Here is a 97,408-nt window from a genome sequence, read left to right as displayed (position 1 = left end):
AAAACGCGTATCCTGTTGCGCAGTGCCGCCAGAACAGCGGCGTGAACACCCATCACGGCAGAACATTCACCATGAACCGTGAAGAGCCGGTAATCGGGCAGGTTGAAGATGGCGGTGGCAGCATCGGGGCGCGGGGAAGTAGGCTCGATCAAGGCTCGTAGCTCCTGACTCTTGATGAATGCGTAGAGAACATCCATCACAGCAGGGCTACGAGCCCTTCAGCTTTCAAGACACGGAACCCGTTTCACCACCAACCGTGAAGAGCCTTCAAAGGCCATATCTCATGCCTTGGGGATTTATTGGCGGAAGTGGCGTCCCGAGGGCAAGCGTGGCATTCTCTTTTTGGTGACAATTGCCAATATGAGCAGAATCAGGATCATGGTCTGGAGTGCACAGAAGGCTAGCGACGCGCCGAATGCGCCAAGCTGCAATGAGAGGAATGCCACCAAGGCAAGCTGAACAGCTACCCCTGAAGTTACTATCGTAGAGACTATCCTGTCGCGTCCGAGTGACTGAAGAAAAGACGCTAGCGGCTGATTGAGGACAGCGCCGATAGTTCCCAATGCAAGAAATTGCAAAACCTTTCCCGCGTCCGCATACTCGGGGCCAACTAGAATTATGACCAAAGGGTCCGCCAGATAAGCGACAGCCACACACATAAATACAGCGCCCAGAACGAGCCAGGCGCTTCTCTTGACTTTTGGCCAAGCATCTTTCCAGGTGGCGGCTTGTGCCACGATTGGGGTAGATGCAGTTGTAAAGGCGCCAGCTAGTAAACTCATGGGCTGAGTCCACCTGTTAACCGCTCCGTACAGTCCTGCTGCCGCTGGTCCGGCGATAAAGTCCATGATTGAAATGTCGAGCGTCTGTGCGCTTACTGCTGCTGAAGATAGCCCAAAATGGCGGGAACCCTTCCAGGGATTCAGCTGTGGAGAAAATTTCAGTGTTGGCTTCTGGGATCCCGAGAGAACCCAGCGGCTCACGGCTGACGCGGTAACTGGACCAACGGTCATCGATAACCACAGGGCCAATGTCGGCTCGATTTGGACGGCAAGCAAGACACTGAATGCTGATATTGCAACCAGCCGGTCGACCAGCATTCCTATTGCTACAAGATCGGACCGACCGGCCGCTCGTAGTGGTACGGCAAATGACTGGCTGAGTATAACCGACACTGCAATCGGCCCTGCTATCCAAAGCTGTGTCGCCGGCGCGACCATCGCAAAGATTGCAGACCAGCCCACGGCAACTAGAGCGCCGACGGCCAGTTTACTGGCGAGTCGATGCCCAACAGATGCCAGACTCATTCGCTGGGTGGCAAGCTCACGTACCCAAAGTGAATTGGACCCAAAATCTACGAAACCTGCCAGCGTGCTTCCTGCCGATATAGCGGCAACTACAGGTCCGAACATCTCAGGGCCCTCTGAACGTGCCGTCCAGATGAACATCAGCGCAACAATCAGCTGCCCGATTGCTGTGCTAAAAGCAAGCATGAATGTCTGAATAAGCAAACCGCGCGCCTTTTTTTCTGGCTTGATTCTGGGGCGCACCGCGATAGGCGGGAGGCTAGCCACGTGGGACTAGGGCTTCCAGGAACGATGATGTCGAACTCGATACAGGTTCACGGGCCACATGTGATTCCCTAGCCTTGCGTAACGCTAACGACAGAGGCTCATGTTGGAGAGGGCTCCATTGCGCTGAACCGCCAAGTGCAACCATATCGTTTCGCAGTGAGATCGCACCCGCAGAAACAACCGTGGTCGCCGCAGAAGCAGCTTTTCCTAATAATCCACTGGGCCCTTCATTGGAGTGAGCCAATACAAGGCAATCTACGGCTAATACAGCGGCGTCCAATTCGATGTCAGTTAGGAGTCTATCAACGATTTTTATGGACGCCCCTTTTGCCGACAATTGAGCTACGGATTGGTCTATTTCGACCCGTAAGTCGGTGTCGATCTTACCAGCAATTAACAAACCGATACCGCCGCTCGAAATAGCAGCAAGACATTCAGCAATCAGCCTTACATTTTTTCGGGGCGTTATGGCTCCCAATACAGCAAACCAATATTCTGACTCTCCAAGATTCCATTCGTGGCGGAGTCGAACGACGTCGGCCTCAGTGCAGCTAAGCTGGATAGGATCGGTAGCGGTTCTGAGATGACACCTTCCCGTCCACAGGGACGACTTCAGAAGGGCCAGATCGACATCTTTAATTGACGAAACCCATGAGTAAATCAGCTGCTTAGCATGATTTTTCATCCACATTTTTATTCGACTATTATCTGGCTGGGCATGTTCGCGCATAATGAGAACGGATACTCGCCCTGATCCATTCCATTTATGTGCTCGGGCTAGTTGAAGCGCGAGTGCGTCGCCGTCGGTAATCACTGTACGTTCGGCATTGACAAGCCGACTATGCGCTTCAACCCCTTTCAGGTTGAATTTAGGAAGGACACTAAGTTCGATGTCCCCGAAAAGATGACCGAGGTGCGTCGCAAACTCCGCCGATTCTCTACCGCCCTCTGGCAGGGCGATATGCACCTGATGGTCCCGCTTGAGCGACTCCTCCGCAAGTAGACGCACGTAGGCTAATCGGTGACCTGAGATGCTTGGTTCTGTAAGTAATACGGTGTCGGCGTCATTTGGCTTCATCACGTAAAGGCCTTCCAAGGTTCTTACATTACGGCAACATAATAATACTATTATGGTCGCCAGCGAGTCACGTTTCCATCCCTTGTATAATGGGAGTTGTTGGCTCGGCGAAAGATCTTGGCAAGATTATCCACGGTCCTTAAATAAGGTTCGGTCAAAATCATCAAGGTACTTCGCTGGAGGTTCGACATTCTCGTCTCGAAGCGCAGTAGTGGAGCGGATTTTCTTATTTGACTTCGCGCTACTAAGGGTATTTTTGTCGTGGCTGTAGTAGCCATAGCCGTATGCGTCCGGTCCCTTGGCAGGCAGTCTGTTAAGGACGATGCCGAGCATATTCGCGCTCACGAGTTCTAGCCCGCTCAAGGACTTCTCGAGTTCTTGGAACCTGGTCTTTTGAGTGCTAACCACCAGCACTACTCCTCCAACGAACTGCGCCAAAATTGCCGCATCCGCTACCGGCAAAAGCGGTGGTGCATCGATAATGACCGAATCAAATTCCTGCTCCAAGCGGGCTACCAGATGCTTCATCTCTTCAGATCCCAGCAGTTCGCTTGGATTCGGAGGAATTTCTCCAGAAGTCAGGACGAAAAGTTCCTCGGCTCCCCATGGCTGTAGCAGATCATTTATATCCGCCTGCCCAACCAATGCTGTTGTAAGGCCCGCATTTCTATCGAGTCCCAGGTAGTCGTGAACCATGGGCCTGCGAAGATCAGCGTCCACTAAACAAACTTTCTGTCCTGACTGGGCCAAGGCGATGGCAAGATTCGTTGCCGTAGTGCTTTTGCCTTCGCCCGGGAGCGAAGACGTGAGCAGCACCGTCCGGGCCTGACCTGAAATATTTGCAAATTTTAGATTGGTACGGAGCTGACGGAAGGACTCAGCCCGAGGGCTTTGAGCAGGCGATTGTGTCAGTAGAGGCTTTTTCACCGCGTCCTGATCGAAGGCAATGCCGCCGAGTAGTGGCGCTTCGGTCACGCGTCGCAATTCGGCTTCGCCCCGAATCCGGTTATCTAATGCGGACCGTAGTAGCGCGGCGACTATGCCCACCGCCATGCCAAAGAGCAAACCCAAGATTAGGTTCAACCGGGCGTTGGGGGATGAAGGAGAGGTCGGTGCCGCCGCAGGGGTGACCACGGAAAGATTGACGGGAGATTCGCCAGCAGTTTTGGGCTTTTCCAATGTGTCAACAGCATGAACCAAGCTTTCGGCGACAGCCCGGGCGATAGCTGCTGCTTGGACGGGCGAATAGTCCTGTACCGAGATGTTGATGAGTACAGTATTGGCATCGGTGCTTGCTTTAACTCTGGTGGAAAGCTCGTCGGCCGTTACGTTTAGTCCCAATGTGTCAATGACGGGCTGGAGGACGATGGGCGTTGCCACCGTCTTCACATACGATTGAACACGCGCCTGGCTGAACGTGTTTCCCTGCTGGAGCTCCTGGGCCGATCCGGAGTTTTGAATCGCGACGAAGAGTTGGGTTTCGGAAGTATAAGTTGGCTTGACAACATATGTCAGCACCCCACCGGCCAAGACTCCCATGAGCGCGGCCGAAACGATCCACATCCAGCTTCGGCGCATGATTCGCAGGTACTCGCGTAAATCCAAGTCGGGCCCCCTGTTTCAAAGCCGGTGCGCGATGCAGCCCGGCACCATATTGGCAATGCCCATTATGGTCAACGCTATTGTATCGTCAGGTTGATAGAACCCCAGGGTTCGCGTGGAGCAGTGAACTTATTGAGCGTGCGCGAATCGCATTCGGAGCCGAAATGCCTGATTTCGCCAAGGGTGTGGTGCGGCAATGATCTGCCCGTGTTCTGCATCCCCCTGATGTGATATTTGCAAGTCCTTGGGTTGTTCTTGCTGTGGGAACAGGACCCCTTCGCCCGTTTACCTTGCGATCCGTGTGTAGGGAAGACTGAACCGACTGACTCGAAAGTATTCCTTCTCCCGGACCTTGGCGAGGGCTCAACGGAAGTGGAACTGGTCAACTGGCTGGTTTCTTCCATGGGCGATGTGATCCGTGTGGACCAGCCCATCGCCGAGGTGGAGCTGCCAAGTCCGCGGTCGACGTGCCGTCGCCGTGCCCGGGGACGGTAACGATGCTTCATGGCGAATCGGGCCAGATGCTCGACGTTGGCCAGCCTCTCATCTCGGTGACTCCGCCGGGTGTGCGTGCCGTTGAGCCGGTAGAGGCAGCAGCAGACACGTACCGAGAAGAGGAGAAAGCAGGGTCTGGGAACGTGCTGACCGGCTACGGAACTCCCGGTGGCAGCGGCACTGTGCGAAGGACCACGGCCCAAGCATCAGAGGTTGGGAGCTGGAGGCCTCGGGGTCTCTGAAATTTCAGCGCAGAGGAATCTTGTGGTGCCTTCAATTCGTGCGGCAGAAAAGCTGAGCGCGCGCGAACTCGACGCCGAGATGCGACGGTTAACTGATTTGGTTCGCAAAGGCAAGACCACTCCAAGCGAACTCGGAAGCGGAACATTCACGATAAACAATTACGGAGTATTCGGGTAGACGGTTCGGCCGCCATAATCAACTATCCCGAAGTTGCACTCATGGGCGTGGGGCGAATATCGAAAAACTTGGATTGCGGAAGATGAGCTGGCCGTGGGCAAGGTCAACGAGTAACACTCACATTCGACCACCGGGTTTGTGATGGCCGGGACTGCTGGCGGGTTTCTGCGCTTCTTTGCCGATGCGGTCGAGAACCCTATGGCATTTGATGCTTGACATTTGAACTGGTGGTTGTCCGCTCGCACAACAAGCGGTCGTTCGTCGCAAGGCAGGCTGATCGAATACTATTCAGCGTATGCGGGGAGATAACGTGAAGTTTGGCATGTTTACGATGGCACTCACGGTTGTCTCAGTGTCAGCTGCGGTACTAAGCCCAGAGTTTCTGCTTGTCGTCCCGGTTGTAGGGGTGGCCTATGGATTGACCAAATCGTGGTTCCGGCTGCTGTTTTTTGTTGTCGGCGCGTTTCTTGTGTTTCAGACAGGCGACGGTCTCAGCGTGGCAAAGCTTGGGTATCTCGCTGGAGTGATGCTGGCAGGAGCCGCATCTGCTTACGCGCTGGTTAAGCATGCAGACCGTGACTACCTGGCTCGGGTTCGTTCCGCCCTGTATGGCGCAGCATTGCTAGCTTTTTGGATACTTGGCCCAATGCTGGTTCAGGGTGTGATTATCAACGGAACGCCCTTGGAGATGTGGGCACGTGATGCCCTTACTTACTTGCTAATTAGTACTGGTGTCATCATCGGCGTGGACGCATCCAATACTGTGACTCTGTTTTGGGCACGCGGAATCACAATCAGTGTGGGTCTGCTTGCCGCCATCGGCTTCGCCACAGCCTGGATCCAGCGCCGTGGGCTTGGCGAGAGTATAAGCGACCCAACGGAACAGAGCACGCTGCTCGGATCTATGGTTGCACTGACGCTACCACTAGCTCTGTGCCTTACCATCGGACTCGGGAGCAAACGCATCAGCGTGCCTTGGCTCCTCTTGGCGCCCGTTTTCCTGATCGCTGTTCTTGTGACAGGAACACGCACCGGTTTTGTGCTCACTGTCATCCTCGTGGGCGTAGTAGGCCTTGCCTCGCAAAGACGAGTAACACCAGGCAGGGCCATCTTGGGAGCGGCCATAGGGGCTGCGTCGCTTTCAGCCGTGCTTCCGGCTGCAGGCGCAATGTTCTCGTCAGAGGAATTTGTGCAGCAACGAATTGACATGATGATCAGTACCGTTCGGGATGGTTTTGGATCGGATGCTTCCGGACTGATCCGGGAACGAGCTACCAACTTCTGCGTTGACATCTTTGCTGACAGCCCACTCCTCGGACAAGGCCTAGGGAAGTACTTTCCCAACCCAAATCCAGGACGTTACGCCGTCAACTTCACTCTTGACTCGTGGGCTGTCTACCCGGCCAAGTTCGGCATTATTGGCACAGTCGTTCTCGCCGTATCTTTGGTACTGATTTGGCGCGGATTAGCCCTCAGAGGCAATGGCAAGTGGCTTCACGAAAACACCGCCGTTCGCGGTGCGGCACTGGCATGCATCGCGCTGCTGCTTTTTGGGGCTCCTACCGAGGACAAAGGATTCGCAGTGGCCGTTGCCCTTGCCGCTGTTCTTGTTTGTGCCGGGGATCGGTCGTCTTTCCAGCAGCCAGAGCTTGATAGCTCGACTTTGGGTACTGTGTGGTTGGGGCCCCCGCACAAGCGACGACCTTCGATCCAAGCTGCGGGGCCAACCTAGAGAAGAGAAGGTGCAGGCCATCTGGTAGGAAACGCGCAGTAGGAATCGCTGCGCAGCCGGAGTGCCTCGGTCCGTCTCGTTCGGCCGTTGGTGGACCCGCTCTTACTGAACCAATTCGTGCCACTTTACCCGCTGACGACGGTCTTCCATGAGTACGTGCCAGCGGCAGACAGCACGCACTGCACGAGCTGGTCCCCCGTCGTCGTGCCATTACCTAGTTGGATGTAGCGCCGGCCCCTGTAGGCAACTGCTGCGGCGGGGAGTGTATCTGAGGACTGAAGAACGGGTGGCTGTCCGTCGACCTCTATGATGCTTGTGATGGCAAGAGATCCGTTGGTCCAGAGGCTTACCGCGGTTCCGATGTTTACGCCTCTACTATAGAGTTTGGCTGCGTTTGCTGTCGCAGGGGTTGCGAACAGATAATTTGCTCCGCCAGGCGGAGTTGATAACACGCCCCCGTTGACAGTTACTGTCGAGTTCACATCGGCATAGATGGCGTATTTGGAGAAGCCGTCGGAGGAATCGTAGGAAACTAAGAGTCCCTCAATTTGAACAGCGACGTTGGCCACGTAGACAAGCCGGTTACTGCCTGAAGAGTCATCCACATAGTGATGTTCCACATGCAGGCCGTTGATGTGCAGGAAGTTGCCTGACGGCATGTTGATCACTTGGTTATGCCACTGCTCCACGTCAATCGCAGTCATCACCGCTTCGCCACGCAGCAAGAAGCACGCCTCTCCACCATCATTCTTATAGGTCTGGTTCTGAAACACCTTTATCTGGTCGAATCTGTTACACGGTGCACCGACCGTTCCGAGGTTCAGACTGACGCACGAGCGGTTGATATTCGAGAAAAAAACCTTGCTCCACTCACAGCCCCACCAGGGGTTAGTGGATGTCGTGTCCCCAGGGAAGGAGCGTAGAACCTTGAAGCCATAGGTCGCCCCTATTATTTTCAGCTCGCGGAACGTGTGGTGGTAATGGCCAGACAGGCTGCTGAGGCCGTCCGTGTTGTCGCGCGCGAAGGCTACAGAATTGGGGCCGATAGCGTATGTCTGAACGTTGGCGTAAGTAAGCCGCAGGCGCTCAAAGGTCTGCGAGTGGATGTTATCAAGCTGCCACCGGAACACTGGCGTATTATCTGTGTACTGACGAAGCTCAGTGGTTTCCCAGTTGTCCCCTTGGACTACAAGGCCATGCCAGGCGTTCAATGTCAGTGCGGCTGTGAGAGCGTAGTGGGATGAGGGTTTCGGAACGAAGACCCGCAATCCTTTTGGTCCCGCATAGTTCAGTGCGTTCTGAAATGCGGTGGTATCGTCTGATCCCCAACTGACTGCGGCAGCCCTGACTGTCGTAGCCGCACTGGTCGTCAAGGTGACGATCGTTGAGCTCGTGAAACCGCTGACGGTTGTTGTGAGGTTTGCGCCGGCACTGCCGGCACCCTTTACTGAGATGGCCTTCCCCACGTCGGCTGCGGTGAATCCCGCGCTCGAAACGGTGAGCGTGGCGGTTCCGGATGTCATGGACCCTCCATTGGCGGACGTCTTGCCATCGCCCTTTGCCCCGTAGTCAGTGACAATGTTGACTGCAGATACAAGGCTGGGTAGGGCGTCAGCACCGCCGGGTGCGTGCCTGGAAGCATGAACCTTTGGAAGCTGGGCTAGGACACCGTCTGAGTCAAGAGTGGCAACGCCTGAGTTGGCGCCCTTCTCGGACAGGCCGACATAAGTGGTAGAAAGGTCGGGAACTTGGCCACGAGGAATCCGGGATTCAAGGTCCAGTGTTGCGACTCCGGAGGCGGCGCCCTTTTCGGCAATGGGCACGTAACCCGACGGTGGATTTTTGTCTCCCGGACCAGCATGGGCAGCGTTGGCACCGAGCCCGGACATCGCGGAGAACGCGGTGAGCAAGGTTCCGAATCGAAGGAGCTTGCGGCGCTTTATGCCCGCAGCCGTTTCGCGGGCCGGTTGATCGTTCTCGCGAGTCTCGCTAAACATAACTGCACCTGGTACGAACAGACACAGACGCCCTGTCGCCGTGGCGCTGACAGTAGCCATGACTCCGTCCTATTCTGGCGCCGAAACTGCTCATCTTTGTACTGGATCGCACCATAAATGGGACTGCCGTTCTAGATGCTAACATTTGAGCCTCCCACTCATAAATCGCCGTATCTAGAAGGTATTTCCCTAGAATTACATAAACCAGAGTAGAGGCTACTCGCGTTGTCGTTATGGGATACTTGGATAGAATCCCTGCGTACTCACTTCTTTGTCAATGGCACTATGTGATGCAGAGAAGAGTTCGAATTGATCGAATACTGAGCTAATGCTGATGGAATAGTTGGCGAGATTTTTGAATGGAAAATACTCGGTAAATGAGCATGGTTCTGCATATGACGGATGCCTCCACTCTCAGAAGACAGTAAAGGCATTCCATCTCTGGTGGCAGTGTCCGTGCTGTTGGGGAGCGGCGCCCTTCAGCTCCAGACGGGCTCTTCCGGGCGCTCAATGCACCGGACCATCGCAACCAGTTGGCCGCCGTCAAACACGGTGTGCTCTCTGAACCGATCGCTGAGGGGAACATTCTGATCACGGCCGACGAGGACGAGCTGGCGGCTGCCACGCCGCGGTAGAGGTAGCCCCATCCGCTGCTCCCTATCAGACACACAGGCTAGCGCGTATCAACATCCTCAAACACCAGGAACGTTTGTGTGTCGAGCACACCAGGCATGGACTGCAACTGATCGAATATGACTCTCCGCAGGTCGATGTTATCGATGGCGCGCACCAACAGGATGACGTCAAAGTCGCCCCCCACGAGTGCAATGTGGTGGACCTCCGGGATGGAGCGCAGCTGTTCGCGGAGTTCCCGCCAGGAGTGCTGGCTGACCTTGAGGGTCACATAGGCGGAGGACTTGAGGCCCGCCTTGATGGGGTCAACTAACGCCGTGAACTTGGTCAGGACGCCCTCGCCGGTTAGCCGAGCAATGCGTGTGTATGCATGAGCGCGTGAGATGTGGACGTTCTCGGCAACCTGCGTCACGGACATCCTGCCGTCACGGGTGAGTTCAGCGATGATCTTGCGGTCCACATCATCCAGCAGCGCGGGTTCAGCGTCTGGTCCCGGTCTTGCCAATTTGTCCACAGCTCCTAGCCGTAATGCAGGTCACGTTTACGGTTTGTCTCCAAGAATAAGCGTCAGTGTCGTACTTCTCCACGATTTGGCCAGCCACTGGATACGAAACTTCCATTGGGTCGATACTGGGAGTGAATAGTGGCTACAGAAGGACGGGACCAATGACGATCTCCGCAAACCACACTGCACACGATCCGGGGCCGCAGACCGTCAACGCGGACCCCGTGGCTGAAGCCGTACGCAAGTTCGGGATTACGGTCGAGGATTACATGCTTCCTGCCCGGCACCAGATCCAAATGGTGGACCCTGGCGGCCGGCTCAAGCCCGACTCCGAGCAGGGTACCGAACCGGGTCACGAGTATCCGCTGCCTGGTGCTGAGGAACTGTTGGCTGCCTATGAGCAGCTCGTTATTGGGCGCCGCGTCAATGACCAGAACTCCGCTCTTGTCCGTCAGGGCCGGATGGCCGTCTACCCCTCCAGCCATGGCCAGGAAGCCTGCCAGGTGGCAGCCGCTCTGTGCCTCTCGGAGGGGGACTGGATGTTCCCGACTTACCGCGACTCGGTGGCGGTGATGGCACGCGGCGTTGATCCTGTGCAGACCATGACCCTTTTCCGCGGTGACTGGCACAGCGGCTACGACCCCATGAAGCACAGGGTGGGCATCCAGTGCACTCCACTCACCACTCAGCTGCTGCACGCAGTCGGGGTTGCCCATGCCGCCAAGCTCCGCGGTGAAAACACCGTGGTCCTGGCGATGTGCGGCGACGGTGCCACCAGCGAGGGCGACTTCCATGAGGCCCTGAACTTCGCGGCCGTGTTCCACCTTCCCGTGGTCTTTTTCGTCCAGAACAACAAGTACGCCATCTCCGTTCCGCTGGCACATCAGTCCGTGGCGCCGTCGCTCGCCCACAAGGCCGTCGGGTACGGCATGGCGGGTGAACGGGTGGACGGAAACGACGTCGTCGCCCTCCTCGCCGTGCTGGACCGGGCAGTGAAGCTTGCCCGGGATGGCTCCGGTCCGCTGCTGGTTGAGGCCAATACCTACCGGATGCAGGCGCACACGAACGCCGACGACGCCACCCGCTACCGCCAGGACAGTGAAGTGGCAGAGTGGCTGGCCAAAGATCCTGTCAGCCGCATGAAGACCTACCTCACGGGCAGGGGGCTGCTCGACGACGAAACCGACTTCCGAATTGCTGAAAAGGCTGAAGCCATTGCCACCCGGCTTCGGGATGGGCTCGGCGAGGATGTGCCTGTTGACCCCCAGGACCTGTTCCGCCACGTCTTTGCCAGCCCAACGCCGCAGTTGCTGGAACAGTCGGCGATGCTCGCTGACGAACTTGCCCGCGAAGAATCATCTGGGGAGGGAGCAAAATGAGCCCCACTGTCACTACGTCCTCGGAGGCGAACGGAAACGTCAGCGCCGCGACCGCCCGCGCAGCGGCGTCGGCAGCCGCCACCGCCGAGGCGGAGGGCCCGCAGCCGGTGACCATGGCCAAGGCACTCAACACTGCGATGGCAGACGCCATGCAAGCCGACCCCTCCGTTCTGGTCTTCGGCGAAGACGTCGGCATGCTGGGCGGCGTCTTCCGCATCACCGACGGCCTGACCAAGACCTTCGGCGAACAGCGCTGCTTCGACACCCCGCTAGCGGAGTCGGGAATCGTGGGGATGGCCGTGGGCATGGCCATGAACGGCATGCGCCCGGTCATCGAAATGCAGTTCGACGCGTTTGCCTACCCGGCGTTTGAGCAGATCGTCAGCCACGTGGCCAAGATGCACAACCGGACGAAGGGCGCTTTGAAGCTGCCCCTAGTGATCCGTGTCCCCTACGCAGGGGGCATCGGGGGAGTGGAGCATCACTGCGACTCCTCCGAGTCCTATTACGCTCATACCGCCGGCCTGAAGGTCTTCACCCCGGCCACGGTGGCCGACGGCTACCGCATGCTCCGCGAGGCCATCGACTCCGATGACCCCGTGATGTTCATGGAGCCAAAGAAGCTCTACTGGTCAAAGGACATGGTGGACCTGGAGGAGCTGCGGGAGCAGCACTCCGCAAATGTGGCGGCGGGGACGTCCTCCGAAGGCCGTGCCGCCGTCGCCCGTCCCGGGACCGACGCAACTCTCATCGCCTATGGGCCGTCCGTGCCGACAGCGCTGGCTGCCGCCGCGGCGGCAGCGGAAGAAGGCCGTTCCTTGGAAGTCATCGACGTCCGCACCATCGTTCCCTTTGACGACGAAACTGTGTCCGCGTCCGTCCGCAAAACTGGCCGGGCTGTGGTGATCGCGGAAGCGCACGGCTTCGCATCCGTATCCTCCGAAATCGTGGCCCGGATCCAGGAACGCTGCTTCCACTATCTGGCCGCGCCCATCCGCCGTGTCACCGGCTTCGACGTGCCGTACCCGGCACCCAAACTTGAGCACTATTACCTGCCCAGCGTGGACCGCATCCTCGACGCTGTCGACGACCTCCAGTGGGAAGACTGATCATGAGCGAAACGAGGGTATTCCTTCTCCCCGACCTCGGTGAAGGCCTGACAGAAGCAGAACTGGTGAACTGGCTCGTCTCCGTGGGCGATCAGATCCGCGTCGACCAGCCCATCGCAGAAGTGGAAACAGCCAAGTCGATGGTGGAAGTTCCGTCGCCCTACGCGGGGACCGTGACAGAACTGCATGGCGAGCCAGGCCAGACGCTGGATGTTGGGAAGCCCCTGATCTCGGTGGCTCCCGCTGGGGCTCCGGCGGTTGAGCCCGCTGAAGCCGTGGGCAATACATACCGCGAAGAGGAGAAAGCCGGATCAGGGAACGTGCTGATCGGCTACGGGACTCCTGGCGGCAGCGGTTCTGCGCGAAGGACCAGGGCGCGGAAGCAAACAAGCGGGTCGCTGGGTACCGGCGACCCCTTGGCGGCATCGACGGTAAGTTCCGTTTCCGAAGCTGAAAAGGCGGCTGACGATCTTCTGCTTATGCGCACCAGGGTCCCTGGCAAACTGGGCGCCGTCATCTCACCGCTGGTGCGCCGCATGGCTCGCGAGCATGGCGTTGACCTCGGCGGGATCCACGGATCGGGCGAGAGTGGACTGATCAGGCGCAGCGACGTCGAAGCTGCCATTTCTGCCCCGGATGTGCAGGAAGCGGAAAGTTCGGCCGCGACTCCAGCTCCGCGGAAGCCCATGGACTCCCGTACTGGTCTGGGCATCGCTTCCCGCACACCGGTTACGGGCGTTCGCAAAGCCGTCGCTGCAAACTTGGCCCGCAGCCGCTCGGAGATCCCGGAAGCCACAGTCTGGGTGGATGTGGATGCAACCGCTCTCGTGGAACTCCGCAGCGGCCTGAAGCAAAACGGAGCGGAGGCCCCGGGTTTGCTCGGCTTCATCGCGCGCTTCGTGACTGCGGGCCTGAAGAAGTATCCGGAGCTGAACTCGCGGATCGAAACTACGGCTGATGATTCCTTGGAGATCGTTGCGTTTGAGGGTATCAATCTGGGTTTTGCGGCCCAGACGGACCGGGGGCTGATGGTCCCGTCGATCAACCGGGCCGAAACGCTGAGCGCCCGCGAACTGGACGCTGAGATCCGCCGGCTGACAAACGTGGTTCGCGAGGGCAAAGCAACACCGGCCGAACTTGGCAGCGGCACCTTCACGCTCAACAACTACGGCATTTTCGGGGTGGACGGTTCGGCGGCAATTATTAATCATCCCGAGGTGGCGATCCTTGGCTTGGGACGCATCATGGACAAGCCGTGGGTGGTGAACGGCGAGTTGGCTGTCCGCAAAGTGACCGAGCTGACTCTCACCTTTGATCACCGCGTTTGTGACGGTGGCACGGCAGCCGGCTTCCTGCGCTTTGTTGCTGACGCGATCGAGAATCCAGGGTCGGTCTTGGCTGATGTCTAGTGGGAATCTCTAGGCGAGGCCAACTGGGTCGACGCTAAGAGGCGCAAACGTTGCGGCCCGAGTCTTTGTGCTCGGAACATGTGACGAACGCAACCAGTTGGCCGCCGTCGTCGGCCTCTTGATACACAGTCACGTGGTTGGTTGTCCTGCCGCAAGCAGCGCAGAAGGCCTTGTGTTGCTTTGTCCCCATAGCCCGATGGTACGCAGGTCCGCGTTTCGAGGCTTAAAGGTGGCAGTTGCTTGTTTGGGCCTGACCGTGGCCGTAAGATCAGTCATCCGCGACAGGCAATCCGTACCAGGAGAGCGTGGGAACAGCATGAGAACTCTTATTTGGGTCCTAGTCATTTTGGCAGTCCTTGCCCTCATCGTCGGCGCGATAGTGAAGGTTTTGGCCTTTCTCCTGTGGATCGCCCCGATCCTGGTGGCAGTAGCGATTGCGCTGTTTGTGATGAACCGGTCCGGAAACCGCCAGATCCCCTGAGGTCACTTCGATTCGAGAAATGTGGAAGTCCACATTCAGCCGTCGGCGGCGGGGCCTTCTAAGGATCCAAGGCGCCCGCCGTCCCACTCGGGCTGCGAGGTTGATCCGCTACCCAAGCACCGTGCTGTCGGCCTTGGTCCCCGCGAGCTGGGGTGACCATCCGTCAGCGCCGGCCAGGTAAGCCGCGAGTGTGAACCCGCTTTCCTGCCCGGCCGGAAGCTGAGGCCGATCCGCAGTGACCTGGGCACCCGGGCCCCGGTTGTTGAACTCGAAGAACCGGGCATCCTTCCAGGAGAATCCGCTCATGTCGGTCCACGGCGTCGGCCCGATGTGGCCACCTAGCCACGAATCCCGGATGAGGACCTGTGCCACCGCTGCGGGATCCCCGCCTGGATGCCACGGCCGGCCCAGATGCACAGTGCCGGCTGCAGCGTTCGAGACGAACCGGCAGCCGTCAAAGAGATACCCGTGTTTGATCTGGTCGTTAATGCTGCCCGCCGTCACGTAGCCGTTGTTGGACGACCCGCGGTCCAGGGACATGACCTCGCAGTTCCTGAAGACCGCAGTTCCCCGTCCGAAAATGAAGTCGACGTCTCCCTCGATGTACGAGTCGGCGAAGTAGAACCGCGCCTGCACTCCCCGGGTGGGGGAGTCGACCAGCAGTGTGTCCTGGTTGCCCAGGCAGCGGACGTTCCTCAGCACGGAACGGTCGGCGGTGATGTGGAGGGCGACGGCCTGCCGGTTGGGCATCGACATGTTCGCGGCCTCGTCGAAGTCGTTGCTGAAGGTCAGGTTCTCCGCGCTGAATTCGGCGCCGTCGATCCTGACCGAAGCGCTTCCTCCCGTGCCGAAGGGCCCGCTGCCGTCCGGCTTGGGCGTCCCCGACGCGTTGTTGTACACCAGCACCACATCCTCCGGCCCGGCGCCAAGCCCGACGAACGAGACCTTCGGCTTGTCCACGGGCACCCGGATCGTCCCCCGATAGGTGCCTGGTTGGATCCGGATGGTCGTCCGCTGAGTGCTGCCACGGGGAACAGCATCAACAGCCGCCTGCACCGTCGCATAGGCCTTGCCAGGGCCGACATCGAGCACAACGGAAGCGTCCACGGGACGGTCAGCGGGCCAGTACAGCGCCGTGAGGGGCTCTGAACCAGCCGCCGGGTTCCGGAAGTACCCCGGCGGGACGGCACGGATCGCCTTTAAACCGTCGACGACGACTCCGGCAACAGCCAGTGCTCCCCGTGCCTGGAAATGAGTGTTGTCCGCTGCTCCCGCCGGGTACTGCGCGTACTCACCGGGATTCGCATAGAGGAAGTGGGTCTTGGTTCCCTCCGGCCCGAGTTTTTGCCAGAGTTCCTTCGAGGCAGTTGTCAGGTCCACTAACGGCGTGCCAGAGGCAGCCGCAAGCTCTCGCACGGCCTGCGGGTAAAGCCCGTGGGTGTCCTTCGCCGCGCCGAAGGAGTCGAATCGACGCCGTTCCACTGGCGTCACCAGGACTGGCTTCGCGCCACGCGCTGCGGCACCGTCGATGTATCGGCGCAGGTAGTCCTTGAACGTTGTGGCAGGATCTGTTCCCCGGGCGGGATCCTCAATCTTCTCATCGTTGTGGCCGAAGGAAATCAGCAGGTAATCGCCGTCCTGGATCATGCCGAGAACCCGGTCCAGCAGTCCGGCGTCGGCATAACTCTTCGACGAAGCCCCTGAAAGGGCGAAGTCGAAGACATCGGCCTGCGGGCCGACGAGCAGAGGTAGGGCCTGTCCCCAGCCCGCCCGCGGACGCTCGGAGTGCGCGTAGACGGACGACGTGGAGTCTCCGACGACGAAGATCGTCGTGGCGGTGCGCCGTTGTCCGGCCACCGGCTCCGTCGTCTGGACCGGCGATCTGGTGAGCGCTTCGGCGTGCGCTGCAGGCGCCCCGAGGGCCAGGGAGCCTGCGGCGACCGCAAAGGACGCGAGCACGGAACGCCTGCTGGGTGCCGCGGCCATCAGCGCACCTCATCCGAGGTGAAGACCGGGCCGACCCGGTCCTTCAGCAGTGCAGGCACCGCCTGGGCGGCATCCACACGGGTACGGAACTGCGGAGTCCACGAGGTGTCCGCGGTCAGCTGCTGAGCCGGAGGCACGGAGGCATTGTATTCGGCCAGAATGTCAACGCGCTTGCCGTTGACAGCGTTGTCCACGGTGGTGATTGTTGTGCCTTTGAACTGACGGATGATGCTCGCACCGGGAACGTCCGGCGCCAGCTGGAAGGCGTTCGCTTCAGCGTAGAGGTGTGACTCCATGCCTGCTCCCAAGCTGTATTCGTAGGAGGAGCTGTTGGCCGCGGAAACGGTGAACTGGTTGTTGTACACGTCGACGTGACCGTACCGGACACGTGGTGCACGCTGGCCGACGTTGTCAAAAATGTTGTGGTGGATGGTCACGCGAAGCTTGCCGGTGTCGCCTCGGGTGGGGGAGTCGGTGGAGCCGATGAGCAGAAGCTTGTCGTGATCCGAAAACCGGTTGTAGGACATGGTGACAAGGTCCGAGCCGTTGGTAACGTCGACCGCCCCGTCATGCACCTGGTAGTGGCGGCCGAAATACAGCGGCTGGCTGCTGTCCAGGTTCGGGGCGTCCGTAAAGCTGGAGTGATCGATCCAGACGTGGCTCGAGCCGTTGATGACCTGCAGCAAGTCGTACTCGCTGTTCCAGTTCCCTTCCTCGCCATCGGTCGGATCCCAGGCAGGAAAGCAGTCCGCGGAGTCGCGGAAGGTCAGATTGCGGACGACCACGTTGCTGGCGCCGTTGATCCGCAAAGCCGCACCTTCGATGGTGCTCCCGGCATCCGCTCCCACGAGGGTGGTGTTGGCCGGGATATCCCAGCGGATGGTGGCTGCCTGCTTCGCCGCCGCCTGGCGACGGGCGCTTTCCTGGGGCCCCGCCGGTTTCTGGGCGCGGCCGTAGACGGCAGGATCGTAGTCCTGAAGGTACTGGCCGAGGGAGTATCCGGTGCCGGCGGCATAGTCATCACAGGTCAGCGCCGTGCCTTCGGGGGCCGTGTTGGCCTGGATGATCCCGTGGACCCGGATGATCTTGGGCTGGGTTCCTCCAGCTGCGAACGCTGCGAGCAGCTCGGCGCGGTTGGAGACGTCATAGGTGTTTTGATCAGTGGCGGTGGAGCCGCCGGTGGTGCCCTCGGCGGCGGACGCCCAGCCATCAGCCTCGGGAAGAACCTGGCGTTCGAGTGGGACCAGGGCTGTCAGGGCTGCCGGATCAGCCAGTGGTGAGGGTGCTGCGACGGACGGTCCTGCCATCATGAGCGCGACAGCAGCCGCGACGGCACCGGCAGGTAATGAGGCAGAACGAAGGTTCGAGAGGCGCAAGGGCATGGTTCTTCTTCCGTCGTTGGAATGAATCCGCAACCGCGTTCCTGGGCCCGTCTTTGTGACCCGGAAAATAGGCGAAGCGGCAGGAGCCACTTTATCGGAAAACGGTTTCTCACTGTCAAGGGATAATCGGAAATAATCTTGGAAGGAAGAGAAAAGGGAAGATATTGCGGCCATGTGAGGGCGGTCGCGGCCGTACCTTGGCCCTGACGGCCGTCGCGGTAGGTCCCGGGAACTCCAAGGCTCCGTGGGTAGAATCGAGGCCAGGAACAACGCAACTGTTTGCCCGGAGGTATGGAGAAACAATGTCAGAATGGCTCGAAGTCGGCGCGGACAACCATGTGCTGGTCACCGAAGGTTCGCTGCTGAATACCGGCCTGATTGTTGGATCCGAGCGGGCCATGGTGATCGATACCGGCTGCGGGCCCCGGCAGGGACGCGAGATCCTGGACGCCGTGCGGGAAAAGACTCAGCTGCCGCTCGTCGTCGTCAATACCCACGCCCACTACGACCACTTCTTCGGCAACGCGGTCTTCGCGGAGGAGGGCGTCACCGAATTCTGGGCACACCAGAACTGCGCCACCGAGATCGACGAGCGTGGCGACCTGCAGCGCCGCTTTGTGGGCACCCTCGAGCCGGAGATGTCCACCGGCGAAGGCGACAATGTTGAACTGGTGGTGCCCAACGCCATTGTGAAGGACCAGCCGGTGCTCGTGGACCTCGGCGGGCTGACGGCCACGTTGTTCTACCTGGGCCGCGGCCACACAGACGGCGACCTCCTGGTCGGTACCCCGACGACCCTCTACGTGGGCGACCTCGTGGAACATGGGGCGCACCCGTCCTTCGAGGACTCCTTCCCCGAGGAATGGGCCGATTCACTGCGGCATATCTCCGCCCTGCGCCACCGCTACGAATTCCTGGTCCCGGGGCACGGCAGGCCCTGCAGTGACCAGTTCGTGAAAACCATGGCCAACACCATGACCACCGCCGTCCGGCAGGCCTGGCAGTCCATCCGCGACACACCCAGCGATGCAACCAAGGCCATCCCCGTGCTGCCCTACGGCCCGGAGCAGTCCCGCTGGTTCATCAAGCGCCTGCAGGAGACCCGCCCGCAGCATTAGGGGAGTGTCTCGTAAATCGGGGGCCTACTGGCTGGAATGCTTGAGTGATTAACGAGGACCGCACCCTAAGGCGCTGCGGTTGCTAATCGTCACACGCGGTTGTTTAAACCATTTACTGTAGAAATTTGTTCGTTTAAGTCTTACGCTCAAAGAGGCGGCCCAAGGCCGCACCACTTCGGCGACCCGTCTCAGCCCGCCGAACTAGATCTTCGCCGCAGGTCTCGCGGCTCCCTCTCTGGTCCGGTGGAAAGTTTACGAAAACCGCAGTCTTTCGCGCCTATTACCGGACTCCAACTTTTTGAGCTTCGGGGGCAGTTGTCCCATGGGGAAGGCAACACCGTGAAATCTTCTAATCCGCTAAACAGGCGTGACCAGCGCAGGACCAAAACCCGGCGCACAGCAGCCGCCATGATAGGTGCCGGGGCCACAGCTGTGGCGCTGTTTGCCTGGATTGTAGGTCTCGCCCCTGCCTACGCGGCCGAAGCCCCCGTGGGACTGGGAACTGCGGGTAGCTACGCGGTCCTTGGTGGGCAAACTGTCACTAATACGGGACCCAGCGTCCTCAACGGCAACCTTGGAGTCAGCCCGGGCAGTTCGATCACGGGATTCCCTCCAGGTCTTGTTTTTAACGGTGTGATACACGCCGCCGATCCCAGCGCCGCGCAAGCACAGTCGGACCTCACCATCGCGTACAACGATGCGGCTGGGCGGCCTTCCGGGGCTTCAGTAGGCGTTCTCGTCAGTGAAACGCTACTCCCCGGTGTCTACACGGCCAGTTCACAGCTGGCCGTCAACGGGGCGCTAACGCTGGACGGGCAAGGCAATGCCAACTCCGTCTTCATCTTTCAGGCCGGTTCAACTCTGATCACCGCGTCGGGGAGCAGCATAGTTCTGACGAACAGTGCGCAAGCATGCAATGTCTTCTGGCAGGTGGGCAGCTCGGCAACACTGGGGACAAGTACCAGCTTCAAGGGCAACATCCTGGCATTGACGTCCATCTCGGTCACTACCGGTGTCACCGTTGAAGGCCGGGCACTGGCCCGCAACGGCTCGGTCACCCTGGATAACAACGTATTTCTTGCTCCCGGTTGCGCTACCACGCCAACCGGTACTGCCACAGCGACGGTGACGCCGACCGAGACGACAACCGTCACGCCCACGGAAACAACCACGGTGACGCCGACTGAGACGGCCTCGGTCACGCCCGTTGCCACACCAAGCCTGAGCCCGATCACCGTTCCGTCCACTACGACTCCTGCGGTTGCTGTGCCGCTCACGCCCTCAGCGACTGTCCCGGCGAACGGCGCTCCGCTCGCAGATACAGGTGGAGGAGCGGCAAACAACAGGGGAGCGAACATAGACACCGCCACGCACACGGCACCGGAAAGCCCGGCGCGCCTTGTCAGCCTTCTAGCAGCCATCATTGCGCTTTCTGCGACGCTCTATCTCGGTTGGACTCTGCTGATCCCGGCCAGACGCCGGGCCAGCTAGATCAGTCAGCAACGGCAGGGGCGGTGCCATGAACACGCAACCCGGGAGCGGGCCATGGCGCGGGTAACCGCCCGCCACAGGCGGAGCTCCGGCCGGCGCCGAATGAGCTCCGCGTCGTGGGCCAGCCCCGGCCCTGGTTCACGGCGGGGGAGGCTACTCACCGCGTCGGGGCTGCTCGGAGCATCGGTGCTGACCCTGCTCACAGTTGGACTGGAGCCGTTGCAACCGACGGCTTCATCTTCGGAAACTACCCTGGGTCCCTTGGGCGCCGGGGGGCTGACCGCGGCGACTGCCCCTGCCTCGCCGGGCACGGTTGTTCCTGCGGCCAAGCAGGAAATCCCGGACTCACCTGAAACCAGACCGTCCGGGGCAAACGAGTGGGAAAACCAGCCAACGCACATCCACTACCCGGCCGTTGGGATGGACCAGGCCGTGTTTCCGCTTCCAACTTCAGCGCAGGATAGCGGAACGGGCTCCATCACGCCGCCTCAGACGCTGCAGGCTTACTGGCTGTCTGCATACGGCAGCCCGGGGCAGGGCTCCAGCAACACCACCTACGTCGTGGGCCACAGCTCAGACGGGGTGGGATCAGCCTTTAACAACCTCAGCTCCCAAGCCAGGACGGGCGATCAGCTGACCATCACCACTGCCGACGGGCCGCAGCTCTATCAGGTCTATGCGATCAGCACCGAAAACAAGAACACGCTCGAGAATAGCCATATCTGGGCCAAAGTACCGGGCAAGCTTGTCCTGGTCAGCTGCTACACGGCCGATCTGTGGGGAACGAACATCCTCATCGAAGCCAACCCGATGAAGCCGACGGCTAAGACATCTAGTACCAGGCCACAAGCCCCCACACTGGGAGGAAAACGATTGCCGGTCCCGCTTGACTAATTTGTCAATTCCATGACAAAGCGTATAGCGTGTTCCTCATCCGATTTGGGGGACCCCCTCCTGCCGATGGAGGTCCGCTGTGGCTCTCGCCGATTACGTCCTCGCGCTCGCTGCGCTGCTGGGCACGCTGCTGATTCCCTTCCTTGTCCTGTACTGCCTCCTGCGGCTCAAGCGCCGGGCCGTTCGGCTGGCCGCCCCCAGGCGGGACAACCCTTAGCCACGCCGTACGTCCACATCAACCCGCACAAACGCCGCCCCAGATGGCAGGCCTACAAGGTCCTGGCTATCCTCCTGGTCCTCACCGTTGCTGTGGTGACCTACGCCCTGACGCGGGTCTGACCCCGGATTCTGCCCAAGCACTTAGACTTACTGTTTGAACCAGACCGTAAAGTGCCGCAGAAGCTTTTGCCCGAAGTCCTGGGGGGACAGATATGCCCGATCCGGCGGATAAGAACCCACGTGCCTTTGCACAGGATGCAGACGAAGGGCAGCCGCAGCTGCGCCGGCGCCGTGACCTTCGTCGCGTCGATGGCGCCCTGACGGATGTCCGGACAGGAACCATGCCAGCCGTAACACCCGATTCCGCCAGCCCGTCCGACGCCGGCCAGCCGATTATCCGCAGGAGCTCCTGGGCGGAAGCGGCCGCCGCGGCCGACGCAGCAAAGTCCCCAACCCGCGTCCCGGCCCCCACCCGGCGGCCCTCAGTGGCCCCCGTTTCTTTCGAGCCCGGGACCGGCCAGCCGGAAGCTGCCCTTCCCGTATTCGACGCGCCGGAAGCCGCGCAGTCGCCGGCGGCGCAGTCAACTGCCTCGGATGTGAGCACCTCAGCAGCGCCGAGGACCGCCGTCGACACCGCACCGCCGTCGTCGGATGCTCCTGCCGAACCCCCGGCGTTCCGCCGCAGCCGGCAGACCACGGCGGAGGCCATCGCCGGCAGCCCCATGCCGGACTTCATTAGCACCCCGGGCCAGTTCGTCCGCGAGCAGAAGCCCCGGCCCGTGGGCGGCCTCCGCGGTGCCATCTACTCGCTCACCGGTGGGGCCTGGAACCTGGGTCCCGGGTCCAAGCAGCGCCAGGAAGACGAACTGGGCCGCCGGATCTCGCGCCAGCTGCAGGGCAGCTACAACACGGCGGTTCTGAGTCTCAAGGGAGGCATAGGGAAGACCTCCACCACCGTGGGCGTGGGACTGACCCTCGCCGAATACCGCGGTGACGCGCCGTGCGCCATCGACGCCAACCCCGACTCCGGGGATCTCGTGGAGCGCGCGCTGGGCGAAGGCATCTACCAGCAGGCCAGCCCGCGCACCATCACGGACCTGCTCAAGAACATCGACTCCATCGGTTCCCTCACCGCCCTGGCCCGGTACATGCACCACGCCGGCCGGCTGCACCTGATCGCGGGGGAACAGGACCCCGAAGTCTCGGACTCGCTAACGGCTGAAGAATACCTGCGGATCCGCAGGCTCATCTCCAGCTACTACTCTGTGGCGCTGACGGACTGCGGCACCGGCGTGACCCACAACGCCATGAGCGGGATCCTGCAGTCGGCGGACAACCTGGTGATCGCCTCAGGCTACGCGGTCAGCGGTGCCAAACGCGCCCGCAGCACCCTGCAGTGGCTTGCCCACCACGGCTACGAAGACCTGGCCCGGGACGCGATTGTGGTCATCACCGACAAGGACGAAGTCTCCTCCCGGGTGGACAAGGACGCCATCGAGGAGCATCTTTCCGGCATCTGCCGCGAGCTCATCTCCGTTCCCCATGACCGCGGAGTGGCCGACGGCGACCTGGTCACCTTGGACGTCCTGAAACCTGAGACCCGCCGCGCCTACAAGGAGATCGCCGCCGCAATCGTGGACGGGTACCGGTAGGAGGCTTGCCTCAAGCCTGGCAAGTGCTGCCCCTGGCCGGGAAGTAGTCGTCCATGCCTGTGGATCCGTGAAGGTTATCGCTAACAAATCTTGCGAAAACCCCTAGACGGGTCGGCGATCTCCTACTAAAGTCGGTTCTTGTCATAGTCCGGAAGGGACGCCTTGGGCGCCCGGGAAGGGGGAGTACATCACCGCTGATCAACACCGTGTATTCAATGACCAACCCGCTGAAGGCCCCTCCTAGGAGGGGCTTTCCCATGTCTTGCGGCTGCTATCCGGGCAAGGTCCTTAGGCGGCGAGACCGTGGGCTACGGTAGTGGCCAGCTGGAGCGGCGGCAGGATGCTGAAGGTGCAGTCTTCCTGCAACGGATCAATAATCACCGGCAGGTGATGGGTTTTGGAACAGGCGCGCAGCTGCTCCAGTGCATCCGGATCCACATAGGCGGCCCTCATGTCCAGTTCCAGGTTCAGGCCCTTCCGCAAGGCGTTGGCGCGCTTCACAACTACGTAGAGGGCGTGGATGCTGTGTACGGTGACGTGACCCTTTGTTGATACCTGCGCCCGGGCGTCGTCGAGGTCGACGCGAACGAGGATACTGAGCTTATCGGTCAAGATGATTCTGCTTTCCTTCGGCGGCTGCGACGCTGCAACCTCGTCCAGCGTAGACATCAAATGTGACCTATGCAACACCAGTGGCCGAATTCTTCATTTTGATGGAGCCGTTGGTCCCGGTCAGCGCGGCAGCTCTGACGCTTCCGCCTGCATCCACTCGTCAAAAGTCTGGAGCCCGACGCCGGCGCCCGGCTCCGGGATCAGGGCACCGCTGCGCATTGCTTTCCAGAGTGGGCCGGGGGCGGTGAGACCCACTACTAACTTCTTCTTCTGCCGGAACGTGCTGGCGTACGCCCGGACCATGTCCACGAGCTGCTCCACCTGCGGACCGCCCAGGTCTGCCACGCGTCCGTGTGGTCCCGACTCCGCCGCGTCCACCAGTGCCTTGGCAACCTCACGGGCGGCTACAGGCTGGGTGGTCATTCGCGGCACGAGCGCCAGCGGACCCAGCGAGCTACGCTCCAGCACCTGGCCAGCGAACTCGTGGAACTGGGTGGCGCGCAGGATGGTCCAGGGAATGTCCCCGCTGCTGACCAGCTCTTCCTGGGCCAGCTTTCCGGCGTAGTAGCCTGTAGCTGCCCGGTCTGCGCCCACGATGGAGAGCGCCACATGGTGCTTCACTCCCGACTCTTTCCCGGCCCGCAGGAGGTTGGTGGTGGCGGCCGTGAAGAAGTCGACGGCCGCCTTCCGGGCCAGAGTCGGGATGCTGGCGACGTCGACCACCGTGTCAATGCCGTTGAGTGCTTCTGGCAGGCCACGGCCGCTCACCAGGTCCACGCCTTCTGACCTGGACAGGCTCACAACCCGGTGGCCGCGCTCCCTGGCGATGCTGACCACGTGGCGGCCAACGGTTCCGGTTCCCCCTGCGACTGCGATGTTCATCCGTGTGCTTCCTTACTTCGGTGGGCCTGCCCAACTGAGTAGCGCCAACTACCGTTTGGGACGCCCAGCACGACAGTTGCTGCTACTACTTTATGAACCGGCGTGAGCAACGACGCATGTCCCACGCCGTCATGGGACCCTTGGGCAACCAGAACCGGGTCATAGGATAAATCTGATGACTTCGCCAGACAGCCCGCAGCCCTTCAACTTCCGAAGCATTGCCATTCCTGCATTCGGGCCGGCGCTGCTGTTCTGCATCGGCGAAGGTGCAGTGCTGCCAGTGGTGGTGCTCTCCGCCCGCGGGCTTGGGGCTTCCGTGGCTGTGTCCGCCTTGATCGTCACGCTGATCGGGCTCGGGTCGTGGTTCTTCAACTTGCCCGCGTCCCTCATCACGCTCAAGTTCGGCGAACGCTGGTCCATCGTCGGCGCAGCGGCCGCCGGCGCCCTGGCCCTCGCTGCAGCGGCGTTGTCCTCCCTGATCCCCAACGGACTGTGGCTGCTCGCCGTGGCGATGGCCGTCGTCGGAATGTCCGCGAGCGTCTTCAGCCTGGCGCGGCAGAAGTACCTCACCGAGGCAGTGCCCGTGCAGTTCCGGGCGCGGGCACTGTCCACGCTGGGCGGCGTGAGCAGGATCGGCGTCTTTATCGGGCCGTTTGTGGGTGCCGCGGCCATGCAGTTCGCGGGGATCGCCGGGGCCTACTGGGTGGGCGTCGTGGGGATGGCCGCGGCGGCGGTCCTTGCCGTCACTATTCCGGACCTGGTGGTTCCGCCGGCGCCCGACGGCGGACACAAAGGCCCCGAACCCACCCTGCGGAACGTGGCCGTCGCCCATGGGGGAGTGTTCCTGACGCTGGGCGTGGGAATTTTGCTGCTCAGTGCCCTGCGCGCCTCGCGGCAAGTGGTCATCCCGCTCTGGGCCGACCACCTGGGCATGGACGCCACCCAGGCCTCACTGATCTACGGCCTGTCCGGGGCGATCGACATGCTGGTTTTCTACCCGGCCGGCAAACTCATGGACCGCCGGGGCCGTCAATGGGTGGCTATACCCTCCACCGTCATCATGGGCATCGCGCTGCTGCTGATCCCTTTGACGGCCAGCTTCACCGGGCTGCTGCTGGCCGCGCTGCTGATCGGCTTCGGCAACGGCATCAGCTCCGGCCTGATCATGACACTCGGCGCCGACTTCTCGCCGGACCGCGGACGCGGCCAGTTCCTGGGCCTGTGGCGGTTCATCGCGGACGCGGGCTCAACCGGCGGACCCGTGCTGCTCTCCGGCGTGACAGCCGTGGCGACCCTCGGCTCGGGCGTCTCGGCCACAGCGGCCCTGGGCTTCGCTGCGGCGGCCGTGTTCGCCGTCGTACTTCCCCGGCTCAGGCACCGCCGGAACTACTGACAGCCGCTGCAGCCGACCACCCGCGCGGCTGACCCAAGAGGCTATCCTCGACAGATGGGTGAGCGGACAGCTCCGCCGATCCGAGGGAGGAGACATGGCAGAGACGCCGGGCGAGGGTAGCCGCGCCGTTCCCGCAGAACCCGACCATTCCAGGGCGGACAGCCGGCAGGAACGCAGGCAAAGCAGGTGGGCGACTGTCCTCGCCGTGCTGCAGCGGCTGTTGTACGGGGCCATTACGGTAGCGGTGGGCTGGGCGGTCTACTATTTCCTGCTCTTGCGGCTGTCCCGGGGATTTGAGCAGGCATGGGTTTTCCTGCCTGTCTGGCTGATCCTGGCATATGCATTGCTGCCGCGAGTTCACAAGATCCTCAGCAGCCTGTACATTCCCGACTACTTCATTGGCCGCGCACGCACCGGCGACGGAGTCCTCGGTGATCCGGTCAACCTCGCGGTGGTCGGTCCGGAAGATGAACTGCGTCAGGCCATGACTACCGCGGGCTGGGTAGAGGCGGACTCCCTCACTCCTGCCACCGCCTGGAAAACCCTCGTCTCAACGCTCATGGGCCGCAGTTATCCGACCGCTCCGGTAAGTTCCCTTTACGTCTTCGGAAAGAAGCAGGACCTGGCGTTTCAGCGGGAGATCGATGGCAACCCTCGCAAGCGGCATCACGTCCGGTTCTGGAAATGCGCCCCGGGCTGGATGCTGCCAGGCGGGATTTCCGTGAATTGGGTGGGCGCCGGAACGTATGACAGAAGTGTGGGCCTGTCCCTGTTCACCTTCCAGGTGACGCACAAGATCGCCGACCGCACAGACGAAGAGCGTGATTTCATCATCGATACTCTTCGTACAGCCAACGCGGTGGAATCGGTGTACATTATTCGCAACTTCTCCAGCGGCTACCATCACCGCAACGGGGGAGGTGACTCCATCCGCACAGATGGCCACCTTCCGATTATTGATCTCAATCCTCCGGAAAGGCATGGAAGGCGCACATAATGCTCCTGATCTTTGGCCTCAAGACCGTACTCCGGGCGTTGCCGGGCCGCCTGGCCACGTGCCAGTACTGCCGGCAGTACGTCCAGCATTACCTCAAAGAGCGGGCGAGGAAACTGACGCTGTTCTTCATACCCATCTTTACTACGTCGAGGGCCTACCAGATCACCTGCTCCAACTGTGGCCGGGTGTCCACCATCAGCTCGCGGCAGAAGAAGGCACTGATCAGGTAAGCGTTAGCAGGCCACAGTCCGTGTTAGCGGCGGGCCGGTCCACACATTGGTTGATCCAGGAACTTTATAGAGTCCCCTGATTTCCACCCGCCAGGTACCGGACACCAAGTAAGTTGCCGTGTAGGTTTTGCCTGACTGCTGACTCAGGTCGCCGGTGAAGACGGGAGAGGTACCGGAACCGCTGTAGATCTTCACCTCGTGGAAGTTCGCCTGGGATACGCGGCCAAAATTCTTCACGGTGATGGTGGCGCGGAGCAACAGAACGTCACAGGTGACGGTGACGTTCGTTTGCTGCTCGGCAGGTGCTAGCAGCGTGGCTGTGGTGTAGCTGGTGTCTGCACGATCGGTGCCGATGAAAGAAGCGTTCGCGGCGGGAACCAGGGCCAGGCCCAGCATGAGGCACAGCGCCACACAGGCGGCCCGGGCCGTCCCCGCGATAATCGGCCTACTCACTGGCAGCTGGTTCCGGGTCCTTGCGCCAGATAGACGCCAGCAACCCGATCACCAGGACCGCGGGTGCCCCGTACATGAGCGTGTTCCGTACCACCGGCTCGCGCAAGGCTCGGATGGCCTGCCCGACATAGGGGACGGTGAGGACGTGCCGGTCAACTGTGCTGCCTTGGACGGTGGCGGTCCAGGGGTCCGCGCCGTTGTTGGCGTCACCCTTGGTGCGGACCGCCGTCGTACCGTCCTCAGTGGTGAGGATCTCGGTCACGCGGTGGGTCTCCACCCGCTGGTCCTCAACGGGGATGTGGTACGTGATGATGTCCCCCACACGGATATCGGCGACCGGGGTAGGTACCGTCACCACAACGTCGCCCGGGTTGATCTGCGGCGCCATCGAACCGGTCAGCATGGTGGATGTCTGGTAACCAAGGACCCTGGGGCCGACGGCCAGAAGTAGGAACGCTGCCACTGCTACGACGAACAGGGCCGTGGTGAAGGCGCTGACGGTTCGCCGCGCGGCGGCTTTGAAGCTGCTGGTCAGGATTGGGCTGCTGGTCCGGACAGCGTTCCTGACCGGGACGCTGGAAGGTGCGGGGTTGGAAGTCCCGGCGCCGCCGGGGGGCAAGCGGCGCCGGGACGGCTCAAATTCCGCGGCGACAGCAGGCGCCGGGGCGAAATCAGTTACTGTGCTCATCGCTGTTCAGCCTCAAGTGGGTCCGGAGTTACCTGACGTAGCGCTTACTTGACGGAGCCTGTGCGCTGGGTTGCGTCGAACTTGAAGGTGATGGTGCTTGTGAGGCCCTGGAAGGTGTTGTCTGCCGAAGTGGGCAGGGAAGTGGTGACCTTCAGGTTGTCCGCGCCCGCGGCTGTGAGGGAGGCCAGGCCGGCCAGGGCCCTGTTGGCGCCGATGATGGAGGTCTTGGCGAGCACTGTAGTGGTGGTGCCGGAGCAGGTGTCAGCGCCTGCGGCCACTACGGTCCACGCAGCGGTGCAGGACTCGATAGTGAGCTGCAGGCCGTTGGTGCCGTCCGTGGTCAGTACGTTGGCCGTAGCCGGCGTGGGGCTGGTCGTGGTCAGTGTGACTGCATTCAGGTCCGAGCTGCCGGCCGGGTTGGACAGCGTGACGAACTTCTCCACCGAGTCACCGGGGAGAAGGCCGGTAACGGCGACGGCCAGGGTGTTGGTACCGGTCAGGCTAATGACGGTCGTGGCGGCGGTGACTGCCTGGCTGGCCGACGTGGTGGAGGTGAAGGCGCCGTAGGTTCCCATGCCTGCGACGGCGGCTGCGGTGCCCACCAGTGCGACGGAGGCCAGGATCTTGCCGGAAGTGGTTTTCATGCTGATACCCATGAGAAAAGTCCTTTACGTGTGTAAGCCCACCTCCCCAAGGTTGGCTGGCCGGGCCCCCAGCGGGCCGGCTGTTCTGCCAGGCTCACGTGGGCTGGCAAGAACCACTATTCACGGGCTCGATCAAATAACACCGTGGTATTTCCTCAAGATTTAGTCAGTATTCAAGAGCATCAGCGCCGGTCAGCCTGGGGATTATGCGCTCGGGGCTGCCGAAGAGGACGTGGCGTGGTCAGCGCGAAGGCGGGACCTGCCGTCGGGCCGCATACGCGAACAGCGAGGTGGTGGCGACCGTGGCCAGATACCCGGCAATCACAATGAGCGAGATGCCCGCCCAGAAATAGTTGGTGGTGCTGTCCTCCCGGCCCGGGCCCGGCGCGATCTTGGCCAGCGAATACACTGCCACCGCGGCAGAGGCGAGCCCGATCACCACCGGTAAAGTGACCCAGATTTTCGCGGATCCCCAGTGCCTGCCGAAGCCTTCCCACACGTTCCACCACCCGTGGTAGCGCAGGATCAGCCAGCCGGCGGGGATCATGAAGGCGCCCACCAACAGGAAGGCTGCGACGACGTCGGCCGGGCGGTGCCACTGGTTGATCAGCGTGGAAACTCCGGACGCGATGGCAAAGGTGCCTCCGACGAACCCCGCCATCGGGCGCCAGCGCGGGGATGCCATCAGGAACACCGCCGCCGCCGCGGACGCCGCCAGCGTGGTGTGCCCGGACGGCAGCGAGTTGAGCTCCAGCGTGATGACACCCTTGTCGGGGCGGGCCGGGAGCACATCCTTCAGGATTTGGGTAGCAATGTTCGCTCCGATGCACGCGGTCACCGCGATCCCCGCGGCGGCCCAGCGGCGCCGGATCACCGTCACGAACAGAACCACGACGGCGGCCATCACCAGCGAGATGGTGGGCAGCCAGTCCAGGAACTGCGTGGCTGCCTTGCCGGCGGGACCGTGGATGTCCACGGCTTCGACCAGTGCGGACTCGTCGATGAACTGGCCCGTAGTGGTCTGGACGAAGTAGTAGTACGTGGCGATTAGCCCCACGATGCAGGCCAGCGTGGCGAACGCAAACATAAAACCGGAGCCCGGGGCGGGTCGCTGCGAAGCCCGGGCCGGAGCCTGTCGTGAAAAGGTCATCAGTTAAGGGTGTCACAGAAAGCTGGGAGGCGCCTTCGGGCGTGCAGCCTCTTGGTGCCGGGCCGACGTCGGGAATTCCCCAGGTTTGGGAGGGGCAACCGCGTGTCGGTTTCCGCGATCGGCCGATTCCGGCGGTTTCCTGGAGCTCCGGAAATCCAAAGCTGGGGAATCCCAGCCCCGCGGAATCCCGGACGCCCGTGCGGACGTCCCGCAGGGTTCCTCAAGGTTCACCGACGAGTATTGTCGGCTACAGGTATTGTCGGCTACAGGCCACGTGCTTCCCCGGCCCAGGGACTGCGCAGGTGCGGCCCGGCGAAGGAGTCTGCGGATGACCCAATTTGTTGACGGGATCCTGAACGTTCCGCCCATCCTCGCCTACGTGCTGGTTGCCTGCCTGGTGTTCGCCGAGGACGCAGTTTTCGTGGGATTCGTTTTGCCCGGCGAGACGGCTGCGGTGCTGGGTGGTGTGTTGGCCAGCCGGGGAACCGTCCAATTGTGGCTGATGATGGTGCTGGTGGTGATGGCGGCGGTCATCGGTGACTCGGTGGGATACGAAGTGGGCAAACATTTCGGTCCGCGGTTTCTTGACCTGCGCGTCTTCAGGACGAAACGCGGGAAACTCGACGAGGCACAGTCCTTTCTCCGCCGCAAAGGAGGGGCCGCCGTTTTCCTGGGACGGTTCGTGGCGTTCTTCCGGGCCGTGATGCCCGCGCTGGCAGGGACAGCCCGTATGCCTTACCTGCGTTTCCTCGCTTTCAACCTGGCCGGGGGCGTTGTCTGGGGCACAGGTTTCGTGCTCCTCGGCTTCCTGGCAGGTAATTCCTATGAAGCGGTGGCCAAGGCCGCAGGGCGGGACATCGCCGTCGTGATCGGCGTGCTGGCAGTGATCGCCCTGGTCATCTGGCGCGTCCGAAAGGCCCGCAAGGAGCGGAATCGCCAGGAAGGCGCGGAAGCCAGCTGACACCCGGGGTCGTAGGCCCCTCAGCGCGACCCCTCAATGGTGGGCGCCGCCGTCGTCCGTCTTGATCCGGTCGTTGCCGGTGAGCCGGGGGATACTGGCCGCCGCGATGAGAACCGCGAGGGCGCCCAGGCCAAACGGCAGGCTGGTGAGGGTGGCTATGCCGCCAACGAGGAGGGGTCCGCCGGCGTCGCCGAGTTCGCGTCCCAGCTCGGCGGAGCCCATGGTCCGGCCTATCCGTTCGGGAGGAGTGGTATCCGCAAGGTGGGCAAAACCCAGCGGGGTGGCCATGCCGACGCCGGTACCGATGGCCGCTGCGGCGATGAACAGGGTGGCCGGACCTGGGATCAGTGCCAGGATGGCGACCCCGCTGGCGGTGAGCAGGAGTCCGGCAGTCATGCCTTGGGTGTCGCTGATGCGGCGCAGGTCGCGGAGCTTGCCGGCCCGTGGCTGGATCAACAACGAGGCGACAGCCAGGACGCTCACTGCCGCCGTTCCGGCAATGGGGTCGAGTCCGTGACGGGTGGCCAGCGCGGGAAGGAAACCGATTGCTGCTCCGAGCGCGCCGGTTGAGGCTGCCAGCACCACGGTGGGTACCAGGAATCGGCGCTCGGTGACCTGGCGGGCGAGGTCCAGTACGGTGTAGCGCTGACGCGGGAGTGGTTCCAGATGCGGCACGGCCACCAAAACCCACACAGCCGTCACGGCGGCCAGCCCCGAAAGGACACCGAACAGTAAGGCAAAACCGCCGGCGAGAATCAGGCCTGCCCCAAGGAGCGGCCCGATGACGTAACCGAGGCTCTTCCATGATCCGTACCGGCCAAAGTAGGTACCGGCGTTCTTCCCCGCAGCCAACCGGGCGACCATGGCGGACGACGCCGGCGAGAAGGCTGAGGCGGCGGCACCCTGACCCAGCCTGGCCAGGCCCAGTATGAGGGGGTTGGCCGCCCACAGTCCGATCAGCGAGAGCGCGGCAAAGCCCACGAGGCCGCCGACGATAACGGGCTTGGCGCCGATCCGGTCACTGAGTCCACCGAAGACCGGCTTGAGGAAAACCTCGGAGACGTCATACACGGCGAGCAGGATGCCCAGGTTGAGGATGGTCAGGCCGATGTTCCCGCTCTGCGCGCCCAGGCCCGTGGCAATGCTGTGCGCGCCGAAGGCTGTGACGAAACCGGCAGCGTATAAGGGGGCTGACGTTCTCCGAGCGGTGCTGGCCGGGGCGGGCTTCATGAGACTGATGGTAACGCCTGCCGCGTATTCGCTGCGGAGTTCGCGGCCGCGGGGGATCCATCAGTTCATTCAACTATGTAAGAATATTCTTATGAATGCAGATAGCGTATGCGGCAGGAACCTCGACAGCGAGTACGTGGAACTGGCAGTGGAAGTATTTGCCATGCTTGCCGACGCCACTCGAGTGCGCCTGATCCTGGCTCTTCGAGACGGGGAAAGGTCTGTCAACGATCTGTCCGAGACGGTGGGCAAGTCCCAGGCATCAGTGTCCCAGCACCTAGCGAAAATGCGGCTGGCGCGGATGGTTTCCACCCGGCAGGCGGGCACCCGGGTCTATTACCGGCTGGAAAACGAGCACGCCCGGCAGTTGGTCGCCGACGCGATCTTCCAGGCAGAACACTCGCTGGGCGGCACACCCCGCCATCACCAGCCCGGCGCGGAAACGGGAGAGGACGCATGAGTCAGACACGGAGGCACACTCACAGCCACAGCCCCGCTTCGCTGCAGGAGCAGGACCACGGGCACTCCCACGACCACGGGCACTCCCATCCTGGTGGGCTGAAGAGCTTCCTCCACAGACTGTTCGTGCCGCACAGCCACGACTCCGCTGACTCGGTGGATGACGCGATGGAGTCCTCCGCCAAAGGCATCCGCGCCCTGAAGATATCCCTGGCCGTATTGGCGGTCACCTCCGTGCTGCAATTGGCTGTTTTCGTGTTCAGCGGTTCTGTGGCACTGCTGGCGGATACGATCCATAACTTCTCGGACGCCCTGACCGCTGTGCCATTGTGGGTGGCGTTCGCACTGAGCCGCCGCCCAGTTACCCGCACGTACAACTACGGCTTTGGGCGGGTCGAGGATCTGGCGGGTCTGTTCATCGTCGCGATGGTGGCGCTCTCGGCAGTGGTGGCCGCCGGCGAGTCGGTCATCCGGATGCTGCAGCCTCAGCCCCTCCACAACCTTGGCTGGGTGCTGGCGGCTGGGCTCATCGGCTTCGCAGGCAACGAGATTGTCGCCGTCTACCGGATCCATGTCGGCAAGGAGATCGGCTCCGCCGCCCTCGTCGCCGATGGGGTACATGCCAGGACCGATGGCTTCACGTCCCTTGCCGTCGTGGCCGGTGTCATCGGCGTCTGGCTCGGATTCCCTTTGGCCGATCCAATCATCGGCATCCTGATCTCCATCACAATATTTGTCCTGCTGTGGGGAACTGCCCGGGACATCGGCCGCCGACTCCTCGACGGCGTCGACCCGGCGCTGCTGGACCGCACGGAAGAAGCCATCCAGTCTGTGGCTCCCAGGTCATCCACCGTCAGGCTGCGCTGGAGCGGGCACCGGCTCCAGGTCGAGATCCACCTCCCGGCCGATCCGGACTGGAACTTGCCTGACCTGACTGCCCTGACAAAGGACCTGGAGGAAGCAGTCCGCCGCAATATCCGGAACGTCGGAAGCGTCCTGGTGGTGGTGCGCTAGCTGTATTGCGATGCCGGCCATGCTTGCCATTCACGTCTGTCTATCGCCAATGGTCGGACCGGTGGATCCGGACCGTTCAGAAACGTAGATCGCCGCCGCGGAGGCAAGGGCTAGAACCGTCCAGAACCAGAGAAGGTGCCCGGCGTAGTCGACCTCAAGCACAGTGGTGCTTCGGGCTACAGACTGCGCCTTCAGCAGGATTCCGGTTATGAGGGTCACCACGGTACCGGTCATGAGTGCTCCGCGCAGCAGCGCGACAGAGGTGGGCCGCAGCCCGAAGCTCAAGCGGGTTAGTCCGGCACCGGCCAGGGTGGACAGCGGAACGATAACACCGTCGTGAAGCAGGAGGCCGACGGCCATCCAGGTCAGCAGTCCCACCAACTCGGCCGGCCCCAGTTGCGTGGGAAGGCCCAGCAGGCCATAGCCGATCAGTCCGGCCCCTGCGAGCCCCAGAATTATTCTGATGGTCTTGACGGGCGTGTCGGCCTTTGGCGTGTTCACAGGATCTCCACGGACTGCAGCCATTTGGTTTGAAGGACACCCGGACGGCCAGGTGCAATGATCCTTGCGGGATAGCCGTGGTCAAGGTCCAGGACGCTGCCGTTGAGTTCCAGCGCCACGAGAGTCCGCTCGTCGCGGGCGTACTCTGCCGGCATGGACATGAGTCTGTAGGCGCCCTCGGGCTCAAGGCTAGTCACGCGCAGTGCCGAGTCCGGAGATGCCCCGACACTGTGGAGCAGGTCCCGCATCCGCACGCCACGCCACTGGGCCATCTGGCTCCAGCCCTCGACGCAGGCGATGGGGAGCTCTTGGCTGAACTGCGGCAGCGCGTGGAGTTCAGCAAGGCTGAACGTCCGGCTGGCCCGGTGATGGGTGACGGTAAGGGACCAGTCCCCGGCCCGGGCAAGACCGGCCACCTTCGCATCGTCCGCGGTCCGGTTCACCGGGACTGACTGCGGTCCGGTATCCATGACCCGCGGGGCGAACAGATTGAGTCGGCCGAGCCAGGAAAAAGACTGGCCAGCTGTGGTGAGCACCAGCACCCCTGTGCTCACGCCCAGGCCGGTAAGGAATGCCCGCCGAGACCACCGTCCCGGAGCTGTTGCGCCCGTCCCCGCAGCACCAGTCACGGACGCTGTCGCAGGGTTTTCGATGGCACGCCCGCGCCAATGGGCCATGATGGAGGGAAGTTTCAAGGCTACGTGCAGCAGCAGCGATCCCCAGATTACCCACGCTAGCCAGTAGTGGGTCTGGCGGAAAGGGAACGGCCAGGGGTACCACTTGTAGGTATTGATCAGACCTGTTGTCAGCTCCAGCAGCGAGGAGGCAATGAACAGCGCGATTGATGCCCGCTCGAGTCCATGGGCCACTGATCGGACCGGTGGCCATTTGAGCAGCTCCGGGTACACGGACCATAGTTTCGCCATCAGCAGTGGGATGGACGCTATCCCGGCCGTGACATGCAGTCCTTGGGTGAACTGGTAGATCCAGACCGGGCGGGTGGGGAAGAACATCCACCCCGGTGGCTCCTGGAGCCCGTGGCTGAGCAGACCGGTGAGGAAGCAGACCGTAAAACTCACGCCCAGCCAACGGCCGACAACCACTGTCAGGCGCGTGCTTCGGGTCGGCGAGGCGAACTTGGCGGCCAAGGCCTCGGTCAGCTTTTGCATACTTAGATATCACCACTTTCCGGGCCGAAACGGGCCGGTCAAACCTTACGAAACCCGGAAGCTTGAAGCACTGGAAGTGCCGCCGGAACCGTAAGCCTTATGCCGCTGCGCTCACCACCCCGCACTGTCGTTGTCGCGGGTACCCCCGCGGGTACCCCCGCGGGTACCCCTCAGTCGGACTGACCACGCAGTGGAGCGGTGGCGAACTCGCGCATGCCTTCGTCAAAGCCCACCGCGGGCGACCAGCCGAGCTCTGCCTTAATCAGCTCCGAGGACGCGGTGATATGCCGCACGTCCCCGAGCCTGTAAAGGCCGGTGACAACGGGCGCGGGGCCGGCACTGTAAGTGCTCAGAGCCCGGGCTACGTCGCCAATGGTGTGCACCTCGTCCGCTCCCACGTTATAGGCGCGGAAGCCCGGCGCGCCGTCCCCGGACACCGACTCGAGGGCGATGATGTTTGCTGTGGCGACGTCCCGGACGTGGATAAAACTGCGGCGCTGGTTGCCGTCTTCGAAGACCCTCGGCGCCTCACCGCGGGCAAGGGACGATCGGAAGAGTGACGCGACGCCTGCGTAGGGCGTATCCCGTGGCATCCGAGGGCCGTACACATTGTGGTAGCGCAGGGCGATGGCCCGGCCGCCGGTGCTGCGGGCCCAGGCTGCAGTGAGATGCTCCTGGCTCAGTTTCGACGCGGCGTAGACGTTGCGCGGGTCGAGGCGTGCATCCTCGGTGACCAACGACGGCTCAAGGACTGCGCCTGTTTCCGGGTTCCGGGGATCGTAGACGCCGGCCCTCAGGTCGGCCTCGGCGCGGGGCCCGGGCCGGACCGGCAGACCCGTGTCGGGATCGGTGTAGGCTCCTTCCCCGTAGACGACCATCGAGGAGGCAAGGACGAGCCGGAGGATGCCGTGGCGTTCCATGGCCGCCAGAAGGACAGCGGTGGCATAGTCGTTGCTGCGGATGTAGTCCGGCGCGTCCGCGAAACTGACTCCGAGCCCCACCTTGGCACTCTGATGGCAGACGGTATCGATTCCTTCCAGCGCCTCACTAACTGCGTCCGGGTCAGCGGCATCTGCGGTCAGCAGCTCCACCCGCGGGTCGAAGGCAGGCGGCTTGGGGTGGAGGCCCGGGTCCAGTGAATCCAGTACCCGCACCGACCACCCCTTGGCGAGTGCGGCGTCCACGATGTGCGAACCGATGAAGCCGGCACCGCCGGTGACCAGCAGCTTCAAAGTACGGAAACCTCACGAACGGCGGGGAGCGCCATGATCCGGTCCACGGCGCCCTGTTTTATCAGCGTGCGTGGCGCGTAGTCATCCCCGATGGCGGCAACGGTCGCTTCGATCACGGTGAGGATGTTGCGCTGGGCATCCTTTATGCGGGCAAAGACGGCGTCGGCGGTGACAGGATCCGAGCCGTCGTGTCCGGTGTCCGAATCCGTAATGAAGGCCAGGTTGGCGAAGCCCATGTTGAGCTCGGCCGCCAGGACGGGTTCGGGGTATTGGGTCATGCTGATGATGTCCGCGCCACCAGTGACATACCAGGCCGACTCTGCCTTCGTCGAAAAGCGAGGCCCGTTTACCACCACCACTGTTCCTTGCGGGACGTAGTTCAGGTCCTGTGCGGCAAGCGAAGCACAAAGCAGTGACCGCAGTGCCGGGCAGAAAGGTTCGGAGGCCGGCAAATGCTGGACACCGGCCGGGGCGACGCCCTCCACCACGGTGCCGTCGAAGAAAGTATCGGAACGTCCCCAGGTACGGTCGATCAGCTGGTCGGTGACGACGAACGTGTCGGGCCCGAAGCCTTCCCGCAACCCGCCCACGGCCGACGACGAGATCACCGCCTGGACCCCGAGGCTTTTGAGCGCCCAGAGGTTGGCCCGGTAGTTGACCTTCTGCGGCGGCAGGGAGTGTTCCCCGCCGTGGCGGGGGAGGAACGCCACGGTCCGTCCGGCAAGGTGCGCCAGCGTCACAGGGCCCGACGGCGGCCCGAAGGGCGTCTCGACGTCGACAGTGGCGTGGACGGTTGCGCCGGGGAGCCGGTAGGTCCCGGAACCTCCAATGATTCCGATGCGCGCCGTGCCTGGGCCGGAGGACGATTGCTCCATAGGGTCATCCTGCCATTGGTGTGAGTGATTCTGTGGCACGAACGGCGTGTTCAACGCGGTTCGCGGGTGCGGTTTGGTACCTGGGCCTCGATTGCAGACCCGGCGGCCCGCAGGATCTCGGCGCGGTGTCGCAGCCACGCCCCGGCTGCGACCGCAAGGGCGGCGGCGATCAGGAAGCTCTGGTTGATCGGCTCGCTGTAGGGGGCGGCGGACGGCACCATGTAAATGGCATCCAGGGCGAGGATCACGGCCACGTACTCCCAGCGCCGGCTCAGGACGATGAACGGCAACAGCATCAGTGCATACCAGGGGTAGTTCGGGCTGACAATGAGCAGCGTGATTCCGATCATGACCGTCTGCTGGTCCCAAACGTTTCCGGGCCGGGTCCGCCGGAGCATTGTCAAGGCGACGACGGTCAACGCGGCGGCGCTGAGCACCGGCGGCCAGGGGCCGGCGGAGACGAGCTGCGCGAGTCCGAACCGGATGCCGCTGCTCTGGCTGTAGCCCTCTTCCTTGAGATAACCGGGCAGGAAGCCCAGGACACCTGTACCGGCGGCCGCCAGATAGGGAGCATAGAGCAGTACGAACGTACTCAGGGCCGCGGCGATAAAGCGTGCCGGGCGCCGGAAAAGCAGCGCGGGCGCGGCGATGACCGGAATGAGTTTGGTTGCCATCGCGGCCCCGAAAGCCACTCCGGAGCGCAGCGGCCTGCCCCTGACCAGCAGCATTCCTGCCGCAAGGATAAGGGCTCCGCCCAGGACATCGACGTGGGCGTTGTTCACGGCTTCGAGCTGCACGAATGGGCTCCAGGCCCACACAGCAGCCAAATACGCGGGCCGGCGGCGGCGGGACAGGACGCGGAGCAGCATCAGCGTTACGGCCACGCTGATGCCCAGACCGGCCAGCTGGAAAGGCTGGTAACCGGCAGTGTCCGGGACCGCCGCACGCACCGCAAGGAAGTAGATTTCGGCGGTCGGCGGATAGATCGTGGGCACCTGGGGTCTGTTGATCGCCGTGCACAGCGGGCTGCCGGAGGGAAAGCCGGAAGAGGCAACTGACTCGGTCCCGAAGAGGTCGCCGGGGCAGACAGTCCTTCCAGCGGAATCTGACGAGCCGGGGGCGAACAGCCACGGGGGCCGGAGGCTGCTCAACGTTTCATCGAGCGGAACATACGAATACGGCGAGATACCGGCTTTTTGGACGATCCCGTCCCACGCGTACCGGGCAGAATCGTTGCTGGTCCGGGGCGGCGCGCTTGCCGCAACCAGGCCGAGGAGAACCGTGCCGGCGATGACCACGGCGGCTACCCGGTGCCGCGGTATGTGCCGCAGCGTGCGGACAGCCGCGAGGAGAACCAGCCAGGAAAGGCACGTCCCAACTATGGGCGCCGATTCGAACCCGTTGCCGGGGAGCACCATCCAGCACATCAGGGCCGCTTCCAGCGAAAGCAGAGACGGAAGAACGACAAACAACCTGAACCTGGCGCTGGCGCCGTCGGGTGTTATTACTGCACTGGGAGCCACCCTTGATCCTGCCTCATTCCTGTTCGAGTCCAGTCCATGTACGCCCTGCAAATTCTGCCGTTGGTTTGCCGTGGTGCCGGAGCTGCTCCCGGCTATCCCTGTCAGGGGATTGAACGTGCCTGCCCAGTCTGTGGTCTAAGCCAGCAGAACACCCGGCCCTGAACGTGCCGGATTTCCGTCACGATCCAGCCGGTGGCGTGTGTCCGAATCATGAGACCGGCAGCGCCGGTCCGGGCCCACGAGAACGGTTCGCTCCGGTTCCCGTGCCAGTCTTCCAATACAGCCGAGTAGGCGGTATCGATGTCCTCGGCGTCTACTTCCACCAGGAGCGTCCCGGACGGTGCGATGACTTGGCGGCAGCGACGCAGCAGGGACGTGACGCCTCCTCCGATGCCGATGTTGCCATCGAGCAGGATGACCGATTGCCAATGGCCGCTGTGGGGTACCGCGGCGAAAATTGACTGCTCCAGTGCATGGACTCCCCGGCCGCAGGCCCGGCGGACTGCTTCCGCGCTCGTATCGATGCCCATAGCGGCGAGGCCCAGCTGCCCGGCCGCAGCGAGAAGCCGGCCCGGACCGCAGCCCACGTCAAGGACCGGCCCCCGGAGACTCCCCAGCAGGGACCGCTCCATGATGCTGGCCTCTGCGCACCAGCCGTGAACATCGAACTCCACGAGGTTTCCCGGAGGGTTGTCGCTGTCCGGACGCAGCGTCAATTTGCCGTATCCGTCCTGTAGCGCCAGCGCGTATGGCTCGCGGTGGCCCTGGCCGAAGTGGACCGCCGGCGCTACCCCCGGTGCTGCCTCCGGCGCTACCCCCGGTGCTGCCCCCGTGGCCGTCACCGTACTGCTCCGGCATTCAGCAGTGAGCCGTCCAGCCGGCCCTCGGCCTCACCCACGGCGTATGAGAAGTCCGTGTCAGGAATCTGGGCAGCGATCTGCAATGCGTCGCCGAAGTCGTCCATGTCCCTCAGCTCGGGAAGCAATCCGGTACTGAGCCCCGCACCGGAGAGCCTGCGGAGCTGCCGTGATCCGGTCGCGCCCGTGGACATCGGCACGCCCCGGATCAGGGCGCCGTCGGGCTGGCGCAATGCCAGGGCCCAAAACCCGCCATCGGTTGCGGGGCCCATCCACGCCGCGTGGCAGGGTGCAGCTGAGGACCAGTCCTGGAGCAGTGGAGCGAGGTGGTTTCGCGAAAGTTGTGGCGTATCCATGCCGATTATCAGCAGCGGGCCGGATACTGCATCGCAGATGGCGGCGAGCCGTTCGGCCAGGTCTCCGGACGCCTGCGGCACCACAGTGAATCGCTCCGCGTCCCTTCTGCCCGGCGTACCTTCCATGACTAAGAGCCGGTGCCGCGCCGGGAGGGAACGGACCGTGTCTAAGGTGCGGCTGAGACTCAGTTGTGCCAGGGCGGCGGCGTCCTCGCGCGTCAGGGGAGGACTGAGCCGTGTCTTGACCCGTCCGGGCAGGCACTGCTTGGCAATAACTGCCACTGTCAGATCCATTGTGTTCCTCATGCGGGTTCTTCGCTGCCGTTGACCTTGCGGACCGGTCCGGAAGCCGAAGCCGCCGCGGCAGCCTTGAGCTGTGCTGACATGTCCCGCACCGCCGTCAGAGTTCCGCGGACCGTGCCGGTCACTTTGGATCTGCCGGTGCGAGGGGCGTAGGGCACGGGGATTTCCATGATCCGCCAGCCGCGTTGGCTCGCCTTGAGGAACATCTCCAGCGGGTATCCGCTGCGGCGGTCCTCCAATCCCAAGGACAGGAGCTGGAGACGGTGCGCTGCCCGCATGGGTCCGAGGTCAGTCACATGTTCCCGGGTCAGCCGGCGCAGCCGCCACGCCAACACAATATTGGCTATGCGGGCATGCGGGGGCCAGGCCCCGCGCTGCGGCTGCCGGCTGCCCAGGACCAGATCCGCTTTGCCGTCCATGATGGGAGCCAAAAGCGTCGGCAGTTGAGCCGGGTCCAGGGAACCGTCACAGTCACAGAACGCCACGAACTCTGCCGTCGCCGCCCGCAGGCCGGCGTGCGCGGCCGCCCCGAACCCCCGCCGCTGCTCCGTGACGACGGTGGCACCCAGACTGGCCGCGAGCTCGGCGGAGCCATCGGTAGAGCCGTTGTCAACAACGATGGCCCGGTATTCCTCCGGCATGCGGGAGAGCACCCATTGCAGGGCGTCCCGCTCGTTCAAACAAGGAAGAACGACGTCGACGATGGCTCCGGTTATTGCGGTCACCTTTCCAAGGCTAGTGTTCCGACGTCTTTGCTTTGCCCGTCAAACCTTACGAAACCCGGACACTTATAGCCGCCGAAAGTGCCTCGGAACCCGGGGACTACATCGTCCCTTCAGCCTGACCTACACAGGTCGACCTCCGTCCTCGACATCTTGGCGTCTCGGCTGAGAAGGTCTAACCTCACAGCCAGGGGCCCCTGGTTCCGTACTCGCTGGTTCAGCACGATCCTGTCCGAAGGAGGCATGGCGGTGGCCATCATTAATAACGCGGTGTACGTGGACGGCCGACGGACAGCGGATCCCGAGAGCCTGGACGAGACCTACTTTCTGCTGCGCCAACGTGAGGGAATGGCGTGGATAGGCCTGTACCGGCCGGACGTGCACGAGCTTCAGTCCGTGGCGGAGGAGTTCAACCTCAACTCCCTTGCCGTCGAGGATGCGCTGGCCGGACACCAGCGAGCCAAACTGGAGCACTACGGCGAATGCGTTTTCCTGGTGCTGCGCCCCGCCCGCTACCTCGACGACGTGGAGAAAGTGGACTTCGGCGAAATCCATGTGTTCGTCGGCCAGGATTATGTGGTGACCGTCCGCCATGCGGAGTCACCGGATCTGGCCAAGGTGCGGATGCGGATGGAATCCATGCCGGAGTTCCTCGCGCTGGGGCCGGACGCCGTGCTCTACGGGATCCTCGACCAGGTGGTGGACGAATATGAACCCGTCGTCGCCGGACTGGAGAACGACGTGGACGAGATCGAGGACGACCTCTTCGGCGCCGACCCGGACGTCTCTCGCCGGATCTACGAACTGTCCCGCCAGGTCATCACCTTCCAGCGCGCCACCGGGCCGCTGGTGGGCATGCTTCAGGAGCTGATGGCCGGCACGCCCGAGCGGGAGCCCGGGAAGGAGTTGCAGGACCACTTCCGCGACGTGCTGGACCACGTGATCCGGTTGAACGACCGGGTGGCCTCTTTTCGCACCCTGCTCCAGAACGCGCTCGCCGTCAATGCGGCCCTCGTGGCACAGCGCCAGAACGACGAGATGCGCCGGCTCACCGAATCCAGCTATGCACAGAACGAGCAGGTCAAACGCATATCGTCGTGGGCGGCCATCCTGTTCGCGCCTACCCTGATCGGCACCATCTACGGCATGAACTTCCACACCATGCCCGAGCTCGACTGGATCTTCGGCTACCCCATGGCGCTCAGCCTGATGGTCGCCATGGGGCTTGCCCTGTTCTGGATGTTCAAGCACAACAAGTGGATCTAGGTTATGCACATAGGCGCATGTAGGCTGCCTCCGCGGTTCCGGCCGCTTGTACAGTGAAACCATGCCCGCCGACGCCCCTTCGCCGCTCATCTTCCCCTCCCTGGAGGAGCTGCTGTCCTCAGCGCACGTGGTCAGCATCCCCATGCGCGTGAAGTTTCGCGGCATTCTGCAGCGAGAATCCCTGCTGTTGCGAGGTCCGCTCGGATGGGGAGAGTTCTGCCCGTTCCCCGAATACGCCGACGCCGAGGCCTCGCGCTGGCTGGCGGCCGCCGTCGAGGCCGGCTGGGACGGTTTCCCCCCCGCCCTGCGGACGAGCATTCCCGTCAACGCCACCGTGCCCGCTGTTTCGGCGGACCGCGTCCCGGACGTTCTTGCCCGCTTCGGCCGGGTGGACGCCGTCAAGGTCAAGGTGGCAGAACGCGGCCAAACCCTCGACGACGACACCGCCCGCCTCGCCGCCGTCCGCTCCGCCCTGCCGGATGCCGCCATCCGGGTGGACGCCAACGGCGGCTGGGACGTGCCTCAGGCAGTTGACGCACTGACCCGGCTGGCCGCCGTCGGGCTTGAATACGCAGAGCAGCCGGTGCCGACCATTGAGGGTCTCGCGGAAGTGCGCCGCCAGCTGCGGGCCGCAAGGACGCCGGTGCTGATCGCCGCCGACGAAAGCGTGCGCAAGGAAGAGGACCCCCTCAAGGTGGCGCGCGCCGGCGCGGCCGACCTGATCGTGGTCAAGGTGGCTCCGCTCGGGGGAGTACGGCGGGCGCTTGACCTCGTGGCGCAGGCGGGGCTGCCCGCCGTCGTGAGTTCCGCCCTGGAGACGTCCGTGGGAATCCGTGCCGGGCTGGCGCTCGCCGCGGCCCTCCCGGAACTGCCTTATGCGTGCGGGCTGGGGACCGTCTCCCTTTTTACCTCGGACGTCACTGCGGACCCCCTGATGGCCGACGACGGCGCCATCCGCCTCCGCGAGGTTCACGCCGACGCCGGACTGCTGCAGCAGTTCGCGGCTCCTGCTGATCGAAGGGACTGGTGGCTCGACCGCCTCCGCCGCGTCCACGCCCTCCTCACCCCCTGAGACGCTCTCTCACGTCCTGCCGCTTTCGGCCGAACGCTCTCTCACATCCTGTCGCTTTCCACCGAACGCTCTCTCACGTCCTGTCGCTTTCGACCGAACGCTCTCTCACATCCCGCACGTTTTCGGCCGTTCCTCTCGCACTTCTCGCGGTTACCCCCGGCTTCACCGGAATTTCATCTGGCTGACGGCTGCGCTTTGGAATCGGCTGACAGGGTGGGCGGGACATCACCGAATTCCCTGGAAGGCCCCCATGTCTGAAACGACCGCCCGCAAGTTCACTCTGCTGCCCATGCTCGGCCATACCAAGGGCAAGCGCAGCGCAGTCACCTGCGCCCTTAAATGCGACAACGCCTGCGCCGGCGATGTCTGCAACACGAGCTCCAACAGCTACTTCCGCGACATCGCCTCCGCCACCCTCACCCGCCGCGCCGCCCTGGGGGTCGGCGCCGCCGGTGCTCTCGCCGTCGTACTCGGCAGTGCCGTGACCTCCGCAGAGACGGCAACTGCCGCGGGTCCGGGCCTCTCGGCTGCCGCTAAGGCTGGATTCGGCAAGTCGAAGCTGACGTTCACCGCTATCGCACCCGTGGACGCCGCAGTCGACGCCGTGACCGTACCGAAAGGCTTCACCTGGCAGCCGGTGATCCGCTGGGGTGACCCGCTGTTCAGTGATTCCCCGGAGTTCGACCTGGCAAACCAAACCCCTGCGGCCCAGGCCCGGCAGTTCGGCTACAACAATGACTACACGGACATCCTGCCCATCGAGGGGTCGAAGGACCGGCGCGCCGTCCTGTTCACCAACCACGAGTACACCAACGAGAACATCATGGTTCCGGCCACGTTTGACGCCGCACTGACGCGGGGCATCGGCCGTGCCGCCCACGGGCTCACGGTGGTGGAGCTGGAGCGCAAGAACAAGAACAAGCCGTGGACTTACGTCAAGGGCGCCCCGCTGAACCGCCGGTTCCTCACCGACACCACGTACGAACTGACCGGCCCCGCCGCAGGCTCATCGCTGGTCAAGACGGCAGCCGACCCGACCGGCCGGACCATCCTGGGCACTTTGGGCAACTGCTCGGGCGGCACCACGCCTTGGGGCACCGTCCTCTCGGGCGAGGAGAACTTCAACGGATACTTCGTCTCGGCCGGCACCTCGGCAAGCGACAAGCGCTACGGCCTCACGTCGTCGGCCACAGCCCGCAAATGGGAGCTGGACGATCCACGCTTCGACACGCGCAACGCCGGCTACGCCAACGAGACCAACCGCTTCGGCTGGATCGTGGAGGTGGACCCCTTCGATCCCACCTCCACGCCGAAGAAGCACTCCGCAATGGGCCGCTTCAAGCACGAGGGCGCGAACGTCATCGTCGCCGAGTCCGGCCACGTGGTGGCGTACATGGGCGACGACGAGCGCTTCGACTACCTCTATAAGTTCGTCTCCGCCGAGAAATACCGGGACGGAGACCGTCAGCACAACATGACGCTGCTCTCCGCCGGTGACCTCTACGTTGCCAAGTTCACCGGGGACTCGCCGGCCGCCGAAATCAGCGGCACGGGCACGCTCCCGGCCGACGGCGCGTTCGACGGCTCCGGCGAATGGCTTCCCCTGGTCGTGGGCGGAAAGTCAGCCGTGGCCGGCATGTCGGTAGAAGAGGTTCTGGTGTACACCCGCCTCGCCGCGGACAAGGTGGGCCCCACCAAGATGGACCGCTGCGAGGACGTCCAGCCCAGCCTTCTCACGGGCAAGGTCTACGTGGTCTGCACCAACAACTCGGACCGGGGGAAGCCGGGCAAGGAGGGCCCTACCGAGGTCAACCCGCGCAGCCTCAACCGCGACGGCCACATTGTGGAAATCACCGAAACCGGTGACCAGACATCCACCAAATTCGCGTGGAACTTGCTCATGGTTTGCGGCGACCCGGCCAGGAACACCTCGACTTACTTCGCCGGCTTCCCCAAGGACCAGGTCTCGCCGATCTCATGCCCGGATAACGTGGCCTTCGATTCCGTGGGCAACCTCTGGATCTCCACCGACGGCGCGCCCTCCAGCATCGGCTACGCTGACGGACTCTTCAAGGTGACCTTGGCCGGGGCTGAACGCGGCAGAGTGGAGCAGTTCCTGGCCGTGCCGCGCGAAGCGGAAACCTGCGGCCCGGTAATCCACGACGATGAGCGGTCAGTCTTCGTGGCCGTGCAGCACCCAGGCGAGGAAGGATCCTTCGCGGACCAACACTCCTACTTCCCGGATTATGTGTCGGCAGGTACGACGCCGGCAGCCAGCCAGGCGCGGGCGCCCCGTCCGGCAGTGATCCAGGTCTTCCGCACCGACGCCTAGGCTTTCCCCCACCCCGACGCTCTCTCAGATCCTGCCGATTAGGAGGCAACGCTCTCTCACTTTTCGCATGTTTTTGGGGAACGCTCTCTCACGTCCCGTCCTTCACGGCACAGGAAGTGAGAGAGCGTTGGGCTTTTGGGTGCAGGTGGTGAGAGAGCGTTGGGGTTTTGGGGACAGGTGGTGAGAGAGCGTTGGAGGGGTGGCAGACTGGTTCGGTGACTTCCGAGAACCCCCTCGAGCCCCTCGACGCCTTCGCCGCGTCCGACGCCCCGCTATCCGAAGGCGACTCCACCGGCGCCCCAGAAGCCGCCGCCGCGCTCAATCTGGATTCCGTCGCGGCGGCGCGGATCGCGTCCGACGCCCTGATCGGCGGCGGCGTCCAGTACGTGGTGGTTTCGCCGGGGTCGCGGTCGGCGCCGATGGCCTACGCCCTGGCCGAAGCCGAGGCGGCCGGACGAGTCGAGCTGATGGTCCGGATCGACGAAAGGACGGCTGGATTCACTGCCCTGGGCCTGGCCCTCTCCACCGGCTCACCGGCGGCCGTCCTCACGACGTCCGGGACCGCCGTCGGGAATTTGATGCCGTCGGTGATGGAGGCCAACCACGCCGCCGTACCTCTCGTAGTCCTCTCCGCCGATCGGCCTGAGGAGCTTCGCGGCACCGGCGCCAACCAGACCACCATCCAGCTGGACCTGTTCGGCGAGCACGTGCGCTTCGCCGCGGATATCCCGGCCGGGAGCAGTCCGCTCCGCGCCGTGGAGACAGCCTTGTCCGCCGCCACCGGGGCGTTCTCGGACCTTGCCCCCGGCCCGGTCCAGCTCAACCTTGCCTTCCGCGACCCGCTCATTCCCGCGCCGGAGGAGCAGCTCCCGCCAGCATCGCGCCGGCAGCGCTTCCGGATCGGCACCGAGCCACTGACCATGAGCCTGGCGCCGCCTGCCGAGGACCTGCCGGTGCGGCGCACTGTTGTCCTGGCAGGGCACGACGCCGGCCCCGTAGCCGAGGCGTTCGCCCGCGCCAACGGGCTGCCGCTGCTTGCCGAGCCGTCCTCCAACGCGCGCTTCGGGCCGAACGCCGTGGGCCCGTACCGGCTGCTGATCGAACATTTTGGGCCCGGTTCCGCCATGCCCATTGAGCGGGTGGTGCTATTCGGCCGGCCCACGCTGTCCAGGCCTGTTGCGTCGCTGCTGGCCCGCGCCGACGTGCCGTCCGCGTTGTACCAGCCGGTCCCGGTCGCCTGGTACGAGCCCGGCCGGCGGACTGAGCTCCCGCTGGAAAGCCTCGCCGACCTCGCCGATTTCGCCGGCTGCGGACCGTCAGCCTGGCTGGATGCCTGGCTGCTGGCCGCATCCGCCGCCCAGCATGCGCTCGACGGGGTTCTGGCCGCAGAAACCGCCGCCACAGGCCCGGCTGTCGGCGCACTCGTCTGGAAGCACGCCCGCGGGCAGTTGCTGCTGGGATCGTCGAACGGCATCCGCGATGTCGACCTCGCCGGCCAGCCCGCCGCCGAACCGTCCGCCACCGTCTTCGCCAACCGCGGCCTTGCCGGGATCGACGGCACCATCGCCACCGCCACCGGCATCGCCGTCGGGGGTCGCCAGGAAACCACGGTGCTGCTGGGCGATGTCACCTTCCTGCACGACACCGGCGGCCTTCTTCTCGGTGCCGGCGAGGAACAGCCGCAGCTGCGCATCGTGGTCCTTAACGACTCCGGCGGAGCCATCTTCGGCCTCCTCGAGCACGGTGCGGTGGCCGAGGCAGGTGGCTACGGAGGCACCGTCGAACGCCTGTTCGGCACCCCCCACTCAGTGGATATCGCCGCACTCGCCGCAGCGTACGGCGTCGGGCACTGCGCGGTAAGCACGACGGCGGGACTTGCCGAAGCGCTCGCCGCACCGTTCGCAGGGCGAACCATCATCGAGGTGCGCACAGATCGGCACGATCTCCGAGCCCTGCACGGTCGGATCAAAGCGGCAGTAGCCGCCGCCGTCGACGGAGTGCTTGCCGGCTGACCCTCATAAGCTGACTGTCACAAGAAAAGGACGGCCGCCGCGTGAAACCACGCAGGCGGCCGCCCTTCTATCGGTAGGAAACCGGGATTAGAGTACCCGGCTCAGGAACTCCTTGGTGCGGGCGTGCTGCGGGTTGGACAGCACCTCTCGCGGATCACCCGATTCGACAACGACGCCGCCGTCCATGAAGGTCAGCCGGTCGCCGACTTCCCGGGCAAAACCGATCTCGTGGGTCACCACAATCATCGTCATGCCGGACTTGGCGAGGTCCTTCATGACGTTGAGGACGTCGCCCACCAGTTCCGGGTCCAAGGCCGACGTGGGCTCATCGAAGAGCATGAGCTCAGGCTCCATGGCCAGGGCGCGGGCAATCGCCACGCGTTGCTGCTGGCCGCCGGAAAGCTGCGACGGATAGTGGCCAGCGCGGTCCGCCAGACCCACCCGGTCCAGCAACTCCATGGCCCGCTTCCGGGCAGCAGCCCGAGGCTGACCTTTGACCTGGACCGGCGCTTCCATGACGTTGTATAGCGCCGTCTTGTGGGGGAACAGGTTGAACCGCTGGAACACCATGCCGATCTCGCGGCGTTGGGCGGCGATTTCCTTGGTCTTGAGGTCGTGGAGCCTGCCGTCCACCTCGCGGTAGCCGATCAGGTGGCCGCCGACGGAGATGCGGCCCGCGCTAATGGTCTCCAGCAGGTTCACGCAGCGCAGCATGGTGGACTTGCCGGAACCGGACGGGCCGATGACCACGGACACCTCGCCCTGGTTGACGGTGAGGTCGATGCCGCGCAGCACATGGTGAGGTCCATAGAACTTGTGCAGGCCCTCGATCTTTACCAAAGGGTTTTCTGTGGTGATGGTCATTTCGGGTCCTCCTCGGGGACGTCCATCCGCAGGGCCGGCTCGGCGTCGGCGCTGGGCGCCACCGCTGCTGACGCCTTGGCGGCAGCAGGGTTAATCGTCGCCGGGGCCAGGTTGTCCACGCCCTTGCCGTAGTACGCCTCGAGGTAGTGCTGCCCGACCATGAGAATACTGGTGACCAGCAGGTACCAGAAGGCGGCCACAATCAGGAGCGGGATGGGGAGGTAAATCCGGTTCGCCAGGGCGTTGGTAGCGAAGGTCAGATCAAGTGTGAAGGGAACAGCCAATACCAGGGAGGTGGTTTTGAGCATGCCGACGGTCTCGTTTCCGGTAGGGGGAACGATGATCCGCATGGCCTGCGGCAAGATGATCCGCCACATGATCTTGCCCTTGGACATGCCCAGCGCCTCGGCTGCCTCGGTCTGGCCCTTGTCGACGGACTTCAGGCCTGCCCGGAAGATCTCAGCCAGGTAAGCGGACTCATTCAGGCCCAGACCAAGGATGGCCGGGATCAGCCCTTTGCTGGGGTCTGAGAGCACGTAGGTGAACAGTTCAGGCCCGAACGGGATACCGATGGTGATTGCGGGATAGAGGACGGTCACGAGTCCCCAGAAGAGCAACTGCGTGTATACCGGAGTGCCACGGAAGAACCAGACCCAAAGCCAGCTCGTGTAGCGGAGAACCGGATTGTCGGACTGCCGCATGACAGCGAGAAGGACTGCCAGGACGATGGCCAGCACCATGGAGGCGACGGTCAGCAGCAGGGTCCAACCGACACCCTGGACCACCTTGGTGTCCAGGATGTACGTTCCCACGACGTCCCAGCGGTAGTTGGTGTTGGTCACCAGGCTCTGCAGGAACAGAACCAGCACCCCGACAATGATGATGGCGCTGATCCAGCGGCCGGGATGGCGAACTGGCACCGCTTTGTTCAGTACCGGCGCTGCCTGGTTCTCCTGGTGGTCCATGGGTGCACCTGATTTGTGCTCGGTTGTTGGAAGACTCAAGAGCTGGCCGCCGGGTTGATTTCGGACTTGGTGATGGCGCCGTCAGCGTTGCCCCAGCCCTCGAGGATCTTCTTGTAGGAGCCATCGGCGATGAGCTTGCTGACGGTCTTCTGGATGAGATCCGTGAGGGCGGTATCGGACTTGGCCACTGCGATTCCCTGGGGCGCGGAGTCGTACACGTCGCCGAGCCTTTCCAGCTGGCCGCTGGTCTGGGTCAGGGCATAGCCGATGATGGGGGAGTCTGCTGCCATGGCGTCGATGCTGCCGTTGACGAGGCGGGTGGTGACGTCCGTCTGGTTTTTCAGCGTGACGATGTTGATGGGCTGCTTGCCGTCGGCAGCGCACTTCTTGTTGCGGTCCGCGAGGTCGGGATCCTCCTGGACAGTGCCGGTCTGGACGCCGACATTCTTGCCGCAGACGTCATCGACGGAGAACTTCTTCGGGTTGCCCTTCTGGACGGCCCACGCGGTGCCGGCGTTGAAGTAGCTGACCATGTTGACTGCGCCGAGCCGCTCCTGGTTGATCGTGAAGGAGGAGATGCCCAGGTCGTACTTGGGGCCGAGGGCGGGGAGAATGCCAGTGAACTCAGCAGTCTGCACCTGGACCTTCAGTCCGAGGGTGGCGCCGATCGCCTTGGCGATGTCGACGTCGTAGCCCACCGGCGTCTGGCCGTCGGGGCCGAGGAATTCAGCGGGGGCGTAGCTGGTGTCCGACCCCACGGTCAGCGTTCCCTTGGACTTGATGGCCGCCGGCACCATGGCCGCCAGGGCGTCGTCCTTCTGGACGGTTGACGGGTCGAAGCTGGCCTTCGCGCTGCCGGAAGCGGGTGCGGCGCCCCCGGGGGCGGGGTTCTCCGACGCGTTCGTGCAGGCGGAGAGTGCCAGAGCGCCGATGGCGAGAACCGTGGCTGCCTTGAGCTTGGTGTTGCCCAGAAGCGAACGGGAAATCTGCATGTTTTTTACCTTTTGTTGCGGGCGGAATGCATACCTAAAGCGGGTAATAGTGTATCGCTGAACACGAGATGTGCGTCACAGGTAACTAAGTTTTCCTATTGGATAACTATTATGGGTGGAAGCGCAAGGGGTTTTCTCGCCCCGTGTCTGTAATCCCGGACGCCTGACACCTTTGACGGCAACATGGGCGCCTTGCATCCCGGACTAGCTGCTGATCCCCAGCGACTCCAGCATCGGCCGGAACTTTGCCCATGTCTCCGCCAGCTCTGCTTCGGGCTGCGAGCCGTCCACAATGCCGCAACCGGCATATAACCGCACGGTGTCCGGCGACTCGATCACGGCACCCCGCAGCGCAATTCCCCACTCGCCGTTGCCCGCCGCGTCCAGCCAGCCGACCGGACCTGCATAAGGCCCGCGGTCCAGGTGCTCGAGCTTGCGGATCAGGGCACCGGCCACCAGCGTGGGCGTCCCGCAGACCGCGGCCGTGGGGTGCAGGGCGTTGATCAGGGCCAGGCACGTGGGCACATGGCCCTCCACCTCGGCGAGCTCAGCCTTCACGTCCGAAGCAAGATGCCACACGTTCGGCAGCTCCAAAATAAACGGTTCGTCGTGCGCGTTCATGGCCTCGGAGAACGGCGCCAGCTGGGACGTCAAGGACTGGATGGCGATCTCGTGCTCATGCCGCTGCTTCTCTGAACCGGCCAGCACCCGCTCGGCGTAGTCCATGGGAAGGCCGGCCTCGCCGTGCGCATCTCGGCGGTCCAGGGTCCCTGCCAGTACACGCGCCTGTGCGGTTCGGCCCTCCACCTGGATCAGCATCTCCGGCGTCGCGCCCACCAGGCCATCCACCCCGTAAGTCCAGCATTCGCGGTAGCGTGCAGACAGCTCGCGCAGCACCTGCGCCGCGTTGACTCCAGACGGCACCGTGGCCACGATGTCCCGCGCCAGCACCAGTTTTTCGAGGGCGCCGGTCCGGATTTCCGCCACTCCGGCAGACACGGCCGACATCCAGTCTTCCTCGCTCAGTGAGCCAGTATGCAGCGTGGCTCCGGCAGCCAAAGGCAAAGGGCGCACGACGGCGGCGCCCGCCTTCGCTGGCACGGCAGGAGAGGCGCCGTCCCCCGGGAAGCTGGCTGCCGACGTCGGCGTGTCCCCAAATGTCGACAAGTCACCAGAGCTGCCGCCGCGCAGCCAGTGGTCCAGCGCGGCGAGGGCGCCTGCCTCGGTGAGCTCGCCGTCGCCCAAAGTTAATTGCGTGAGCCAGGCGCGGCCGTCACGGAAGCCCACCACAATCTCCGGCACGATCAGCCGTGACTCGTGGGCCGATTTCTTCGAGAAGGCGAACGAGCCAAACGCTACGGGGCCGGTGCCGGGGAGCTTCACGGAATCGGCGATGTCGGCTTCGAGGACCAGGTGACGCCACCAGATATCGGCCTCGAGGAAACGCTCAGAACCGGTGGCCGTGAATCGCGCAATCTCACCGAAACCCACCAGCCCTGCTTCGCGACGGGTCCAGCAGAGGACATCGTCCCGGACCAGAAACTGCGGCAGCCCGCCGGGAGATGCTTTGCCATCGAGGGGGACTGTAAGGGTCTTTATAAGGCCGGTGCGGAACGTGCTCGTCATGATGAGACAACACTACTCCCGCGCGCGGTATGGCCCGGCGACCCGGCAGAACCGCCGGTGGTTCGTGCGGCTCCTGAACATTTGAGACAATGGCTGGGTGAACCGAGCATCCTTGGATAAGCGTCCGGACGAAGTAGCCACGATGTTTGACGACGTCGCCCCTAAATACGACGTCGTCAACGATGTCCTCTCCATGGGGCAGACCCGCCGCTGGCGCAAGGTTGTGGTGGAAGCCATGGAAGTCAGGCGGGGCCAGCGGGTGCTGGACCTCGCCGCTGGAACCGGCACGTCAAGCGAGCCATATGCCGACGAAGGCATAGATGTGATCGCCTGTGATTTCTCCCTCGGGATGCTCAAGGTGGGCAAGCGCCGCCGCCCCGACATCGACTTCATAGCCGGTGACGCCACAAACCTGCCCTTCGCAGACAACGCTTTCGATGCCACCACCATCTCCTTCGGCCTGCGCAACGTCAACGAGCCCAAGAAGGCACTGGCCGAGATGCTCCGAGTCACCAAGCCGGGAGGCAAGCTGGTCATCGCCGAGTTCTCCCAGCCCGTGGTGCCGCTCTGGCGCAATCTGTACACCGAGTACCTCATGCGGGCTCTGCCTGCCATCGCCGTGAAGGTATCCTCCAACCCGGACGCCTACGTCTACCTGGCCGAATCCATCCGCGCCTGGCCGAACCAGGACCACCTGGCGGCCTGGCTGCAGGAGGCTGGCTGGGAAAAGGTCACCTACCGCAACCTCAGCGGCGGCATCGTAGCCGTCCACCGTGCCTTCAAGCCGGCGGATTCAAGCCCTGACAACGCCGCTGCCGCCATCGCCGCGAACAAGGGCCCCGTGGCAAGGCTCCGCCGCAACATCATGCGCTGACCCGGTGAATGTCCTGATCGTCGGCGCGGGGCCCGCCGGGTCCACCGCCGCGTATTACCTTGCCAAGGCCGGTATTAACGTAACTGTGCTGGAAAAGACCAGCTTTCCGCGCGAGAAGGTCTGCGGCGACGGACTCACCCCCCGCGCTGTCCGCGAGATCCAGAAGCTCGGCTTGCCGCACCGCGAAGAGGATGGCTGGCGCAAGAACAAGGGCCTGCGCCTGATCGCAGGTGACCGAACCATTGAACTGCCCTGGCCTGAGGTATCGGACTTTCCGCAGTACGGCCTCATCCGCACCCGCCTTGGCTTCGACGAGGAACTCGCCCGCCACGCCCAGGCTGCAGGCGCAACCGTGCTGGAACGCCACAGCGTCACCGAAGCGCTGCAGTCGGAAGACGGCCGCGTGACCGGTGTCCGCGCAGCGCTCCTGGACGAGTCCGGACGGAAGACAGGGGAGACGCGCGACTTTCCTGCCGACGTCGTACTCGCCGCCGACGGAAACTCAACCCGCACCGCAGTCTCGGTGGGAATCAGGAAACGCGACGACCGCCCCCTCGGCGTCGCCGTGCGCACATACTTCACATCGCCCCGGCACGACGACGATTGGATGGAAGGCTGGCTGGAACTTCCCGGCCGGGACGGAAAACTGCTCCCGGGCTACGGCTGGGTGTTCGGCGTCGGTGACGGCACCTCCAACGTCGGCCTGGGCATCCTGAACTCCTCCAAGGAATTCGGCAAGCTGGACTACAAGCAGGTCCTGCGCGAATGGACCGCGGGCATGCCCGCCGAATGGGGCTTTACCCCGGAAAACCAGGTGGGGGAGATCCGCGGCGCCGCGCTGCCCATGGGCTTCAACCGCACGCCGCACTACACCCCGGGCCTCCTGCTGCTGGGCGACGCCGGCGGCATGGTTTCCCCGTTCAATGGCGAGGGAATCTCCTACGCCATGGAATCGGCTCGGTTTGCGGCCGAGTTCATCATCGATGCGTCTTCCTCGGTTTCTTCAGGCGGAACGGCCGACGCCGACGCGCACCTCGCGGGGTACACCAATTATGTTCGGGACCAGTGGGGATCGCACTTCACGCTGGGCCGGGCATTTGCCGCGCTGATCGGAAAACCGGCGGTCATGAAGCTCGCCCTGCGGACCGGGATGCCCATGCCTGTCCTGATGCGGTTTGTGGTGCGGCTGCTGGCCAACCTCACCGACCCCTCAGCAAAGGGCTTCGAGGACCGGGCCATCCGTGTCCTGGAATCGCTGGTCCCGGCCACGTCCAACACCTCATCGGCCTCGAGTCTGCGGTATCCGCAACAAAAAGTTAGGGTTAACCAGTGACCAACTCCGCAGACCACAGCTGGACGCACGCCGGGCACGGCCTGCCGGACTCCGAACCCAGCCTCAATACCACCGCCATTGCCACGGGCCTTCAGCTGCCCGCAGGTTTTGCGGCGATCGCGGAGGACGCCGAGCTGGGCCCCGCCATCACTAACAACCTGGCGCGGGTGGAAAAGCAGCTGCGTGAAGCCATCGCCAACTCCGACCCGCTCGCTGATGCGACGTCGCGCCACCTGGTGGAGGCCGGCGGCAAGCGGATCCGTCCCCTCCTGACATTGCTATGCGCGCACCTTGGCGATGCGTCCCTTCCCGCCGTGGTCCAGGCCGCCGTGGTGGTGGAACTGACGCACCTGGCCACGCTTTACCACGACGACGTGATGGACTCCGCTCCCTTCCGCCGCGGCGCCCCCACGGCCCACGAGGTATGGGGAAACTCGGTGGCTGTCCTCACCGGCGACCTCATCTTTGCCCGCGCGTCCATCCTGGTGTCAGAGCTGGGCTCGCGTGCGCTGGGGATCCAGGCCCGCACCTTTGAACGGCTGTGCCTGGGCCAGCTCCATGAGACCGTGGGACCCCGCCCGGATGAGGACCCGGTAGAGCACTACCTGTCCGTCATTGCCGACAAGACCGGCTCCCTCGTGGCTGCTTCCGGCCAGCTGGGTGCCATCTTCTCCGGCGCTGACCCTGCCTACGAGGACCTGCTGGTGGAGTACGGCGAAAAGGTGGGCGTGGCCTTCCAGCTCGCCGACGACGTCATTGATGTCACGGGCGTCAAGGTCAAGTCCGGCAAGTCCCCGGGGACTGATCTGCGCGAAGGGGTGCCCACCCTGCCGGTGCTGCTCCTGCGTAAGGCTGCCGCGGAGGGTGACCAGTCCGCCGTCGAACTTTTGAAACTGATCGATGGGGACCTGTCCTCTGACTCTGCTCTGGCTGACGCTGTTGCGGGGCTGCGCGATCACTCAGTTACCGCTGAGTCATGGGTGGTGGCCCGCGCCTGGGCTGCCGAGGCCATTGCGGCGCTGAAGCCGCTGCCGGAGGGTGTGGTGAAGACGTCGCTGTCCAACTTCGCCCTGGCTGTGGTGGACCGAGCGAGCTAGTTTTGGTTCTTCTGTGCTTCAGGCGACGACTCGGGGCGGTCCGAACTTAACGCAATAGCCCCGGTCCGCTGCAACGATACGAATCATACGCTGCATCGAACCGGAGCTATTTCTCCGTTCGCATCAGACCCGCCGGAGGCGTTTAGCGGATCCGTGAATAGTCTATGACAGCTTTGTCACAGAATGCAAGTCTCTTGTTACAGCACGTGTCACAGGTTCTCCGGCTGAGCTTCCCCACCTTTGCTCGGTGATCCCTCATTTGCCAGGCGCGTCCCGCCGACACGCAGGGCTGCGCGCCGAAACCCGGGGGATTCCAGCGGCCGCCTTGTCCACATAGCCGCTCCTGCCCCTGCCCGCCGGAGGCTTGTTCGGCTGTGCTGGGGCCATGGACCTCACCGCCTACCTGAAATACGCCGGGTTCGTGGCCCGAACATCGACGCTTCTAAGAGCCGGCTTCACGGACCGGAACATCAGAAATGCAGTGGGCGCCGGCGAAATCCGACGGCTCCGGCACGGGGTAGTGGCCCTTCCCTGTGCCGCCCCGGACATGGTGGCGGCTGTCCTCGCCAACGGCCTGCTGACCTGTGCCTCAGCGACCACCCATCATCGGCTGTGGCGGCTGCACGAGCCCCGGACCCTCCACCTGCTGTGCCGCCACGGTGCTGCCAAGGGAGTAGCAGTGCATCGCGAGTCCGTCGTGCCGCCCCACGCGCCATGGCCCGTGGCAGGACTCACCGACGTGCTGCTGCACGGGTTGCGTTGCCTGCCCGAGGTGGAGGCTGCCATTCTGGTGGAGAGTGCCCTGGTGCAGGGACGCACCACCCTCGGCTACCTCCGTGGCCACCTGCCAGGAAACCGTAACGGGGCGGCCCGCAGGGTCCTGGACCTGGTCGACGGTACGGCCGAATCGCCAATCGAGGTGGTGGCCAGGCTCATATTCCGCAGCGAAGGGATCTTTACGCAGACGCAGGTGGACCTGCCTGGTATCGGCATCGTGGACTTCCTGCTGGAAGGCTTCCTGATCGTTGAGCTCGACGGCGCCACCCACCTTGAGCCTAGACAGGTCAAGAAGGACCGGCTGCGCAACAACGCCAGCACCTTGGATGGTTATGCCGTGCTCAGATATGGCTACGCGGACGTGGTCTACAAGCCACAGAAGGTCGTGGATGAGGTGTGGCAGGTCTTACGGGGCAGGGTTGTGCGCTGAGATTCCCCAGCTTTGAGCCGAGGAAGCGGGGCCACACCCTCAAAACTGCCGGACACGCCGTCGAGCGCCTGCAAAGCCGGGGAGATTCAGCGGGGGTCCGCAGCCCACGAAACCAGCCCAGGGAGCCTAGTCTTCCTCGTCGTTGAACGCCCACTCGAACATGTCGAAGACGAACTCGGAGAATGTACCCTCTTCAGATTTCCACTGCGCGCGGGCGTTGTTGCGGCGGTACACGATGGGGTCTGGGACGCTGAGGTCGCCCACGCGGAAGCCCCAGGTGAATTGTTCTTCCTCGTCCTCGAGGAACATCAGGAAACCCTCGTCGTCAACTTCGAGCTCTTCGGGATCCCAGAAGTAGTGGTAGGCCTCCATGAGGTCCTCGCAGCCGCCGAGTGCCAGGTAAAACTCGCGCAGGACCATGGGCACCTGGAACTGGTGTTCGGCGAGGGCTGAATCAAGCTCATCGGTGGGCAGCCCGTCTTCTTCCTGCCATTCGTCTTCGAGATACTTCGGAACAAGCGCGCGGAATTTCTCGAGGAACATGTCAGTCATGCTCATATCCTAGCTAATCCCGGTCCCTGTATTCGGACGCGTCAACCCCCAGCCGGTGCCAGCCACGCACGGCGAGCGGAACGTACCAGGACCGGCGCCAGGCAAGGACGCGGAAGGTGAACACCACAGCGGCAACTGCGCACGCAGTCACAGCATTGAAGGCACCCGAAAGCCAGAGGACCGTGGTCAGCGCAGCCCCCGTGAAGGCGGGCAGCACGTAGATGTCGGCGGGGTCGAACAGCCGGGGCACCTCGTTGGCCGTGATGTCACGCAGCAGACCCCCGCCCACCGCCGTCGTAACACCCAGCAGTGCGGCGGCAACAGGGTTCACCCCCATGGCCAATGCCTTCAGGGTGCCGGTGATGCAGAAGAGGGCCAGCCCGCCGGCGTCGAACAGGACCAGGAGCGAGGTGAAGCGCTGGACGCTGGAGAACAGAAAGTAGACCAGGACCGTGGCCAGCACCGGCGGAACCAGGTAGGCGGGATTGGTGAACGCGGCGGGAGGGGCAGTACCCAGGATGATGTCGCGAATGACCCCGCCGCCCAACGAAACCAGAGAAGCCAGGAGCAGCGAGCCCACGATGTCGAACTGTTTCCGGGCCGCCAGGAGGGAGCCGGACACCGCGAAGAAGAAGACGCCGGCCAGGTCGAGCCACACCAGGGCGATGTCAAAAGGGAAAGTCATGGAGCGTCCCGGCTAATCACAGAGGGGCGGACAGGGCGGCTCCAACGTTACGCTAGCCCCTATGAACAGCCCCATCATGATTGCCTGTGCCCACGGGACATCCAGTGTGCAAGGCGCCGCGGAGGTCAACGCCCTGCGCGACGCCATCGCAGCACTGCGGCCTGGACTGGAGGTGCGGGAGGCCTACGTGGACGTCCAGCAGCCGGACCTCGTTGACGTTGTGGCGTCGCTGCCGCCGGACGAATCCGCCGTCGTGGTGCCGTTGCTGCTGAGTGTGGGCTACCACGTCAAGGTGGACATTGCGCGGGCCGTGAAGAGCCGGCCCGGCAGCCTTGCCGCCGCGCCGCTTGGCCCGGATCAGCGGCTGGCTGCCCTGCTGGACCAGCGACTGCTGGAGGCCGGCGTCACCCATCGCGACGCCGTCATCCTCGCCGCAGCAGGGTCCTCCAACCCCAACGCCGCCCTTAGCGTGGAGGAGCTGGCCGGGCAGCTCAGGGAACTGCGGCCCAACCGGATCGTGGCGGCCTACGGTGCCTCCGCCAAGCCCTCAGTGCCCGACGCCGTCGCCATGCTCCGTGAGGAAGCCGAAGGCGGTGCCGGGGCGGGGGAGTCCGCCGGAGCCGTTGACCTCGGCGGCAGGGTGGTCATTGCGTCCTACCTCTTGGCGCACGGATACTTCCACGACCAGCTCGCGAAAGCGGGCGCCGATATCGTGACCGAGCCGCTGCTGCCTTCCCCTGTGCTGGCCGAGATCGCCCTGGAACGGTACGACGCCGTGATCGCGCTTAATTCGGATTACGCAAGGCCGTCCGGCGATTCATGACGAAATATTTCCCTAGGTGACTTAGCGTTTCCGGGGTCTTTGTGGCGCAATTCGGCTGGGCCCTACAGTCGATCTATGACTGATACAGCTCTAGCCGGAGCGTCCGCGGACCCCGCTGCCACCAAGCGCCCCGCCCGCCCCGCTGCGAAGCCGCATGGCCAGTGGAAAGTGGACGGCACCGCGCCGCTGAACGCCAATGAGACCTGGAAACAGGAAGACGACGGCCTTAACGTGCGCGAGCGTATCGAGTCCATCTACTCCAAAGAGGGCTTTGACTCCATTCCGGGCCAGGACCTGCACGGCCGATTCCGCTGGTGGGGCCTCTACACCCAGCGCAAGCCCGGGATCGACGGCGGCAAGACCGCAACACTCGAGCCGCACGAGCTTGAGGATAAGTACTTCATGCTCCGGGTAAGGATCGACGGCGGCGCGCTCACCACCGAGCAGCTGCGCGTCATCGGCCAGATCTCCGTTGATTTCGCCCGGGATTCCGCGGACCTCACCGACCGCCAGAACATCCAGCTGCACTGGATCCGCGTGGAGGATATTCCCGAGATCTGGCGCCGCCTTGAGGGCATCGGCCTGTCCACCACGGAAGCGTGCGGCGACGTTCCGCGCGTCATCCTGGGTTCCCCCGTGGCCGGCATCGCCAAGGACGAGATCATCGACCCCACGCCGCTGATCGCGGAGCTGGGCGAGCGCTTCATTGGCAACCCGCTGCTGTCCAACCTGCCGCGCAAGTACAAGACCGCCATCACCGGCCACCCCAGCCAGGACGTGGTGCACGAGATCAACGACTTCGCCCTGGTAGGCGTGCGCCACCCCGAACTCGGCGTCGGGTATGACCTGTGGGCCGGCGGCGCCCTCTCCACGAACCCGATGCTGGGCAAGCGCCTCGGTGCCTTCGTGAAGCCGGAAGAGGCCGCCGAAGTGTGGCTTGGCGTCACCAGCATCTTCCGCGACTACGGCTACCGGCGCATGCGCACCAAGGCCCGTTTGAAGTTCCTGATGGCCGACTGGGGTCCGGAGAAGTTCCGCCAGATCCTGGAGGACGAGTACCTGGGCTACAAGCTGGCCGACGGTCCGGCCGCGCCAAAGCCCACCAGCCCGGGCGACCACATCGGCGTGCACGAGCAGAAGGACGGCAAGTTCTTCATCGGCGCCACCCCGCTGGCCGGCCGTCTCTCCGGCGCGCAGCTCGTGAAGCTTGCTGACACCCTCGAAGCCCGCGGCTCCTACCGCCTGCGCACCACCCCGCACCAGAAGCTGGTGGTCCTGGATGTTCCTAAGGACCACGTTGAGCCGCTGGTTGCCGAGCTTGACGCCCTGGGCCTGTCCGCACGCCCCTCCGTGTTCCGCCGCGGCACCATCGCCTGCACCGGCATCGAATACTGCAAGCTGGCCATCGTGGAAACCAAGGTCACTGCGGCTACGGCCGTGGCTGAGCTGGAACGCCGCCTGGCCGACCTCACCGCGTCCGGCGAGCTGCCGCACGCCCTGTCACTGCATATCAACGGCTGCCCCAACTCCTGTGCCCGCATCCAGACCGCGGACATCGGCCTCAAGGGCATGATGCTGCCAACCCCCGACGGCGACCCCACCCCGGGTTTCCAGGTCCACCTGGGCGGCGGGCTGGCTTCCAACGACCGGGAGGAAGCAGGCCTGGGACGCACCGTCCGCGGCCTCAAGGTCTACGTCGAGGACCTGCCCGACTACGTGGAACGCGTGGTCCGTACGTTCGTTGCCCAGCGCGCCGAAGGCCAGACCTTCGCCGAGTGGGCCCACGCAGCAGATGAGGAGGCACTCCAGTGAGTAAGCACGCAGCCGGCGTCGACCCGGTGCTTGAAGCAGCCCCGCCTGCCCTGCGCAGCAAAGACGAACTCAAGGCCCTCGCCGAGTCCGGCGCTGCCGAGCTCGGCTGGGACGCCCCGGCCCGCGACGTCATCGCCTGGGTAGAGCGGAACTTCGAGCTGCCCGCCGTCGCGGTGGCCTGCTCCATGGCCGACTCCGTCCTGCCCGCGCTGGTCGCGGACCAGATGCCCGGCGTCGACGTCCTTTTCCTGGAGACCGGCTATCACTTCCCGGAAACCTACGCCACGCGTGATGAGGTAGCCGCGAACCTCCGCGTCAACGTCGTGGACGTGCTCCCGGAGAACACCGTGGAACAGCAGGACAGGCTCCTGGGCAAGGACCTCTTTGCCCGCGACGCCGCCCAGTGCTGCGCGCTCCGCAAGGTGGCCCCGCTGCGCCGCACCCTGGCCGGCTACGAACTCTGGTTCACCGGGGTCCGCCGCGACGAGGCGCCCACCCGCACCAACACGCCTCTGGTGACGTGGGATGAGGTCAACGGGCTGGTCAAGGTCAACCCCGTGGCCGCGTGGACCTTCGACCAGCTGGTGGAGTACTCCGACGACAACCTCCTGCCCGTCAACCCGCTGCTTTCCCAGGGTTACCCCTCCATTGGCTGCCAGCCCTGCACCCGGAAGGTGGCGCCGGGCGACGACCCCCGCGCCGGCCGCTGGGCAGGCACCGACAAGACAGAATGCGGACTACACGTATGAGCACTTTCCTAACCGAGGAGCCCACCCAGGTGACTGACGCTGCCATTTCCACGCGCCTCTCCAGCCTGGACACCCTCGAGTCCGAGGCGATCCACATCATCCGCGAAGTTGTTGCCGAGTTCGAGAAGCCTGCGCTGTTGTTCTCCGGCGGCAAGGACTCCGTGGTGATGCTGCATCTGGCCACCAAGGCGTTCTGGCCCGGCAAGGTCCCGTTCCCGGTGCTGCACGTGGACACGGGCCACAACTTCCCGGAGGTCATCGACTTCCGCGACCGGACCGTGGAGCGGCTGGGACTGAAGCTCGTCGTCGGAAGCGTCCAGGAATTCATCGACCGTGGCGAGCTGGCCGAGCGTGCCGACGGCACCCGCAACCCGCTGCAGACCGTCCCGCTGCTGGACGCCATCCAGCAGAACAAGTTCGACGCCGTGTTTGGCGGCGGACGTCGTGACGAGGACAAGGCCCGCGCCAAGGAGCGCATCCTGAGCCTGCGTGACGAGTTCGGCCAGTGGGATCCGCGGAACCAGCGTCCCGAGCTGTGGAACCTGTACAACGGCCGCCACACTGTGGGCCAGCACGTGCGCGCGTTCCCCATCAGCAACTGGACGGAGCTGGACATCTGGCGCTACATCGAGCGCGAGAACATCGAGCTGCCGGGCCTGTACTACGCTCACGACCGCGAGGTGTTTGCCCGCGACGGCATGTGGCGGGCGGTGGGCGAGGTCTCGCAGCCGCTTCCCCACGAGGAAGTCATCATCAAGACGGTCCGGTACCGCACCGTGGGGGACATGTCCTGCACTGGTGCCGTTGAATCGGCCGCAGCCACCGTGAGCGACGTTGTGATCGAAGTTGCCGCCTCCACCATCACCGAACGTGGCGCCACCCGTGCAGATGACCGCATCTCCGAGGCAGCCATGGAAGACCGCAAGAAAGATGGCTACTTCTAATGAGCACAGAAACTTTGCCTCTGTCGGAGCTGGAGACAGCTCTGCCCACCACCCTCTTCCGCTTTGCCACCGCGGGATCGGTCGACGACGGGAAGTCCACCCTGGTGGGCCGCCTCCTTCACGATTCCAAGGCGATCCTCGCAGACCAGCTCGACGCCGTTGCCCGCACCTCTGCGGACCGCGGCTTCGGCGGCGCTGGCGCCACCGGCACCCAGGCTATTGACCTGGCACTCCTGACCGACGGCCTGCGTGCCGAGCGTGAGCAGGGCATCACCATCGACGTGGCCTACCGCTACTTTGCCACGGACCAGCGCAGCTTCATCCTGGCCGACTGCCCCGGGCACGTGCAGTACACCAAGAACACGGTGACCGGCGCGTCCACTGCGGACGCCGTCGTCGTACTCATTGACGCCCGCAAAGGTGTCCTGGAGCAGACCCGCCGGCACCTGTCCGTGCTGCAGCTGCTCAGGGTGGCGCACGTGATCGTAGCCGTGAACAAGATCGACCTGGTGGACTTCAGCGAGTCCGTGTTCCGTGAAATCCAAGCCGACGTGCAGCAGGTTGCCCGCGAGCTGGGCATCGGTTCCGCCGAGCTGGGGACCGCCGACCACATCGACGACCTGCTGGTCATCCCGGTGTCCGCGCTCGACGGCGACAACGTGGTGGAGCGCTCCGCCCGCACCCCCTGGTACGACGGTCCCGCGCTGCTGGAGGTCCTCGAGACCCTGCCCGCCGCGGACGAGATCGACACCCAGCTGGAGAGCTTCCGCTTCCCCGTGCAGCTGGTCATCCGGCCGCAGGGTGCCCTGGCCCCCGACGCCGTTGCCGGCGGTCTGGATGTTGAGGCCTATCGCGACTACCGGGCCTACGCCGGCCAGATCACGGAGGGCTCCGTCAATGTGGGGGACTCCGTGTCCGTGCTGACGCCGGGCCAGGCTCCCCGCACCACCACAGTGAAGGGTATCGACTTCGCCGGATCCTCGCTTGAGGAGGCCTCCGCGCCGCAGTCCGTGGCGATCCGGCTGGCCGACGAGTTCGACGTCGCCCGCGGCGACACCATCGCCGCTGCCGGCACCGTCCGCGAAAGCTCTGCCGACGTGTACGCGGCCCTGTGCTGGCTCTCGCCCAAGCCGCTGCGCGAAGGTGCCAAGGTGCTGGTCAAGCACGGCACCCGCACGGTGCAGGCGCTGGTGCGCAACGTCAGCGGCAAGCTGGACCTGGCCTCGTTCAAACTGGAGCCCGCGTCAAGCCTCGAACTGAACGACATCGGCCACGCGCAGCTCCGGCTCGCAGCCCCGCTGCCGCTGGAAAACTACCTGCACCACCGCCGCACTGGCGCGTTCCTGGTGATCGACCCGCTTGACGGCAACACGCTCGCTGCCGGCCTGGTCAAGGACCACCCCGGCGACCACGAGGACGAGCGCTACAGCATCTGATTCGTCCTGAGTCCGCCGGAAACGCGTGAGGTCGCCGTAAATATACGGCGACCTCGCGCGTTTCCCGCGAACTCGTCGTTCTTAGGCTTCGCGCCGGCTCTTGCCACGTGCCCCCACGCCCACCATCATCATCTGTGGGAGGGCAGAGCCGTGGAGACCATCAACCCCAAGCTCATCAACTGGGCTTCGATCCTGGACGACAAGACGCGCGAGCAGGCTGTGGCAACGTCCCGGCTGCCGTTCATCTACCCGCACCTGGCCCTGATGCCGGACGCCCACCTTGGCAAAGGCGCGACAGTCGGCTCGGTGATCCCTACTCTCGAGGCGATCATCCCGGCCGCGGTGGGCGTTGATATCGGCTGCGGCATGATCGCCGTGCGGACGCAGTACACGCTGAAGGACCTCCCGAAGGACCGGAAGCGGCTGCGCGAGGGCATTGAACGTGCCATCCCGCTGTCCGCCGGCCACAACAACCGCAACGTCCAGGCCACTGCCGAGCCGCGGATTGCCGAACTGCGAAAACTCGCAGCCGAGGCAGGCTTCAGCCCTCCGGAGTACGTTGCGAAGTGGGAGCTCCAGCTTGGTTCGCTTGGATCCGGCAACCACTTCATCGAAGTCAGCGCAGACGAGGGAGATGCGGTCTGGCTGTTCCTGCACTCAGGATCGCGGGGAGTGGGCAACAGGATCGCCCAGCACCACATCGGCGTGGCTCAGCGGGTCATCGAGAAAAAGGGGATCAGGCTGCCCGACACGGACCTTGCATACCTGGAGGAGGGCACGGGCGAGTTCAGCCGCTACATCAAGGAACTGCGCTGGGCCCAGCACTTCGCCCTTCTGAACCGTGAGGAAATGATGGACCGTGTGATCATCCAGTTCGCCAACTGGGCAGGCGGCCGGGTGCAGGAAAGGGAACGGATCAACTGCCACCACAACTTCACGCAGCAGGAGACGCACTATGGCAAGTCTGTCTGGGTGTCCCGGAAGGGCGCCATCAAGGCCGAGCCCGGCGATCCTGGACTTATTCCCGGTTCCATGGGGACGGCGTCGTACGTGGTTGAAGGGCTTGGCAACCCGGCGTCCCTCAACTCCTCCCCGCATGGAGCGGGCCGCGAGTACTCTCGAACCGCCGCGCGCAAGACCTTCTCCTTTGAGGAACTGAAGAAGGCGATGCGTGGGATCGAGTTCCGCGCGTCCGAGGCGTTCATCGACGAGATTCCGGCGGCGTACAAGCCGATCGACCAGGTCATGCGGGATGCGGCAGATCTGGTGAAGGTCCGCCACAAGCTGCGGCAGTTGATCAACGTCAAGGGCAACTAAACCGCCGCGAGTTCGCCGGAAGCCTGCCCATTCGCCGGAAGCAAACGGCGAACCGGCACGCTTCCGGCGATCCCGGCGAACTCCGTCCCGCGCCCTTCCGAATGTGACGCTAGATGAACCTGCATGACCCCCCGTTTCCACTTCATTGAACCCCGTTTATGACAGTCCCTATGGTGAAACAATGACTAGTTCCAAGCCCGGGATGACCCGCATCGAGGCAGGCGAAAGCGCAGTGCCCAAGCGCAAGCGTGCCATCGAAGCCGGGCTGGCCATCGGACTCGTCCTGTTGATCGCAGTGGGGGCGGTTGTGGCGTCCACAGTTTCGCGCAACACAGAGGCTCAGGCAGCAGCGCCCACCCCCGCGGCTGAGCTGAAGCTGGGCTACTTCGCGAATGTCACGCACGCCCCTGCCCTGGTTGGCCTGGACAAGGGCTTCTTCGCGGAGGAACTGGGCGGCACCAGGCTCAGTACGCAGGTCTTCAACGCCGGCCCCGCGGCCATCGAGGCGCTGAACGCCGGCGCGGTCGACGCTGCCTATCTCGGCCCGAACCCGGCCATCAACTCCTTCGTCAAGAGCCACGGCGAGTCCATCAGCATCATCGCCGGCGCCGCGGCCGGCGGCGCGCAGCTGGTGGTCCGGCCGGAGATCAATTCGGCGGCTGACCTCAAGGGCAAGACCCTCGCGACCCCGCAGCTGGGCGGCACCCAGGACGTGGCCCTGCGCGCCTGGCTCGCGGGCCAGGGTTACAAGACGAACGTGGACGGCAGCGGAGACGTGGCGATCAACCCCACGGACAACGCCCAGACCTTGAAGCTGTTCCAGGACGGAAAGCTCGACGGCGCCTGGTTGCCCGAGCCCTGGGCCTCCCGGCTGGTGCTCCAGGCCGGAGCCAAGGTCCTGGTGGATGAGAAGGACCTGTGGGACGGTTCGCTGTCCGGCAAACCGGGCGAGTTCCCCACCACTATCCTGATCGTGAACAAGAAATTCGCCGCCGAGCACCCGGACACCGTCAAGGCGCTGCTCAAGGGCCACGCCAAGTCAGTGGACTGGCTCAACACCGCGCCGGCTGACGACAAGGCAAACGAGATCAACGCCGCCCTGCAGGAGTCTGCCGGCGCCGCCCTCCCGGCCGATGTCATCGACAGGTCGCTGCAGAACATCGTGTTCACCGTGGACCCGCTTGCCGGGACCTACCCCAAGCTGCTGAAAGACGGTGTGGAGGCCGGCACCACCAAGCAGGCCGATATCAACGGAATCTTCGACTTACGCGCGCTCAACGAAGTCACCGGCAAGTCCATCTCCGCCGCCGGGCTCGGCCAGGACTGATCCCGCTCCTCCAGACCAACCACTCCACACCACCAACCGAAGGACGGGACCATGCCAGTCGTACTGGAAAACCTGGGCAAGCGCTTCGGCGACGGCGCCCCGGTGCTGGACGACGTCAACGCCAACATCGGGAAGGGCGAGTTCGTCGCCCTCCTCGGTGCTTCCGGCTGCGGCAAGTCCACCTTGCTGAACATCATGGCGGGACTGGAGCTTCCGACGTCGGGCGCTTTGGAAGTGCCCAGCGATGGCGCCGCCTTCATGTTCCAGGACGCCGCCCTGTTCCCGTGGCTCACCGCGCGGGAGAACATCGAGCTGGCACTGAAGCTGCGCGGCGTCGGCAAGGCCCAGCGGCGCGTCAAGGCACAGGAGCTCCTGGACCTGGTGCACCTCGGCGGGGCGGGGGACAAGCGCCCGCACGAACTTTCCGGCGGAATGCGCCAGCGCGTCGCCCTGGCGCGTTCGCTCGCGCAGGACCGGCAACTGCTGCTGATGGACGAGCCGTTCGCCGCCCTTGACGCCATCACGCGCGACCTCCTCCACGACGAACTGGAGCGCATCTGGAAGGAAACCGGGCGCACCATCGTTTTTGTCACGCACAACGTCCGTGAAGCCGTGCGGCTGGGCCAGCGCGTGCTGCTGCTGTCCTCCCGCCCCGGCCGGGTGGTCCAGGAATGGGCCGTCACAGAAGAACATCGAACCGACGCCGGACTTGCCGGACAGCTGACCGGGGTCATCACCGCCCGGCTACGGGAGGAGATTCGCCGCCATGCCAAGTAACCCCACCCCGGTGGTCGACGCACCTTCAACGGAGCCCGAGGGCAGCCGGCACATCACCGCTGCCCTCACAAGGTCCTCCAGCGGGCACGAGGACCTGCGCGAGCTTGAGTCCGGGCTCGATTCCCTGCAGTCCGACGCCGCGCGCAAGCACCGCATCGATTGGAGCCGCATCCTTCTTCCGATGGCTGCCCTGGTGGTCCTGGTGCTCGCCTGGCAGTTCTACGTTTCGTTGGGAGTAAAGCGCCGTGACCTGGTGCCCGGCCCGCTCGATGTGCTTGGACAGGTGGGCGTGCTGTGGGGCGAGGGCAAGCTTCAGGAAGCTGTGTGGACTTCGCTGCAGCGCGGGCTCGTAGGGTTCCTGATCAGCGTTGTCGTCGCCACCCCTGTCGGGCTGTTGCTGGCGCAGGTTGCGCCGTTGCGCCGCGCGTTCGGGCCGCTCATTTCGGGACTGCAGGTGCTGCCGTCCGTCGCATGGGTGCCTGCTGCCATCATCTGGTTCGGTCTCACCGACGGGACGGTGTACTTTGTGGTGCTCATGGGCGCCATCCCGTCCATCATTAACGGGCTGATCTCCGGCGTGGACCAGATCCCGCCCCAGTACCGCAGGGTGGGCACCGTCCTGGGCGCGTCAAAACTCGAGATGGCGCTGCAGATTGTTCTTCCGGCCGCGCTTCCCGGCTATCTCAGCGGGCTCAAGCAGGGCTGGGCCTTCTCGTGGCGGTCGCTGATGGCCGCGGAAATCATCGCCGTGGGCGGCACTATCGGCTTCGGCCTCGGCTCGTTGCTGGACCAGGGCCGCGCCCTGTCCGACATGACGGTGGTGATGTCGGCAATCCTGCTGATCCTCGCCGTCGGCATTTTGATCGAGCTGCTGGTCTTCGCGCCGATCGAGAAGCGCCTTCTCCGCAGCCGTGGGCTCCTCGCCGGCAGCACCCGGTAGGCCGAGACGGAACCGCCACAGGCGACGCAACCCAGCAGGGACGCTCTGGCAGACTGGCACCATGACTGTCAGCTTTGTGTGCCGCGCGGAGTCGGCCCTGCCCAGGGAGCGGCTGTTCGACCTGGCGCGCAGCATCGACGCCCACGTGGAATCCCAGCAGGGCGCGGGGGAGCGGGCCATTGGCGGCGTCACGACCGGTCTGATCGCTGAGGGCCAGGAGGTGACCTGGCGTGCGCGGCATTTCGGTCTGCCACTGACCATGACGAGCCGTATCACCTCAATGGACTTTCCCGCCGGATTCGTGGACGAACAAGTCAGGGGCCCGTTCAAGTCCTTCCGCCACGTCCACGAGTTCCTGACCACTGAGACGGGCAGCGTCATGACGGACCGGGTTGAGTTCAGCGCGCCCTTCGGCTTCCTTGGGCGCCTCGTAGAGCAGGTGGTCCTGCGCCCCTACCTGCAGCGGCTCATCAGGAACCGCGGCCATTTCCTGGCGAGCCTTCAGGACTAGGCGTTCCTAGGGTTCCGGGAACGGCGGCGGCCCCAGGATCTCGATGCCGCCGTTCAACCTCCCTGATTCACGGATACGGTCGAAATCCACAACGCCTGAACCATGCCCGGCGGCGAGCGGTTCACTCGCGCCGAAATAGAATGCCTGGGCGCCGCCGGGGGTGTGCAGGCACAGCACGCGCGTGCCTTCCTGCAGGACTTTGAACGCATGGGGAACGCCTCTGGGCGCAATGGTCACCCCGCCCGCAGCGACCCGGTGCTCAGTACCGTCCATATTCATCAGGATCTCCCCGGCCAGGATGTACATGGTTTCGTCCGAATCCGGGTGTGTGTGGAGCGGCGTGACCTTGTTGAGGGCCATCTCATCCTCGAAGAGGAGGAACGCTCCGGCGGTGTCCTCTTCCGTGGCCTTCCACGTCTGCACCCCGCCACCGAAGAACCAGCGCCTGGCCCCTTCGCCTGGCTGCCGAACGATTGCGGATGCTGAGTTCTTCGTCTCCATGGTGGCCGCCTCGATGCTTCTCGAAAGACTTATGGGACTCTTGTCCCATAACAAGACTCGGATACCATGTAGTACATGTCAAGACCCTATGCAGACATTGGACGCACCGGCCAGAAACGCCGCACCCTCGATGCCCTGGTTGCTGCGGCGCGCCAGCTCATTGCGTCCGGTGCCTCGCCCACGGTGGACGATGCCGCTGTCATAGCGGGAGTGGCCCGGAGTACGGCCTACCGCTATTTCCCGGGGCAACGGGAGCTCCTGGCTGCCGCCCATCCTGAAACCGCACGGACGTCCCTGCTTCCGGAATCTCCGCCAGCCGACGTGGCGGATCGGCTGGATGCAGTCGTCGTCGAATTCACCCGGATGATTCTCGAATCCGAAGCGCAGCAGCGGACCATGCTCAGGCTGTCCCTTGAGCAGACCCTTGACGAGCAACGGGGCCTGCCCCTGCGGCAGGGCCGGGCAATCGCCTGGCTCACCGAGGCGCTCTCCCCGCTCCAAGGACAGATGGAGGAGAGGGATATTCACCGGCTGGTCCTGGCCATCCGCAGTGCCACAGGCATTGAATCCTTGGTGTGGCTGACCGACGTCGGCGGCCTGAGCCGGGAAGAGGCTGTTGCCTCCCAGCGGTGGTCAGCAGGCGCACTCCTCAACCAGGCTCTGACGCAGGGGCCCCGGCCGACAGGTGACTGACCTAAGTTACGCCGCGTTACCTTACGTGAACTGGTGTTTCCGCCGCCGTTGGTGGGGAATATGACGCACCCCTATCGTCGACTTATGGCAATTCAGGATATTTACCCCACAGCGCTGCGGTTGTTGGGCCGCCCCGTGCTGGTGGTAGGCGGCGGCCCGGTGGCTGCCCGCCGTGCCAAGGGGCTGCTCGACGCCGGTGCCCGGGTCACCGTCGTCGCTCCCGTTGCCTCTCACTCGCTCCGCGAACTGGCCGACGCCGGCCTCCTCACCTGGGAGCCGCGCCCTTACCTTCCGTCCGACGTCGACGGCGTCTGGTTCGTCCAGACGGCCACCGGTGATTCCGCCGTGGACACCCAAGTTTCGAAGGACGCCGAGGCGCAGCGCATCTGGTGCGTTAACGCGTCCGACCACGAAGCCTCCGCCGCCTGGACCCCCGCCGTCGCCGAGGTGGATGACGTCAAGATCGCGGTCAACGCCGGGGGAGACCCGCGCCGTGCCATGGCCCTGCGCGACGCCGTCGCTACCGCCCTGGAAACCGGTGACCTCCCGCTGCGCCGCCGCCGCGCCGCCGAGAACGGTTCCGTGGCCCTCGTTGGCGGCGGACCGGGTGATACCGGCCTCATCACCGTCCGCGGCCGCAGGCTCCTGGGCCAAGCCGACGTCGTCGTGGCCGATCGCCTGGGCCCGCGCGAACTGCTCAACGAACTCGCCCCCGACGTCCGCGTCATCGAGGTCGGCAAAACCCCCGGTCACCATCCAGTGCCGCAGGCCGAGATCAACCGGATCCTCGTCGAAGAAGCCCTAGCTGGATATCGTGTGGTCCGGCTCAAGGGCGGCGACCCCTACGTCCTGGGCCGCGGCGGCGAGGAAGCCGAATACTGCAGGCGGTACGGCATCGAGGTTGAAGTGGTCTCCGGCGTCACCTCTGCAATTTCCGTCCCGGCTGCCGCGGGCATTCCCGTCACGCACCGCGGCCTGGCCAAAGGCTTCAGCGTGGTCACCGGTCACGAGGAACTGTCCGAGGTCCCGGCCCGGGCCGACCACACCATTGTGCTGCTCATGGGAGTGGGCCAGTTGCGGGAGTCGGCGGCGGCCCTGGCCACCGCCGGTTTGCCTCAGGACACTCCAGTTGGCATCGTTGAGAATGGCTACCTGCCGGACCAGCGCGTGACGATCGGCACTCTCGGTTCCATCGCCGACCAGGCGGAAGCCACCGGCGTCGCAAACCCCGCGGTGATTGTGATCGGCGACGTGGTGCGGGTGAGTCCCTTCGCTCCGTCGCACTTCAAAACCGCCGACTACAGCACCACCACGCCGAACCGCCCCCGCTCCACAAGCACCAGCACCAGCACCACCCCAAGCTCCTCCCCGAAAAAGCCCCGCGTCCTCACCACCTAGCCCCCACCCAACTAGCTCGCAGTTAACGCACTGAAAACTGATTTCACGACGTTAAGTGCGAGTCAGTTGGGCCGGAACGAACAAAAGGAACACAGCCGTGTCATCAAGCACCTCCGTAGGATCTGCCGACCGTCCGCTGCGCGTCGCCGTCGTGGGCTCCGGCCCGGCCGGCGTCTACGCCGCGGACATCCTCACCAAGAGCGAGGCCGTCAAGAGCGGCGAACTTACAGTCAGCATCGACCTCTTTGACCGCTACCCGGCACCCTACGGCCTGATCCGCTACGGCGTGGCCCCTGACCACCCCCGCATCAAGGGCATCGTGAACGCGCTGCACAAGGTCCTGGACCGCGGCGACATCCGGTTCTTCGGCAACGTGGACTACGGCACTGACATCACCATCGAGGACCTCCGCACCCACTACGACGCCGTCATCTTCGCCACCGGCGCCATCAAGGACGCGGACCTGAACATCCCGGGCATCGAACTGGACGGCTCCTACGGCGGGGCGGACTTCGTCTCCTGGTACGACGGACACCCGGACGTCTCCCGCGAATGGCCGCTGGACGCCAAGGAAATCGCCGTCATCGGCAACGGCAACGTGGCACTGGACGTGGCCCGCGTCCTGTCCAAGCACGCCGACGACCTCCTGGTCTCCGAGATCCCGGACAACGTCTACGCCGGGTTGAAGAACTCGCCCGTCACGGACGTGCACGTCTTCGGCCGCCGCGGCCCCGCCCAGGTCAAGTTCACCCCGCTGGAGCTACGCGAGCTCTCCCACTCCAAGGATGTGGACATCATCCTGTACCCGGAGGACTTCGAGTTCGACGAGGAATCGGATCGCCAGATCCAGAGCAACAACCAGACCAAAACCATGGTCGGTACCCTCACCAACTGGATTGCCGAGCAGCCCGAAGACCTCTCCGAGCTGACCGCCTCCCGCCGCCTGCACCTGCACTTCCTGCACAGCCCGGTGGAAATCTACGACGACGCCGAGGCCCCCGGCCGCGTTGCCGGCATGAAATTCGAGCGCACCGAGCTGGACGGCACGGGCAACGCCCGCGGCACAGGCGAATTCGTCGACTACCCGGTCCAGGCCGTGTACCGTGCCATCGGCTACTTCGGTTCCGCCCTGCCCGAGGTCGAGTTCGACCACAAGAAGGGTGTCATCCCGAACGACGGCGGCCGCGTCCTTGATGCCTCCGGCACCCATGTGCCGGGCATCTACGCCACCGGCTGGATCAAGCGCGGGCCCGTCGGCCTCATCGGCCACACCAAGGGCGATGCCCTCGAGACCGTCACGTACCTGCTGGAAGACCGCGAAAACCTCCCGGTTGCTTCCGCTCCGGCGGCAGACGCCGTCGTCGAACTCCTTGAGGCCCGCGGCGTGAAGTTCACCAGCTGGGAAGGCTGGCTCGCCCTGGACGCGCACGAGCTTGCCCTCGGTGCAGAGGCCACGGCCGCCGGCGGGTCGCATGGCGTGGAGGTCAAGCGTGAGCGCATCAAGGTGGTGCCGCGCGAGGACATGGTTGCCATCTCCCGCGATGGGGTAGCCGCCGAAGTCTGACCCGCGTTCTCTAAAGTGCCTGCGCGAACCGGCAGCTAATGACGGCAAATCACGGATTTGAGGTCATTAGCTGCCGGTTCGCGCGGGGCGTTTAGTTCCCGGCGCCGCCTGCTGCCATGAGCTCGAGCCGGTCGAGGGTCTCGCGGTTGCGCATGCCGATCAGGCGATCGCGCAGGACCTTGGGTACCATTTTTCCCGGTCCGCGCACGGCGTCCTCGGCCAAGGTGACCCGGCACTGGGTTCCCTGATCCTCAAGCGTAAAAGCCACCTTGGCCTCGCCCACGGGCCAGCCCCGGGCGAGGAGCTCCAGCGAGCGGCCGGGCTCGACGGCGGTCACGCGCGTGCTGTCGTCGATGACCAGCGGCCACGCGCCCACGGAATGGTGGAGCCTGGACCCTGCCTCCGGCCAGTGTGCGTCCACGGCGCGGATCCTGGATGCTCCCACCACCCAGCCAGAGTAGAGCCAGCCATTGGCAATTACCTTCCACACCTCCGCCGCAGGGGAGTTGAACACCTTGGTCACAGTCGACATGGGTTTCCTTTCGTTCGTCGTGGAGGAGCTGGCAGTATTGGCCGGACGCTGGGCCACCCGGTATGACTGTTCCCGCAGCCGTTCCGTCCAGCGGTAGGTCCGTGCTGTTGGCAGCGGGTGCTCCAACGGGTTGAAGCGGAGGGGAGTGTCCGCGCCTTCTTCGGCGGTGCGCAGCCGCAGCTCACCGGCCCGGATCCAGCGCCCGGCCGGCTTGGCGAAGTAGAGCCCAAGGACCCAGTCTCCGGTGTCCAGGGACAGCTGGGCCTCGGCATCCGAAACGTTCCCGCTATGAGGAGGCAACTGCAGTGTCCGCAGCCCCAAAAGCACCGGGCCGCGCTTACCCCGGTATGGCATCAGCGTCGTCAGAGTTGCTCCACCGATATTGAGCCTGGGCAGGAGTACGATCCGGGACGGGAACGTCCATCCGGTGGAGGCGAACAGCACGTCTGCGGGCTCTGTAGCCTCTGAGTCCTGCCTGTTGGAGTGGATGCGGAGCGCGAGGCCGAGGATGTCAGGGACCCTCGGTGGAAACCCTACTGAGCGGGAAAATCTTGCCTCCACGGTGTCTACCCCCGGGTGGTCGAGCCAGTCCAGGCCGCTTCCGCCTCCAAGGGGACTCCCGTTCCTGCTCAGTTCGCCCGCCAGGCTGACGCCCCGCGGATGGATGGGCCGGTTGGGCCGCACTAATTTGGTGGCCCGGAAGATGGCAGCAAGCGCCCGTCCGCCGAGCTCGGCGACGCGCGCCAAGGGGTCTTCAAAAGGGGGCTGATTTGTCATGGCTTGCTCCTTCCTGTTACGTCCGCCGGTCTGTCATGTCCGGGATCTGTCACGTTCGGCGGTCGGCGTGCAACCCACGGATTGTGGCCTACATCCGTCCGAACCGGGCCCTGACCAGCGCAAAAATGCCGTAGCAGATGAACCCTGCTCCGATCGCGAGGAGCAGGTACGGGCCAAAGGGGTGGTCGCGGAGCGCCTTGAGGCTTCCGTCCAGGCCGGTGGACTCTTCCGGGCGGTGCTTGCCGGCCGCGATGACAAAGAGCAGCCCCGTCAGGTTGAGCGCGATGCCCTTGGCGGTGTGGCCGGTGATCGCAAGCGAGTCGATGATCCGGCCGCGGCGCGTGCCGTCAAAGTGGAAGAGCTCCTCCTTGAATCCCCGGCGCACGCCCTTCACCACGAAGTAGACGCCCACGCCCATGATGGTGAGGCCGAGGGCCACGAGGACCCACACGCCCAGTGGGGCGCTCAGGAGCGCCGCCGTGAAATCCCGCGTGGAGTCCCCCGAGTCTCCCCGCAGCCCAAGAGCGAAACCTGCGAAGCTGAGCCCTACGCTTCCGTATGCCAGTCCCAGGAACCCGGAGGAAACCAGCTTTGCGAGCCGTTCCCTGCGGGGGAGGTGCCGGGCGCGGAGGGTGGCCTCGCTCAGCTGCCAGAGCGCCAGGCCGGTGCAGGCCACAACGCAGGCCCACATAACGGCGGGGCCCCACGGGTTGGCGCTCAACTGCTGAATGGCACCGGTCGGCTCTGCCTCGCCGGGCTGGCCCAGGGCAAGGGCGATGGAAATGGCACCGACAATGACGTGCAGCAGGGCCATGACGGCGAACCCTGAACGCGCCACGACGTCGAGCGCCTTGGCATTGGACGCCTCCTCGACGGCGTCGGCTGCGTCACTGATGGTGGATTCCCCGTCTGACATGGTTAGCCGTTCATGGGCCCTTCGGCGTGGAGCTTGCCGGCGCCGGGACCTTCGACGTGCACTGTGGCGCGGACAACCAGGCTGTCAGGTGCCGTGTCCAGCTCCACCAGGGTTTCGTGGGCGTTAAGAATGGTGAAGACCGCCGAGCCGGCTTCGACCGCCAAGCCTCTGGCTTCCGCCGTCTGCCGGGCGTTTTCCAGCGCCTCACGCTCAAGCTCCTCCACGTACTTAGCGTCGGCTTCGCGCGCCGCGTCTCCGAAGGCCCAGCCGAACAGGGTGCCTGTATTTTCCATGCAGCGATACTACGCGCAACGGCTCACTAAGACGGGGTTCCGTAACATTAGTAAGTGTGCTTACCATAGCCTGACCATGACTTTGATGGGATACGCAGTGAAGCCCGCAGACGCGGCATTTCGGAACCAGTTCAACGTTAGGAAGCACATCATGGCAGGAAATCTCATTGCCCGGTCGGTTCACGATCTCACGGCCGGTGCGTGGTTCGGTGGATCCCTGATGGGTGCGATCGGGCTCAACGGGGCGGCGGCGGAATCCATAGATCCGGCTGAACGCACTCGGCTCTCCAGTGCGGGCTGGATGAAGTGGGCGCCGATCCAGACGGCGGCCTTCGTGTCCCACCTGGTGGCCGATCTCGCCATTGCCTGGGAGAACAAGGAGCGCATCGCCAAGCAGGATGGCGTGGCGCGGGACACCGCGATCAAGACGGCGGTGACCGTGGCCGGTGCGGCTGTGACTCTATACGCGGGGGTTCTGGGCAAGAAGGTGGAGAAGCTCGCGGACCAGGGGGCACGCGGTGCAACCGAGCCCAGTCCGGACGCCTCGGATGAACTGAAAGCCGCGCAGCAGCAGCTCAAGATGCTGCAGTGGGCCATCCCCGCTTTCGCCGGCCTGGTAATTATCCTCGGCGCCAAGCACGGCGAGATGCAGCGGCCCAAGAACGTGTTCGCTGGCCTCAAGTCATAGGGATCAGCACAGCCGGTAACATCCGCCAAGGCGGGTAAACGCACGACGACGGCCTGGCACCAAAGTGCCAGGCCGTCGTCGTCCGTCTCCCGTCGTTCGCGTGTGCGCCAGTCGGCCTAGGACCGGAGCCACTCCGCGCAGGAGTTCAGGTTTCTGTTGACGCTGGCCACGGCAGCATCGCTGTCTCCTGCAGCGATGGCGTCCACCAGGGCACCGTGGCCCTCATGCGGCAGCCCGTCAAAGCCCTCCCGTGGCTGCTGCCTGAGCAGGTCCTGGTGGAACACCTCGCCGAAACTGATGTAGAGCTCGTGCAGCAGGGGATTGGCGGACGCCAGGGCCACCCGCACATGAAAGCCCCAGTCCGCCCGGGCCCAGGCCGCGTAATCGGTAATCTCCCAGGCCGCATCGCGGTCGGTGAGCAGCGCTCGCATGGCGGTGACGTCGTCGGGCGTTGCGTTTTTGGCGGCCAGCCGCGCCGCTTGGGTGTCCAGGCCAACCCGGACCTCCAGGATGTGCTCCTCGGTGTGGTCCTGGTAGAGGCGGCGGGCGGCGCCGGAAATCTCGCTGGTGGCACGGACATAGGTGCCGTCCCCGCGGCGGACTTCCAGCATCCCGCTGTGGGCCAGGGCCTTGACCGCCTCCCGGAGCGTCCCCCGGGAGACTCCCAGGCCGGCCATCAGCTCGGTCTCGGAAGGAATCCGTTGCTGCAGCGGCCACTCACCCGAATGGATCATGTCCCGCAGCTTGCCGGTGATCTCGTCCGCGAGCGGCTGGCGGTGTGACGTGCTCAGGGCCATGGCTAATTCTCTCCGACCGGGCGGCGGCCGGTGATCAGGTGCCCCACCACAATCTGGACGAGCGCGAGGGCCAGCAGCAGGACAAGCGGCAGGGTCCAGCCGCCGGTGGCGCTGTGCAGCAGGCCGGCGCCGAAAGGTCCTGCCGTGGCCAGGAGATAGCCGGTGGACTGCGCGAGTGTGGAAAGCGCCGTGGTCTCCGCGGTGCTCGTCCCGCTGCGGCTGATCATCACCATCACCAGCGGGAAGATGCCCAGGCCGAATCCCAGGAGGACAGCCGGGATCACGGCGAGGCTCACCGGCAGGAACAGCAGCGAAGCCACCCCCGCGGCCATGGCCACGGAAACCAGGTAGAACGCCGGCCGCAGCATCCGGGGACGGGAGCCGATGGCGATGAGCACCATGCCGGACGGGACGGACACCAGCTGCATCAGCCCGAACATCAGGCCGCTGTCGGATGCGCTGAGCCCCATGGTGGTCAGCATGTACGGGAACCAGCTCAGCAAGGCATAGGCGAGCAGGGCCTGCAGCGTGAAGATGGCGGTGAGCAGCAGGCCCTTCCGGGTACGCAGCAGGGGCCAGGGTGAGATGCGGCTGCCGGGGGTCCGGGCCTTGTTGCGGTGCGCGTGCAGGGCAACAGGCAGGAAACCCAGGAAGGCGGAGAGGGCCATGATTCCGATGGCTCCGATGGCGGCGGAAGGCGAGCCGAGCGCCTGCGCCAGCGGGACCACCGCCACGGATGTGACCGTGGCACCCGTGGTCATGGTGACCGTATACAGCCCTGTCATGAGGGACGTCCGCTGGGCGAAATGCTCCCGGATGAAGGAGGGCATGGCCACGTTGCAGACGGCCAGACCGGACATCCCCAGCACCGTCCCGGCCACGAGTACACCCGTGGCCGGGATGCCGCGGACCAGGAGCCCGGACGCCAGCATCGCCAGGGCCAGCAGGATGGACTTCTCGACGCCGAGCCGCCCCGTGAGCCACGACGTCGCCGCTCCCGCGACGGCAAAGCAGAGCGTGGGGATGGACGGGATGATTGCCGCCACCAGAGGCCCGTATCCCAGTACCATCTGAAGATCGTGGAGCAGGGCTGAAGCTCCGGTAATTCCGGCGCGAAGGTTGAGCCCGATCAGCACCAGCGCAATGACGGCGAGCACGACGGCGGCGCGCGGCTTGGGCGGAGCAGTATGCAGTGTCGGGGGTGCTGAAGTCGCTGCGGTCATCCCTTAACGCTAAAGGTTAGACGTTTGATGTTTCCAGTTTTGTGGCCAACATCTCCCGCCCTCGTGGACAGGGCCATAGACTCGGGCAACGGAAAGTTTTGGGGCACCCGGAGCGGCATGGGCCCCGCGCCGGCGCTGCACTGATGTGGAAGGACGGCCTGTCATGGCATCCCAGGGGATTGAGATCGAGAAAAAGTACGACGTCGATGAGGCCGCCGTCGTGCCTTCGCTGGCTGATCTGCCGGGCGTTGCCCGAGTGGGGGAGCCCCACGTGGCCACGCTGGAGGCGGTCTACTTCGACTCAGACCGCCACACCCTCGCTTCCCGGCACATCACCTTGCGGCGACGGACAGGTGGCGCCGACGCCGGGTGGCACCTGAAGCTGCCAGCCGGGACCTCCGACGGAAGCGATTCCCCTGCCGGCCAGGACTCAGCAGCCCCGCAGCGCCGTGAGGTGCATGCGCCGCTGGGCCAGCCCGCCGTCGTGCCTGACAGATTGCTCGCGCACGTGCAGGCCTACCTCCGCGGCGCCGGCCTGGCTCCGGTGGTCCGGCTGGAAACGCGACGCACCACCTACCCGCTTTATGCGGAGGACGGCGTACACCTGGCGGATTTGGCCGACGACCGCGTGCAGTCGCAGGCGTTGACTGGAGACGCCCAGTCCGGAGGTGGCCTCTCCGGCGACGGGCAGACTCAGCAGTGGCGTGAGTGGGAGCTCGAGCTCGTGCACGGCAGCCCGGATCTTTTCCCTGCGGCGGAGGACGCCCTTGCTGCAGCCGGAGCGAGTCCCGCCCGGCACGGTTCCAAACTCGCACGCGCGCTCGGGGAGGCGGCTGACACTCGTGAGCCGGACGACGGCGAGCCCTCCACGGCGGCGCCGGGAAAGAAGTCCCCTGCGTCCGCCGTCGTAACCGCCTATCTGGCCGCGCAGATCCGCGAGATATTGGCCCACGATCCAGGGGTGAGGCTGGAGGAACCGGACGCCGTGCACACCATGCGCTCTGCAGTGCGCCGGACGCGGTCGGCACTGTCGGCCTACCGCAGCTTGTACAGCGCGGTGGCGGTGCGGCGGCTGCGGGACGAGCTCACGTGGCTTGGCCGGATTCTCGGGGCGCCGCGCGATGCCGAAGTCATCATGGAGCGTCTACGCCGGCACATGGACGAGCTGCCGGAGGGGCCTGCCGTGGCGTTGGTGAAGAGCAGTGTGGAACATGAACTTGGCGGCAGGTTCGACTCGGGTTACCGGAAAATGCAGGAGGTGCTGCTGTCCGAGCGGTATTTCCGGCTCCTGGATGACCTTGAGGAGTTCCGAGACTCCCCGCCGGTCCGTCCGGAGGGAACCGCGTCCGGTCGGAAGATGGCGGCCAAGCTGGTGGAGAAGGCCGCCAAGAGGCTGCGCCGGTCTCACCAGGCTGCCAAAGGAGCCAGGCGGGGTGCGCAACACGAAACCGCTTTGCACCAGGTGCGAAAGGACGCCAAACGGCTCCGGCATGTGGCGGAATCCGCCAGCCCCGTCCATGGAAAGCGGGCCGCCAAGATTGCCAAGGCCGCGCGCAGGCAGCAGAAGATCCTGGGCGAGTTGCACGACAGCGTACTGGCCCTTGAACTGCTCGGCAGGCTGGGCGCGGGCCCGGATCTTCCGGAGGCAGTTGCCTCCGTCTACGTCACGCTCCGGATGCGGCAGGCGCAGCTCGCGGCGGAAGCCGAGTCCACGTACCGGAAGGCGTGGAAGAAGTCCCGCAAGCTCCTGCAACGCGGGGTCCTTTAGCGCCCATCCTTGGCACTCACATGGGCGCCGAAAGGACCCGGGTTGCTGCCGGCAGGTGACGTGCTCAGATGCGCGCTCAGGTGGAGGGCTGGCGGGCGCCGAGCCGGGAAACGGCGAGCGCCAGCCACAACTGGACACGGTCGGTCGTGACCGCCGGATCGTAGCCTGTGAGTTCGGTGATCTGGGCCAGTCGGTACCGGACGGTGTTCCGGTGCAGGGTCAGGGCCTCGGCGACGGCGGCCACCGAACCGTTGTTGTTGAGGTAGCTTTCCAGGGTGGTCATCAGCTCGGCGCCGTGGGCGGTGTCGAATGTGCGCAGCGGGTTCAGGGATTCGTTGGCCATGTCCGCCAGGGGTACGTCCTCGCTGGCCAGCAGCAGCGAGGTCAGGCTGAGCCGTTCTGGCTCGTTCACGGGCAGGCCGTGGCTTGCGGCGTCCCGCGCTTCGAAGTAGCTCCAGCGCAGCCCGTTCGGCTTGGTGTACGCCCCGCCGATGCCGATTGTCGCATGGATCCCTGCCTCAGCCAGGTGGTCGCTCAGCTTCCGCGCCAGCGCCGGTGCGCCGCTCCCGTCGTCGTTGACCACCATCACCAGATCCTTCCCGACGGCGGCGGCCACCGCGTTCTCCAGCTGCTGAGGTACTGAGGTACTGACCAGGGCCTTGTGGTGGGCGGCGGAGACTGCAAGCAGCACCACGTTCTTGCGCGTGCTGTTGACCCCGACGCCCGCCAATCGGCGCTGGGCCTCGCTGGTCTCCAAGGCGCCGTGGATGACGTCCTCGAGCACTTGCCCGCATAATGCCCGCTCCGCCTGCCGCTGCTTGACCATGTTGTTCAGTTCCACGCTGATCAGGTTCTGGGCGTAGCCCACAATGCCTGAATCCTCGAAAGGCTGGCGGACCCAGAGCGTGCAGGCGTCCCGCCGGCCAGTGGGAATGGGATATGACGCCCACGTGTCCGCGGAGGGGTGTTCATGGGCGCTGTTGTAAAGCTGCGCCGTGAACTGAGTGAGTGCAATGTCGGTCCGGAGCATGCTGCCGAGGTGCTTCAGGAGCTCTGTCAGGCCGCCGCCCGTCAGGAGCGCGCGGGCCAGGACCTGGTGTCCGGCTATCAGGCGCTCCAGCTTGGCGTAGTGGTCCGCGGACTGGGCATCAGCCACCAGTTTGCCGATGGCGATGAACGGGGTCTCGTAGGGGACCTCCACCACGGGCAGTCCCCAGCGGTTGGCCTCGGCAATCATGGCTGGCGGGACGGCGTCGTGCGTTAATCCGACGCCGAACCCGATGCCCACTGCGCCCGCGCGCTGGACCTGGCGGACGAAGCGTCGCTGCTCAGGCGCGGAGCGCAGGCGCATGCCCGTAGTGAGCACCAGCTCGCCGCCGTTAATGAAGCGCTGCGGATCTTCCAGTTCCGTCACCGCGACCCAGTTGATGTCCTGGTGCCAGGTGGTCTCGGCCAAGCCAGCCTTGGAAAGATTCAGGGAATTGACACCCAGGAGGGCAGCGAGGGAAATGGCCATCTCCCAAGGATAATCCGTCACTGGTCAACCGCACTAAACAATTCGGGAAAGGGTGTGCAGGTGGCTATTCCCTGGCTTAGGGGGCTGGCATAGGCTCGAGGCAGTCGCATCCATCCGCTTCACGGCTGATGGTCCTATGAAAGAGGTTGCACACCGTGGTTCAAACCTTGCAGAACTTCATTAACGGTGAGTTCGTCACGCCCGCCGGAACTGGCATGCTGGACATCGTCAATCCCACCAACGGTGAGGTGGTTGCCCAGTCGCCCATCTCCGGCCAAGGTGACGTCGATGCCGCCATGGCCGCCGCAAAGGATGCTTTCAAGACCTGGAAGCACGTCACGCCAAGCCAGCGCCAACTGATGCTGCTCAAGCTCGCGGACGCCATCGAGGCCAACAGTGAAGAACTGGTGGAAGCCCAGCACCGCAATACCGGCCAGGTGCGTTCGCTGATCGCGTCCGAGGAAGTCGCCGCCGGCGCCGACCAGCTCCGGTTCTTCGCCGGCGCCGCCCGCATCCTGGAAGGCAAGTCCGCCGGTGAGTACTTCGAGGGCCACACTTCCTACGTACGCCGCGAACCCATCGGCGTGGTGGCGCAGGTCGCGCCATGGAACTACCCCTTCCTGATGGCCATCTGGAAGATCGGTCCCGCCCTGGCGGCCGGGAACACCGTGGTCCTCAAGCCCTCAGACACCACCCCCGAATCCACCCTGGTGCTGGCCCGGCTGGCAGGCGAAATCCTCCCGGCCGGTGTCCTGAATGTCGTCCTGGGGACCGGTGAAACGGGCGCCCTGATGGTGGAGCACAAGGTCCCCGGGCTGGTCTCCATCACTGGTTCGGTGCGTGCCGGTATCGCCGTCGCCTCCGGCGCTGCCAAAGGGCTTAAGCGCGCCCATCTGGAGCTCGGCGGTAAGGCTCCGGCCATCGTGTTCAAGGACGCCGACATTAAGAAGAGCGCCGCGGCCATCGCTGAGTTTGCCTTCTTCAACGCCGGCCAGGACTGCACCGCCATCACCCGCGTGCTCGTCGAGGACTCCGTCCACGACGATGTTGTGGCAGCGATGGTGGAGCACACCAAGACTCTCCATACGGGCTCGCAGAACGATGAGGACAACTACTTCGGCCCGCTGAACAACGTGAACCACTTCAACCAGGTCAGCTCCGTTGTGGAGCACCTTCCGGAAAACTGCAGGATCGAAATCGGCGGCCACCGCTCCGGGGACAAGGGCTTCTTCTTCGAGCCCACCATCGTCACCGGCGCCAAGCAGACCGACGACATCGTCCAGAAGGAAACGTTCGGGCCGGTCATTACCGTGCAGAAGTTCAGCACGGAGGATGAGGCAGTGGAGCTCGCGAACGACGTCGACTACGCCCTCGCCTCCAGCGTCTGGACCAGCGACCACGGCACGGCCATGAGGCTCAGCCGCGACCTTGACTTCGGGGCCGTCTGGATCAACACCCACATCCTCCTGACCGCCGAAATGCCGCACGGCGGCTTCAAGCAGTCCGGCTACGGCAAGGACCTCTCCATGTACGGCGTCGAGGACTACACGCGCATCAAGCACGTCATGAGTGCGCTCGACGCATAACGCAGACGCCTGATCCGTACGCCCCAGCCCAGCTTTCAAGAAAGGCTCTTCCATGACCACCACCGCAAGCGAAATCACCTACCGCCTGGAGCAGAAGCGCCGCGTCCAGGCTGACTTCCCGGGCCCCAAGTCCGTCGCACTGACCGAGCGCCGCAAAGCAGTAGTTGCTGCCGGCGTCGCCTCTGCCGTCCCTGTTTATGTCGCGGACGCCGACGGCGGCATCATCCACGACGTCGACGGCAACGCTTTCATTGACCTCGGCTCAGGCATCGCGGTAACCAGCGTCGGCGCGTCCGATCCCGCCGTCGTCGGGGCTGTGAAGGAAGCCGTTGAGCACTTCACCCACACCTGCTTCATGGTCACGCCGTATGAAAGCTACGTGGCGCTTGCCGAGCAGCTCAACCGCCTGACCCCGGGCGAGCACGAGAAGCGCACCGTACTGTTCAACTCCGGCGCCGAAGCAGTGGAGAACGCCGTTAAGGTGGCCAGGCTGGCCACCGGCCGCGATGCCGTCGTCGCCTTTGACCACGCCTACCACGGCCGCACCAACCTGACCATGGCGCTGACAGCCAAGGCCATGCCGTACAAAACCAACTTCGGCCCGTTCGCGCCTGAGGTTTACCGCATGCCCATGAGCTACCCGTACCGGGAGGAAAACCCGGAGATCACGGGTGCCGAGGCGGCCAAGCGGGCCATCACCATGATCGAGAAGCAGATCGGTGGCGACCAGGTTGCCGCGATCATCATCGAGCCCATCCAGGGCGAGGGGGGCTTCATTGTCCCGGCGGAGGGATTCCTCCCGGCACTGGCCGACTGGGCCAAGGACAAGGGCATCGTCTTCATCGCCGATGAGGTCCAGTCAGGCTTCTGCCGCACCGGTGAATGGTTCGCAGTGAACCACGAAGGCGTTGTGCCGGACATCATCACCATGGCCAAGGGGATTGCCGGCGGCATGCCGCTGTCCGCCATCACGGGCCGCGCGGACCTGCTCGACGCCGTCCACCCGGGCGGCCTGGGCGGCACCTACGGTGGGAACCCGGTAGCTTGCGCTGCCGCGCTCGCTGCCATCGGCTCCATGCAGGAATACAACCTCGCCGGACGCGCCCGCCACATTGAGGAGATCGCCGTCGCCCGTCTGCGGGAGCTGCAGGGCCAGCTTTCCGGAGCTTCCGACGTTATCGGTGATATCCGTGGCCGTGGCGCCATGCTCGCCATCGAGCTGGTCCAGGCCGGATCGAAGGAACCCAACCCCGAGCTCACCAAGGCCGTTGCGGCTGCCTGCCTCAAGGAGGGCGTCATCATCCTCACGTGCGGCACGTACGGCAACGTCATCCGCCTCCTGCCGCCGCTGGTCATCACTGACGAGCTGCTCAACGACGGCCTGGACGTTCTCGCCTCCGCGATCAAGGCCCACGCCTAGCGCGCATTACCCAGAAACCAGCCCCAACCCTCGCGCGAACTGGCAGCAAATGCCCTCAAACCTAAGATTTGAGGGCATCAGCTGCCAGTTCGCGCGTCTGTTTGTGCGGCGGTTTAGGTGCGCACCAGCTTCTTCGCCACTGAGTTCTTGCGTGCGGTCAGGAGCATGTCCACGGTCAGCACCAGCAGGGCCAGCCACACGACGCCGAACCCGATCCAACGTCCTGTGGTCATCGCTTCACGGAACACCACCAGCGCCACGACGAACTGCAGCACCGGGGCGAAGTACTGCAGCAGCCCGATGGTAGTCATGGGCAGCCGCCGGGCAGATGCCCCGAAGAACAGCAGCGGCACGGCCGTGATGACACCTGAGGCAACCAGGAGCCAGAAGTGTCCGGGGCCCTGGTTTGCAAGCGTGGCCGCGCCGCTGACGCCCAGGAACACCATGGTTGCGGCCGCCAGCGGGGCAAGGACCATGGTTTCCACGCTAAGGCTCGTCACGGCGTCGACCTTTGGACCCACGCGCTTCTTCACAAAGCCGTACAGGCCAAAGCTCACCGCGAGCGTCAAGGCGATCCATGGCAGCTTGCCGTACGACACCGTCAGGACACCCACCGCAATAAAACCGATTCCGACGGCGGCCCACTGGAGCGGACGCAGCCTTTCCTTCAGGACGAACACGCCCAGCAGAACTGACACCAGCGGGTTGATGAAGTAGCCCAGCGAAGCCTCGACAGCCTGCCCGGTGGTCACGCCATAGGTGTAGGTCAACCAGTTGACGGCAATGAGGGCTGCGGCGATACTCAAGGTGCCGAAAATGGAGCGGTCCCGGAAGGCTGCAGCCAGGGCGCTCCAGGAGCGGGTGACTGTGATCAGGAGGACGCAGAACAGCAGGGACCAGACCACCCGGTTGGCCACGATCTCCACGGCCCCGGCAGGCTGCAGCGCAAAGAAGTACAGGGGGAGCAGCCCCCATAGGCCGTAAGCCCCGATACCGAAAAGGACCCCCGCCGTCGTGTCCTTGTCTACGGCCTTAAGTTCCACAGCTTTGGGGCCCACAGGCTTCAGGCCGGCCTGACTGGTCCCAGAGGCGGCGGGGAACTGTTTCCCCGCCGGCGATTCGGTGGATGTGGACGAGACGGATCCATGGGGAGTAGGCACCTAACCGATAACACCAGTCGTTGGATAGGTATTCCACGGGGCCCTTCAGCGTCTGCCATCCGGACGTCGTGTCCCCACGTCAAAATTAGTCAGTATGCTTGCTTTCATGAGAAGGACGAACCAGCAGAATGCCTCCACGTGAGGCTCCGCCGCAGCAACGCGTCCGGCCGCGGCTACCGCAGGGTCAACGCAGGCAAGGGCTTTAGCTACCGCGATCTGGATGGCTCCACATTGCCGCCGGGGCCGGTCCGTGACCGGCTGGAAAGCATCGGGATTCCGCCGGCGTGGACCGACGTGTGGATTGCGCCCTTCGACAACGGACATATCCAGGCCACGGGACTGGACGCCGTCGGGCGCCGGCAGTACATCTACCATCCGGAATGGCGTGAACGGAAGGACCGCCTGAAGTTCGACCGGGCCCTCCAGCTTGCGGAGTCGCTGCCCACCGCGCGACGGCTTGTCACCCTTGCGCTGCGGACTGAAGGATTCAACCGCGATCGTGTCCTGGCTGCAGCATTCAGGATGCTGGACAGCGGGTCCCTGCGGGTGGGTTCCGAGCGGTACACCAACGAGAACGGCAGCCACGGCTTGTCCACCCTGCTGTGCGCCCACGTCCAGGTCCGGAAGGACTGCCTGCAATTGCGGTTCCCGGCCAAGAGCGGCCAAGACTGGGAATCCGAGATCCGCGACGCCGACCTGGCCGCCCTAATGCGCGTGCTCAAGCGCCGCGGCGGCAACGCGAGGCTCCTGGCGTTCAGGGAGGGCCGGAGTTGGCGGCCGCTCACCAGCGCCGATATCAACAGCTACGTTAAGGAGCGAACCGGCTCGGACTTCACGGCCAAAGACTTCCGCACCCTGCGCGGAACTGTGGCGGCGGCCGTCAGCCTCGCCCAGAGCGGACCGCAAAAGATGGTGGGTGCACGGAAGCACGCCATCAGCGTCGCCATGCAGGAAGCCGCCGCGGTGCTGGGCAACACGCCGTCGATCGCCCGCAAGAGCTACGTGGACCCCAGGCTGCTGGACCACTTTGCCGCCGGCGAGACCATTGACCCCAAGCGGCTCGACTCCGCCGAGGCTGAGCTTCGTGCGCTGCTCTATCGCGAAGGCGACGTGGTTCCCCTGCGGAAAAGCGGGTGAGGGCTGCGGCACGGGTTACCCCATCCCGGCACGCCGACATTTAGAATGGAAGCTTGTGCGCTACCTGCACTGCGTGCGCGACTGCACAAAGCGACACTGCAGTGTGCGCCCGCGGCGCATTATCCTCCTTCCAGAAGGGCTCCCGGTGTCCAATCCAGGCGAAACCACCTCCAAGCGTCCGCTCCGCGTTGCCATCGTCGGCGCGGGACCGGCGGGGGTTTATGCTGCGGATATCCTGACCAAGTCCAACGAGGTCAAGGACGGCGACTTCGAGGTCAGCATCGACCTCTTCGAGGCTTACCCGGCGCCCTACGGCCTGATCCGTTATGGCGTGGCCCCGGACCATCCGCGCATCAAGGGGATCGTCAACGCCCTGCACAAGGTCCTGGACCGGGGCGACATCCGCTTCCTTGGCAATGTCACCTACGGCCGGGATCTCACCCTCCACGACTTCCGCGCCTTCTACGATGCGGTGATCTTCTCCACCGGCGCCATCAAGGACGCGGACCTTCCGATCCCGGGCATCGACCTGCAAGGGTCCTTCGGCGGCGCTGACTTTGTCTCCTGGTACGACGGCCACCCCGACGTCCCGCGCGAATGGCCGCTGGACGCCAGGGAAATCGCCGTGATCGGCAACGGCAACGTGGCCCTGGATGTGGCCCGCATGCTGGCCAAGCACCCAGAAGAGCTCCTCACCACCGAGATCCCGGACAACGTCTACCGGGGCCTTAAGAGCTCCCCGGTCACCGACGTGCACGTCTTCGGCCGCCGCGGACCCGCCCAGGTGAAGTTCACGCCCCTCGAGCTGCGGGAGCTGAGCCACATGAATGACGTGGACATTGTGCTCTACCCTGAGGACTTCGAATTCGATGACGCCTCCGACGATGCCATCCGCAGCAACAACCAGATCAAGACCATGGTGAACACCCTGACGAACTGGCTGGTGGAGGAACACGCGGAGTCGGACCAGCCGTCGTCCCGCCGCCTCCACCTGCACTTCCTGCACAGCCCAGTGGAGATCCACGACGACGGCGGGTCGGGGAAGGTGGCAGGCATCAAGTTTGAGCGCATGCAGCTTGACGGCACCGGGAACGTCAAGGGGACCGGGGAGTTTGTCGACTATCCCGTCCAGGCCGTGTACCGGGCCATCGGGTACCACGGCTCGCCCCTGGATGAGCTGGAGTACGACGCCAGGCGCGGGGTAGTCCCCAACGAAGGCGGGCGCGTGCTGGACGCCGACGGCAATCCGGTCCCGGGCATCTACGCGACAGGCTGGATCAAACGGGGACCGGTTGGCCTGATCGGCCACACCAAGGGCGACGCCCTGGAGACTATCGGCTTCCTGCTGGAGGACCGGCTGACCCTGCCCGCGGCGCAGAACCCGGACCCGCAGGCGATCATCCGCCTTCTCGAAGAACGGGGCATCGAATACACGACGTGGCAGGGCTGGATCAAGCTGGATGCCCACGAGGCAGCCCTCGGCGCCGAATGGACCGGCTCGCAGGAGACAGACGGTGTCGTCCGCGAACGCATCAAGGTTGTGCCCCGCGAGGAAATGATCAACATCTCCCGCGCCTAGACACGCTCCGCCACCCCACCGAAAACTCCGATGCTAGGCCGAGCCAAGGGTGCGGCGTTAGACTTGGGCAAACCTAGTCCGGCGGCGATAGGCCGTGCCTGCAGGCCGACTGCACGTGGGAGTTCGATGAGGAACCTGATTCATCCGGGAGCTCCCGGCGGCGACGCCGCCGGAATGATCCAGCACACTGCCCTCGCTGGGCACGAGCATCTCGACAGCGCCAACGGCACCGGCCTGGTCTTCCCCGGCACCAAGGAAATCCCGGGCCTGCGCAAGCTGATCAGGGAATCCTGGCAGCGGTCGGCCGGCTTCAAGGCCAACCCGGACAACCCCGAAGCCCCGCTGGCTTTGGACACAGCGGAGCTTGAGGAATACCGCCGGCAGCATCCGCTGGCCAGCATCATGCCGGTCATCCAAAGACTCCTGATCCAGCCCAGCCACGACAGCGGTCTGCTGGTGGCGGTGGGTGACGAGCTGGGCCGCCTCTTATGGGTGGAGGGTGATCCCGCCCTGCAGCGGCGGGCGGAGGGGATGATGTTCGTCCCCGGCGCAGACTGGTCCGAAGCCAAGGTCGGCACCAGTGCTCCTGGCACGGCCTTGGCCCTGGGCCGCGGCATCCAGATTTCCGGGGCAGAGCACTACCAGCGGTCCGTACACCCGTGGAGCTGCACCGCCGTGCCGTTCCACGACCCCGATTCCGGGGCGCTGCTGGGCGTTGTGGACATCACGGGAACAGCCACCGCGGTCGCAGCGCACACGCTGTCCCTCGTGGAAGCCACCGTGGCCGCCGCGCAGGCGCAGTTACGTGTTGAGCGGCTCCAGTTGGCGGCGACCCTCGCCAGCCGGCCGGCCCGACGTCGGAACGCCAGTTCGGCGCCCAAGTCAGGTCCGGGGCCGTCCGGGACGGCTGGTTCGGCCTGGGGCAACGCGAAGGAAGGCAGTCTGTACCGCAACAGCCTGCAGCTCCTGGGCCGGGACCAGGCACTGCTGAGCATCGAGGGCAAAACGGTGGTGCTGTCCGCACGGCACAGCGAGATCCTGGCCCTGCTCAGCACCCACACTGACGGGCTCAGCGCGGAGGAGCTGAGCGTCCTGCTTTACCCGGGGGACGGCCCCACCATGACCCTGAGGGCGGAAATGGTCCGGCTCCGAAAGGTCGTCCGGCAGCTTAACGCTGCCGCCGTCCCCGAATCCCGGCCCTACAAGCTCACCCTGGACGTGGTCCCGGACACCGGGCAGGTGCTGAGCTGCCTGCAGCGCGGAGCCCACCGAATCGCCCTGGAAATCTACCGCGGGGCTGTGCTGCCGAAGTCCGAGGCGCCAGGCATCATCGACCTCCGGGACAGGGTTTCCTCGCTGATGCGCGAGGCGGTGCTCACGGACGGCAGCGCCGAGACCCTGCTCAAGTATGCGGAGCTGCCCGAGGCAAGGGACGACGTCGGGGTCCGGGCCGCCGCCCTCAAGCTGCTGCCGCCGCGCTCGCCCAAGCGGGCCGCCGTCGTCGCCGACCTCGAGCGGCTGGAAACCGAACTGAGCGCCTCCCCACCTGCCCCCTAACCTCGCACGCCGTCCAGGGAACCCGGCAGGCGTGGACCCGGGCAATCACCTTTCCCGTGCAACCTGGCTGCAACCTTCGCCCTCCTACGCTGAACCCAACGGTGACCGCCAGTATCAAGGCGTCGCCTTTCATGCACAGCGAAGGAGCTAGCAATGACTGTTTACGCCCGGCCCGGTACCGAGGGCTCAAAGGTCACCTTTAAGGACCGCTACGAAAACTGGATCGGCGGCGAGTGGGTTGCCCCCGTCAAGGGCCAGTACTTCGAAAACATCACCCCCGTCACCGGCAAGGTCTTCTGCGAGGTGGCCCGCGGCACGGCAGAGGACATCGAACTGGCGCTGGACGCCGCCCACAAGATCGCACCGTCCTGGGGGAAGACCTCCGTGGCTGAGCGCGCCGCCGTCCTGAACAAGATCGCCGACCGGATCGACGCCAATCTCGAAATGCTGGCCGTGGCCGAATCCTGGGATAACGGCAAGCCCATCCGCGAAACCCTGAACGCGGACATCCCGCTCGCCGCGGACCACTTCCGCTACTTCGCCTCCGCCATCCGGGCCCAGGAGGGCCGGCTGTCCCAGCTCGATGAGGACACCACGGCCTACCACTACCACGAGCCACTGGGCGTCGTCGGGCAGATCATCCCGTGGAACTTCCCCATCCTGATGGCCGTCTGGAAGCTTGCCCCGGCGCTCGCCGCCGGCAATTGCGTGGTCCTCAAACCGGCCGAGCAGACGCCGTCGTCCATACTGGTGCTGATGGAGCTCATCGGTGACCTTCTGCCCGCCGGCGTCCTGAACGTGGTCAACGGCTTCGGCGTGGAGGCCGGCAAGCCGCTGGCGTCCAGCCCCCGGATCCGCAAGATCGCTTTTACCGGCGAGACCACCACGGGCCGGCTGATCAGCCAGTACGCCAGCCAGAACCTGATTCCGGTCACCCTGGAGCTCGGCGGCAAAAGTCCCAACATCTTCTTCAACGATGTGGCGGACAGCGATGACGCGTTCTATGACAAGGCCCAGGAGGGCTTCACGCTCTTTGCCTTCAACCAGGGCGAAGTCTGCACCTGCCCGTCCCGAGCTTTGGTCCAGGAGGACATCTACGACTCCTTCATGGCCGACGCTGTGGCCCGGGTGGAGAAGATCATCCAGGGCAACCCACTGGACACCGAGACCCAGGTCGGTGCGCAAGCCTCCAACGACCAGCTGGAAAAGATCCTCTCCTACATCGACATCGGCAAGCAGGAAGGCGCCAAGCTGCTCACCGGCGGCGGCCGCGCCGAGCTCCCCGGCGACCTGGCGGGCGGCTACTACGTCCAGCCAACCGTCTTCGAGGGCCACAACAAGATGCGGATCTTCCAGGAGGAGATCTTCGGCCCGGTCGTCTCCGTGACCAAGTTCAGCGACTACAACGAGGCCATGGGCATCGCCAATGACACCCTCTACGGCCTCGGCGCCGGCGTCTGGTCCCGCAACGGCAACGTGGCCTACCGCGCCGGCCGCGAAATCCAGGCCGGCCGCGTCTGGGTCAACAACTACCACGCCTACCCGGCCGGTGCCGCGTTCGGCGGCTACAAGTCCTCAGGCATCGGCCGCGAAAACCACACGATGATGCTGGACCACTACCAGCAGACCAAGAACCTCCTGGTCAGCTACAACGAGAACAAGCTCGGCTTCTTCTAAGGCTGGTTTACGTCCCACCGCTTCAAACAACGTAAGGATCGCCAATGACGACGACAATGAACGCAGCAGTAGTAACCGAATTCGGCAAGGATCTCCAGATCCAGACCCTCCCCATTCCCACTCCGGGCCGCGGGGAGGCCTTGGTCAAGGTCATCACCACCGGTGTCTGTCACACCGACCTCCACGCGGCTGAGGGTGACTGGCCGGTCAAGCCGTCACCGCCGTTCGTCCCCGGCCATGAAGGTGTGGGCGAAGTGGTTGCCCTTGGCGAAGGCGTCACGGACCTTGCTGTCGGAGATCTCGTGGGCAATGCCTGGCTGTGGTCCGCCTGCGGCGACTGTCAGTACTGCCGTACGGGTTGGGAAACGTTGTGCGAAGCGCAGCAGAACGCCGGGTACAGCGTTGACGGCTCCTTCGGCGAGTACATGCTGGTGAACACCCGCTTCGCCGCCCGCATCCCGGCCGGGTCGGACCCCGTGGAAATCGCCCCCGTGCTTTGTGCAGGCGTCACGGTCTACAAGGGCCTGAAGATGACCGAAACGCGTCCAGGGCAGTGGGTCACCATCTCCGGCATCGGCGGCCTGGGACACATTGCCGTGCAGTATGCCGTGGCCATGGGCCTGCGCGTTGCAGCCGTGGACATTGCGGATGACAAGCTGGCTCTGGCGAAGGCGCACGGCGCCGAACTGACGGTCAATGCCCTGAATGAGGATCCGGTCGAAGTCATCCAGCGGGTCACGGGCGGCTGCCACGGCGTGCTGGTCACCGCGGTGCACCCGTCAGCTTTCGGCCAGGCGATCGGGATGGCACGCCGCGGCGGCACCATCGTCTTCAACGGACTGCCGCCGGGCGACTTTCCGGCGCCCATCTTCGAGATCGTACTCAAGGGCCTGACGGTCCGCGGCTCCATCGTGGGTACCCGGCAGGACCTCGAGGAAGCGCTGGAATTCTACGCAGAGGGCAAAATCCACCCCACGGTTTCCGTCCGGGAACTCTCCGAAGTCAACGCCGTTCTTGACGAGATGAAGCACGCCAAGATCGACGGCCGCGTCGTCATCAAGTACTGATGACGGAAGCGTTCTGATGATGGAGGCGAGGCTAGACGCCGCAGTGACGCTGCCCGGGGAGGACTTCTCCCGGGTGGCGCTCACCGCCGCGGCCGTGGAGCTGCTGAACAAACTGTGGCTCCAGCACGGGCCGTTGATGTTCCATCAGTCCGGCGGATGCTGTGACGGCTCGTCGCCCATGTGCTACCCCGCCGGGGAGTTCATCACCGGTGACTCTGACATTCTGCTGGGACTGTTCGACCTGTCCGACGGGCCGGAACGCCAGCCCCTGGAATTCTGGATGTCCAGGGAGCAGTTCAACTACTGGAGCCACACGCACCTGACAGTGGATGTGGTCCCTGGCCGGGGAAGCGGCTTTTCCGTCGAGGCCCCTGAGGGCAAGCGCTTCCTGATCCGGTCCACCCTGATGGACTGGCCCGTCTGACCATCCCGGGCCCCAGGCCTGCCCCAGCCTGGGGTCCGTAGGTGTCTCACGATGCGGGACAACTATGACCGTCCAGTGGGTGGACACTACTGTTGATAGGTCTGTTTCCAACACAAACCAGGATTGTGGAACTCCCTATGAACCTCCTCCGGACCAAATCAATCGAGCAGTCAATGGCCGACGCCGATGAACCCGGACGCAAGCTCAAACGGTCGCTGAGCACGTGGGATCTGATGATTATGGGCGTTGCCGTCGCCGTCGGCGCCGGCATCTTCTCGGTCGGCGCCAAGGCCGCGGCGAACTTCGCCGGCCCCGCAGTGACAGTTTCCTTCGCGATCGCCGCCGTCACCTGCGCCCTGGCCATCATGTGCTACGCCGAGTTTGCCACCGCCATCCCCGTCGCGGGTTCGGCCTACGTGTTTACGTACGCCACCATGGGCGAGGTGCTCGCGTGGATTATCGGGTGGAACCTGATCCTCGAGCTTTTCACTGCCGCCGCCGTGATCGCCAAGTACTGGGGAATTTACCTCAGCAAGGTCTTCGCCCTGCTGGGTGCTGACGTCCCGGCTGCGCTTTCGCTCGGCGGGGTGGATCTCTACTGGGGTGCCTTCCTGATTGTGGCGATCTTCACCGTGCTCCTGGTGCTGGGCACCAAGCTCTCCGCGCGTGTTGGCAACATCTTCACCCTCATCAAGATCGCCGTGGTCCTCTTCGTGATCGTGGTGGGCTTCACGTACGTGAAGTTCGAAAACTACAGCCCTTTCGTCCCTGCGGCTGAACCGACCGGCGCGGGCGGAACCGTGGACGTGCTCAAGCAATCGTTCTTCGGTTTCCTGACCGGTGCAGCCCCTGCCCAGTACGGAACGCTGGGCATCTTCGCCGGTGCGGCGCTGGTGTTCTTCGCCTTCATCGGATTCGACGTGGTGGCAACCTCCGCCGAGGAAGTAAAGAACCCGCAGAAGACCCTCCCGCGCGGCATCTTCGGAGGACTGGCCGTAGTGACCGTGCTCTACATCCTGGTGTCCCTCGCGCTGACGGGCATGGTGTCCTACTCCGAGCTGGCCGATACCAAGAACCCCACCCTGACCACCGCCTTCGAGGCAGTCGGCGATACCTCCGCGGCCAAGGTCATTGCCTTCGGGTCACTGGTGGGCCTGACCACGGTGATCATGGTGCTTCTCATGGGCCTGTCCCGCGTAGTGCTCGCCATGAGCCGCGACGGCCTGTTGCCGCGCTCGCTGTCCAAGACCAGTGAAAAGCGTTCGACGCCGGCACGCCTCCAGGTCATCTGCGGCGCCGCCGTGGCACTCGTGGCAGGCCTGACCAATGTTGACCTTCTCGAAGAGATGATCAACATCGGGACGCTCTCGGCGTTCGTCATGGTGAGCCTGGGCATCCTGGTGCTGCGGAAGAAGCGCCCCGACCTGAAACCTGCCTTCCGCGTGCCCTTCGGCAAGGTCCTGCCGGTGGTCTCCGCCGTGCTGTGCCTCTACTTGATGACCAACCTGGCTGTCGAAACCTGGATCTTCTTCGCTATCTGGCTGGTCATCGGCATCATCATCTACTTCTCCTACGGCCAGCGCCATTCACGCCTCAACGAGCGCTTCACCGAGGCCAAGGAAGCGGTCAACGGTCGCGCGGAAGCCGCCGCTGCTGTGACTGCCGATGACAAGACCTCCGACAAGACCTCGGACGACGAAGATGAGTTCAGTTCCGCGACACCGCGATGACTTGAGATTGCCCGCGGTGACTTGAGATTGCCCAGGTGAAATCTGGAGCCGTCCCTGACCCTGAAGCCGCCTGCCGATCTTGAGGATCGGCAGGCGGCTTCAGGCTTTGTTCAGGCCGCTAGCCGACGGTGACCCAAGTCCTTCTTGCGGGCCACCAGAGGTGGTCCAATCCGAACGCGAGCGCGAACCATCCCGGCAGCCATAGCTGCCAGTGGGGTGAATACATGTCGAACGGAGTGGAACCGGGCAGCTCAGGTCCTGGACGTACTGGGTTGATCCAAAAAAGTAGGATGACGCCTCGCGGTACCCGCGGCCGTTCGTCCCTGAGCGGCCGTCAGCAGGCAAACGGGCACAAGGGGCCGCGCCTCCCTATGATGGACGAATGGCCCGCCCCGCAAAACCGGAACGCAAGGCAGAGCTGCTGTCAGCCATCCTTGACTACCTGATGGACAAGACGCTTGCAGAGCTGACGTTCCGCAGCCTGGCCGACGGCCTTGGCATCAGCACCTACGTGCTCGTGTACCACTTCGGCAGCAGGGAGCAGCTGGTCAACGAGATCATCCACTCGGTCGAATCCAGGCTGGACAGCATGCGCAGCGCGGATGTGCGTGATATTGACCGGGAGGCCTGGAAGACGTACCTGCTGGAGTCCTGGCAGTGGACCATGGTGCAACGGAACCGGCAGCTGGCGAGGCTTGAGTTCGAGGCCACGGCGCAGGACATCGTTGCGGCTGAGCCCCGTGGTACCTCACAGGAAAACTTCCGCATGCTGCACCAGATGACGAGGGACTGGCTCGTGTTCCAGGGCATCCCCGATGAGTTTGCCGACACGGATGCGCGGCTGTTCACCTCAACCTTTTACGGGCTGCAGTTCGACTTTGTGGTGATGAACCAGCCCGAGGCCGCAACCAAGGCCTTTGAACTGATGCTGACCGTGTTTTTCAACAATCTCGAACACCGCCTTGCCGCGGCAGCAGAGGGTACATGAGCCGAAGCACAGTGCCCTCATCAGGGTGCCGCGTGGCGGCCGACCCAATCCACCAGCGGCCGCAGCTTCTCCCAGAGAGCTGCGATTTCCTGGACGGCAGCCGGAGTTTCCAGCCACTCAGGCTGTCCCAGCTCCATGCCAGCCGAGAGGGATTTGTGCTTGAGCAGCTCGGCCCGGGGATGGTCGCGGTCGTAGCCTCGAGGCACGGTCTTGAGCTTTTCACCTTCGATGACGAAGCCCGCACCGGCCACAGCCTCGATGATGTGGCGAAGAGACTCACCTGTCCCCGATGCGTCCACAGAGTTACGGAACCGGACCAGCTGAGCCGGGGTGTGGGAATGGTAGCCCCCACCCACCATCAGGCCGTCGGCACTTAATTGAAGGTAGTAGCCCACGCCCTCCTGGGTTGAGGCGAATGCGCCCTGGGCCGTCTTGTAGGGCGACTTGTCCTGGGAAAACCGGATGTCCCTGTTGGGCCGGAAGATCTTGCCCGGCCCGAACCTGGGTTCCAGCTCGGTAAACAATGCCGCGATGGGATCACGGACCAGGCTGTTGTAGCTGTCTTTGTGCTCCAGCCACCACTCCCTGTTGTTGTTCTCCTCAAGCTCCGCGTAGAACGCGCAGGCTCCGGCGGGGATGCCCTGGAATGTAGTCATGCTGTGATCCTAGGGACCGCATGGGTGCGGGGCCACAGTCCAAGGCCGTTATGTGGAAAACGAACCGCCCCGCCACGGAGACCGTGACGGGGCGGAAGCATTCAGCGAGACGTGTTGACTAGCCGATCTTGTTGGCTGCCTCTGCCTCGGACGCTGCGGTGGGGGCGGCGCCAAGGTTGGCGCGGAGCTTGGCGCCGAGTTCGGCGTCAACGTTGGTCCAGTACTGGATGGCACGTTCCTTGATGCCGGGGCTCTTCACGCCGCTCACGGCACCGGTGATGGTGTCCAGGAAGCGGGCCTTGGCGGCCTCGTCGTAGACCTCGCGGTAGAGGGTGCCGGCCTGGCCGAAGTCGCCGTCCTCGGCGTGCAGGGTGTGCGCGGAGAGCGTCAGCTCGCCGTCGTTCTCCCAGCCCCCGGCCGGGTTCTGCGGCTCAACGGCGGCGGGGCCGCCCACGGAGTTCGGTGCGTAGACCGGGACGGAAGGAGCGTTGAAGTGGTAACGCCCGGAGCCGTCCTGGCTGTAGTTGTTGACCTGGTTCTTGGGCTGGTTCACCGGGATCTGTGCGTGGTTGGTGCCCACACGGTAGCGGTGTGCGTCGGCGTAGGAGAAGATGCGGGCCTGCAGCATCTTGTCCGGGGAAGCGGCAATCCCCGGCACGAAGTTCGACGGCGCGAAGGTGGCCTGCTCGATCTGCGCGAAGTAGTTCTCCGGGTTACGGGTCAGCTCCATGGTGCCGACCTTGATCAGCGGGTAGTCGCTGTGCGGCCATACCTTGGTCAGGTCAAACGGGTTGAAGCGGTAGGTCTTGGCATCCTCGTACGGCATGACCTGGACGTGCAG

The 97,408-nt window shown here is 64.3% G+C and carries 89 protein-coding genes; 50 read left to right on the top strand and 39 right to left on the bottom strand.

Annotated elements, in window-relative coordinates; genetic code table 11:
* The 4 genes from J7E83_RS19720 to J7E83_RS19705 all read right to left on the bottom strand — a co-directional run.
* The coding region (locus J7E83_RS19720; protein WP_214965602.1) for a hypothetical protein at positions 1–197 on the bottom strand (197 nt) is incomplete at its 3' end.
* 99 nt (positions 198–296) lie between these two features.
* Positions 297–1,511: a polysaccharide biosynthesis C-terminal domain-containing protein gene (locus J7E83_RS19715; RefSeq protein ID WP_214965591.1), complete on the bottom strand. Its 1,215-nt coding sequence runs from the start codon at positions 1,509–1,511 to the stop codon at positions 297–299.
* Positions 1,512–1,566: 55 nt separating this feature from the next.
* Complete coding sequence (locus J7E83_RS19710; protein ID WP_214965590.1) at positions 1,567–2,655, bottom strand: hypothetical protein; 1,089 nt, start codon at positions 2,653–2,655, stop codon at positions 1,567–1,569.
* A gap of 123 nt (positions 2,656–2,778) precedes the next feature.
* Positions 2,779–4,257, bottom strand: coding sequence for a polysaccharide biosynthesis tyrosine autokinase (locus J7E83_RS19705; protein WP_214965588.1), 1,479 nt, complete (start codon positions 4,255–4,257; stop codon positions 2,779–2,781).
* A gap of 660 nt (positions 4,258–4,917) precedes the next feature.
* Here J7E83_RS19705 and J7E83_RS21645 point away from each other — a divergent pair.
* Entirely contained in the window at positions 4,918–5,169 is a 252-nt protein-coding gene (locus tag J7E83_RS21645; RefSeq protein ID WP_396020581.1) for a 2-oxo acid dehydrogenase subunit E2, read from the top strand.
* Between the two features lie 310 nt (positions 5,170–5,479).
* On the top strand, positions 5,480–6,901 hold the full coding sequence (locus J7E83_RS21545; protein ID WP_214965586.1) for an O-antigen ligase: 1,422 nt from the start codon (positions 5,480–5,482) through the stop codon (positions 6,899–6,901).
* Between the two features lie 125 nt (positions 6,902–7,026).
* On the opposite strand, the gene J7E83_RS19690 is transcribed toward J7E83_RS21545, so the two are convergent.
* Positions 7,027–8,958, bottom strand: a complete 1,932-nt coding sequence (locus J7E83_RS19690) for a hypothetical protein (protein ID WP_214965584.1) — start codon at positions 8,956–8,958, stop codon at positions 7,027–7,029.
* 613 nt (positions 8,959–9,571) lie between these two features.
* Entirely contained in the window at positions 9,572–10,045 is a 474-nt protein-coding gene (locus J7E83_RS19685; RefSeq protein ID WP_396020579.1) for an Lrp/AsnC family transcriptional regulator, read from the bottom strand.
* 152 nt (positions 10,046–10,197) lie between these two features.
* On the opposite strand from J7E83_RS19685, the gene J7E83_RS19680 reads away from it, so the two are divergent.
* From J7E83_RS19680 to J7E83_RS19665, 4 genes are all read left to right on the top strand, one after another.
* The gene (locus tag J7E83_RS19680) at positions 10,198–11,415 is read left to right on the top strand and encodes a thiamine pyrophosphate-dependent dehydrogenase E1 component subunit alpha (RefSeq protein ID WP_214965579.1); all 1,218 of its coding nucleotides are present in this window, start codon (positions 10,198–10,200) and stop codon (positions 11,413–11,415) included.
* Entirely contained in the window at positions 11,412–12,524 is a 1,113-nt protein-coding gene (locus tag J7E83_RS19675; RefSeq protein WP_214965577.1) for an alpha-ketoacid dehydrogenase subunit beta, read from the top strand. The genes J7E83_RS19680 and J7E83_RS19675 overlap by 4 nt, the downstream gene beginning before the upstream one ends.
* 2 nt (positions 12,525–12,526) lie before the next feature.
* On the top strand, positions 12,527–13,933 hold the full coding sequence (locus J7E83_RS19670) for a dihydrolipoamide acetyltransferase family protein (RefSeq protein ID WP_214965575.1): 1,407 nt from the start codon (positions 12,527–12,529) through the stop codon (positions 13,931–13,933).
* A gap of 316 nt (positions 13,934–14,249) precedes the next feature.
* Complete coding sequence (locus J7E83_RS19665; RefSeq protein ID WP_214965573.1) at positions 14,250–14,414, top strand: hypothetical protein; 165 nt, start codon at positions 14,250–14,252, stop codon at positions 14,412–14,414.
* Positions 14,415–14,522: 108 nt separating this feature from the next.
* Here J7E83_RS19665 and J7E83_RS19660 read toward each other — a convergent pair whose 3' ends face one another.
* On the bottom strand, positions 14,523–16,400 hold the full coding sequence (locus tag J7E83_RS19660; protein ID WP_214965571.1) for a pectinesterase family protein: 1,878 nt from the start codon (positions 16,398–16,400) through the stop codon (positions 14,523–14,525).
* The gene (locus tag J7E83_RS19655; protein WP_214965570.1) at positions 16,400–17,782 is read right to left on the bottom strand and encodes a polysaccharide lyase family 1 protein; all 1,383 of its coding nucleotides are present in this window, start codon (positions 17,780–17,782) and stop codon (positions 16,400–16,402) included. Before J7E83_RS19655 ends, J7E83_RS19660 begins: the two co-directional genes overlap by 1 nt.
* 302 nt (positions 17,783–18,084) lie before the next feature.
* On the opposite strand from J7E83_RS19655, the gene J7E83_RS19650 reads away from it, so the two are divergent.
* The 5 genes from J7E83_RS19650 (at position 18,085) to J7E83_RS19630 (ending at position 23,156) form a co-directional block, all read left to right on the top strand.
* The gene (locus tag J7E83_RS19650) at positions 18,085–18,900 is read left to right on the top strand and encodes an MBL fold metallo-hydrolase (protein ID WP_214965568.1); all 816 of its coding nucleotides are present in this window, start codon (positions 18,085–18,087) and stop codon (positions 18,898–18,900) included.
* Positions 18,901–19,239: 339 nt separating this feature from the next.
* Positions 19,240–20,391: an ice-binding family protein gene (locus J7E83_RS19645; protein WP_311379813.1), complete on the top strand. Its 1,152-nt coding sequence runs from the start codon at positions 19,240–19,242 to the stop codon at positions 20,389–20,391.
* Positions 20,392–20,445: 54 nt separating this feature from the next.
* Positions 20,446–21,285 carry a class F sortase gene (locus tag J7E83_RS19640; RefSeq protein WP_214965566.1) on the top strand — a complete coding sequence of 280 codons (840 nt, stop codon included), beginning with the start codon at positions 20,446–20,448 and terminating at the stop codon, positions 21,283–21,285.
* Positions 21,286–21,364: 79 nt separating this feature from the next.
* Positions 21,365–21,502, top strand: a complete 138-nt coding sequence (locus J7E83_RS19635) for a hypothetical protein (protein WP_214965564.1) — start codon at positions 21,365–21,367, stop codon at positions 21,500–21,502.
* A gap of 214 nt (positions 21,503–21,716) precedes the next feature.
* Positions 21,717–23,156, top strand: coding sequence for a MinD/ParA family protein (locus J7E83_RS19630; protein WP_214965561.1), 1,440 nt, complete (start codon positions 21,717–21,719; stop codon positions 23,154–23,156).
* A gap of 288 nt (positions 23,157–23,444) precedes the next feature.
* Here J7E83_RS19630 and J7E83_RS19625 read toward each other — a convergent pair whose 3' ends face one another.
* Together J7E83_RS19625 and J7E83_RS19620 are read right to left on the bottom strand one after the other, a co-directional pair.
* On the bottom strand, positions 23,445–23,768 hold the full coding sequence (locus J7E83_RS19625) for a hypothetical protein (protein ID WP_214965559.1): 324 nt from the start codon (positions 23,766–23,768) through the stop codon (positions 23,445–23,447).
* Between the two features lie 120 nt (positions 23,769–23,888).
* Complete coding sequence (locus tag J7E83_RS19620) at positions 23,889–24,650, bottom strand: SDR family oxidoreductase (protein ID WP_214965557.1); 762 nt, start codon at positions 24,648–24,650, stop codon at positions 23,889–23,891.
* Between the two features lie 175 nt (positions 24,651–24,825).
* Here J7E83_RS19620 and J7E83_RS19615 point away from each other — a divergent pair, with 175 nt between their 5' ends.
* The 3 genes from J7E83_RS19615 to J7E83_RS19605 all read left to right on the top strand — a co-directional run bounded on the left by J7E83_RS19615 (position 24,826) and on the right by J7E83_RS19605 (position 27,270).
* Positions 24,826–26,043 carry an MFS transporter gene (locus J7E83_RS19615; protein WP_214965555.1) on the top strand — a complete coding sequence of 406 codons (1,218 nt, stop codon included), beginning with the start codon at positions 24,826–24,828 and terminating at the stop codon, positions 26,041–26,043.
* 94 nt (positions 26,044–26,137) lie between these two features.
* Positions 26,138–27,040, top strand: coding sequence for an LssY C-terminal domain-containing protein (locus tag J7E83_RS19610; protein WP_214965553.1), 903 nt, complete (start codon positions 26,138–26,140; stop codon positions 27,038–27,040).
* A complete protein-coding gene (locus J7E83_RS19605) occupies positions 27,040–27,270 on the top strand; it encodes a zinc-ribbon domain-containing protein (RefSeq protein WP_214965551.1) in 231 nt (76 codons plus the stop codon). Before J7E83_RS19610 ends, J7E83_RS19605 begins: the two co-directional genes overlap by 1 nt.
* 3 nt (positions 27,271–27,273) lie before the next feature.
* Here the strand turns inward: J7E83_RS19605 and J7E83_RS19600 are convergent, their stop codons facing one another.
* From J7E83_RS19600 to J7E83_RS19585, 4 genes are all read right to left on the bottom strand, one after another.
* Positions 27,274–27,723: a hypothetical protein gene (locus J7E83_RS19600; RefSeq protein WP_214965548.1), complete on the bottom strand. Its 450-nt coding sequence runs from the start codon at positions 27,721–27,723 to the stop codon at positions 27,274–27,276.
* The gene (locus J7E83_RS19595) at positions 27,716–28,411 is read right to left on the bottom strand and encodes a signal peptidase I (RefSeq protein ID WP_214965546.1); all 696 of its coding nucleotides are present in this window, start codon (positions 28,409–28,411) and stop codon (positions 27,716–27,718) included. Before J7E83_RS19595 ends, J7E83_RS19600 begins: the two co-directional genes overlap by 8 nt.
* A gap of 44 nt (positions 28,412–28,455) precedes the next feature.
* Entirely contained in the window at positions 28,456–29,055 is a 600-nt protein-coding gene (locus tag J7E83_RS19590; protein WP_251044180.1) for a CalY family protein, read from the bottom strand.
* Between the two features lie 241 nt (positions 29,056–29,296).
* Positions 29,297–30,205 carry a phosphatase PAP2 family protein gene (locus tag J7E83_RS19585; protein ID WP_214965537.1) on the bottom strand — a complete coding sequence of 303 codons (909 nt, stop codon included), beginning with the start codon at positions 30,203–30,205 and terminating at the stop codon, positions 29,297–29,299.
* A gap of 328 nt (positions 30,206–30,533) precedes the next feature.
* Between J7E83_RS19585 and J7E83_RS19580 the strand changes: the two genes are divergently transcribed.
* On the top strand, positions 30,534–31,166 hold the full coding sequence (locus J7E83_RS19580; protein WP_214965535.1) for a DedA family protein: 633 nt from the start codon (positions 30,534–30,536) through the stop codon (positions 31,164–31,166).
* 33 nt (positions 31,167–31,199) lie between these two features.
* On the opposite strand, the gene J7E83_RS19575 is transcribed toward J7E83_RS19580, so the two are convergent.
* Positions 31,200–32,396, bottom strand: coding sequence for an MFS transporter (locus J7E83_RS19575; protein WP_214965533.1), 1,197 nt, complete (start codon positions 32,394–32,396; stop codon positions 31,200–31,202).
* Positions 32,397–32,487: 91 nt separating this feature from the next.
* Between J7E83_RS19575 and J7E83_RS19570 the strand changes: the two genes are divergently transcribed.
* Both J7E83_RS19570 and J7E83_RS19565 read left to right on the top strand, forming a co-directional pair.
* The gene (locus J7E83_RS19570) at positions 32,488–32,856 is read left to right on the top strand and encodes a metalloregulator ArsR/SmtB family transcription factor (RefSeq protein ID WP_214965531.1); all 369 of its coding nucleotides are present in this window, start codon (positions 32,488–32,490) and stop codon (positions 32,854–32,856) included.
* Positions 32,853–33,869 (top strand): cation diffusion facilitator family transporter, encoded by a 1,017-nt coding sequence (locus tag J7E83_RS19565; protein WP_214965528.1) that lies wholly within the window; start codon positions 32,853–32,855, stop codon positions 33,867–33,869. The genes J7E83_RS19570 and J7E83_RS19565 overlap by 4 nt, the downstream gene beginning before the upstream one ends.
* Before the next feature lie 30 nt (positions 33,870–33,899).
* On the opposite strand, the gene J7E83_RS19560 is transcribed toward J7E83_RS19565, so the two are convergent.
* The 8 genes from J7E83_RS19560 to J7E83_RS19525 form a co-directional block, all read right to left on the bottom strand.
* Entirely contained in the window at positions 33,900–34,370 is a 471-nt protein-coding gene (locus tag J7E83_RS19560; protein ID WP_214965526.1) for a hypothetical protein, read from the bottom strand.
* Positions 34,367–35,539, bottom strand: coding sequence for a molybdopterin-dependent oxidoreductase (locus J7E83_RS19555; protein ID WP_214965524.1), 1,173 nt, complete (start codon positions 35,537–35,539; stop codon positions 34,367–34,369). The genes J7E83_RS19560 and J7E83_RS19555 overlap by 4 nt, the downstream gene beginning before the upstream one ends.
* A gap of 170 nt (positions 35,540–35,709) precedes the next feature.
* Positions 35,710–36,771, bottom strand: coding sequence for an NAD(P)-dependent oxidoreductase (locus J7E83_RS19550; protein WP_214965522.1), 1,062 nt, complete (start codon positions 36,769–36,771; stop codon positions 35,710–35,712).
* Complete coding sequence (locus J7E83_RS19545; RefSeq protein ID WP_214965520.1) at positions 36,768–37,646, bottom strand: MTAP family purine nucleoside phosphorylase; 879 nt, start codon at positions 37,644–37,646, stop codon at positions 36,768–36,770. Before J7E83_RS19545 ends, J7E83_RS19550 begins: the two co-directional genes overlap by 4 nt.
* A gap of 50 nt (positions 37,647–37,696) precedes the next feature.
* On the bottom strand, positions 37,697–39,169 hold the full coding sequence (locus J7E83_RS19540; RefSeq protein WP_214965518.1) for a glycosyltransferase family 87 protein: 1,473 nt from the start codon (positions 39,167–39,169) through the stop codon (positions 37,697–37,699).
* Between the two features lie 101 nt (positions 39,170–39,270).
* Positions 39,271–40,011, bottom strand: a complete 741-nt coding sequence (locus tag J7E83_RS19535; protein ID WP_214965516.1) for a methyltransferase domain-containing protein — start codon at positions 40,009–40,011, stop codon at positions 39,271–39,273.
* A complete protein-coding gene (locus tag J7E83_RS19530; RefSeq protein ID WP_214965514.1) occupies positions 40,008–40,688 on the bottom strand; it encodes a DUF2064 domain-containing protein in 681 nt (226 codons plus the stop codon). The genes J7E83_RS19535 and J7E83_RS19530 overlap by 4 nt, the downstream gene beginning before the upstream one ends.
* Positions 40,685–41,410 carry a glycosyltransferase family 2 protein gene (locus J7E83_RS19525; RefSeq protein WP_311379812.1) on the bottom strand — a complete coding sequence of 242 codons (726 nt, stop codon included), beginning with the start codon at positions 41,408–41,410 and terminating at the stop codon, positions 40,685–40,687. The genes J7E83_RS19530 and J7E83_RS19525 overlap by 4 nt, the downstream gene beginning before the upstream one ends.
* A gap of 246 nt (positions 41,411–41,656) precedes the next feature.
* Between J7E83_RS19525 and J7E83_RS19520 the strand changes: the two genes are divergently transcribed.
* From J7E83_RS19520 to menD, 4 genes are all read left to right on the top strand, one after another.
* On the top strand, positions 41,657–42,673 hold the full coding sequence (locus J7E83_RS19520; RefSeq protein WP_214965513.1) for a magnesium and cobalt transport protein CorA: 1,017 nt from the start codon (positions 41,657–41,659) through the stop codon (positions 42,671–42,673).
* Positions 42,674–42,734: 61 nt separating this feature from the next.
* Positions 42,735–43,745 (top strand): o-succinylbenzoate synthase, encoded by a 1,011-nt coding sequence (locus J7E83_RS19515; RefSeq protein ID WP_214965512.1) that lies wholly within the window; start codon positions 42,735–42,737, stop codon positions 43,743–43,745.
* A gap of 250 nt (positions 43,746–43,995) precedes the next feature.
* Positions 43,996–46,077 (top strand): PhoX family phosphatase, encoded by a 2,082-nt coding sequence (locus J7E83_RS19510; RefSeq protein WP_214965510.1) that lies wholly within the window; start codon positions 43,996–43,998, stop codon positions 46,075–46,077.
* Positions 46,078–46,400: 323 nt separating this feature from the next.
* The gene (gene menD / locus J7E83_RS19505) at positions 46,401–48,089 is read left to right on the top strand and encodes a 2-succinyl-5-enolpyruvyl-6-hydroxy-3-cyclohexene-1-carboxylic-acid synthase (protein ID WP_251044194.1); all 1,689 of its coding nucleotides are present in this window, start codon (positions 46,401–46,403) and stop codon (positions 48,087–48,089) included.
* An 87-nt stretch (positions 48,090–48,176) separates the two neighbouring features.
* Here menD and J7E83_RS19500 read toward each other — a convergent pair whose 3' ends face one another.
* From J7E83_RS19500 to J7E83_RS19485, 4 genes are all read right to left on the bottom strand, one after another.
* On the bottom strand, positions 48,177–48,953 hold the full coding sequence (locus tag J7E83_RS19500) for an amino acid ABC transporter ATP-binding protein (protein ID WP_285289378.1): 777 nt from the start codon (positions 48,951–48,953) through the stop codon (positions 48,177–48,179).
* Positions 48,950–49,918: an amino acid ABC transporter permease gene (locus J7E83_RS19495; RefSeq protein WP_214965507.1), complete on the bottom strand. Its 969-nt coding sequence runs from the start codon at positions 49,916–49,918 to the stop codon at positions 48,950–48,952. The genes J7E83_RS19500 and J7E83_RS19495 overlap by 4 nt, the downstream gene beginning before the upstream one ends.
* Positions 49,919–49,953: 35 nt before the next feature.
* A complete protein-coding gene (locus J7E83_RS19490) occupies positions 49,954–50,910 on the bottom strand; it encodes an ABC transporter substrate-binding protein (protein ID WP_214965506.1) in 957 nt (318 codons plus the stop codon).
* Between the two features lie 204 nt (positions 50,911–51,114).
* Positions 51,115–52,536, bottom strand: a complete 1,422-nt coding sequence (locus J7E83_RS19485; protein WP_214965505.1) for an isochorismate synthase MenF — start codon at positions 52,534–52,536, stop codon at positions 51,115–51,117.
* Positions 52,537–52,633: 97 nt separating this feature from the next.
* Here J7E83_RS19485 and J7E83_RS19480 point away from each other — a divergent pair, with 97 nt between their 5' ends.
* The 4 genes from J7E83_RS19480 (at position 52,634) to J7E83_RS19465 (ending at position 57,047) form a co-directional block, all read left to right on the top strand.
* The gene (locus J7E83_RS19480; RefSeq protein WP_311379807.1) at positions 52,634–53,410 is read left to right on the top strand and encodes a demethylmenaquinone methyltransferase; all 777 of its coding nucleotides are present in this window, start codon (positions 52,634–52,636) and stop codon (positions 53,408–53,410) included.
* A gap of 4 nt (positions 53,411–53,414) precedes the next feature.
* A complete protein-coding gene (locus J7E83_RS19475; protein WP_214965499.1) occupies positions 53,415–54,743 on the top strand; it encodes a geranylgeranyl reductase family protein in 1,329 nt (442 codons plus the stop codon).
* Positions 54,740–55,840, top strand: coding sequence for a polyprenyl synthetase family protein (locus J7E83_RS19470; protein WP_214965497.1), 1,101 nt, complete (start codon positions 54,740–54,742; stop codon positions 55,838–55,840). Before J7E83_RS19475 ends, J7E83_RS19470 begins: the two co-directional genes overlap by 4 nt.
* 385 nt (positions 55,841–56,225) lie before the next feature.
* Entirely contained in the window at positions 56,226–57,047 is an 822-nt protein-coding gene (locus J7E83_RS19465; RefSeq protein ID WP_214965495.1) for a DUF559 domain-containing protein, read from the top strand.
* A gap of 126 nt (positions 57,048–57,173) precedes the next feature.
* Here the strand turns inward: J7E83_RS19465 and J7E83_RS19460 are convergent, their stop codons facing one another.
* Both J7E83_RS19460 and J7E83_RS19455 read right to left on the bottom strand, forming a co-directional pair.
* The gene (locus tag J7E83_RS19460; RefSeq protein WP_214965493.1) at positions 57,174–57,599 is read right to left on the bottom strand and encodes a hypothetical protein; all 426 of its coding nucleotides are present in this window, start codon (positions 57,597–57,599) and stop codon (positions 57,174–57,176) included.
* A gap of 13 nt (positions 57,600–57,612) precedes the next feature.
* Entirely contained in the window at positions 57,613–58,284 is a 672-nt protein-coding gene (locus J7E83_RS19455) for a trimeric intracellular cation channel family protein (RefSeq protein WP_214965491.1), read from the bottom strand.
* A gap of 61 nt (positions 58,285–58,345) precedes the next feature.
* Between J7E83_RS19455 and J7E83_RS19450 the strand changes: the two genes are divergently transcribed.
* From J7E83_RS19450 to J7E83_RS19405, 10 genes are all read left to right on the top strand, one after another.
* The gene (locus J7E83_RS19450) at positions 58,346–59,107 is read left to right on the top strand and encodes a sirohydrochlorin chelatase (protein ID WP_214965489.1); all 762 of its coding nucleotides are present in this window, start codon (positions 58,346–58,348) and stop codon (positions 59,105–59,107) included.
* Positions 59,108–59,182: 75 nt separating this feature from the next.
* Complete coding sequence (locus J7E83_RS19445; protein WP_214965487.1) at positions 59,183–60,919, top strand: nitrite/sulfite reductase; 1,737 nt, start codon at positions 59,183–59,185, stop codon at positions 60,917–60,919.
* Positions 60,916–61,668, top strand: coding sequence for a phosphoadenylyl-sulfate reductase (locus tag J7E83_RS19440; RefSeq protein ID WP_311379806.1), 753 nt, complete (start codon positions 60,916–60,918; stop codon positions 61,666–61,668). Before J7E83_RS19445 ends, J7E83_RS19440 begins: the two co-directional genes overlap by 4 nt.
* Complete coding sequence (gene cysD, locus J7E83_RS19435; RefSeq protein ID WP_214965485.1) at positions 61,665–62,612, top strand: sulfate adenylyltransferase subunit CysD; 948 nt, start codon at positions 61,665–61,667, stop codon at positions 62,610–62,612. The genes J7E83_RS19440 and cysD overlap by 4 nt, the downstream gene beginning before the upstream one ends.
* On the top strand, positions 62,612–64,048 hold the full coding sequence (locus J7E83_RS19430) for a sulfate adenylyltransferase subunit 1 (RefSeq protein WP_214965483.1): 1,437 nt from the start codon (positions 62,612–62,614) through the stop codon (positions 64,046–64,048). Before cysD ends, J7E83_RS19430 begins: the two co-directional genes overlap by 1 nt.
* A 150-nt stretch (positions 64,049–64,198) precedes the next feature.
* Positions 64,199–65,365: an RtcB family protein gene (locus J7E83_RS19425; RefSeq protein ID WP_214965481.1), complete on the top strand. Its 1,167-nt coding sequence runs from the start codon at positions 64,199–64,201 to the stop codon at positions 65,363–65,365.
* Between the two features lie 202 nt (positions 65,366–65,567).
* Positions 65,568–66,692 (top strand): ABC transporter substrate-binding protein, encoded by a 1,125-nt coding sequence (locus J7E83_RS19420; protein ID WP_214965593.1) that lies wholly within the window; start codon positions 65,568–65,570, stop codon positions 66,690–66,692.
* A 51-nt stretch (positions 66,693–66,743) separates the two neighbouring features.
* Positions 66,744–67,469 carry an ABC transporter ATP-binding protein gene (locus J7E83_RS19415; protein WP_214965480.1) on the top strand — a complete coding sequence of 242 codons (726 nt, stop codon included), beginning with the start codon at positions 66,744–66,746 and terminating at the stop codon, positions 67,467–67,469.
* A complete protein-coding gene (locus tag J7E83_RS19410; RefSeq protein ID WP_214965478.1) occupies positions 67,459–68,409 on the top strand; it encodes an ABC transporter permease in 951 nt (316 codons plus the stop codon). Before J7E83_RS19415 ends, J7E83_RS19410 begins: the two co-directional genes overlap by 11 nt.
* Before the next feature lie 61 nt (positions 68,410–68,470).
* Positions 68,471–68,920 (top strand): SRPBCC family protein, encoded by a 450-nt coding sequence (locus J7E83_RS19405; RefSeq protein ID WP_214965476.1) that lies wholly within the window; start codon positions 68,471–68,473, stop codon positions 68,918–68,920.
* Positions 68,921–68,926: 6 nt separating this feature from the next.
* Here J7E83_RS19405 and J7E83_RS19400 read toward each other — a convergent pair whose 3' ends face one another.
* The gene (locus J7E83_RS19400; protein WP_214965474.1) at positions 68,927–69,421 is read right to left on the bottom strand and encodes a cupin domain-containing protein; all 495 of its coding nucleotides are present in this window, start codon (positions 69,419–69,421) and stop codon (positions 68,927–68,929) included.
* Between the two features lie 75 nt (positions 69,422–69,496).
* Here J7E83_RS19400 and J7E83_RS19395 point away from each other — a divergent pair, with 75 nt between their 5' ends.
* The 3 genes from J7E83_RS19395 to J7E83_RS19385 all read left to right on the top strand — a co-directional run bounded on the left by J7E83_RS19395 (position 69,497) and on the right by J7E83_RS19385 (position 73,076).
* On the top strand, positions 69,497–70,114 hold the full coding sequence (locus J7E83_RS19395) for a TetR/AcrR family transcriptional regulator (protein WP_214965471.1): 618 nt from the start codon (positions 69,497–69,499) through the stop codon (positions 70,112–70,114).
* 84 nt (positions 70,115–70,198) lie between these two features.
* Positions 70,199–71,512, top strand: a complete 1,314-nt coding sequence (cobA, locus tag J7E83_RS19390; protein ID WP_214965469.1) for a uroporphyrinogen-III C-methyltransferase — start codon at positions 70,199–70,201, stop codon at positions 71,510–71,512.
* A gap of 97 nt (positions 71,513–71,609) precedes the next feature.
* Positions 71,610–73,076 (top strand): FAD-dependent oxidoreductase, encoded by a 1,467-nt coding sequence (locus tag J7E83_RS19385; RefSeq protein ID WP_214965468.1) that lies wholly within the window; start codon positions 71,610–71,612, stop codon positions 73,074–73,076.
* A gap of 91 nt (positions 73,077–73,167) precedes the next feature.
* Here J7E83_RS19385 and J7E83_RS21305 read toward each other — a convergent pair whose 3' ends face one another.
* From J7E83_RS21305 to J7E83_RS19370, 3 genes are all read right to left on the bottom strand, one after another.
* On the bottom strand, positions 73,168–74,385 hold the full coding sequence (locus tag J7E83_RS21305) for an SRPBCC family protein (RefSeq protein WP_251044179.1): 1,218 nt from the start codon (positions 74,383–74,385) through the stop codon (positions 73,168–73,170).
* A gap of 88 nt (positions 74,386–74,473) precedes the next feature.
* Positions 74,474–75,301 (bottom strand): DUF1206 domain-containing protein, encoded by an 828-nt coding sequence (locus J7E83_RS19375; RefSeq protein WP_214965466.1) that lies wholly within the window; start codon positions 75,299–75,301, stop codon positions 74,474–74,476.
* Positions 75,302–75,303: 2 nt separating this feature from the next.
* Positions 75,304–75,594: a hypothetical protein gene (locus tag J7E83_RS19370; protein ID WP_214965464.1), complete on the bottom strand. Its 291-nt coding sequence runs from the start codon at positions 75,592–75,594 to the stop codon at positions 75,304–75,306.
* A 151-nt stretch (positions 75,595–75,745) separates the two neighbouring features.
* Between J7E83_RS19370 and J7E83_RS19365 the strand changes: the two genes are divergently transcribed.
* The gene (locus tag J7E83_RS19365) at positions 75,746–76,282 is read left to right on the top strand and encodes a hypothetical protein (protein ID WP_214965462.1); all 537 of its coding nucleotides are present in this window, start codon (positions 75,746–75,748) and stop codon (positions 76,280–76,282) included.
* A gap of 116 nt (positions 76,283–76,398) precedes the next feature.
* On the opposite strand, the gene J7E83_RS19360 is transcribed toward J7E83_RS19365, so the two are convergent.
* Together J7E83_RS19360 and J7E83_RS19355 are read right to left on the bottom strand one after the other, a co-directional pair.
* Positions 76,399–77,079, bottom strand: a complete 681-nt coding sequence (locus J7E83_RS19360) for a FadR/GntR family transcriptional regulator (protein WP_214965460.1) — start codon at positions 77,077–77,079, stop codon at positions 76,399–76,401.
* Positions 77,080–77,081: 2 nt separating this feature from the next.
* Positions 77,082–78,302: a CynX/NimT family MFS transporter gene (locus tag J7E83_RS19355; protein WP_214965458.1), complete on the bottom strand. Its 1,221-nt coding sequence runs from the start codon at positions 78,300–78,302 to the stop codon at positions 77,082–77,084.
* A gap of 163 nt (positions 78,303–78,465) precedes the next feature.
* Here J7E83_RS19355 and J7E83_RS19350 point away from each other — a divergent pair, with 163 nt between their 5' ends.
* Positions 78,466–80,070: a CYTH and CHAD domain-containing protein gene (locus J7E83_RS19350; RefSeq protein ID WP_214965456.1), complete on the top strand. Its 1,605-nt coding sequence runs from the start codon at positions 78,466–78,468 to the stop codon at positions 80,068–80,070.
* 76 nt (positions 80,071–80,146) lie between these two features.
* Here the strand turns inward: J7E83_RS19350 and J7E83_RS19345 are convergent, their stop codons facing one another.
* Positions 80,147–81,586 (bottom strand): PucR family transcriptional regulator, encoded by a 1,440-nt coding sequence (locus J7E83_RS19345; RefSeq protein ID WP_214965454.1) that lies wholly within the window; start codon positions 81,584–81,586, stop codon positions 80,147–80,149.
* Positions 81,587–81,741: 155 nt separating this feature from the next.
* On the opposite strand from J7E83_RS19345, the gene J7E83_RS19340 reads away from it, so the two are divergent.
* Entirely contained in the window at positions 81,742–83,172 is a 1,431-nt protein-coding gene (locus J7E83_RS19340) for a gamma-aminobutyraldehyde dehydrogenase (protein ID WP_214965452.1), read from the top strand.
* A gap of 52 nt (positions 83,173–83,224) precedes the next feature.
* The gene (gene gabT, locus J7E83_RS19335) at positions 83,225–84,592 is read left to right on the top strand and encodes a 4-aminobutyrate--2-oxoglutarate transaminase (RefSeq protein ID WP_214965450.1); all 1,368 of its coding nucleotides are present in this window, start codon (positions 83,225–83,227) and stop codon (positions 84,590–84,592) included.
* Between the two features lie 113 nt (positions 84,593–84,705).
* Here the strand turns inward: gabT and rarD are convergent, their stop codons facing one another.
* Positions 84,706–85,659 (bottom strand): EamA family transporter RarD, encoded by a 954-nt coding sequence (gene rarD, locus J7E83_RS19330; RefSeq protein WP_251044182.1) that lies wholly within the window; start codon positions 85,657–85,659, stop codon positions 84,706–84,708.
* A gap of 231 nt (positions 85,660–85,890) precedes the next feature.
* On the opposite strand from rarD, the gene J7E83_RS19325 reads away from it, so the two are divergent.
* The 8 genes from J7E83_RS19325 (at position 85,891) to J7E83_RS19290 (ending at position 95,911) form a co-directional block, all read left to right on the top strand.
* Entirely contained in the window at positions 85,891–86,889 is a 999-nt protein-coding gene (locus J7E83_RS19325; protein ID WP_214965446.1) for a DNA topoisomerase IB, read from the top strand.
* A 145-nt stretch (positions 86,890–87,034) separates the two neighbouring features.
* Positions 87,035–88,468 (top strand): FAD-dependent oxidoreductase, encoded by a 1,434-nt coding sequence (locus J7E83_RS19320; RefSeq protein ID WP_214965444.1) that lies wholly within the window; start codon positions 87,035–87,037, stop codon positions 88,466–88,468.
* Positions 88,469–88,594: 126 nt separating this feature from the next.
* The gene (locus tag J7E83_RS19315; RefSeq protein ID WP_214965442.1) at positions 88,595–90,025 is read left to right on the top strand and encodes a GAF domain-containing protein; all 1,431 of its coding nucleotides are present in this window, start codon (positions 88,595–88,597) and stop codon (positions 90,023–90,025) included.
* A gap of 153 nt (positions 90,026–90,178) precedes the next feature.
* Positions 90,179–91,702 (top strand): aldehyde dehydrogenase family protein, encoded by a 1,524-nt coding sequence (locus J7E83_RS19310; RefSeq protein WP_214965440.1) that lies wholly within the window; start codon positions 90,179–90,181, stop codon positions 91,700–91,702.
* 44 nt (positions 91,703–91,746) lie between these two features.
* Entirely contained in the window at positions 91,747–92,769 is a 1,023-nt protein-coding gene (gene adhP, locus J7E83_RS19305) for an alcohol dehydrogenase AdhP (RefSeq protein ID WP_214965438.1), read from the top strand.
* A 16-nt stretch (positions 92,770–92,785) separates the two neighbouring features.
* The gene (locus J7E83_RS19300) at positions 92,786–93,193 is read left to right on the top strand and encodes a DUF779 domain-containing protein (RefSeq protein ID WP_214965430.1); all 408 of its coding nucleotides are present in this window, start codon (positions 92,786–92,788) and stop codon (positions 93,191–93,193) included.
* A 137-nt stretch (positions 93,194–93,330) separates the two neighbouring features.
* Positions 93,331–94,923: an amino acid permease gene (locus J7E83_RS19295; RefSeq protein ID WP_251044175.1), complete on the top strand. Its 1,593-nt coding sequence runs from the start codon at positions 93,331–93,333 to the stop codon at positions 94,921–94,923.
* Between the two features lie 382 nt (positions 94,924–95,305).
* Positions 95,306–95,911, top strand: a complete 606-nt coding sequence (locus J7E83_RS19290; RefSeq protein ID WP_214965428.1) for a TetR/AcrR family transcriptional regulator — start codon at positions 95,306–95,308, stop codon at positions 95,909–95,911.
* Positions 95,912–95,931: 20 nt separating this feature from the next.
* Here the strand turns inward: J7E83_RS19290 and J7E83_RS19285 are convergent, their stop codons facing one another.
* Together J7E83_RS19285 and J7E83_RS19280 are read right to left on the bottom strand one after the other, a co-directional pair.
* Positions 95,932–96,567 carry a DUF2461 domain-containing protein gene (locus J7E83_RS19285; RefSeq protein WP_214965426.1) on the bottom strand — a complete coding sequence of 212 codons (636 nt, stop codon included), beginning with the start codon at positions 96,565–96,567 and terminating at the stop codon, positions 95,932–95,934.
* Between the two features lie 118 nt (positions 96,568–96,685).
* Positions 96,686–97,408, bottom strand: a 723-nt coding sequence (locus tag J7E83_RS19280) for a catalase (RefSeq protein WP_214965424.1), incomplete at its 5' end; no start/stop codon positions are given.

This window comes from Arthrobacter sp. ISL-48 (genome assembly GCF_018613805.1).
Lineage (GTDB): Bacteria > Actinomycetota > Actinomycetes > Actinomycetales > Micrococcaceae > Arthrobacter.
This window is presented reverse-complemented; position numbering and strand designations above follow the sequence as displayed.

What these genes read in the sequence shown, in the direction of transcription:
- J7E83_RS19690 (WP_214965584.1), bottom strand. Translation starts at nt 8,958, where the DNA reads ATGGCTACTGTCAGCGCCACGGCGACAGGGCGTCTGTGTCTGTTCGTA.
- J7E83_RS19680 (WP_214965579.1), top strand. Translation starts at nt 10,198, where the DNA reads ATGACGATCTCCGCAAACCACACTGCACACGATCCGGGGCCGCAGACC.
- J7E83_RS19675 (WP_214965577.1), top strand. Translation starts at nt 11,412, where the DNA reads ATGAGCCCCACTGTCACTACGTCCTCGGAGGCGAACGGAAACGTCAGC.
- J7E83_RS19670 (WP_214965575.1), top strand. Translation starts at nt 12,527, where the DNA reads ATGAGCGAAACGAGGGTATTCCTTCTCCCCGACCTCGGTGAAGGCCTG.
- J7E83_RS19665 (WP_214965573.1), top strand. Translation starts at nt 14,250, where the DNA reads ATGAGAACTCTTATTTGGGTCCTAGTCATTTTGGCAGTCCTTGCCCTC.
- J7E83_RS19660 (WP_214965571.1), bottom strand. Translation starts at nt 16,400, where the DNA reads ATGGCCGCGGCACCCAGCAGGCGTTCCGTGCTCGCGTCCTTTGCGGTC.
- J7E83_RS19655 (WP_214965570.1), bottom strand. Translation starts at nt 17,782, where the DNA reads ATGCCCTTGCGCCTCTCGAACCTTCGTTCTGCCTCATTACCTGCCGGT.
- J7E83_RS19650 (WP_214965568.1), top strand. Translation starts at nt 18,085, where the DNA reads ATGTCAGAATGGCTCGAAGTCGGCGCGGACAACCATGTGCTGGTCACC.
- J7E83_RS19640 (WP_214965566.1), top strand. Translation starts at nt 20,446, where the DNA reads ATGGCGCGGGTAACCGCCCGCCACAGGCGGAGCTCCGGCCGGCGCCGA.
- J7E83_RS19630 (WP_214965561.1), top strand. Translation starts at nt 21,717, where the DNA reads ATGCCCGATCCGGCGGATAAGAACCCACGTGCCTTTGCACAGGATGCA.
- J7E83_RS19620 (WP_214965557.1), bottom strand. Translation starts at nt 24,650, where the DNA reads ATGAACATCGCAGTCGCAGGGGGAACCGGAACCGTTGGCCGCCACGTG.
- J7E83_RS19615 (WP_214965555.1), top strand. Translation starts at nt 24,826, where the DNA reads ATGACTTCGCCAGACAGCCCGCAGCCCTTCAACTTCCGAAGCATTGCC.
- J7E83_RS19610 (WP_214965553.1), top strand. Translation starts at nt 26,138, where the DNA reads ATGGCAGAGACGCCGGGCGAGGGTAGCCGCGCCGTTCCCGCAGAACCC.
- J7E83_RS19605 (WP_214965551.1), top strand. Translation starts at nt 27,040, where the DNA reads ATGCTCCTGATCTTTGGCCTCAAGACCGTACTCCGGGCGTTGCCGGGC.
- J7E83_RS19595 (WP_214965546.1), bottom strand. Translation starts at nt 28,411, where the DNA reads ATGAGCACAGTAACTGATTTCGCCCCGGCGCCTGCTGTCGCCGCGGAA.
- J7E83_RS19590 (WP_251044180.1), bottom strand. Translation starts at nt 29,055, where the DNA reads ATGAAAACCACTTCCGGCAAGATCCTGGCCTCCGTCGCACTGGTGGGC.
- J7E83_RS19585 (WP_214965537.1), bottom strand. Translation starts at nt 30,205, where the DNA reads ATGACCTTTTCACGACAGGCTCCGGCCCGGGCTTCGCAGCGACCCGCC.
- J7E83_RS19580 (WP_214965535.1), top strand. Translation starts at nt 30,534, where the DNA reads ATGACCCAATTTGTTGACGGGATCCTGAACGTTCCGCCCATCCTCGCC.
- J7E83_RS19575 (WP_214965533.1), bottom strand. Translation starts at nt 32,396, where the DNA reads ATGAAGCCCGCCCCGGCCAGCACCGCTCGGAGAACGTCAGCCCCCTTA.
- J7E83_RS19570 (WP_214965531.1), top strand. Translation starts at nt 32,488, where the DNA reads ATGAATGCAGATAGCGTATGCGGCAGGAACCTCGACAGCGAGTACGTG.
- J7E83_RS19565 (WP_214965528.1), top strand. Translation starts at nt 32,853, where the DNA reads ATGAGTCAGACACGGAGGCACACTCACAGCCACAGCCCCGCTTCGCTG.
- J7E83_RS19555 (WP_214965524.1), bottom strand. Translation starts at nt 35,539, where the DNA reads ATGCAAAAGCTGACCGAGGCCTTGGCCGCCAAGTTCGCCTCGCCGACC.
- J7E83_RS19545 (WP_214965520.1), bottom strand. Translation starts at nt 37,646, where the DNA reads ATGGAGCAATCGTCCTCCGGCCCAGGCACGGCGCGCATCGGAATCATT.
- J7E83_RS19530 (WP_214965514.1), bottom strand. Translation starts at nt 40,688, where the DNA reads ATGAGGAACACAATGGATCTGACAGTGGCAGTTATTGCCAAGCAGTGC.
- J7E83_RS19515 (WP_214965512.1), top strand. Translation starts at nt 42,735, where the DNA reads ATGCCCGCCGACGCCCCTTCGCCGCTCATCTTCCCCTCCCTGGAGGAG.
- J7E83_RS19510 (WP_214965510.1), top strand. Translation starts at nt 43,996, where the DNA reads ATGTCTGAAACGACCGCCCGCAAGTTCACTCTGCTGCCCATGCTCGGC.
- J7E83_RS19500 (WP_285289378.1), bottom strand. Translation starts at nt 48,953, where the DNA reads ATGACCATCACCACAGAAAACCCTTTGGTAAAGATCGAGGGCCTGCAC.
- J7E83_RS19495 (WP_214965507.1), bottom strand. Translation starts at nt 49,918, where the DNA reads ATGGACCACCAGGAGAACCAGGCAGCGCCGGTACTGAACAAAGCGGTG.
- J7E83_RS19490 (WP_214965506.1), bottom strand. Translation starts at nt 50,910, where the DNA reads ATGCAGATTTCCCGTTCGCTTCTGGGCAACACCAAGCTCAAGGCAGCC.
- J7E83_RS19485 (WP_214965505.1), bottom strand. Translation starts at nt 52,536, where the DNA reads ATGACGAGCACGTTCCGCACCGGCCTTATAAAGACCCTTACAGTCCCC.
- J7E83_RS19465 (WP_214965495.1), top strand. Translation starts at nt 56,226, where the DNA reads ATGGACCTCACCGCCTACCTGAAATACGCCGGGTTCGTGGCCCGAACA.
- J7E83_RS19460 (WP_214965493.1), bottom strand. Translation starts at nt 57,599, where the DNA reads ATGACTGACATGTTCCTCGAGAAATTCCGCGCGCTTGTTCCGAAGTAT.
- J7E83_RS19455 (WP_214965491.1), bottom strand. Translation starts at nt 58,284, where the DNA reads ATGACTTTCCCTTTTGACATCGCCCTGGTGTGGCTCGACCTGGCCGGC.
- J7E83_RS19450 (WP_214965489.1), top strand. Translation starts at nt 58,346, where the DNA reads ATGAACAGCCCCATCATGATTGCCTGTGCCCACGGGACATCCAGTGTG.
- J7E83_RS19445 (WP_214965487.1), top strand. Translation starts at nt 59,183, where the DNA reads ATGACTGATACAGCTCTAGCCGGAGCGTCCGCGGACCCCGCTGCCACC.
- cysD (WP_214965485.1), top strand. Translation starts at nt 61,665, where the DNA reads ATGAGCACTTTCCTAACCGAGGAGCCCACCCAGGTGACTGACGCTGCC.
- J7E83_RS19430 (WP_214965483.1), top strand. Translation starts at nt 62,612, where the DNA reads ATGAGCACAGAAACTTTGCCTCTGTCGGAGCTGGAGACAGCTCTGCCC.
- J7E83_RS19420 (WP_214965593.1), top strand. Translation starts at nt 65,568, where the DNA reads ATGACCCGCATCGAGGCAGGCGAAAGCGCAGTGCCCAAGCGCAAGCGT.
- J7E83_RS19415 (WP_214965480.1), top strand. Translation starts at nt 66,744, where the DNA reads ATGCCAGTCGTACTGGAAAACCTGGGCAAGCGCTTCGGCGACGGCGCC.
- J7E83_RS19410 (WP_214965478.1), top strand. Translation starts at nt 67,459, where the DNA reads ATGCCAAGTAACCCCACCCCGGTGGTCGACGCACCTTCAACGGAGCCC.
- J7E83_RS19405 (WP_214965476.1), top strand. Translation starts at nt 68,471, where the DNA reads ATGACTGTCAGCTTTGTGTGCCGCGCGGAGTCGGCCCTGCCCAGGGAG.
- J7E83_RS19400 (WP_214965474.1), bottom strand. Translation starts at nt 69,421, where the DNA reads ATGGAGACGAAGAACTCAGCATCCGCAATCGTTCGGCAGCCAGGCGAA.
- J7E83_RS19395 (WP_214965471.1), top strand. Translation starts at nt 69,497, where the DNA reads ATGTCAAGACCCTATGCAGACATTGGACGCACCGGCCAGAAACGCCGC.
- cobA (WP_214965469.1), top strand. Translation starts at nt 70,199, where the DNA reads ATGGCAATTCAGGATATTTACCCCACAGCGCTGCGGTTGTTGGGCCGC.
- J7E83_RS21305 (WP_251044179.1), bottom strand. Translation starts at nt 74,385, where the DNA reads ATGACAAATCAGCCCCCTTTTGAAGACCCCTTGGCGCGCGTCGCCGAG.
- J7E83_RS19375 (WP_214965466.1), bottom strand. Translation starts at nt 75,301, where the DNA reads ATGTCAGACGGGGAATCCACCATCAGTGACGCAGCCGACGCCGTCGAG.
- J7E83_RS19370 (WP_214965464.1), bottom strand. Translation starts at nt 75,594, where the DNA reads ATGGAAAATACAGGCACCCTGTTCGGCTGGGCCTTCGGAGACGCGGCG.
- J7E83_RS19365 (WP_214965462.1), top strand. Translation starts at nt 75,746, where the DNA reads ATGGCAGGAAATCTCATTGCCCGGTCGGTTCACGATCTCACGGCCGGT.
- J7E83_RS19360 (WP_214965460.1), bottom strand. Translation starts at nt 77,079, where the DNA reads ATGGCCCTGAGCACGTCACACCGCCAGCCGCTCGCGGACGAGATCACC.
- J7E83_RS19355 (WP_214965458.1), bottom strand. Translation starts at nt 78,302, where the DNA reads ATGACCGCAGCGACTTCAGCACCCCCGACACTGCATACTGCTCCGCCC.
- J7E83_RS19350 (WP_214965456.1), top strand. Translation starts at nt 78,466, where the DNA reads ATGGCATCCCAGGGGATTGAGATCGAGAAAAAGTACGACGTCGATGAG.
- J7E83_RS19345 (WP_214965454.1), bottom strand. Translation starts at nt 81,586, where the DNA reads ATGGCCATTTCCCTCGCTGCCCTCCTGGGTGTCAATTCCCTGAATCTT.
- gabT (WP_214965450.1), top strand. Translation starts at nt 83,225, where the DNA reads ATGACCACCACCGCAAGCGAAATCACCTACCGCCTGGAGCAGAAGCGC.
- J7E83_RS19315 (WP_214965442.1), top strand. Translation starts at nt 88,595, where the DNA reads ATGAGGAACCTGATTCATCCGGGAGCTCCCGGCGGCGACGCCGCCGGA.
- J7E83_RS19310 (WP_214965440.1), top strand. Translation starts at nt 90,179, where the DNA reads ATGACTGTTTACGCCCGGCCCGGTACCGAGGGCTCAAAGGTCACCTTT.
- adhP (WP_214965438.1), top strand. Translation starts at nt 91,747, where the DNA reads ATGACGACGACAATGAACGCAGCAGTAGTAACCGAATTCGGCAAGGAT.
- J7E83_RS19300 (WP_214965430.1), top strand. Translation starts at nt 92,786, where the DNA reads ATGATGGAGGCGAGGCTAGACGCCGCAGTGACGCTGCCCGGGGAGGAC.
- J7E83_RS19295 (WP_251044175.1), top strand. Translation starts at nt 93,331, where the DNA reads ATGAACCTCCTCCGGACCAAATCAATCGAGCAGTCAATGGCCGACGCC.
- J7E83_RS19290 (WP_214965428.1), top strand. Translation starts at nt 95,306, where the DNA reads ATGGCCCGCCCCGCAAAACCGGAACGCAAGGCAGAGCTGCTGTCAGCC.
- J7E83_RS19285 (WP_214965426.1), bottom strand. Translation starts at nt 96,567, where the DNA reads ATGACTACATTCCAGGGCATCCCCGCCGGAGCCTGCGCGTTCTACGCG.